Consider the following 115,343-nt stretch of genomic DNA (forward strand, 5'->3'; position numbering starts at 1 on the left):
CGTGATCCGCCGCCTGTTGACCATGGCCAAGCGCGGCACCGAGGTGATCTATGTCACCGGCAACCACGATGAATTCCTGCGCCGTTATTCCAAGCTGATCTTGGGCAATATCCAGTTGGTCGACGAAGCCGTGCATGTGACCGCCGATGGTCGCCACCTGCTGGTGATCCACGGTGATCAGTTTGACGTGATTACCCGTTATCATCGCTGGCTGGCGTTTCTCGGCGACTCGGCCTACGAATTCACTCTGACCTTGAACCGCTGGTTGAACCACTGGCGTGCGCGCTATGGCTATGGTTACTGGTCGCTGTCGGCGTACCTCAAGCACAAGGTCAAGACGGCGGTCAGTTTTATCAGCGATTTCGAAGAAGCGATCGCCCACGAAGTGACCCGGCGTGAATTGCATGGGGTGGTGTGCGGGCATATTCACCATGCGGAGATTCGCAAAGTGGGCGAGGTGGATTACCTCAACTGCGGGGACTGGGTGGAGTCTTGCACGGCGCTGATCGAGCACTGGGATGGCAGTATCGAGTTGTATCGGCTGGCGGATGCCCAGGCCAAAGAAGCGCAACTGAAGGCTGAGGTGGCTCAGGCGCACCTTCTGTAACTTCAGATCGTCATCGGGGGCAAGCCCCCTCCCACATTTGGTCGCATTCCAATGTGGGAGGGGGCTTGCCCCCGATAGCGGTGTATCAGTCAACCAGTCACTGACTTAGATGCGCAGTGTTCAGTTGCAGACGTCGGCAATAGCCTCGGCCAGCAACGCCAAGCGTGTCGCATCAATCCCCGCCACATTGGCCCGCCCCGAACTGACCATATACACACTGTGCTTCTCGCGCAGTTGCTTGACCTGCTCGGCACTCAGGCCGGTGTAGGAGAACATCCCACGTTGCACGCCAATGTGTGCGAATCGCTCGGATAAGCCATGGGGCGCCAGGGCCTCCACCAGCCCGGAACGCAACTGCGCGATGCGCCCACGCATGGCTTCGACTTCTGCGCTCCACTGCTGTTTGAGCTGGGCATCGCCGAGGATGGTCGCCACCACGGCCGCGCCGTGATCCGGCGGGGTCGACCACAGGTTGCGGGCGATATTCGCCAATTGGCTGCGCACATCCGTCAGCTTCTCGGCATCCGCCGCACACACGATCAATGCGCCGACGCGGTCGCGGTACAAGCCGAAGTTCTTCGAGCACGAACTGGTGATCAGTACTTCCGGCAATTCGGCGGCAAACAGGCGTGCGGCCCAGGCGTCCTGTTCCAGGCCATCGCCGAAGCCCTGGTAGGCGAAGTCGATCAGCGGCAGCAGGTGGCGTTCGCGCACGATCTGCAGCACCTGGCGCCAATCGTCGTGGGACAGATCGAAGCCGGTCGGGTTATGACAGCAGGCATGCAGCAACACCACATCGCCTTCCGGCACGGTGGCGAGGGTAGCCAGCATCGCCGCCACATCCAGGCGGTTATCGTCGCCCACGTAGGGATAATGGCTGACCTTGAGCCCGGCCTTGGCGAAGATGGTTTCGTGGATCGGCCAGGTCGGGTTGCTCAGCCAGACACCACGGCCTGGCAGGTTGGCGGCGATAAAATCGGCGCTCAAGCGCAGCGCGCCGGTCCCGCCCGGGGTCTGGGTGGCGCCGGCACGACGCCCGTGCAACAGCGCGGAGTCGGCGCCCAGCACCAGTTCGCTGATCAGCTGGCCGAACGCGGCGTCGCCATGACCGCCGATGTAAGTCTTGGTGGTTTGCTGGTCTACCAGGCGCTGTTCGGCGAGCTTCACCGACGGCGGAATTGGCGTCAGGCCCTGGTCGTCCTTGTAGACGCCTACGCCCAGGTCGAACTTGTGCGGGTTGGCATCCTGGGCGTACAGGTCCATCAACCCGAGGATCGGGTCGCCGGGCACGCGGCCAATGGCATCGAAATGCATTACTTGCGGCCCTCGGCGGTCTTGGCCACTTCGTCGGTGCGCGCGGCCATGATGAAGTCGTTGCGGTGCAGGCCCTTGATGGAGTGGCTCCACCAGGTCACGGTGACTTTGCCCCATTCGGTGAGCAGGCCCGGGTGATGGCCTTCGGCTTCGGAAATCTCACCCACGGCATTGGTGAAGGCCAGGGCGAATTTGAAATTCTTGAACAGGAAAACCTTTTCCAGCTGCATCACGCCGTCGCGCACTTCGATGTTCCAGTCAGGGATCTGCTTTATCAGTACCGGCAGTTCTTCATCGCTGACTTGCGGGGCATCGGCGCGGCAGGCTTCGCAGTGGGCTTGGTTCAAGGTGGTCATGTGGAAATGTCCTGAATTCGAATAAGTGAAGGTCAGTGGCGTCACCCTAAAGCAACGCGGCGCCAGGGAACAGACTCACCTGGCCTTAAAAGGCACGGTTCAAGCAGCCTTTGGTTTGGGCGGGAATTTCGGCGCGTGCAGACCCAGCTGCATGCCACGCTCGACCATGCCCATGATGTCTTCCTGCGCCACCTCGAACAGACGCTTGAGGTCGGGCAGCACGAAGTACAGCGGTTGCAGGATGTCGATGCGGTACGGCGTGCGCATCGCTTCCAGCGGGTCGAAGGCTTGATGCTCGGGCTCGGAGGACAGGCTGTACACCGTCTCCTTGGGCGACGACAGAATCCCGCCGCCGTAGATGCGCCGACCAGCCGGCGTGTCCACCAGGCCGAACTCGATGGTCATCCAGTACAGCCGCGCCAAGTAGACCCGTTGCTCCTTGGTCGCCGCCAGCCCGAGTTTGCCGTAGGTGTGGGTGAATTCAGCGAACCAAGGGTTGGTCAGCAGCGGGCAGTGGCCGAAGATCTCGTGGAAAATATCCGGCTCTTGCAAGTAGTCCAGTTCTTCGCGGGTGCGGATAAACGTCGCCACCGGAAACTGCTTGCTGGCGAGTAATTCAAAGAAGGTTTGGAAGGGGATCAACGCCGGCACGCGAGCGACTTGCCAACCGGTGGTCTCGGCCAGCACTTGGTTGATCTCGCCCAGTTGCGGGATGCGGTCCAGGGGCAAGCCCAACTTGTCGATGCCGTCCAGGTATTCCTGGCAGGCGCGACCTTCGATCACTTTCAACTGGCGCGTGATCAGGGTGTTCCATACCGCATGTTCTTCCTGCGGATAGTGGATAAACCCTTGCGCATCGGGCTCGCGGGCCACGTAGTGCGTCTGCTTCATACGGCTCTCCTGCTAGGCATTCGTTCTTGTTATGTCCTGCGATAGGCCTATTGATAACCCGATGGCGTGCGGATGCCAGCCACCTGTGGCAGTGCTACGTAGGAAAATTTACCGTTTTTTGTAAAGTATTCGTTACGATTGACGACCTGCTCTTAGTGTTGGGCTGGGAAAAGCAGTCCGGCTGTCACATAATCTTGACGACTTTCTGCGCCCAGCGACAAAAAGACGCGGCGCCTTCCCTCTTTTCGGGCCTCATTCATGCGTATCAAAGTGCATTGCCAGAACCGCATCGGCATCCTGCGGGACATTCTCAACCTCCTGGTGGAATACGGCGTCAACGTTGCCAAAGGCGAGGTGGGCGGTGAGCACGGCAATGCTATCTACCTGTTCTGTCCGAACCTGGTGAATATGCAATTTCAGGCGTTGCGCCCGCAGTTCGAGGCGATTGCCGGGGTGTTTGGGGTCAAGCGGGTAGGGCTGATGCCCAGCGAGCGGCGACACATGGAACTCAATGCCTTGCTGGGCGCTCTGGAGTTTCCGGTGCTGTCGATCGACATGGGCGGCTCCATCGTCGCCGCCAACCGTGCGGCGGCGCAGTTGCTGGGGGTGCGGGTGGACGAGGTGCCGGGCATTCCGTTGTCACGCTACGCCGAGGATTTCGATTTGCCGGAACTGGTGCGCGCCAGCAAGTCGCGGATCAACGGCCTGCGGGTCAAGGTCAAGGGCGACGTGTTCCTGGCGGATATCGCGCCGCTGCAATCCTCCGAACACGATGACAGTGAAGCCATGGCCGGCGCCGTGCTGACGTTGCATCGTGCGGACCGGGTCGGCGAGCGCATCTACAACGTGCGCAAGCAGGAACTGCGCGGCTTTGACAGCATCTTCCAGAGCTCCAAGGTGATGGCCGCCGTGGTGCGTGAAGCACGGCGCATGGCCCCGTTGGACGCGCCGCTATTAATAGAAGGCGAGACCGGCACCGGCAAAGAACTGTTGGCGCGCGCCTGCCACTTGGCCAGTCCGCGCGGGCAGTCGCCGCTGATGGCCCTCAACTGCGCCGGCCTGCCGGAGTCGATGGCCGAGACCGAGCTGTTCGGCTACGGCCCCGGCGCGTTCGAAGGCGCCCGGGCGGAAGGCAAGTTGGGGCTGCTGGAGCTGACTGCGGGCGGTACGTTGTTTCTCGACGGTGTGGGCGAAATGAGCGCGCGCCTGCAGGTGAAATTGCTGCGCTTCTTGCAGGACGGTTGCTTCCGCCGCGTCGGCAGTGACGAAGAGGTGTACCTGGATGTGCGGGTGATTTGCGCGACTCAGGTGGATCTGTCCGAACTCTGCGCGCGCGGCGAATTCCGCCAGGACCTCTACCACCGCCTCAATGTGCTGTCGCTGCATATCCCACCGCTGCGCGAATGCCTGGATGGCCTGGCGCCGCTGGTGGAGCATTTTCTTGACCAGGCCAGCCGCCAGATCGGCTGCCCGTTGCCCACGTTGGCACCGGCGGCGATGGAGCGCCTCCGCCATTATCACTGGCCGGGGAATGTGCGGCAGTTGGAAAACGTGTTGTTCCAGGCGGTGTCTTTGTGCGACGGCGGCACGGTGAAGGTCGAGCATATTCGTCTGCCGGATTACGGCGTGCGTCAGCCCCTTGGCGATTTTTCCCTGGACGGCGGTTTGGAGGCGATTGTCGGGCGCTTCGAGAAAGCGGTGTTGGAAAGCCTGTATGTCGAACATCCCAGCAGTCGACAGCTGGGCAAGCGCCTGGGCGTGTCCCACACCACCATCGCCAATAAATTGCGCGATTACGAAATCCTCAAGACCGATAAATAATCAACCGACACAACGTGGGCAAAAATGTGGGAGGGGCAAGGCAAGCCCTAATGCCAGTCAGTTAAGGCGCGAGGGGCAATGACTAAAAAGTCAGCGCCAATATGCGGATCCAAACGCCCTCCTCATTATTAACTGGAAGAACCGGCTCAAAATGTGGGAGGGGGCTTGCCCCCGATGGCGCTGGGTCAGTCAGCCCATCTGTCACTGACCCACCTCCATCGGGGGCAATTCGAATCGTCGCACCGCCCCTCCCCAAATCGGTTCTCTGTCACCCGTAAGACGGCCCTTGCCGTAAGCGGCAGTAGTCCGCCGTTTTTTCGACTCTCTCCTCTCCTGAAAAATGTGAAGGCAGCCCGCAAACCCCCGTCCCGCCTGAACTTTCCTGACTTTTTAAAAGTTGGTTCGCTAATTGCTTAAGCCTCATCAGTACAGCGGTGGGCGGCAAGCGTCCGTCATAAAGAGGAAAGAGCGTGGACAAGTACCTTTATGTGGCAATGACCGGCGCCAGCCAGAATGCGCTGGCGCAGAAGGCCCATGCCAACAACCTGGCGAACATTTCCACCAACGGTTTCCAACGCGACCTGGAGCAGGCGCGTTCGATGCCGGTGTTCGGTGACAGCTTTCCGGCGCGGGCATTCGCCCTGACTGAGCGTCCCGCCACCGACTTCACGCCTGGCGCGATGATCGAAACCGGTCGCGACCTGGATGTGGCTGTCAACGGCGACGGCTGGCTGGCCGTACAAACTCCGGATGGCGGCGAAGCCTACGTGCGCAGCGCCAGCATGAACGTGGACGCCCTGGGCGTGCTGCGTGCCGGCAACGGCATGCCGATCATGGGCAACGGTGGCCCTATCGCGGTGCCGCCGCAGCAGAAGATCGAAGTGGGCGCCGACGGCACCATCAGCATCCGTGCCATGGGCGAAGGCCCACGGGTGATGGCCGAAGTGGACCGCATCAAGCTGGTTCAGCCGGACCTGAAGAACATGAATAAGGGCCTGGATGGCACCATCCACACCAAGGATGGCCAGCCGGCTCAGGCCGACGCAGGCGTCAGGCTGACCTCGGGGTTCCTGCAGGCGAGCAACGTCAATGCCGTGGAAGAAATGACGGCGGTGCTGGCGCTTTCCAAGCAGTTCGAGCTGCACATCAAAATGATGAACAGCGCCAAGGAAGACGACCAGGCCATGACACGCGTCATGCAGATGAGCTGATCGCGGTTTCACTGAACCACTAATTTCGCAGCGCAGCGCCAACAAACAGGCGCACGAAGGAGAACAGCATGCTTCCGGCTCTATGGGTTGCCAAAACCGGTCTGTCCGCCCAGGACACCAACCTGACCACCATTTCCAACAACTTGGCCAACGTATCGACCACGGGTTTCAAACGTGACCGCGCCGAGTTCCAGGACTTGCTCTATCAGATCAAGAAGCAGCCGGGCGCTCAGTCGACCCAGGACAGCGAGCTGCCGTCGGGCCTGCAATTGGGTACCGGTGTGCAGATCGTCGGCACCCAGAAGAACTTCAGCGCCGGTAACCTGCAACAAACCGGTCAGCCGCTGGACATGGCCATCAACGGCCGTGGCTTCTTCCAGATCCTGCAACCGGACGGCACTACGTCCTACACCCGTGACGGTACATTCCACCTGGACTCCAACGGCCAGATCGTCACCGCCAACGGTTTTGCCCTGGAACCGGCGATTGTAGTGCCGGCCGATGCCAAGACCTTCACCGTCGGCAACGACGGCACCGTGTCCATCACCGTGGCCGGCAACCCGGCCTCGCAAGTGATCGGCAACCTGCAGACCGCCGACTTCATCAACCCGGCCGGCTTGCAGGCCATGGGCAACAACCTGTTCCTGGAAACCGCCTCCAGCGGCGCGCCACAGATCGGCACCCCTGGCCTGAACGGTTTCGGTACCACGCTGCAAAGCACCCTGGAAACCTCCAACGTCAGCACCGTGGAAGAAATGGTCAACATGATCACCACCCAGCGCGCTTACGAGATGAACTCCAAGGTGATCTCCACCGCCGACCAGATGCTCTCGTTCGTAACGCAGAATCTGTAATCAAGTCTATGGGGCGCCCTGAAAGCGTCTGCAACACCGTGAGGTAAGGGTCATGAATCGCTATGTTTCCGTTCTGGCATTGAGTGGGATTGCCGTGCTCGCGGGCTGTGTCGCCCCGACGCCAAAACCCAATGACCCGTACTACGCGCCGGTGTTGCCACGCACGCCGCTGCCGGCGGCGGCCAACAATGGCTCGATCTACCAGGCCGGTTTCGAACAGAACCTGTACAGCGACCGCAAGGCCTTCCGGGTCGGTGACATCATCACCATCACCCTGAACGAGAAGACCCAGGCCAGCAAGAACGCCAACTCCCAGGTCGGCAAGACCAGCAAGGCAGGCATTGGCCTGACCTCGTTGTTCGGTGCCGTACCTAACACCAACAACCCGTTGGGTGACGGCGATTTGAGCCTCAACGCTGGTTATAGCGGCGACCGTGCGACCAGTGGCAAAAGTGCGGCGGGGCAGGGCAACAGCCTGACCGGTTCGATCACCGTGACCGTGGCCGATGTATTGCCCAACGGCATCATCGCCGTGCGCGGTGAGAAGTGGATGACCCTCAACACTGGCGACGAGCTGGTGCGAATTGCCGGCATGGTGCGCGCCGACGATATCTCTACCGACAACACCGTTTCGTCGACGCGAATCGCCGATGCACGCATTACTTACTCGGGGACGGGTTCGTTTGCCGATGCTAGCCAGCCGGGTTGGTTCGACCGTTTCTTCCTCAGCCCGCTGTTCCCTTTCTAGGTGGCCACTTTGAAATTCAAACAGCTGATGGCGGCGGCCCTGTTGCTTTCCTTGAGCGCCGTCGCCCAGGCCGAACGCTTGAAGGACATCGCCAGCATTTCCGGCGTGCGCTCCAACCAGTTGATCGGCTATGGCCTGGTGGTGGGGCTCAACGGTACAGGTGATCAGACCACCCAGACCCCGTTCACCCTGCAAACCTTCAACAACATGCTCTCGCAGTTCGGCATCAAAGTGCCGCCGGGGTCGGGCAACGTGCAGCTTAAAAACGTCGCGGCGGTGTCGATCAGTGCTGATCTACCGGCGTTCTCCAAGCCGGGTCAGGTGGTGGACATCACCGTGTCGTCCATCGGTAACTCCAAAAGCCTGCGTGGCGGTACGTTGCTGATGACGCCCCTCAAGGGTATCGACGGTAACGTTTACGCCATTGCCCAGGGCAACCTGGTGGTGGGCGGGTTCGACGCCGAAGGTCGCGACGGTTCCAAGATCACCGTCAACGTGCCGTCGGCCGGTCGTATCCCTGGCGGGGCCACGGTGGAACGCACCGTGCCCAGCGGTTTCAACCAGGGCAACAGCCTGACCTTGAACCTCAATCGCTCGGACTTCACCACCGCCAAGCGCGTGGTCGACAAGGTCAACGACATGCTCGGCCCAGGCGTGGCCCAAGCCATCGACGGCGGTTCGATCCGTGTGACCGCGCCGCTGGACCCCAGCCAGCGCGTCGATTACCTGTCGATCCTGGAAAACCTGGAAGTCGACCCGGGCCAGGCAGTAGCCAAAGTCATCATCAACTCGCGTACCGGCACGATCGTGATCGGCCAGAACGTCAAAGTCTCGCCGGCGGCGGTGACCCACGGCAGCCTGACGGTGACCATCACCGAAGACCCGATCGTCAGCCAGCCGGGGCCGTTGTCCAACGGCCAGACCGCAGTGGTGCCACGCTCGCGGGTTAACGCTCAGCAAGAAGCCAAGCCGATGTTCAAATTTGGCCCCGGCACCACCCTGGACGAGATTGTCCGCGCGGTGAACCAGGTGGGCGCGGCGCCCGGCGACTTGATGGCGATCCTTGAAGCATTGAAACAGGCCGGCGCCTTGCAAGCCGACCTGATCGTCATCTGAGGCCATGGCCATGGATATGCACAAAAGCGGGATTGTCAGTTCGGCGGACTCGGGCTCTTACTCCGACTTGAACCGGCTTAACCAGCTCAAGGTCGGTGCTGACAAAAACAGCGAAGGCAACATGCGCAAAGTGGCGCAGGAGTTCGAGTCGCTGTTTTTGAGCGAGATGCTCAAGTCCATGCGTTCGGCCACCGAGGCGCTGGGCAAAGACAACCCTATGAACACCCCGGCGGCCAAGCAGTACCAGGAAATGTACGACCAGCAATTGGCGGTCTCGCTGTCCCGCGAGGGCGGCGGCATCGGCCTGGCCGACGTGCTGATGCGCCAGATGCAGAAGAACAAGCCGGTGGACGCCCAGGCGGCCACCTTGCAGGGCCCGGCTGCGGTCGAGGCGGTCAAGAAAGTCGATGTGCCGACCGAGATCGCCGCCGGCACCCAGGCCGATGGCCCGCTGGGGCGCTCCAATGGTCAGCGTCCGTTGTGGGCGTTCCGTGTCGCCGAGCCTCAAGCCGGTGCTGCTGCCACTCACAGCAACGATATGGAGCTGATGAACCAGCGCCGTATCGCCTTGCCGAGCAAGCTGACCGATCGCCTGCTGGCCGGCATCGTGCCGAGCACCCAGGTCGCCACCGAGGCCAAGGCCGCGCCGCTGCGCAACAGCGCCCTGCAAGACAACGTGATCAACAGCGGCGCACGCAGTGTTGCCGCGGCCAACGGCAGCATGCAGGTCTATGGCCGCGCCGTGGCCCAGCCACCATTGGCGCCGGCCAAGAAAGCCTTCAGCTCCCAGGACGAATTTGTCGCCACCATGCTGCCGATGGCCGAAGCGGCCGCCAAGCGTATCGGCATCGATCCGAAGTACCTGGTGGCCCAGGCCGCTTTGGAAACCGGTTGGGGCAAATCGGTGATGCGCGCAGAAGACGGCAGCAGCAGCCACAACCTGTTCGGCATCAAGGCCGGCAAGAGTTGGCAGGGCGGCCAGGCCCGCGCGATCACCAGCGAGTTCCGCGACGGGGCGATGGTCAAGGAGACGGCGCAGTTCCGTTCCTACGACTCCTACCAGGACAGCTTCCACGACCTGGTAACGTTGCTGCAAAGCAATGACCGCTATAAAGAAGTGGTGAAGTCGGCCGATAACCCGGAACGCTTTGTACGCGAGTTGCAAAAAGCCGGTTACGCCACCGACCCGAACTACGCCAACAAGATCTCGCAGATCGCCCATTCGATGAACAGTTACCAGAACTACGCCGCCGCGGGCGCGACCACTCTTTTATAAGGTCTGAACCATGAGTTTGCTCAATATCGGGATGTCGGGGCTTAACGCCGCTCAAGGATCGTTGTCGGTCTTGAGTAACAACATCGCCAACGCCAATACCGCAGGCTATTCGCGTCAGCAGACTATCCAGAACGCTAGCGCGTCGAACCAGTTCGGCGGCGTATTCATCGGCAGCGGCACCACGCTGGCGGATGTACGGCGTGTCTACAACGAGTATCTGGACACGGCGTACCAGAACAGTACGGCATTGAATAATGACGCCCGCGCCTACCAAGACCAGATCAGTGCGGTCGATAAGGTGCTGTCGGATAAGAACACCGGTCTGTCATCAGTACTCAGCACCTTCTTCGCCACGCTGCAGACCGCATCTTCCAACCCTAGCGATCTGTCGGCCCGCCAACTGCTGTTGAGTAATGCCCAGACCTTGAGCAATCGCTTCAACTCCATCTCCACCCAGTTGACGCAGCAGAAAGAAACCATCAACAGCCAGTTGAGTACCATGAGTGATCAGGTCAACCAACTGACTTCTTCGATCGCTGCGCTCAACCGGCAAATCTCTCAAGTGCAGGGTTCATCGAGCACCGCTCCGGCCAACCTGCTGGACCAGCGTAGCGAAGCTGTGCGTTCGCTCAATGAACTGATCGGGGTCACCGCCACCGAGAAGAATGGCCAGTTCAGTGTGACCACCGGCAGCGGTCAGTCGCTGGTTGAGGGCGGGTTGTCCAATACGATTACGGCAGTGCCGAGCAGCACGGATAACAGTCAATATACGATCCAGCTGAATGTGAGCGGAACGACACTGGATCTTGGCGCGGTAATCAGTGGCGGAAGCATCGGTGGCCTGTTGCGCTATCGCAGTGATGCCTTGATGCCGGCTATCAATGACTTGGGGCGTATCGCTATTGCGACAGCCGATACCCTGAACAATCAGCTCGGCCAAGGTCTGGATTTGAACGGTGACTTTGGTGTGTCGTTGTTCAACGACATCAATAGTGCAACTGCTATCGCCTCCCGTAGCCAGGCTACCGCCGGCAACAGCAGCGGTTCCGGCAACCTGAATGTGTCGATTGGCGACAGCAGTAAGCTCTCGACCTTCGATTACAAAGTGACCTTCAACGACAGCACCGACCTCAATAAAGCGACGGTGGTGCGTTCGGACGGCAAAGCCCTGGGCATTATCGATCTGTCAGCCACGCCGCCGACCCAGATCGATGGATTTACCTTGTCTCTGGACGGCAAGGGCCCTGTGGCAGTCGGCGACAGTTTCAAGGTCAGCCCCACCGCTACGGGCGCCAGTGGCATCGGCGTGGCGCTTTCTGACGCGAATAAGCTGGCGTTCGCCGGCCCGCTGTCTGGTACTCGTAGTACGACCAACAGTGGCACTGGCACGTTTACCCAGCCCACCTTGACTGTACCGTTGGATATTCATGGCGGGGCAGACACCGCACAGTTGCGCGCGGGTATCGAGAACTCGATGCCGGTCAAAATGGTGTTTGGCAAACCGGCGGCTGACGGCACTCAGCCCTATACCGTCAACGATGCGCAAGGCAACCCGATCGGCACCGGCAGCATCATTCCGGGGCAGGGCAACAAGATCACCGTGGATGTTCCGATGCGAGACGCTTCGGGAGCCGCCATTCCGGGTAAGAGTTTCAAATTCGACACTACCGTGAACGGTTCTCCGGCCGCGGGCGACAGCACCACGTTCGCGTTCAACAGCGGTGGCAAATCGGACGGCCGGAACGCGCAGGAACTGCTCAACTTGCAGACCAAGGCCAGCGTCGGCATGAACGATGGCAATGTCGGCGTAAGCCTGGTGGCGGCCAACAGTCGCCTGGTTTCTCAAGTCGGTTCCAAGGCCAGTCAGGCGGGGGTTGATACCACGGCTACTGGCGCGTTGCTCAGCGCCAACAAGGAAGCGCGCAACTCAGTGTCAGGGGTTAACCTGGATGACGAGGCGGGCGACATGATCAAGTTCCAGCAGTATTACACCGCGTCGTCCCAGATTATCAAGGCCGCGCAAGAAACCTTCACCACACTGATCAATGCTCTTTAAGGGAGGCCGGGACGATGCGTATTTCCACACAGCAGTATTTCGAGACCAGCTCCGCCAAGTACCAGTCCAACTACTCTAGTGTGGTCAAGGCTCAGGATCAGGCCAGCTCCGGCGTACGCGTGCAGACCGCGGCGGATGATCCTGTGGCGGCGGCGCGGTTGCTGATGTTGCAGCAGCAGAAAGACATGCTGTCGCAGTTCAATGGCAACATCGATACCCTGAAGAACTCGCTGGTAACCGAAGATAGCGTTCTTGATAACATCAACACCGCCCTGCAAAAGGCCAGCGAACTGGCCCTGAAGGCCGGTAATGTCGGGATCAGTGATGCGGACCGCAAATCGATTGCGGCCGAGGTCGGTGCCATTGAGGATCAGGTACTGGGCCTGCTCAATTCTAAGGATGCCGGGGGCAATTACCTGTTTTCCGGAAGCAAGACCGACACGCCGCCCTATACGCGCAACAATAACGGCACCTACAGTTATCAGGGCGACGACATCCCGTTGAGCCTGAAGATCGCCGAGAATATTTCCGTCTCGATGGGCGACACCGCCAAAAGCATGCTCGAGAGCTCCGCGAACACGGGGCGCACCCAGACCGCGCCGATTCTTGTGCCGCCTGCGGTCGATGACGGCAAGGTCACTATATCGGCGGGGTTGATCGCTGCCGAGACCAGCTATGACAGCAGCTTTGCCGATGGGCAGCCATACAAGCTGACCTTTGTCAGCAGCACTCAATACACGGTGAGCGACAACACCGGCAAAGACATCACCTCCGAGATTCCGGGTAACGGCACGTTCGATGCCACCAAAGAGGGCGCCTCGACCATCAATCTGCGTGGCGTGAAGTTCGACATCGGCCTGAACCTGGGTAAGGACGCTTTGGGTAAAGACGTGTTGCCCGGCGCACCGGCGGATGCGGTTGTCAAAGACCGCGAGTTCAGCCTGTCGATTAAACCGGACACCTTCAGTGTTTCGCGCACTCCCAGCAACCCGACCACGGCTCAAATAAGCGGTGGTACGGTCAGTGATTCGGCGGCTTATGCCAGCACTTTCCCCAACGCTGGTATGGTCATCAAGTTCGGCGCGGCGGGTGATTACAATGTGTATGCACAGCCGTATAGCTCGGATAGCAAGTCCATCGCCAGCGGCACCCTGGCCGCCGGCGCCACAACCTTGAGCGCGGCGGGTGTGACATTTGACGTCACGACCACGCCGCCACCGGGTGATGGCGACCAGTTTGTGATTGGCGCCACCAGCAACAAAAACGAGAACGTGCTCGACACTCTCAGCCATTTGCGCCAAATCCTAGAGACGCCCTCGGACGGAAAACCGGCGGCACAGAAAGAGCTCAAGGACGTGGTCGCCCGCTCCATCGGTAATCTGACCAACGCCAAGAGTCAGATCGACCAGGTGCGCGGCGCCATCGGTGCTCGCTTGAATGGTATGGATATCCAGTCCCAAGAGAACACCAGCTTGAGCCTGGCCAACGCCACCACCATGAATGCATTGGGCAACGTCGATTTTGCGGATGCCGCTATCAATCTGAGTCTGCAACAAACCATGCTGCAAGCCTCGCAGCTGGCCTTTGTGAAGATTTCGCAGTTGAGCCTGTTCAACAAAATGTGATTTCACCGCATCAGCACAGCGGCCTCGCCTGGAAACAGGCGGGGCCGCTGTCGTTTCAGGGGGCTCAATTGTTTAAAGGTTTTGCATAAACCGGAGAAAATTGAGTGACCTGTGAGTCATAAAGCGCATCTTCACTGTATCGTGTGAAAAGGATAAGTCGTCTCAGGGTCCTTGCGGGGCGGCTTTCAGCGGGATTTTTATGGGGTTACCCCCTTTATTGTCAGCACTCCAGGCGTCGGCCGTGGGGTGTTCTCCAGCTATTTAGTATTGGGAAGCCACAATGATTGGCATAAAAAGCATCGCCAGTTACGTGCCGGCGGACGGTATCGATAACTACGCCCAGGGTGCCAAATTCGCCAAGGATGAAGAGTTCATCATTGGCAAGATCGGTTCGGCGTTCCTGCCGCGCAAGGAAGCCACGCAGGAAACCTCAGATCTGTGTGTCGAAGCGGTCAACGCCTTGTTTGCCAACAACCCGGATCTCAAGCGCGAGTCGATTGACGCGCTGATCGTCGTGACCCAGAACGGTGACGAAGAGGGCTTGCCCCATACAGCCGCCATCGTCCAAGACAAACTCGGCCTGCCGACCCATGTCGCCGCGTTCGATATTTCCCTGGGCTGTTCCGGTTACGTCTACGGCATCTACGCGATGAAGGGCTTCATGGAGGCCGCCGGCCTGAAAAACGGCCTGTTGATCACCGCCGACCCGTACTCCAAGATCGTCGACCCGGAAGATCGCAACACCACCATGCTGTTCGGCGACGCCGCCACTGCGACCTGGATGGGCGAAGACGCCTCGTGGCTGCTGGGCAAGTCCAAGTTCGGCACCGACGGTTCCGGCGCACCGCACCTGAAGGTCAGCGATGGCGTGTTCTTCATGAACGGTCGCCAGGTGTTCAACTTTGCCTTGCTCAAAGTTCCGGCGCATTTGCACGAGCTGCTCAATGAGTCGGACCTCAAGGCCGATGACATCGACGCGTTCTGCATTCACCAGGGCAGTGCGGCGATTGTCGACGCCGTGGCCCGTCGCTTCGAAGAGGCGCCGGTGGACAAGTTCATCAAGGACATGGTCGAGACCGGTAACACCGTGTCGTCGAGCATTCCGTTGCTGCTGGAAAAGCACGTGATGGACGCCACCTGGAAGCGTGTGGCGATCAGTGGATTCGGTGTGGGCCTGTCGTGGGGCTCGGCGATTCTGCATCGTCCGTGACGCGTCTTTAGACTGCGTTCACCGCAAAAGCAAACGCCGATGATCGAAAGATCATCGGCGTTTTTTATTTGGCGCCAGAAAAGCCACCAAAATCGGCGTTAAAACCCGGCTTAAACCCTTGAATTACAAGGGGTGGCACCACGCCAGTAAAAAAAATCAAAAAAACCCTCAAGCAACCGGCTACCACGACGATAACTATTACGTAGGTTCTCTAGGCCACACCCGGCGGTTGCCAGGGCCGGAAGCCGCAGTATCCAATACCAACGAGGATTTCGTCATGGCATTATCAGTAAACACCAACATCACTTCCCTGGGTGTCCAGAAGAACCTGAACAAAGCTTCCGACGCTCTGAGCCAGTCGATGAACCGTCTGTCCTCCGGTCTGAAAATCAACAGCGCTAAAGACGACGCTGCTGGCATGCAGATCGCCAACCGTCTGAACAACCAGGTCAAGGGCCTGAACGTTGCGATCTCCAACGCCAACAACGGCGTGTCGATTGCCCAGACCGCTGAAGGCGCAATGCAAGAATCCACCAACACCCTGCAGCGTCTGCGTGAACTCGCCCTGCAAGCGGCGAACGGTGATAAGAGCGACGCTGACCGTGTTTCCCTGCAGCAAGAATTCACCGCTAAAGTGGGCGAGCTGAACCGTATCGCCAGCACCACTACCTTCGGTGGTCGTAACCTGCTGGACGGCTCGTTCAACAACGTAGCGTTCCAGATCGGCGCCAACGCCAACGAGACTATCTCGTTCGGCATGACCGATATCAGCTCGACTGCGCTGAAAGGTAACTACAAAGAAGCTGCTGTAGACGGCACCGCAATGACTGGCCTGGCTGCTACCGCCACTGGTTCTGTATTGGGTGACAAAGCTGTTAAAACCGGTACCGCAGATGCAGGCGCAACCGTTGCGACTGATGCATTCACCATCAATGGTGTAGAGGTTGCACTTGGTGCTGCTGCTGCAGGTTCCGCTGCTGGTACTGCCGCAGTGACCGCCATCAACGCCAAAACTGCTCAGACCGGCGTTACAGCTTCGACTGACGCTAATGGTAAAGTGACTCTCAGCTCCAAAAACGATATCGTCTTGGGGGCTTCTGCCACAGTTGGTGCTACTGATGGTCTGGCCAGCCTGGCCCTGGGCGCTGCCGGTACTACCGCAGCCGCAGCTACAACTGCAACCAGCGCCATGGGCGTTACCGGTGCCATTTCTGTTAACGGCACCGCAGTAACTTGGGCTGCTGCTGACACTATGACCGACGTGCTGACAGATATTGCAGCCGCAGCGGGTACCGGTGCTACTGCAACTTTCACTGACGGTCGCGTTAAGGTCACTTCGGGTGGCGGTGAAGACATCAAACTGTCCAACACTTCTGCTGGCTCGTTGTCGCAACTGGGACTGTCGGCTGGCACTACCCAAGCAAAACTGACCGCTGACACTTCCATCGACGTAAACGGCGTTGAAGTCAAGTTCAAGAAGGGTGACACCGCTGACGCGATCGTTGCTTCGATCAACAGCGCCAGTACCGGTGTACAAGCCAGCAAAAATGCTGACGGCACCCTGAACCTGTTCGCCGACAAAGACATCACCATCAAGGACGGCAGCGCCGGTACTGGCCTGGCTGCACTGGGTCTGACCACTGTTTCTGCGGCCGGTACTAAAACCGCCGTCACCATGGAAACCAGCGTTTCCGACCTGAGCATCCTGACTGCCGCTTCTTCGCAGCAGGCTATCCAGGCTCTGGACGACGCCATGCAGCAGATCGACAGCCAGCGTTCGCAGCTGGGTGCCGTACAAAACCGCTTCGCCAGCACTGTGGCCAACCTGCAGAGCATTTCGCAGAACTCCTCCGCTGCCAAAGGCCGCGTAGAAGACGCCGACTTCGCTTCTGAAGCTGCTGAGCTGACCAAGCAACAAACCCTGCAACAGGCTTCCACTGCGATCCTGTCCCAGGCCAACCAACTGCCTTCCTCTGTTCTGAAGCTGCTTCAGTAATAGCGGTAGCGGTTAAATAACGGGAGGGTGCGTTTAACAACGTGCCCTTCCGTTTTTTCAGTTTGGAGGTGATGACATGGACATGAGCATCAAGCTTAACGCGTCTTACCCGGCTGGTATTACCCAGGCCAGTAGTGCGCCTGTAACACCGTTCAAGCCTGCGGCCCCCAGTGAACCGGTCAAGGGTGAAGAGCCCCAGCGCGTGGCATTGGAAAAAGCGGTGACTGATATACGAGAGTTTGTGCAGGCTTCACAGCGCAATCTGGATTTTTCCATCGATGACACTACCGGCAAAGTGGTCGTCAAGGTGATTGCCACGGACAGTGGCGAAGTAATTCGACAAATTCCATCGGAGACCGCGCTGAAGTTGGCGCAGAATCTGAGCGATGCCAGCAGCGTGCTGTTTGACAGCAAGGCGTGAGTTGGCACGAAACATGTTTCTGATTGCGGTCAGAGCACGCGAGCGCCAAAAAAACGGCCGCTGCAGGACAAGGAGAATGGCAAATGGCTAGTTCAACGATTTCCGGCCCAGGTTCGGGCTACGACACGCAGGCTATCGTCAAAGCGTTGGTGGGGGCTGAGCAGGCGCCCAAGCAGCAGCAGATCACCAACGAACAGAAAGCAGCCACCGTCCAGTTGTCGGCTGTTGGCTCGGTCAAGACGGCGTTGGAAGCCTACCAGGCGGCGATCACCAAGTTGAACAATGCCTCGGCGTTTAACGGGCTGTCGGCCTCCTCTTCGGAGGAGAAGAACATCAAGGTCACTCTGGGGGACGGTGCATCCAGCGGCAAATACGTGCTTAAAGTCACCAACCTGGCGACCGCGTCGAAAGTCACTACGGCGATGAATGCGGACGGCGCTTCTGGCAAGGCCAACAGCACCGACGAAGATCAGACGCTGACGATCAATCAGTCGGGCAAAAGCTATGACGTGGTAATTCCCGGCGGCGCGACCTTGCAGCAAGTGCGCGAGACGATCAATACCCAGCTCTCGGCTCAGGGCATCAGTGCCAACGTGCTGAGTGACTCCAACGGTGCGCGTCTGGTGCTGACCTCGACCACCATGGGGGATGGTACCGACATCACTCTCAGCGGTGATTCCGAACTGGCCACAGGCTACGACAAAGGCAAAGCCCCCACCAACGCCAAGTATTCAATCGATGGCGTTGAAATGTCGTCGAACACCAATAAGATCACCTCTGCGATCAGTGGTGTGACCCTGGACCTGCTGGACACGATCGATACGACCAAGCCGACGACCATCACCGTGGCCAGCAATACCGATACATTGAAGACGTCGGTGCAGTCCTTCGTCAGTGCCTATAACACGCTGATGACCGCGATCAACACCCAGACCAAAGTCACGGCTACCGGGGATGCCTCGACCACCACAGCCGCGGCGTTGACGGGCGACGCGTCGATGCGTCAATTGGTCAACAGCCTGCGCTCCGAACTGGTCAACGGCTCTGGCGCCGGCACCATGACCAGCTTGGCGCAGATGGGTATCACCACGGATCAGAAAACCGGGCTGTTGAGCCTGGACGATAAGACCTGGGACAAAGCGGTGGTCAAGGGCGCAGGCGATATTGCCAAGCTGTTTACCGGCGACACTGGCTTGATCACACGCATGAACAAGGCGACCAACAGTTACGTGGGCACCACTGGCACCTTGGCAGCCCGTGCGACCGACTTGAACAATAAGTTGACGGATTTGAACACCCAGACGGCGGATCTGACACGACGCATGGACGCCTTGCAAAAGTCCCTGACCGCCAAGTACACCGCGATGGACACCATGATCGCGCAGATCAATGCCAGTAGCTCCAGCATCATGACCACCCTCAACTCGCTGAACAATCCGAAGTCGAGCTGATAGTCGGTGCGCCTAAAAGCCCTGATCCAGGGCTTTGTCGCACAGTTCTGGATTAAAGTTTTTGTCGCCATGGTCGAAAAACTGGTTAAGCAACCCTATTCGATTGTAGCCCGTTACGAGGTAGCAACATGAACCCGATGAGAGCCCTTCGCCAGTACCAGAAGGTCAATTCCCATGCTCAGGTCTCCGAGGCCAGCCCGCATCGCCTCGTGCAGATGCTGATGGAGGGTGGTTTGGATCGTATGGCGCAGGCCAAGGGCGCGTTGAGTCGCGGTGATATCGCCCAGAAAGGGCTGTTGCTAGGCAAGGCCATTGAAATTATCTCCGGCCTGCGCGATGGCCTGGAGCCGGAGAAGGCCGAAGATCCGGAAGCGATTCAGCGCTTGGACGCGCTGTACAACTACATGGGTAATCGTCTGGTCGAGGCTAATCAGGTCAATGACGCCGAGATGATCGACGAAGTCGCGCGTCTGCTGATCACCGTCAAGACTGGCTGGGATGCCATTGCTCCACAATAAGGCGGACCGCCTAGAGGTACACATCATGAGCCACGCACTGCAACGTATTGACGAGACCCGCGAAGCCCTGATCGGCGCGCTGGCTGAGCGCAACTGGGAGGCTGTCAGCGAGTTGGATCTGGGTTGCCGTGCGGTGATTGATGAGGTGCTCAGCGAAGCCCCTGTGGACGAAGATGCGCTGCGTGAGAAGCTGGAGAGTCTGCTGGCGGTCTACCAGCAATTGCTGGAGGTAACGACCGGCGAGCGCCAGGCGATTTTCGAAGAGATGTCGCAGATCAACCAAGCGAAGAATGCGTCAAAGGTCTACCATCTGTTCGGCTGAACAGACGCAGTTAATCCGACCGGCGCGTCATAAATTTGACCGTGCCAGCTTTTTTGACTTAACTAGTGCTGTTTTCAGAGTTCAGACGTCTATAGAGTAAGAAGTCCTACAGCCGTCTCGATTGCCCTTACACTTGGGCAGGAAGTTTTACTAGGGAAGTTGCTATTGCATGTGGCGTGAAACCAAAATTCTGCTGATTGATGACGATAGCGTCCGCCGCCGCGATTTAGCGGTGATTTTGAATTTTCTCGGCGAAGAAAATTTGCCCTGCGGCAGCCACGATTGGCAGCAGGCGGTCAGCTCGTTGTCGTCAAGCCGTGAAGTCATTTGTGTGCTGATCGGGACGGTAAACGCTCCTGGCGCTGTTTTGGGCTTGTTAAAGACACTGTCTACCTGGGATGAGTTCCTTCCCGTGTTGCTGATGGGCGAAAATTCTTCGCTCGACCTGCCCGAAGACCAGCGCCGACGTGTCCTTTCCACCCTGGAAATGCCGCCCAGCTACAGCAAATTGCTTGATTCCCTGCACCGTGCCCAGGTCTATCGCGAGATGTACGACCAGGCTCGCGAGCGCGGTCGTCATCGCGAACCCAACCTGTTCCGTAGCCTGGTCGGCACCAGCCGCGCCATCCAGCACGTGCGCCAGATGATGCAGCAAGTGGCCGACACTGACGCCAGCGTGCTGATCCTCGGCGAGTCGGGCACCGGCAAGGAAGTGGTCGCGCGCAACCTGCATTACCATTCCAAGCGCCGCGACGGGCCCTTTGTACCGGTCAACTGCGGGGCGATTCCGGCAGAGCTGCTGGAAAGCGAACTGTTCGGCCATGAGAAGGGCGCCTTTACCGGCGCCATCACCAGCCGTGCCGGGCGTTTCGAGCTGGCCAACGGCGGCACTCTGTTCCTCGACGAAATCGGCGACATGCCGCTGCCGATGCAGGTCAAGCTGCTGCGTGTGTTGCAGGAGCGCACCTTCGAGCGCGTGGGCAGCAACAAGACCCAGAGCGTGGACGTGCGCATCATCGCCGCGACCCACAAGAACCTCGAAAGCATGATCGAGATCGGCAGCTTCCGCGAAGACCTCTACTATCGCCTCAACGTATTCCCTATCGAGATGGCCCCGCTGCGTGAGCGCGTGGAAGACATCCCGCTGCTGATGAACGAACTGATCTCGCGCATGGAACACGAAAAGCGTGGCTCGATTCGCTTTAACTCCGCCGCAATCATGTCTCTGTGCCGCCACGGCTGGCCGGGCAACGTGCGTGAGCTGGCCAACCTGGTGGAGCGCATGGCGATCATGCACCCCTACGGTGTGATCGGCGTAGTCGAGCTGCCGAAGAAATTCCGCTATGTCGACGACGAAGATGAGCAATTGGTCGACAGTCTGCGCAGTGATATGGAAGAACGGGTCGCCATCAACGGCCACACCCCGGACTTCGGTTCCACTGCCATGCTGCCGCCGGAGGGCCTGGACCTGAAGGACTACCTCGGTAACCTGGAGCAGGGCCTGATCCAGCAAGCCCTGGACGATGCCGGTGGCATTGTCGCCCGTGCCGCCGAGCGCTTGCGCATTCGTCGTACCACCCTGGTGGAGAAGATGCGCAAGTACGGTATGAGCCGCCGCGAAGGTGACGAACAGGCGGATGATTGACGCCTGTTTTTCAACTGACTGAAAACTAAGCCTATTTTTTTAGGCACGGGTATTGCTACAGCCCTCGCAACGTTCCGTTTAACTGACGGTCAGCCAAGCGAGAGAGCATCATGCCCCACGCCGCCCAATTAGCCTCAGCCCCTGCCATCCAGGGGCTTGTTCCCTCCGCAGAGCCGCTCGCCCGGCAGGGTCTTGAACATGCGTTCTCGCAGTTCAACCAGATGTCGAGCCAACTGAGCGACTCCTACAGTCTGCTGGAAGCCCGGGTCTCGGAGCTTAAAGGCGAGCTGGCGGTGGTCAGTGCTCAGCGTATGCAGGAGCTGGCCGAGAAAGAACGCCTGGCCAACCGCTTGCAAAACCTGCTCGACCTGTTGCCCGGCGGCGTGATCGTGATTGACGACCAAGGCCGCGTGCGCGAAGCCAACCCCGCCGCCTGCGACCTGCTGGGACTGCCGCTGGAAGGCGAGCTGTGGCGTCACGTCATCACCCGCTGCTTCGCCCCGCGCGAAGATGATGGTCATGAAATCTCCCTCAAGGATGGGCGTCGACTGTCGATTTCCACCCGTTCCCTGGACGCCGAGCCCGGCCAGTTGGTGCTGCTCAACGACCTGACTGAAACCCGCCACTTGCAAGACCAGTTGGCGCGCCATGAGCGCTTGTCGTCCCTGGGGCGCATGGTCGCTTCTCTGGCGCATCAAATCCGTACGCCCTTGTCGGCGGCGTTGATCTACGCCAGTCATTTGACTGATGAACAGTTGCCGGCCGTGACCCATCAGCGTTTCGCCGGGCGCCTTAAAGAGCGTCTGCACGAATTGGAGCATCAGGTACGCGACATGTTGGTGTTCGCTCGCGGCGAACTGCCGTTGACCGACCGCATCACTCCGGCCGAGCTGATGCAGACCCTGCAGGCGGCGGCCGCCACACACATTCAAGACGCGCAGGTGCGCTGGCAGTGCGACAGCCACCAAGGCGAGTTGCTGTGCAATCGCGACACCCTGGTGGGATCGCTGCTCAACCTGATCGAAAACGCCACCCAGGCCAGCGGCCCCGGCGCGCGGCTCAAGGTGCATCTATATCGCCGTCAAGATTCGCTGCGCCTGTGCATCAGCGACAACGGCAGTGGCATCGACCCGCAGGTGCTGCGGCGTCTGGGCGAACCCTTTTTTACCACCAAGACCAACGGAACTGGCCTGGGCCTGACGGTGGTCAAGGCCGTGGCGCGCGCCCATCAGGGAGAATTGCAGCTGCGTTCCCGGTTGGGGCGCGGCACCTGTGCATTGATGAGCTTGCCGCTGTTTTCAGGCGCGGCAAGCGCGGAGTAAAGAGTCATGGCTATCAAGGTTTTACTGGTGGAAGACGATCGCGCCCTGCGTGAAGCATTGGCTGACACGCTGCTGCTGGCGGGCCATGACTACCGGGCGGTCGGGTCTGCCGAGGAGGCCTTGGAGGCGGTGGCCCAGGAGGCGTTCAGTCTAGTGGTCAGCGACGTCAATATGCCCGGCATGGACGGTCACCAGTTGTTGGCCCTGCTGCGCGCCCGCCAGCCGCAACTGCCGGTGTTGTTGATGACTGCCCACGGTGCCGTGGAACGCGCGGTGGATGCGATGCGCCAGGGCGCGGCGGATTACCTGGTCAAGCCCTTTGAGCCCAAGGCCCTGATCGAGTTGGTAGCGCGCCACGCTCTTGGCGTGATCTCGGCGCACGAAGGCGAGGGTCCGATTGCCATCGAGCCAGCCAGCGCCCAGTTGCTGGAATTGGCGGCCCGCGTGGCGCGCAGCGATTCCACGGTGCTGATTTCCGGTGAGTCCGGTACGGGTAAGGAAGTGCTGGCGCGTTACATTCACCAGCAGTCGACCCGCGCCAAGCAGCCGTTCATCGCCATCAACTGCGCGGCGATCCCCGACAACATGCTGGAAGCCACGCTGTTCGGTCATGAAAAGGGCTCATTCACCGGTGCTATTGCGGCGCAAGCCGGCAAGTTCGAGCAGGCCGACGGCGGCACGATCCTGCTCGACGAGATTTCCGAGATGCCCTTGGGCCTGCAAGCCAAGTTGCTGCGTGTGTTGCAGGAGCGCGAAGTGGAGCGCGTCGGCGCGCGCAAACCGATCCAGTTGGATATCCGAGTGGTGGCCACCACCAACCGCGATCTCGCCGGCGAAGTGGCGGCGGGGCGCTTCCGTGAAGACTTGTTCTATCGCCTCTCGGTGTTTCCGCTGGCCTGGCGCCCTTTGCGCGAGCGTCCGGCGGATATCGTGCCCTTGGCCGAGCGCCTGCTGAACAACCACGTCAAAAAAATGAAGCACGCCCAGGCGCGGCTGTCGGCCGAGGCGCAGGCGTGCCTGATCGCCTATCCATGGCCGGGCAACGTGCGGGAACTGGACAACGCGATCCAACGTGCCCTGATCTTGCAGCAGGGCGGCTTGATTCAACCCCAGGATTTCTGTCTGGCCATGGGCAGTGGCGCGGCGCCGCTGCCGACACTGGCCCCCGCACCGTTGGTCGCCGAGGTGGAAACCGCCAGCGCTTTGGGCGATGACCTGCGTCGCCGCGAATTCCAGATGATCATCGATACCCTGCGCGCCGAGCGCGGCCGCCGCAAAGAGGCCGCCGAACGCCTGGGCATCAGCCCGCGCACCTTGCGCTACAAGTTGGCGCAGATGCGCGACGCGGGCATGGATGTGGAAGCGTATCTTTTCGCCACCTGAAAATAGCCAAGGCGTACAAGGTTTGTCGCCTTTTCTTACGAGTCGCCACGGATCTGGCACCCTTGTTGCTACCTCCCCTAGTAACTGCAGCGTAGTGTCAAATTTTTGCGGGTCGGAGAGAGAAGGTCATGAGCCAGGGTATTGAGTTCAATCGGTTGATGTTGGATATGCGCTCCATGCAGATGGATGCCATGGCTCAACCGAAATCCGTCGCGCCAGCGCCGGAGTTGGGCCAAAGCAGTTTTGCCGACATGCTTGGTCAGGCCATCAACAAAGTCAGCGACACCCAGCAAGCCTCCAGCCAGTTGGCCAGCGCGTTCGAGATCGGCAAGAGCGGTGTGGACCTCACCGACGTGATGATCGCTTCGCAAAAAGCCAGCGTTTCCTTTCAGGCTCTGACCCAAGTGCGTAACAAGCTGGTTCAGGCCTATCAAGACATCATGCAGATGCCGGTTTAAGGGCGAGATTTAAGTCATGGCAGAAGCAGTCGTGGACAACGTACCCGCCAAGACAGAAGGCAAGCCGCCGCTGTTTGGCCTGTCGTTCCTGGAAAACCTTTCGGAAATGACCATGTTGCGTCAGGTTGGCCTGTTGGTCGGCCTGGCTGCCAGCGTGGCGATTGGTTTTGCCGTGGTGTTGTGGTCGCAGCAACCCGATTACCGGCCATTGTATGGCAGCCTGGCTGGCCTGGATTCCAAACAGATCATGGAAACCCTGGCCGCCGCCGACATCGCCTACACCGTGGAGCCCAACTCCGGGGCTCTGCTGGTCAAGGCCGATGACGTCGCCCGTGCGCGCATGAAGCTGGCCGCTGCCGGTGTGACGCCGTCCGACAGCAATATCGGTTTTGAGATCCTCGACAAGGACCAGGGCCTGGGCACCAGTCAATTCATGGAAGCCACCCGTTATCGTCGCGGCCTGGAAGGGGAACTGGCGCGTACCATCTCCAGCCTCAATAACGTCAAGGGTGCCCGCGTGCACCTGGCCATTCCGAAAAGCTCGGTATTTGTGCGTGATGAGCGCAAGCCCAGCGCCTCGGTGCTGGTTGAGCTGTTCGCCGGTCGTTCCCTGGAACCCGGTCAGGTCAATGCCATCGTCAACTTGGTGGCTACCAGCGTTCCCGAACTGAGCAAATCCCAGATCACCGTGGTGGATCAAAAGGGCAACCTGCTCTCCGACCAAGCTGAGAACTCCGCGCTGACCCAGGCCGGCAAGCAGTTCGATTACAGCCGCCGCGTGGAAAGCATGCTGACCCAGCGCGTGCACAACATCCTGCAACCGGTGTTGGGCAATGACCGCTATAAAGCCGAAGTCTCCGCCGATGTGGATTTCAGCGCCGTGGAGTCCACCTCTGAGCAGTTCAACCCGGACCAGCCGGCCCTGCGCAGCGAGCAGTCCACCAGCGAACAACGCACCGCCAGCAATGGCCCCCAAGGTGTGCCGGGAGCCCTGAGCAACCAGCCGCCATCGCCGGCCTCGGCCCCGCAAACCACCGGTGGCGCCGCCGCTACCGCCGGCGCGATCCAGCCTGGGCAACCGCTGCTGGACGCCAACGGTCAGCAGATCATGGACCCGGCCACCGGCCAGCCGATGCTCGCCCCGTACCCGGCGGACAAGCGTAACCAGTCCACCAAGAACTTCGAGCTGGACCGTTCCATCAGCCATACCAAGCAGCAGCAGGGCCGTGTCAATCGCCTGTCGGTGTCGGTAGTGGTCGACGATCAGGTCAAGGTCAATGCCGCAGACGGCGCGGTCACCCGTGCCCCGTGGAGCGCCGACGAATTGGCGCGCTTTACCCGCCTGGTGCAGGACGCCGTCGGCTTCGACGCCAGCCGTGGCGACAGCGTGAGCGTGATTAACATGCCGTTCTCCGCCGAGCGTGGCGAAGTGATTGCCGAGCCTGCGTTCTACTCGCAGCCGTGGTTCTGGGACATCGTCAAGCAAGTGCTGGGTGTGCTGTTCATCCTGGTGCTGGTGTTCGGCGTGCTGCGTCCGGTGCTCAACAACATCACTGGCAATGGCAAGAAACAACTGGCCCTGGCCGGCGGCAGCGATGTCGAGTTGGGTGGCATGGGCGGCCTGGACGGCGAACTGGGCAACGACCGCGTCAGCCTCGGCGGCCCGCAAAGCATCCTGTTGCCAAGCCCGAGCGAAGGCTATGACGCGCAGTTGAACGCAATCAAGAGTCTGGTAGCAGAAGACCCGGGCCGTGTGGCTCAGGTCGTGAAAGAGTGGATTAACGCAGATGAGTGATAATCGAGCCGCTGTTGCCAAGCTCTCCCGAGTCGACAAAGCCGCAGTCCTGCTGCTGTCGTTGGGGGAAACCGACGCCGCCCAAGTGCTGCGCCATATGGGGCCCAAAGAGGTTCAACGGGTGGGCGTGGCCATGGCGCAAATGCGCAATGTGCACCGCGAGCAAGTCGAACAGGTGATGAGCGAGTTCGTCGAGATTGTCGGCGACCAGACCAGCCTGGGCGTCGGCTCCGACAGCTACATCCGCAAGATGCTCACCTCGGCCCTGGGCGAAGACAAGGCCAACGGCTTGATCGACCGCATCCTGCTGGGTGGCAATACCAGCGGCCTGGACAGCCTCAAGTGGATGGAACCGCGCGCCGTGGCCGATGTGATCCGCTACGAGCACCCGCAGATTCAGGCCATCGTGGTGGCGTACCTCGACCCCGACCAGGCTGGTGAAGTGCTGGGTCACTTCGACCATAAAGTGCGTCTGGACATCATCCTGCGCGTGTCGTCGCTCAATACCGTGCAGCCGGCGGCCCTGAAAGAACTGAACACCATCCTGGAGAAGCAGTTCTCGGGCAACTCCAATGCCTCGCGTACCACCCTGGGCGGTATCAAGCGCGCGGCGGACATCATGAACTTCCTCGACAGCTCGGTCGAAGGCCAGTTGATGGACTCGATCCGCGAGATCGACGACACCCTGTCCGGCCAGATCGAAGACCTTATGTTCGTGTTCAACAACCTCTCCGATGTCGACGACCGTGGCATCCAGGCGTTGCTGCGCGAAGTGTCCTCCGATGTGTTGGTACTGGCACTCAAAGGCTCCGACGACGGCGTCAAGGAAAAGATCTTCAAGAACATGTCCAAGCGTGCGTCCGAACTGTTGCGCGACGACCTGGAAGCCAAGGGCCCGGTACGCGTCAGCGACGTGGAAACCGCGCAGAAAGAAATCCTCACCATTGCCCGCCGTATGGCCGAAGCCGGAGAAATCGTTCTCGGTGGGAAGGGCGGCGAAGAAATGATCTAAGGCGTTGTCCATGTCGAGCAAAGATGAGGCACCCAGCGATCTGATTCGCGCACGGGATGTCGGCGGGTTCGACATCTGGTCGTTGCCCAGCTTCGACCCGCATGTGCCTGAACCCGAACCCGAACCGGTGGAAGAACTACCGGTGGAAATGGAAGAAGTGCCGCTGGAAGAAGTCCAGCCGCTGACCCTGGAAGAATTGGAAAGCATCCGCCAGGAAGCCTACAACGAGGGCTTTGCCGCTGGTGAAAAAGACGGTTTTCGTAGCACCACCCTCAAGGTGCGCCAGGAGGCCGAGGCCGCGCTGGCGGTGAAACTGGCCAGCCTGGAGCGCTTGATGGGCAGCTTGTTCGAGCCTATCGCCGAACAGGACACCCAGATCGAAAAAGCCATGGTGCGCCTGGTGGAGCACATGACGCGTCAGGTGATTCAGCGTGAGTTGGCGCTGGACTCCAGCCAGATCGAAAGCGTCATGCGCGAAGCCCTCAAGCTGCTGCCCCTGGGCGTCGGCAATGTGCGGCTATACATCAACCCGCAGGATTTCGAACAGGTCAAAGCCCTGCGCGAGCGCCATGAAGAAACCTGGCGCATCGTCGAAGACGCCGCGTTGCAGCCCGGCGGTTGCCGCGTCGAGACCGAGCACAGCCGCATCGATGCCACGGTGGAAACCCGCATCAGCCAGATCATGGCCAAGTTGCTCGATCAACAGCACGAGCAGGTGCTGAACCCGGCCGAACCGGACCTGAGCATCGACTTGGACGCCCCCGATGCGCCTTGATCGCACCAGCTTCACCAAGCGCTTGAGCGCTTACACCGAAGCCACCGAATTGCCCGGCCAGCCGATCCTGGAAGGGCGGCTGTTGCGCATGGTCGGCCTGACCCTCGAAGCCGAAGGCTTGCGCGCCGCCATGGGCAGCCGCTGCATGGTGATCAACGACGACAGTTATCACCCGGTGCAGGTTGAAGCCGAGGTCATGGGGTTTTCCGGCAGCAAGATTTTCCTGATGCCCGTGGGCAGCCTGGCGGGCATCGCCCCCGGTGCCCGCGTGGTGCCCCTGGCCGATACCGGCCGCCTGCCCATGGGCATGAGCATGCTCGGTCGCGTGCTCGACGGCGCCGGTCGCGCGCTGGACGGCAAGGGCGGTATGAAGGCCGAAGATTGGGTGCCGATGGACGGCCCCACCATCAACCCGCTCAACCGTAACCCCATCAGCGTGCCGCTGGACGTGGGGATTCGCAGCATCAACGGTTTATTGACGGTCGGCCGCGGCCAGCGTCTGGGCCTGTTCGCGGGCACCGGCGTGGGTAAGTCGGTGTTGCTGGGCATGATGACGCGCTTTACCGAGGCCGACATCATCGTGGTTGGGCTGATCGGCGAGCGGGGCCGGGAGGTGAAGGAGTTCATCGAGCACAGCCTCGGCGAGGAAGGTCTCAAACGCTCGGTGGTGGTTGCATCCCCTGCCGACGATGCGCCGCTGATGCGACTGCGCGCCGCCATGTATTGCACGCGCATCGCCGAATACTTTCGCGACAAGGGCAAGAACGTCCTGTTGCTGATGGACTCGCTCACCCGTTTCGCCCAGGCCCAGCGGGAAATCGCCCTGGCCATCGGTGAGCCGCCGGCCACCAAGGGTTACCCGCCGTCGGTGTTCGCCAAGCTGCCTAAGCTGGTGGAGCGCGCCGGTAACGCCGAGGCCGGTGGGGGCTCGATCACCGCGTTCTACACGGTGCTGTCCGAAGGCGATGACCAGCAGGACCCCATCGCCGACTCGGCCCGGGGCGTACTCGACGGCCATATCGTGTTGTCGCGGCGGCTGGCGGAGGAGGGGCACTACCCGGCCATCGACATCGAAGCGTCCATCAGCCGGGTGATGCCGGCGGTGGTCACGCCCGAGCACATGACTCGTGCCCAGCAGTTCAAGCAGTTGTGGTCGCGTTATCAGCAGAGTCGCGACCTGATCAGCGTCGGCGCCTATGTGGCCGGCGGCGATCGCGACACCGACCTGGCCATCGCCCTGCAACCGCAGTTGGTGACGTACCTGCGCCAGGGCCTCAACGACAAGATCAGCATGGGCGAAAGCGAAGCGCACTTGCAGTCTATCTTCGCCCCGGCGCCAGGCGGCTAAGCCATGGCCAGCAGTCGCGCGTCACGCTTGGCCCCGGTGGTGGACATGGCCGAAAAGGCCGAAAAAACCGCGGTGCAGCGCCTGGGGTATTTCCAGGGCCAAGTGCGCTTGGCCGAAAGCAAGCTGGGCGACCTGGAGCGTTTTCGCGGCGAGTACCAGCAGCAGTGGATCGAGCGCGGCGCCAAAGGCGTATCGGGCCAATGGCTGATGGGCTATCAGGGCTTTCTCAACCAGTTGGAAACCGCCGTCGGCCAGCAGCGTCAAAGCCTGGCCTGGCACCAGAACAACCTCGATAAGGCCCGTGAGAGCTGGCAGCAGGCATTCGCCCGCGTCGAAGGTTTGCGCAAGCTGGTGCAGCGCTATATCGATGAAGCGCGGGCGATTGAAGACAAGCGCGAGCAGAAGTTGCTGGATGAACTGTCCCAACGCCTGCCGCGTCCGGAACAGTTCTAAATGACGGACTGTGTTGCCCGCACTCGGTTCAACTGCTAAACCTTGTGTGTACGTCACCTACGACAAGGAAGCAGTCATATGTCAGTCGAGTCAGTTGTATCCCCGGACGGGAAGAAGTTGACCATCGTTATCAAAGGCCGCTTCGATTTCAGCAGCCACCAGCTCTTTCGTGACGCTTACGAGCGGTTCTACAAGGATCCAGATACCTATATCGTCGACCTCAAAGAAACCACCTATTTGGACAGTTCCGCCCTGGGCATGCTGCTGTTGCTGCGAGACCACGCGGGGGGGGACGAGTCTGAGGTCAGGGTGATCAACAGCAACTCCGATGTGCGCAAGATCCTCGCCATCTCCAACTTCGACAAACTGTTCGACATCAATTGAGCGCCCTGGCCCCCGCCCATGAGGCGCTAACGATCCTGATCGCCGATGACAGCGCTACTGACTTGTTGCTGCTGTCGACCATTGTGCGACGTCAGGGGCATCAAGTACTCACCGCCGCCAATGGGCGCGAAGCGGTCGAGGTATTCACGCGCGCGCGTCCGCAACTGGTGCTGATGGATGCGCTGATGCCGGTGATGGACGGCTTCGAAGCCGCGCGCTGGATCAAGCAGTTGTCCGGCGAAGCTTTGGTGCCGATCATCTTCCTTACCTCCCTGACCGACAGCGCCGACCTGGCCGAGTGCCTGGACGCCGGCGGCGATGACTTCCTGGCCAAGCCCTACAACCCGTTGCTCCTGGCCGCTAAGATCAACGCCATGGACCGCCTGCGCCGCCTGCAAGCCACGGTCTTGCAGCAGCGCGACCTGATCGCCAAGCACAATGATTACTTGCTGCACGAGCAGCGGGTGGCCAAGGCGGTATTCGACAAGGTCGCGCATTCGGGCTGTATCAATGCCGCGCCGAATATTCGCTACCTGCAATCGCCCTATGCGTTGTTCAACGGGGACTTGCTGCTGGCGGCCTACACGCCCTCCGGCGATATGCACGTAATGCTCGGCGATTTTACCGGCCACGGTTTGCCGGCAGCAGTGGGGGCCATGCCCCTGGCGGAAGTGTTCTATGGCATGACCGCCAAGGGCTATGGCCTGGCGCAGACTCTGCGCGAGATGAACGCCAAGCTTAAACGTATTCTGCCGGTGGACATGTTCTGCTGCGCGACCCTGCTGTGCCTGAGTACCGATCGGCGCGTGGTCGAGGTATGGAACGGCGGCATGCCCGAGGGCTATGTGCATGAGGTAGCCACGGGTAAGCGTACACCGCTGGTGTCGCGACACCTGCCGTTGGGAGTGTTGTCGGCGGAACTGTTCGACGACCGCACTGAAGTCTGGCCCATGGCCCTGGGCGACCGGGTGTTTCTGCTGTCCGACGGGGTATTGGAAACCGCCGACGCCAATGATCGATTGTTCGGGGTCGAACGCCTGCAACAAGTATTCGACGCCAACCGCGAGCCCGATCGTCTGTTCGACGACATCGAACAGGCGCTGGTCGCGTTTCGCGGTGAAGCCCGCGATGACGTGAGCATGGTGGAGATCACCTTGAGGTCAGGTCTGGCGACGCGCGCCACCGGGCCGTTATACGCCGACAGCGGCCAGTCGTGCCCACGGGATTGGTCAGTGAATTTCGAATTTCGCGCCGAAACTCTCAAGCACTACAACCCGTTACCCTACCTGCTGCAACTGCTGTTGGAGATCCACGGCCTGCGTGCACAGAGCGGCGCGCTCTACAGTGTGATGGCCGAGCTGTACTCCAACGCGCTGGAGCACGGCGTACTCGGACTGGATTCTTTGCTCAAACGCGATGCCCAGGGCTTCGCCGACTATTATCGCCAGCGCAACGAGCGTCTGGCCCAACTGGACAGTGGTTACGTGCGAGTGCAAGTGCAAGTAGCGCCCAATGGAGCGGGCGGGACGATGACCTTGCGGATCGAAGACAGCGGCCCTGGGTTTGACGTGGAAAAAGTGCTGGCGCGGCCGGCGGATACCGACCGTCTGTCTGGGCGCGGCTTGAGCCTGGTACGCCAGCTTAGCCGCGATATACGCTGGTCCGATGGCGGGCGCTGTGTCTGCGTGGAGTTTTCCTGGGAGGCTCTGGCATAATCCGCCGATTCTTGATCAAGGAGCGAGCAAGTGGTCGATGTTCATCTGGACCCTGACGTGTTGTCGGGTTTGCAGGAAGTCATGGAAGGCGAGTACCCCAAACTGCTCGAAACCTTTCTTGACGATTCGCAAAAACGCATCGAAGCGCTGCGCACCGCGCGGGATGACGCTAAAGCATTGGGCAGGATCGCCCATAGCTTCAAGGGCAGCAGCGGTAACCTGGGGGCTGTGCGCCTGGCGCAGTTGTGCCAGCGGCTGGAGCTGGAATCCGGCGAGCCGACAGCAAATCTAGAGGCGCTGGTGGATCAGATCGATCATGAGTTTGCGTTGGTCAAGCCGCTGTATGAGTCGGAGCGCCAGCGGTATCAGGTGTAGCGCCAAATCCGCTGTCAGCAGACACAACCACACTTGGCCCGACTCTTGCTGTAGCTCTCGATACTGCATCCTCGATCCCCATGCAGTGGAGACCTTTATCATGCCAGTCGCCCCGAATTCGCTTCTTCAGGCTGCCCCCGCAGCCAAGTCTCAAGCGCCCGCCGCCAACCCGCCGGCGGTGGCGGCGGACCCACGGGACAAGGGCCCTGGCTTCGCTCAAGTGTTCGCCAGCCAGGGTTCCAAGCCCAGCCTCAAGGGCGATGACAACAGCGTCAAACCCTCTCGCGACAAGCCCGCCGATGCCAGCGCCAAGCCGTCCACTGGGGGGGACAAGCCTGCCGCCAACACACCGGCGGTTGCCGATAGCGGCAATACTTTGCCTGCCAATAATCCACCGGCCAAAGCCGATGACGATTCCCATCAGGACGCCGCCGCCGCCGACCCGAGCCTGGCGCAGCAGCCTGCGGTGGATCCCGCGTTGATCGCCGCTGTCGTGCCGGTCGCGGTGCCTGTGGAAGCCCCGGCTCCTGTCGTTGACTCTGTCGATGCCAATACTCAATTGCCGGTCGCCGCGCCACTCGTGGCCAGCGATGACGCCAAGCCCGCCTTCGACCCCGAGGCCGACCCTCTAGATGCAATGCCCGCCGTACGCCTGGCCATGGAGCAGGGCGGTCATGTGTCGGCCAGCAGCCAGGCTTCGGCGAAAACCGCCTCGGCATCGACCCAGGAACAACCGACCGCCGCACAGAACTTCGCCGCAGGCATGGCCAGCATGGTCGATCAGCAAGCCACCAAGGACAGTACCGACCAAGGCGGCGACAAGGCTTTCAGCGGTTTGATTGACGATGGTCTCAAAGACCTCAAGAGCGCCAGCAGCGACACTCGGGTCGACGACTTCGCCAACCGCCTCGCCGCGCTGACCCAGGCCGCCACGCCGAAGACCGCCAACGCCTTGCCGCCGGTCGCGAACGCGCCGCTGGCCATGCACCAGAGCGGCTGGACCGACGAGATCGTCAACCGCGTCATGTACCTCTCCAGCGCCAACCTCAAATCGGCGGAGATCCAGTTGCAGCCGGCCGAACTTGGACGCCTGGATATCAAGGTCAACATGACCGCCGACCAGCAGGCCCAGGTCAACTTTATGAGCGCCCACCCGGTGGTGCGCGAAGCGTTGGAAAACCAGTCCGGGCGTTTGCGTGAAATGTTTGCCCAACAGGGCATGGGGCAAGTGGACGTCAACGTCTCCGACCAGTCCCGTGGCCAGGAGCAGCAACAGCAACAGGCGCAGACCCGCAGTGTGAGCAGTAGCGGTGGACGCGGTGACGTCGGCGACAGCGGTGGTCACGTTGACGTGGCTGAAGCAGTGGCGCCGGTGACATCGACAGTAATCGGCTCCAGCGCGGTGGATTACTACGCTTGATGGGAGGGGGCTTGCCTCGATAACGGTGTATCAGCCCGCTGATGTATAAGCTGGCACACCCTCATCGGGGGCAAGCCCCCTCCCACATTTTGATCTCGTTTCGTCAATTGCCACTCAAGCTGGAATGCGATTCGAGTGGGAGGGGGCTTGCCCCCGATGAGGGTGTGTCAGTTCATACATCAGTTGACTGGTACGCCGCTATCCGAGGTCAAGCCCACCCCCACACTTTATGGTGTTCCTTTGTCTGTGTTCAGCCAGACAACTCTGGCATAACACTTGCTCTTGCCTTCCCGTAGATCTATGAATCCCCGAATAGTGACGGATTATTGGCATGGCGAAGAGCGACGACGCAGCAGCAAAAGCACCCGCAGGCAAAGGTAAGCTCAAGCTTATTCTGTTGATAGTCGTGGGCCTGCTCCTGGCCATCGGTGCCTCGGTGGGTGGCACCTGGTACATCATGCACAGCAGTGCAAGCAAACCGGCACCCGCCGCCGAGACCGCCACCAACGTCAAGCAACCGGCAATCTTCGAGCCGATGCTTCCGGCCTTTGTCGCCAACTTCAACCAGAACGGTCGTCAGCGCTACCTGCAGGTGAGCATCACCTTGCTGGCGCGCAACCAGTCGGACCTGGAGGCACTCAAGGTGCATATGCCGGTGATCCGCAACAACCTGGTAATGCTGTTCTCCAGCCAGAGTTTCGACACCCTGGCCACGCCGGTCGGCCAGGAAATGCTGCGCCAGAAGGTCACTGCCAGCGTGCAGGAAGTAGCCCAGAAAGAGCTGGGCAAAACGGTGGTCGAACAGGCGCTCTTCACTAACTTCGTATTGCAGTAGGATCACGACATGGCCGTGCAGGACCTGCTGTCCCAGGATGAAATCGATGCGCTGTTGCATGGCGTCGACGATGGTCTGGTACAGACCGAAATGGCTGCCGAGCCCGGCAGTGTCAAAAGTTATGACCTGACCAGCCAGGATCGCATCGTCCGTGGACGCATGCCGACCCTGGAAATGATCAACGAACGTTTCGCCCGTTACACCCGTATCAGCATGTTCAACATGCTGCGCCGCTCGGCGGACGTGGCGGTGGGCGGCGTGCAGGTGATGAAGTTCGGCGAGTACGTGCACTCGCTGTACGTGCCCACCAGCCTCAACCTGGTCAAGATCAAGCCCTTGCGCGGCACCGCGCTGTTCATTCTCGACGCCAAATTGGTGTTCAAGCTGGTGGACAATTTCTTCGGCGGCGACGGCCGCCACGCCAAGATCGAAGGCCGTGAATTCACCCCCACCGAGTTGCGCGTGGTGCGCATGGTGTTGGAGCAGGCGTTCATCGACTTGAAGGAAGCCTGGCAGGCGATCATGGAAGTCAATTTCGAGTACATCAACTCGGAAGTGAACCCGGCCATGGCCAACATCGTCGGTCCCAGCGAAGCCATCGTGGTGTCCACCTTCCATATCGAACTCGACGGCGGTGGCGGTGACCTGCACGTGACGATGCCGTACTCGATGATCGAACCGGTGCGCGAGATGCTCGACGCCGGCTTCCAGTCCGACCTGGACGACCAGGACGAGCGTTGGGTCAAAGCCCTGCGCGAAGACTTGCTGGACGTCGACGTGCCGCTGAGCGCCACCGTGGCCCGCCGTCAGTTGCGCCTGCGCGACATCCTGCACATGCAGCCGGGGGACATCATCCCGGTGGATTTGCCGGAACAAATGGTCATGCGCGCCAATGGCGTGCCGTCGTTCAAGGTCAAGCTCGGTTCCCACAAGGGCAACCTGGCATTGCAAGTGGTTGAGCCGATCAACCGTCGCTGATTCCTAATTTATGAATGTTTGCTTCGCCGAGGACATGTAATGGCTACCGAACACGAAAACACTTCCGCCGAAGACCAGGCCCTGGCCGACGAATGGGCGGCGGCCCTGGAAGAGACCGGCGATGTCGGTCAGGACGATATCGATGCGCTGTTGGCCGCTGACGCCGCCACCGCGCCGGCTGGCAATCGTCTGCCGATGGAAGAGTTCGGCAGCGTGCCGAAGAACAACGACCCGGTGACCCTCGACGGTCCGAACCTTGATGTGATTCTGGATATTCCGGTGTCGATTTCCATGGAAGTGGGCAGCACCGACATCAACATCCGCAACCTGCTGCAGCTCAACCAGGGCTCGGTGATCGAGCTGGACCGCCTGGCCGGTGAACCGCTGGACGTGCTGGTCAACGGCACGCTGATCGCCCATGGCGAGGTGGTGGTGGTCAACGAAAAGTTCGGCATCCGCCTGACAGACGTGATCAGCCCAAGCGAACGCATCAAGAAGTTGCGCTGATATGAAGCGGCTGATGGTGGGGCTGTTGATCGCGTTGGCGCTGCCCGTGTGGGCGGCGGAGCCGGTGGCCCAGGCCGCTGCGGCGCCGGTGGTCGGCAGTGTCGGCGGGCAGTTGACCCAGCTGGTGCTTGGCCTGCTGCTGGTAGTGGGCTTGATCTTCGTGCTGGCCTGGCTGATGCGCCGGGTGCAGCGCGTAGGCCCTGGCAATGGCCAGGTGATCGAAATGATCGGAGCCCGCGCCCTCGGCCCGCGCGATCGGCTGGTGCTGGTGCAGGTGGGGGAGGAACAGATCCTGCTTGGTATCACACCTGGTCGCATCACCCCACTGCACGTACTCAAGACACCGGTAAATGTGGAGCAGACCCAGTCCGCCACGCCCGAATTCGCCCAGCGCCTGATGGAATTGCTGGGCAAGGATCAGAAGGATAAGAAGTAATGCGCGTTTTATTGACGCTCATGCTGTTGCTGGCCGCGCCCTTGGCGCTGGCCGCCGACCCGTTGTCGATCCCGGCCATCACGCTGGGGACCAACGCAGCGGGCGCGCAAGAGTATTCGGTGAGCCTGCAGATCCTGCTGATCATGACCGCGCTGAGCTTTATCCCAGCGTTCGTCATGCTGATGACCAGTTTCACGCGGATCATCATCGTCTTTTCGATCCTGCGTCAGGCGTTGGGCCTGCAGCAGACTCCGTCGAACCAGATCCTCACCGGCATGGCGCTGTTCTTGACGCTGTTCATCATGGCGCCGGTATTCGACAAGGTGAATACGCAAGCCCTGCAACCCTATCTGGCGGAGAAAATGACCGCCCAGGACGCCATCGACAAGGCTCAGGGCCCGATCAAGGACTTTATGCTGTCGCAAACCCGCGCCAGCGACCTTGAGCTGTTCATGCGCCTGTCCAAGCGCACCGACATCGCCAGCCCCGACCAGGCGCCGTTGACCATTCTGGTGCCGGCATTTGTCACCTCCGAATTGAAGACTGCGTTCCAGATCGGCTTCATGATCTTTATTCCGTTCCTGATCATCGACCTGGTGGTGGCGAGCGTGCTGATGGCCATGGGTATGATGATGCTGTCGCCGCTGATCATCTCGTTGCCGTTCAAGATCATGCTGTTTGTGCTGGTGGATGGCTGGGCGCTGATTATCGGCACCTTGGCCGGCAGTTTCGGAGGGGTATAGCGCTATGACGCCAGAAGTCGCCGTCGACCTGTTCCGTGAAGCGCTGTGGCTGACCACCGTGATGGTCGCCGTGCTGGTGGTGCCCAGCCTGTTGGTGGGCTTGCTGGTGGCGATGTTTCAGGCCGCAACCCAGATCAACGAACAAACCTTGAGCTTCCTGCCGCGCCTGTTGGTGATGCTGGTTACCCTGATCGTCGCCGGGCCTTGGCTGGTGCAGTCTTTCATGGAATACATCCTGCAGTTGTACGGCAGTATTCCGCAGTTGATCGGCTGACCCGATGCAATCCTTGCTGGCCTTGACCGACACCCAGATCAGTACCTGGGTGGCGTCCTTCATCCTGCCGCTGTTTCGCGTGACGGCGATGTTGATGGCCATGCCGGTGTTCGGCACAACCCTGGTACCGCGGCGCGTGCGCTTGTATTTCGCCGTGGCGATCACCGTGGTGATCGTGCCTGGGCTGCCGCCGATGCCGCCGGTGAATGCGCTGGACCTGAGTGCGCTGCTGCTGATCGCCGAACAGATCCTGATCGGCGCCTTGATGGGCTTTTCCCTGACGTTGTTCTTTCAGGCTTTCGTGATTGCCGGGCAAATCATCTCGGTGCAGATGGGCATGGGCTTCGCCTCCATGGTCGACCCCACCAACGGCGTGTCGGCGGCGGTGATCGGGCAGTTCCTGACCATGCTGGTGACCTTGCTGTTCCTGGCCATGAACGGCCACTTGGTGGCGTTCGAGGTGATGACCGAGAGCTTTACCACCTTGCCGGTGGGCTCGGGGCTGGTGGTTAACCATTTCTGGGAAATCGTCGGGCGCCTCGGCTGGGTGATGGGGGCGGCGCTGTTGCTGGTGTTGCCGGCAATCACGGCCCTGCTGGTGGTCAACATTGCGTTTGGCGTGATGACCCGCGCGGCGCCGCAACTGAACATTTTTTCCATCGGTTTCCCATTGACCCTGGTGTTGGGCATGGGGATTTTCTGGGTCGGCCTGGCCGACATTCTCAATCAGTATCAACCGCTGGCGACCGACGCCTTGCAGTTCTTACGTGACCTGGCACGGGCGCGCTGACCATGGCTGAGAGCGAGAGTGGTCAGGACAAAACAGAAGACCCCACGGAGAAACGCAAAAAGGACTCCAGGGAGAAGGGCGAGATCGCCCGCTCCAAAGAGCTCAATACCGTTGCGACCATGATGGCCGGTTCCGGGGCCCTGTTGATCTACGGCGGCGGTCTGGCGCTGGATCTGATGGAGCTGATGAAGCACAACTTCAGCTTGCCCCGCGAAGTGCTGCTCAGCCCCGGCGCCATGGGCCAGTATTTGCTGCATTCTGGCCAGATCGCGATCCTGGCCGTGCAGCCGATCCTGATTACTTTGCTGCTGGCTGCGCTGATCGGCCCCGTGTCCCTCGGCGGTTGGTTATTCGCCGCCAGCAGCATGGCGCCCAAGTTCAGCCGCATGAACCCGGCCGCGGGGCTCAAGCGCATGTTTTCGGCCAAGGCGCTGGTCGAGCTGCTCAAGGCCCTGGCCAAGTTCATCCTGATTCTGTTCGTGGCCATTTCGGTGTTGTCGTCCGATATCGATGACTTGCTGCGCATCGCCCATGAGCCCCTGGAGTCGGCGATCATCCACAGCGTGCAGGTGGTGGGTTGGAGTGCGCTGTGGATGGCGGCTGGACTGATCCTGATCGCGGCGGTGGATGCACCGATCCAACTGTGGGAAAGCCACAAGAAACTGCTGATGACCAAGCAAGAAGTGCGTGACGAGCACAAGGATCAGGAAGGTCGGCCCGAGGTCAAACAGCGCATCCGCCAACTGCAGCGCGAGATGTCCCAGCGCAAGATGATGGCCTCGGTGCCGGATGCCGACGTGGTTATCACCAACCCGACCCACTACGCCGTGGCCCTGAAATACGACCCGGAGAAGGGCGGAGCGCCAATGCTGCTGGCCAAGGGCAGCGATTTCACCGCGTTGAAAATCCGCGAAATTGCCGTGGCCAACGACATTCTGCTGCTGGAATCGCCGGCGTTGGCGCGCTCGATCTTTTACTCCACCGACCTCGATCAGGAAATCCCTGCCGGGTTGTACCTGGCCGTGGCCCAGGTGTTGGCCTATGTCTATCAGATTCGCCAGTACCGCGCCGGCAAAGGCAAGCGGCCCGATCCGCTCAAAGACCTGCCCATCCCGCCGGACCTGCGCCGCGACTCCTGATCGCCACGCCTGTGCTGAGCAGGCTTGCCATCTACTGCCTTCCACGCCTGCTACCACTCGTCGCGCGATCTCGTCTACCTGTCAACTTTGACAGTAGTCAGTGTCGCGTTCTCGCGGTTCCATAGCCTGAGTGACTGCACCTCAAGATGCAGGGAGTGGGTTAATGCAGGTGTTTACAGGCAAGGTTCAAACGTATGACCCGCGGACCGGTAAGGGTTTGATTGCGCCGGAGGGGAGGGGCGAGGTGGTGGCGGTCGATTTACTCAGCTCGGGAGGTCGCTTGCTTTCGCAAGGACAGAGAGTGGTGTTCCAGAAGATCCATCGCCCGGATGGTGTTTACGCGTGCGAGATCAAGTTGATCTGAGTGTTTTATTGAAGTGTATGGAGAACGGCAATGGCGACGGGCACGGTTAAGTGGTTCAACGCGGAGAAGGGCTTTGGGTTTATCACCCAGGAAGGTGGGGGCGATATATTTGTCCACTACTCGGCCATAAAGAACGACGGGTTCAAGACGCTTGAAGAGGGGCAAAAAGTGGAGTTCGAGGTTACCCAGGGGCCCAAAGGGGCTCAGGCTGAAAACGTCCGCGTCCTTTGAACTTCAGGTCTTCGGTGCTGGAGCGGGCCTCCTGAAGACGATCCTCACTCCTTGCCATAAATTCCCTCAGCAGCACTGGCTGTACACAGCTCAAATGTGGGAGGGGGCTTGCCCCCGATGGTGGTGTATCAGGCACTTGATCCGCGCCTGACAGACTGCAATCGGGGGCAAGCCCCCTCCCACATTTGGAGTGATTGACACCCGATGCCCCGGGGTGTTTGTGAGGTTCTCCAGGCACAAAAGTAAAGTTGGAAGGCTTCTTGCAACACCGCCTGCAAGTCGCCAGCTGGCGTCAAAAGTTTGCTTCAAGGAAACGAGGAATACCGGTGGTGGATCGCTCTCAAATGCTCAGTACGGCCCGTGGCACCCTGACTGACCTGTCGCGGGGCAATCTGGGTGTGCCGTTGCTGTTGCTGGTGATGCTGGCAATGATGATGTTGCCGATGCCGCCGTTTCTGCTGGACGTGTTCTTCACCTTCAACATCGCGCTGTCCGTGGTGGTGCTGCTGGTGTGTGTGTATGCCCTGCGGCCGCTGGATTTTGCGGTGTTCCCCACCATCCTGTTGGTGGCGACCCTGTTGCGCCTGGCGCTGAACGTGGCGTCCACCCGGGTGGTGATGCTCCACGGTCAGGACGGCCACGCCGCTGCCGGTAAGGTGATCCAGGCCTTCGGTGAAGTGGTGATCGGCGGTAACTACGTGGTCGGTATTGTGGTGTTCGCAATCCTCATGATCATCAACTTCGTGGTGGTGACCAAAGGTGCCGGGCGGATCTCCGAAGTGAGCGCGCGCTTTACCCTCGACGCCATGCCCGGCAAGCAGATGGCCATCGACGCCGACCTCAACGCCGGCCTGATCGACCAGAACCAGGCCAAGACCCGCCGCTTGGAAGTTGCCCAGGAAGCCGAGTTCTACGGTTCCATGGACGGTGCCAGCAAATTCGTGCGCGGTGACGCCATCGCCGGCCTGTTGATTCTGTTCATCAACCTGATCGGCGGCATGGCGGTGGGTATCTTCCAGCACGGTATGAGTTTTGGCGATGCCGGTAAGGTGTACGCCTTGCTGACCATCGGTGACGGTTTAGTGGCGCAATTGCCATCACTGTTGTTATCTACAGCGGCCGCGATCATGGTGACCCGTGCGTCGGGCTCCGAAGACATGGGCAAGCAGATCAGCCGGCAGATGTTCGCTTCGCCCAAGGCTTTGGCCGTGGCGGCCGGCATCATGGCGATCATGGGGATCGTGCCGGGCATGCCCCATGTGTCGTTCCTGACCATGGCCGCGCTGGCCGGCGGCGCCGCCTACCTGTTCTGGAAAAAACAGAACATGGTCAAAGTACAGGCCCAGCAAGAGATCGTCCGTCAGCAGGAGCTGCTGCCATCCCCGGCCCGCGCCCAGGAAACCAAGGAGCTTGGCTGGGATGACGTGACCCCGATCGACATGATCGGCCTGGAAGTCGGCTACCGCCTCATCCCGTTGGTCGACCGCAACCAAGGCGGCCAATTGCTCGCGCGGATCAAGGGTGTGCGCAAAAAGTTGTCCCAGGACCTGGGCTTTTTGATGCCCACCGTACACATCCGCGACAACCTCGACCTGGCCCCCAGCGCTTACCGCTTGACCCTGATGGGCGTGATCCTGGCCGAAGCCGAGATCTACCCCGACCGCGAACTGGCGATCAATCCCGGGCAGGTGTTCGGCAGCCTCAATGGCATTACCGCCAAAGATCCGGCTTTTGGCCTGGACGCGGTGTGGATCGAAATCAGCCAGCGCAGCCAGGCACAGTCCCTGGGTTACACCGTGGTGGACGCCAGCACGGTAGTTGCCACCCACCTCAACCAGATCCTCTACAAGCACTCCCACGAGCTGATCGGCCACGAGGAAGTCCAGCAATTGATGGGGTTGCTCGGCAAAGCCTCGCCAAAACTCGCCGAAGAACTGGTGCCGGGCGTGCTGTCGTTGTCGCAATTGCTCAAAGTGTTGCAAGCGCTGCTGGCCGAACAGGTGCCGGTGCGCGACATCCGCAGCATTGCCGAAGCCATCGCCAACAACGCCGCCAAGAGTCAAGATACCGCCGCGCTGGTGGCGGCAGTGCGCGTCGGATTGTCGCGCGCCATCGTGCAAAGCATTGTAGGGCTTGACTCCGAGCTGCCTGTGATCACCTTGGAACCAAGGTTGGAACAAATATTGCTCAATAGTATTCAGAAGGCAGGACAAGGCCAGGAAGAGGGCGTTCTGCTGGAGCCAAGCATGGCTGAAAAACTGCAGCGTTCGTTGATCGACGCAGCACAGCGTCAGGAAATGCAGGGCCAACCGGTGATTCTGCTGGTGGCGGGCCCGGTCCGAGCGATGTTGTCGCGGTTTGGACGCCTGGCAGTACCGAATTTGCACGTTTTGGCTTACCAGGAAATTCCTGACAACAAGCAAGTGACTATCGTCGCGACAGTAGGGCCCAACGGCTGAGGGTAGTGGGTTATGCAAGTGAAGCGTTTTTTCGCCGCCGATATGCGTCAGGCCATGAAACTGGTCCGTGATGAGCTGGGCGCCGATGCCGCGATTATCGGTAACCGTCGCATTGCCGGCGGTGTCGAGCTGACGGCTGCCCTGGACTACACCCCCTCGGCGCTGGCGCCGCGCGTTCCCAACATGGAACTCGAAGATGAACTGCGCAAGACCGCATCGCGCATCGTCTCGGCCCAGGCTGAACTGAGCATGCGTGGCGACAGCGATGCCACCACCAATCGCCAGTTGTTCGCCGGGCTGCCACTGACCGCCGCCGAGCCGTTGGTGGAACCAACCTTCGTCGAGCCACCGCGTCCCGCCGCGCCGGCACCGGCCGCCGCGATCGACCAGCGCGTATTCGATTCGATGCGCTTTGAACTCAACGGCCTGCGCGAGCTGCTGGAAGTGCAACTGGGCTCCCTGGCCTGGACCCAACTGCAAGGCAGCAAGCCGCAGCAAGCCAACCTGTGGCGTCGCCTGCAACGCATCGGCCTGTCCGGCCCGTTGTCCCGCGACCTGCTGGCCCTGACCACTGAAATCGCTGAGCCGCGCCAAGCCTGGCGCATGCTGCTGGCCCACTTGGCCCGCATGATCGTCACCCCGGAAATCGAACCTCTGGAAGAGGGCGGTGTGATCGCCATGGTCGGCCCCGCCGGCATGGGCAAGACCACCACCCTGGCCAAACTGGCGGCGCGCTATGTGCTCAAGTACGGCGCGCATAACATCGCGCTGGTGAGCATGGACAGCTACCGTATCGGTGCCCAGGAACAACTCAAGACCCTGGGGCGCATCCTGAATGTGCCGGTGACTCACGTCGATCCGGGCCAATCCCTGGCCAACGCCCTCGACCCGCTGCTGCGCAAACGTGTGGTGTTGATCGACACCGCCGGCCTGCAAGCCAGCGATCCGGCGCTGCGCATGCAGTTGGAAAGCCTGGCCGGGCGTGGCATCAAGTCAAAAAATTATCTGGTGCTTGCAACCACCAGTCAGAAACAGGTTCTTACCGCTGCCTACCACAGCTACAAGCGCTGCGGGCTGGCCGGTTGCATCCTGACTAAACTGGACGAAACCGCCAGCCTGGGCGAAGTGTTGAGCCTGGCTATCGGTCATGCGTTACCGGTCGCCTACCTGACCGACGGGCCGCGGATCCCGGATGATCTGCATCTGCCGCGGCGTCATCAGTTGGTCAGCCGTGCAGTCAGCGTGCAAATGCAAGACGAGCCGAGCGAGGAAGCGATGGCCGATATGTTCGCTGATCTTTACCACAGCCCGGCAAAACGGGTGGGCTGAGCAACATGAACACAATGCAATGTACCTACATCGATGGTCTGCAAGCGATTCACGCGGCCAAGCCATGTAGCCTGCGTCTAAGCAAGACAAGGTAAAGAAATAAAATGGGCAGCATGCATCCCGTACAGGTGATCGCGGTGACCGGCGGCAAAGGTGGCGTCGGAAAAACGAACGTGTCAGTGAATTTGTCCCTGGCGCTGGCAGAGCTTGGCCGTCGCGTCATGCTGCTGGACGCTGACCTGGGGCTGGCGAACGTCGACGTTCTGCTGGGTCTGACGCCCAAACACACCCTGGCCGATGTGATCGAGGGACGCTGTGAGCTGCGCGACGTGCTGCTGCAGGGCCCTGGCGGGATCCGCATCGTGCCGGCCGCTTCCGGCACTCAAAGCATGGTGCACCTGAGCCCGGCGCAGCATGCCGGCCTGATTCAGGCGTTCAGCGATATCGGCGACAACCTCGACGTGCTGGTGATCGACACCGCCGCCGGGATCGGCGAATCCGTGGTCAGCTTTGTGCGCGCCGCGCAGGAAGTGCTGCTGGTGGTCTGCGACGAACCCACCTCGATCACCGACGCCTACGCCCTGATCAAACTCCTTAATCGTGACTACGGCATGAACCGCTTCCGCGTCCTGGCCAACATGGCCCAGAGCCCCCAGGAAGGACGCAACCTGTTCGCCAAGTTGACCAAGGTCACGGATCGCTTTCTCGATGTCGCCTTACAATACGTCGGCGCAGTTCCCTACGACGAGTGTGTGCGCAAGGCCGTGCAAAAGCAGCGTGCGGTCTACGAAGCATTCCCTCGTTCGAAATGCGCCTTGGCGTTCAAGGCTATTGCTCAGAAGGTCGATACCTGGCCTTTGCCCGCCAACCCGCGCGGGCATCTGGAGTTTTTCGTCGAGCGATTGGTGCATCAGACGAGCGCAGGACCAGTGCTATGACATCGAGCGGCTACAACCTCTATAAGAAATCGGCGCGTGACAGCCAGGGTGAACTGATCGAGCGCTATGCGCCCCTGGTCAAGCGCATTGCCTACCACTTGCTGGCCCGGTTGCCTGCCAGCGTGCAGGTCGAAGATTTGATTCAGGCCGGCATGATCGGCCTGCTCGAAGTGTCGACCAAGTACGACGCAACCAAGGGCGCGAGTTTCGAGACCTATGCGGGTATCCGTATCCGTGGGGCGATGCTCGATGAAGTGCGCAAAGGTGATTGGGCACCCCGTTCGGTGCACCGCAATACGCGCATGGTCAGTGACGCAATTCGTGCAATTGAAGCAAAAACCGGTCGCGACGCTAAAGATCATGAAGTTGCGGCCGAACTCCAATTGAGTCTCGACGATTATTACGGGATTTTGAACGATACCTTGGGCAGCCGCCTGTTCAGTTTCGACGACCTGCTGCAGGACGGCGAACACGAAGGGCTGCACGAGGACGGCGCGAGCGCTCACATGGAGCCGTCGCGCGACCTGGAAGATGCGCGTTTCCAGGGGGCGTTGGCGGACGCGATCGCCAATTTGCCGGAGCGTGAACGATTGGTGTTGGCGCTGTACTACGACGAAGAGCTGAACCTCAAGGAAATCGGTGAGGTCCTGGGGGTCAGCGAATCGCGAGTCAGCCAGTTGCACAGCCAGTGCGCCGCCCGCTTGCGGGGGCGTTTGGGAGAGTGGCGAGCGCGCTGACAGGCAGTGTGGGGACACTGCAGAGCGATACCGCGGGGGCGATTGGCCTGCGCGGGTTCGGCCCGTGGTGGCCCCGGCAGTCCTTTTTGTGTAATGCCTGTTGATTGAAATGGCGCGTCCAGGTGCTGGGCGCGTTTAAGACTGCTTGGAGGTCGAATTGGACAAGAACATGAAAATCCTCATCGTTGATGACTTCTCAACGATGCGGCGGATCATAAAAAACCTGTTGCGTGACCTTGGGTTCACCAACACGGTCGAGGCGGACGATGGCATTACTGCACAGCCGATCCTCAACAGCGGAGGCATCGACTTTCTGGTGACGGACTGGAACATGCCGGGCATGACCGGTATCGACCTGCTGCGCTGGGTGCGCGCCGATGAAAAACTGCGCAACCTGCCGGTGCTGATGGTAACCGCCGAAGCCAAGCGCGAGCAGATCATCGAGGCCGCCCAGGCCGGTGTTAACGGTTATGTGGTCAAGCCATTCACTGCACAGGCGTTGAAAGAGAAGATCGAAAAAATCTTCGAACGCATCCACGGCTAATGCCATCGCGGGGGAGCTATGGAGCATCAAGAAACGTCACAGGGAGACTTTGAGTCCACCCTGAAAAAACATGCTCACCAACTGGTCGACAGTCTTGAAAAAGGCCATTTCGGCGACGCGGTGCAGTTGATCCATGAGCTCAATCAGACCCGTGACCGAGGCCTGTACCAGGAAGTGGGCAAGCTCACACGCGAGCTGCACAGTGCAATCGTCAATTTCCAGATTGACCCGCACATGCCCCAGGCCGAAGAAATCTCGCAGATCACGGATGCCACCGAACGCCTGTCCTATGTGGTCAGGCTGACCGAGGCCGCGGCCAACCGCACCATGGACCTGGTGGAAAACGCCACGCCTCTGGTCAACGGCATGGCCACCGAAGCTCAGGCCCTGAATGCCGACTGGGGTCGTTTTATGCGCCGGGAAGTGGGGGCTGAAGAGTTCCGCGAGCTGGCGCGCCGGGTCGAAGGGTTCTTGTCACGCAGCGAGCAGGACAACCGCACGGTGTCCAGCAACCTCAACGATATTCTGCTGGCTCAGGATTACCAGGACCTGACCGGTCAGGTGATCAAGCGCGTGACGCAATTGGTCACCGAAGTGGAAAGCAACTTGCTCAAACTGGTGCTCATGGCCGGTCAGGTTGACCGTTTCGCCGGCATCGAACATGACCGCGCAGCGATCCTCTCGGAAAAAGATCCACAAAAACATCTCGCCAAGGGTGAAGGTCCGCAGATTCATGCCGATAAACGTGAAGACGTTGTGTCAGGTCAGGATGACGTAGATGACCTGTTATCCAGTTTAGGCTTCTAAGGAGCACCCACATGAGCTTCGGCGCCGATGAAGAGATCCTTCAGGATTTCCTTGTAGAGGCCGGCGAAATTTTAGAGCAACTGTCCGAACAACTGGTCGAGCTGGAAAGCCGCCCGGATGATGCGAACCTGCTCAATGCAATTTTTCGCGGTTTTCATACTGTAAAAGGGGGCGCCGGCTTCCTCCAGCTCCATGAGCTGGTGGAGTGCTGCCACATCGCCGAGAACGTGTTCGACATCCTGCGCAAGGGTGAGCGGCACGTCGACTCGGAGTTGATGGACGTGATTCTCGAAGCACTCGATGCGGTCAACGGCATGTTCGGCCAAGTGCGCGAACGTGCGCCGATCACTGCCGCCACCCCGGAACTGCTGGCCGCCCTGGCGCGCTATGCAGAGCCTGCCGACCTGTCGGCGGAGCCCGTGGTCGAGGCCGTGCCGGAGCCTGAACCGGCGCCGGAACCGGACGTGACCGACAGTGAATTCGAGCAGCTGCTCAGCTCCCTCAGCGCGGTCAAGGCCGAAGCCGAAGCGCCGGCCGCTGCGGCCCCGGCCCCGGTTGACGCTCCGACCAGCGAAGACATAACCGACGCCGAATTCGAGTCGCTGCTCGATCAGTTGCATGGCAAAGGCCAGTTCGCCGCCGATGCCGTGGCGCCTGCCGCCGCGCCGCCTGCACCGGCCGCTGCGGCTGCCAGCACCGATATCACCGACGACGAGTTCGAAGCGTTGCTCGACCAGTTGCACGGCAAGGGTACCTTTGCCGCCGACGCGTTGCCGGAAGTCGCGGCCACCGCCGCCGCGCCGGCTGATGCCAAGCCTGCAGCCGCTGCGGCACCTGCCGGTGACGGGCTGATCACCGATCATGAATTCGAAGCGTTGCTGGATGATTTGCACGGCAAGGGCAAATTCAGCGAAGTGCCTGCGCCGGCCGCTTCTGCGGCCGCCGCTACCGCCGCCAAACCTGCACCGGTCGCCGCCAAGGCCGCGGCGCCTGCCGCAGCGCCCAAGCCCGCAGCGGCCGCTCCGGCTGCGGCACCCGCCCGGGCTGCTGCCGCCGCGCCGGTGGCCGACAAGCCTGCCAGTGAAGCCGAAACCACCGTGCGGGTCGATACCGCGCGCCTGGACGACATCATGAACATGGTCGGCGAACTGGTGCTGGTGCGTAACCGCCTGGTGCGCCTGGGCCTGAGCAGTGGCGATGAGTCCATGCAAAAGGCCGTGTCGAACCTCGACGTGGTTACCGCCGACCTGCAAACCGCGGTGATGAAGACGCGGATGCAGCCGATCAAGAAAGTCTTCGGCCGCTTCCCACGCCTGGTTCGCGACCTGGCGCGTCAGTTGAAGAAAGAGATCAACCTGGAGTTGGTGGGCGAAGAGACCGACCTCGACAAAAACCTCGTCGAGGCCCTGGCCGACCCGCTGGTCCACTTGGTGCGTAACGCCGTCGACCACGGCGTGGAAACCCCGGAAGAACGCGAAGCCTCGGGCAAGTCCCGTGGCGGCAAAGTGATCCTGGCGGCCGAGCAAGAAGGCGACCATATCCTGCTGTCGATTACCGACGACGGCAAAGGCATGGACCCGGCCATCCTGCGTAACATCGCGGTCAAGCGTGGCGTGATGGACAAAGACGCCGCCGACCGCCTGACCGACACCGAGTGCTACAACCTGATCTTCGCCCCAGGCTTCTCTACCAAAACCGAGATCTCCGACGTGTCGGGCCGTGGCGTGGGCATGGACGTGGTCAAGACCAAGATCAGCCAGCTCAACGGTTCGATCAATATCTACTCGACCAAGGGCCAGGGCTCGAAGATCGTCATCAAGGTGCCGTTGACCCTGGCGATCATGCCGACCCTGATGGTGATGCTGGGCAACCAGGCGTTCGCCTTCCCGTTGGTCAACGTCAACGAGATCTTCCACCTCGACCTGTCGCGCACCAACGTGGTGGACGGCCAGGAAGTGGTGATCGTGCGCGACAAGGCCTTGCCGCTGTTCTATCTCAAGCGCTGGCTGGTGGCTTCGGCGGCCCATGAAGAACAGCGCGAAGGCCATGTGGTGATTCTCTCCGTGGGCACTCAACGCATCGGCTTTGTGGTCGATCAGTTGGTCGGCCAGGAAGAAGTGGTCATCAAGCCTTTGGGCAAAATGCTGCAGGGAACCCCGGGCATGTCGGGTGCGACCATCACCGGTGACGGTCGGATCGCGCTGATTCTCGATGTTCCGAGCATGCTCAAGCGTTACGCCGCTCGGCGTATTTGATTCTGGCGGGGCAGGGCGGTATTGCCCGCCCCGCCTAACGGAGTGTTTATGGCAGTCAAGGTCCTGGTGGTGGACGATTCGGGTTTCTTCCGCCGCCGCGTCTCGGAAATTCTTTCCGCCGATCCAAGCATCCAGGTGGTCGGCACGGCCACCAACGGTAAAGAGGCGATTGATCAAGCCATTGCGTTGAAGCCAGATGTCATCACCATGGACTACGAGATGCCCATGATGGACGGCATCACGGCGGTGCGGCACATCATGCAGCGCTGCCCGACTCCGGTGTTGATGTTCTCCTCGCTGACCCATGAAGGCGCCCGAGTGACCCTCGACGCGCTGGATGCAGGGGCGGTGGACTTCCTGCCGAAGAATTTCGAAGACATCTCGCGCAACCCCGAGAAGGTCAAGCAACTGCTGTGCGAGAAAGTCCACAGCATTTCCCGCAGCAACCGTCGCAGCCTGTTCAGCGCCCCCGCGCCGGCCCCGACACCTGTTGCAGCACCGGCGCCAGCGAGTGCCTCGACGTTCGGGCGCCCCGCGCCCGCACCGGTTGCCCGCCCCGCAGCGGCACCTGTGCGTGCGTCTGCGCCAGCGGCAACGGCCCAGTCCCCGGCGCCCAAGCGCAAGGCCTACAAACTGGTCGCCATCGGCACCTCTACCGGTGGCCCGGTGGCGTTGCAGCGCGTGCTGACCCAATTGCCGGCCAACTTTCCGGCGCCGATCGTGTTGATCCAGCACATGCCGGCCGCGTTCACCAAGGCGTTTGCCGAGCGCCTGGACAAACTGTGCCGCATCAGCGTCAAGGAAGCCGAGGATGGCGACATCCTGCGTCCCGGCCTGGCGCTGCTGGCCCCGGGCGGCAAGCAGATGATGGTCGACGGCCGGGGTGCGATCAAAATCCTGCCGGGTGACGAACGCCTCAACTACAAACCCTGCGTGGACATCACCTTTGGTTCGGCCGCTAAGTCTTACGGCGACAAAGTTCTGGCGGTGGTCCTGACCGGCATGGGCGCCGACGGCCGCGAAGGCGCGCGCCTGCTCAAGCAGGGCGGTAGCGCGATCTGGGCCCAGGACGAAGCCAGCTGCGTGATCTATGGCATGCCCATGGCCATCGTCAAAGCCAACCTGGCCGACGCCGTCTACAGCCTGGATGACATCGGCAAGCATCTGGTGGAGGCCTGCCTCTGATGGATGTCTTGAGTCTGATTGGCATCACCATGGCATTTGTCGCCATCATCGGCGGCAACTACCTGGAGGGCGGCCACCTGGGCGCCCTGGCCAACGGCCCAGCGGCGCTGATCGTGATCGGCGGCACGGTGGGCGCCGCGTTGCTGCAATCGCCGTTGAGTTCGTTCAAGCGCGCCATGCAGATCCTGATCTGGATTATTTTCCCGCCCCGTGTGGACTTGGCCGGTGGCATCGATCGCGTGGTCAACTGGAGCCTCACCGCACGCAAGGAAGGCCTGCTGGGCCTGGAAGGCGTGGCCGATGCCGAGCCTGACAGCTACGCGCGCAAAGGCTTGCAGTTGCTGGTGGACGGCGCCGAGCCGGAAGCGATCCGCAGCATCCTTGAGGTGGATTTCTACACCCAGGAAAGCCGCGATATCAATGCCGCCAAAGTCTTTGAAAGCATGGGCGGCTACGCGCCGACCATCGGCATCATCGGTGCGGTGATGGGCCTGATCCATGTGATGGGCAACCTGGCCGATCCGTCGCAATTGGGCAGCGGCATTGCCGTGGCCTTTGTCGCCACCATCTACGGCGTGGCGAGCGCCAACCTGGTGTTGCTGCCGGTGGCCAGCAAGCTCAAATCGATTGCCACGCGCCAGTCGCGGTACCGCGAAATGTTGCTCGAAGGTCTGCTGTCGATTGCCGAGGGCGAGAACCCGCGCTCCATCGAATTGAAGCTCCAGGGCTTCATGGATTGATGGGAGGTATGGGTTGTGAGCCGTCGCCGTCGCGAGCCTGAAGAACACGTCAACCATGAACGCTGGCTGGTGTCCTACGCGGACTTCATCACCCTGCTGTTCGCGTTTTTCGTGGTGATGTACTCCATCTCGTCGATCAACGAAGGCAAGTACAAAGTGATTTCCCAAGCGCTGATCGGGGTGTTCAACGACGCCGACCGTTCGCTCAAGCCGATTCCCATCGGCGAAGAGCGGCCCCGCACCGTGACCCCGGCCAAGCCGCTGGTCCACGACAGCGATGAGACCGCCGCCGGCGTGGGCGGAACCAGCGACCCGTTGAAAAGCATCGCCGATGACATCAGCGCGGCGTTTGGCGACCTGATCAGTTCCAACCAGATGACCGTGCGCGGCAATGAGTTGTGGGTCGAGATCGAGCTGAATTCCAGCCTGTTGTTCGCCAGCGCCGATGCGATGCCCAGCGACCAGGCGTTCACCATCATCGACAAAGTGGCGGCGATCCTTAAGCCGTTCGAGAACCCGATTCATGTCGAAGGTTTTACCGACAATATTCCGATCAGCACCGCGCAGTACCCTACCAACTGGGAACTGTCCTCGGCCCGCGCGGCGAGCATCGTGCGCATGCTGGCGATGCAGGGTGTGAACCCCGGGCGCCTGGCGTCGGTGGGCTATGGCGAATTCCAGCCAGTGGCCAATAACGCCACGCTGGAAGGGCGCGCGCGCAACCGTCGGGTAGTGCTGGTGGTGTCGCGCAACCTGGATGTGCGCCGCAGCCTGACCGGCACCGGCACCGCCAATGCAACACCGGATGCGGCCTTGAGGCGTGCTGGCACACAAACTGCACCGCCAGCGGTTAAGCCGCCGGTGGGTCAGAGTGCCGTCAATTCTCCGTCACCGGCTCAATAACGTTATGCAATGTCTCGGTCGCGCCTGTGCCTGCCGGGAGGAATCATCCGAATGAGAGTCTGGGCAGTTGCCAATCAAAAAGGTGGAGTCGGCAAGACCACCACCTCCATCGCTCTGGCCGGTTTGCTGGCCGAGGCGGGCAAGCGTGTGGTCGTGGTGGACTTGGACCCCCACGGCTCGATGACCAGCTATTTCGGCTACGACCCGGATGCGCTGGAACACAGCTGCTTTGACCTGTTCCTGCACAAGGGCAACGTGCCTGGCGACCTGCCCGGGCAACTGCTGTTGCCCACCAGCAATGAGAGCATTTCCCTGCTGCCTTCCAGTACCGCGCTGGCCACCCTTGAGCGTCAGTCGCCAGGGCAGAGCGGCCTGGGCCTGGTGATCGCCAAGACCCTGGCGCAACTGTGGCAGGACTTTGACTACGCCATTATCGACAGCCCGCCGCTGCTGGGCGTGCTGATGGTCAACGCGCTGGCCGCCAGCCAGCAACTGGTGATCCCGGTGCAGACCGAGCACCTGGCTGTCAAAGGCCTTGAGCGTATGGTCAGCACCCTGGCGATGATCAATCGCTCGCGCAAACAGCCGCTGCCGTTCAGCATCGTGCCGACCCTGTTCGACCGCCGCACCCAGGCGTCGCTGGGCACCCTGCGGGTATTGCGCGACGCCTACCCGGACACCATCTGGCAAGGCTACATTCCGGTGGATACGCGCCTGCGTGACGCCAGCCGCGCAGGGCTCACGCCGTCGCAGTTCGATGGCAAGAGTCGTGGCGTGATGGCCTACCGTGCGTTGCTCAAACACTTGCTGTCCCAGCAACTCGTGGCGCAGGTGGCATGATGAACCGTCCTGTCGAACTCAAGACCAAGACCCGGCCGCAACTGGCCCTGGAATCCTACCTGGATGCCCTGTTGCAGGAAGCCACCGATGAGGTGCTGCCGGAACCGATTCTGGTGCTGGAGCCGGTGGTTGAGCCCAGCAGTACGCTGGATGAATTCCAACTGGCGGTGCTGGAAGAGCAGGCCCGAGACGCCCGGATCGTAGCGCCGATTGTCGCGCCGGTCGTACCCGTAGTGGCGGAGCCTGTGGCGGCGGAACCGTTGGTGGCGGCGCCCGTGGTGATCGAGCCGGTGGTGGACGTGCACCTGCCGCCGAGCATCACGCCGCCGCCGGTGAGCGGCGATGACCGTCCGGCGTGGGCCGCCGAGCCTTTCGAATGCCTGCTGTTCGATGTCGCCGGGTTGACCCTGGCGGTGCCGCTGGTGTGCCTGGGTTCGATCTACTCTTTGGAAGGTCACGAGCTGACGCCGCTGTTCGGCCAGCCGGAGTGGTTCCTCGGCATCCTGCCCAGCCAGGCCGGCAACCTCAAGGTATTGGACACTGCGCGCTGGGTGATGCCCGACCGCTACCGCGACGATTTCCGCGAGGGCCTGCAATACGTTATTTCCGTTCAGGGCTACGAGTGGGGGCTGGCGGTGCATCAGGTCAGCCGCTCGCTGCGCCTGGACCCGAACGAAATCAAATGGCGCAGCCACCGGGGCCAGCGGCCTTGGCTGGCCGGCACCGTGATCGAACACATGTGCGCGTTGCTCGACGTCGCCGAACTGGCCGAGTTGATCGCCAGCGGCGCCGTCAAGTCGATGCCCGGTAACAAACGCAGTTGATTGAACACGCCGGCCGCACGGGTGTGCGGTTGGCGAATGAAGCACACACGCCGTATCCAACGGCATTTGAAGGGGTCATGGGTATGAATATGTCAGCATCTGCACAAAAAGGCTCGGACGATCCGATTCTGCAATGGGTAACCTTCAAGCTGGACAACGAGACCTACGGTATCAACGTGATGCGTGTGCAGGAAGTGCTGCGCTATACCGAGATCGCCCCGGTCCCGGGTGCTCCTAGCTACGTGCTGGGTATCATCAACCTGCGTGGCAACGTGGTGACCGTGATCGATACGCGCCAGCGTTTCGGCCTGGATACCGCCGAAGTTACTGACAACACGCGCATCGTCATCATCGAAGCCGACAAGCAAGTGGTTGGTATCCTGGTCGATAGCGTCGCCGAGGTGGTCTACCTGCGCCAATCGGAAGTGGAAACTGCGCCGAACGTGGGCAACGAAGAGTCGGCCAAGTTTATCCAGGGCGTGTGCAACAAGAACAACGAACTGTTGATTCTGGTTGAGCTGGACAAAATGATGAGCGAAGAAGAATGGTCGGAACTGGAGAGCATTTGATTGTTCCTTGAGGTCGCGGTGATCGTCCTGGCCCTGTTGTGGGCCGGGACCCTGGGGTTTCTGCTGCGCTACATGGCTCGGCAGCGCGAATTGGCGTTGCAGCAGGCCGAGCGCGATGCGGTGCGTGACCGACGCATCGTGGAGCTGGTTAAGCGCGTCGACCATTACCAAAAGAGTGCCGTGCGGGTCGGGGATGAGGTGCATGAGCTGCGCGCGATCCTCGCACCGATGCCCGACAAGCTGGAGCAGTTGGAGCAGCGCGATCCCGCCAACCTGTCGTTTGCCCAAGCGGCAAAGCTGGTGGGGATGGGCGCGACGGTGGATGACCTGACCCAGTCGTGCGGCTTGACCCAGGCTGAGGCGCAGTTGATGAGTAAGTTGCATAAGAGCTGATTGCCATCGGTGGTACGCCGTTATGAGTCGTCGTGTTTGCGACGGATAGCACTCTGCCGCCCAATTAATTTCCAATCCCACTGACTTTTTTCTCCTCTGCCAAGGTCCACATCCTTCAAGCACCTTTGAATCAGGAGATTCCCTGCATGAGCACCCCCAAGGCACTGTTGATCCTCCACGGCAAGCAAGCCCTCAACGAGGACGTGCGCAGCGCCGTGCTGGCCCGGCGTGAGCAGGGTTGGGAGTTGGCGGTGCGGGTAACGTGGGAGGGCGGTGATGCACAGCGTCTGGTCAGGGAGGCCCTCGACGACGGTTATACCCACATCATTGCCGGCGGCGGCGACGGCACCTTGCGCGACGTGGCTGAAGCGATGGCCCAGGCCAAAGCCGATGCCAGCCTGGTGCTGATGCCCCTGGGCACCGCCAATGATTTCGCCAAGGCCGCCGGCGTACCGCTGGAGCCGGCCCAGGCCCTGGCGCTGCTGGATGTGGCGCCGCGGGCGATCGACCTCGGCCAGGTTGGCGGGCAGATTTTCCTCAACATGGCCACCGGCGGTTTCGGCAGCCAGGTCACCGCCAATACCTCCGAAGACCTGAAAAAAATCCTCGGGGGGGCGGCGTACCTGTTTACCGGTCTGACGCGTTTCAGCGAGTTGAAGGCCGCCTATGGGGAGTTGGAAGGCCCGGGTTTCCAGTGGAAGGGCGAGATGCTGGCGCTGGGTATCGGCAACGGTCGCCAGGCCGGCGGCGGGCATGCGCTGTGCCCGGAGGCGATGGCCGATGATGGGTTGCTCGATGTCAGTATCCTACCGGCACCCCAGGAAGTGGTCGGTACTTTGCGCGAACTGATGAGCAATGGCTGGGGCCTGGACAACATGTTCGTCCGCGCGCGGCTGCCCTGGGTGCAGATCAAAAAGGCCGAAGGGCTGTACATCAACCTGGATGGTGAACCGCTCCAGGGCGACGACCTGCGTTTCGAAGCCCTGCCCAAGGCCTTGCGCGTGCATTTGCCGCTGGGTTCGCCCCTAGTCGTCCAGGCTGATGATCTGCTCGCGCACCGCGAATAGCACCAGCCCCGCCACGTCGAATATCTGCAAGCGCTTCATGATTTGCGAACGGTGAGCTTCCACGGTTTTGATGCTCAGGCCCAGGCCGTGGGCGATCTCACGCGTGGACTTGCCGCGCACGATCAGGCGCAGGATTTCCAACTGCCGTGCCGTGAGTTTGTGGCCGTAGCCGGACGACGCAGTGGGCCCTTGGCTGCGTACCAGCGCCTGGTTGATCACGGTATGGGCGATCGCCGGGCTCAGGTAGCGCTCGTTATTGCACAGGGCTCGCAGGGCGTGTTCCAGCTCGTTGGCCGTGGTGTCCTTGAGCAGGTAGCCATGGGCGCCGGCCTCCAGCGCGCACATGATCAGTTGCGGGTCGGTGTGCATCGACAGGATCAGCACCTTGCAGCGCGGGTAGGCGGCCTTGAGTTGCTGCAAGGCGTCCAGGCCGCCGGTGTGCTTCATCGACAGGTCCAGCAGCACCATGTCCGGTTGCAATGCGTGGAACTGCTCAAGTAACTGTGCCCCATCGTTGGCTTCGCCGATCACGGTGTAGCCGGGAATATCCTGGATCAGGGCACGCACGCCGGCCCTGATCAGTGCATGGTCATCCACTAGAAGTAATGTGCAGGTCACTCGAGAACCTTAGGGGAGTTGGCCCGTTCGAGGGCGCGCGGCGCCCAGGGAAAAAGTGCGTCGATGCGCGTGCCTTGCCCGGGCTGGCTGCTGACGGACAGCGTGCCACCCAGTTGTTCGATACGTTCGACCATGCCTGCCATGCCTCGCTGACCTTCACGGACTGGGTTGCTCGCCGGCGCGAAGCCACGGCCGTCATCGCGAATTGTCAGCGATAACCCTTCGGGCAGGCGTTGCAGGCGCACCAGCAGGTTCTGGGCCTGGGCGTGGCGCAGCATGTTGGTCACCGCTTCCTGGGTAATGCGAAACGCCGCTACGGCCATTTCTTCCGGGATGCCGGTGAGGCGTTGCCGGCATTCCAGGCTCCAGTGAACGGGGCTGTTTTCCAGGGTTTTGAGTAGGTGCGCGCGCAGGCTGGCTTCCAGGCCCAGGCTGGTCAGTTGCCGGGGGTTGAGGATGGCAGACACATCGCGCACCTTGGCCAGGGTTTCGTTCAGGGTGTTGCACAGCATCGTGCATTGGTCTTGCAGGTCATCCGGCAGGCGACGCTTGAGCCATTCGCTTTGCAGTTTGGCGGCGGTGAGCAGTTGGCCGATATCGTCGTGCAGTTCGCGACTGAGGCGATGGCGTTCGTTTTCCTGCACTTGCAACAGACGATCGGCCAATTCTTGGGGCTGGAAGCGGATGGATTTACGTGAGCGCCATTGTTGCAGACCCACCACCATCAGGGTGGCTAGGTTGAGCAGCAACACCGTCAGTGGCAACGGCGCGGACTCGCTGTAGGCCCACAGACTGATCAGCAACGAGGCAAGGCACAGGCCAAGGGTCAGGCGGCGAGCATGGCTGCGGGGCACGGACCTGGCGAGGAGTGACTTGAGGCTGGCGTACATAGCGGATGGAGCCAATGAAGGTTCGCTGCGGGAAGTCCGGTCACGTCTGACGGGGCTCAGTCTGGCGTGCGTGGCCGAATCGTTTATATACAGGAAGTTGAATGACTTCGAGCGACGCATAGTAACACCCCTGTAACCGTTGGTCGCCTGACACCGTGCTGTGCCGACCAATTAAACGAGGGGATGTAGTGGGTGATATCAGCGTGTGAAGCATGGGAAGTTTTACTATTTAAACGAAGTTGTAACGTTAATGGACGTTATAGATGATGGAATCGTTAACGCCTGTCGTTTTTAGATAAGTTGCGTTGCGAAATACGACCTGCCAATCGCTCAAGAGGCGTGATGCAAACGTTGCTGCGGTTTATAGGTGAAGCCCTTTTGCGGGATTTGCAGGCTGACCGTCGCAATCAACGTGGTTTGCTCGGTTTCATCCAACGCCAACTGACCGGTTTTGGTGTCGATCAGTTCTAATTGCCAGGCCAGTAAAGTCAGGCAGTCATGCAGCGCGTCCAGCGCCTGGTCGTGCAATTGCAACGGGTTTTCAGCGTTGGCAATCAGGCCGTGGATATGTCCGGAAAATTCGCTGATGGCTTGCAGCGCCAGGGTGTCGGCCTGTTCCGCGAGCTTGGCCAGGCTGAGTGTCATGCAGTCGATGGCGTCGCTGTCGTTACGAATCAGATGCAGATGGCTCAGGCATTCCTCTGACCGGTTCAACAGTTTTTCAGCCTCCAGCAGAAACGCCGAAAGTGCGAGCTGCCACTCTTTACCGTCGTTCATCATGCAAGTCTCCACAATATGGAATCGGGCGATGAGATGTCGCTGCGGGTCAATGGCTTAAAGCTAGCGCTGAAATATTGCTCTTGCTTGTAGGTTACTTCTGAGCTTTTGGTAGGAAGTTTATTGAAATGACTGCAAGGGCGCTGCCAAGCCCTCGTGAGCAGGCCCAGTTGCACACCTTCAGTTGCCGCGACGTAAATGTCTGAAACACCCAGCGGGCGAGGACTTGGGATGGCGAACAAAAGCCTGACTCCATTCATGCAATGAGAATGGCGTCACATTAATGGCTATTAGATATTGCGAATATCAGGTTGGACCTGATTGCGCATAGGGGAATCCCTTACAAGCGGGAACCTTGCGTCGATTTGTGTGTCGCGCAATGCCGTCTTGCCCGCTTATGAAGCAGCGCGGCCAGTAAAGCATGATGTCAGTGTGACATCAATTAATTTACGTGGCATTTTAACGGGGTCAAGATCTGGCGCTTGCCGCCGATAAACAGCTTAGTGAACTGCACAACCCCTACGCGCAGCACTTACCCGCGCATATCAGGAGCTTCCAATGGCCGGCATTCTCGACACGGTAGATCAACGCACGCAACTGGTGGGTGAGAATCGCCTAGAGATCCTCATGTTTCGCCTGGCCGGGCGGCAGTTGTTCGCCATTAACGTGTTCAAGGTGCAGGAAGTCCTGCAATTGCCCAAGCTCACGCTGATGCCCCAGCGCCATCCGTTTGTGTGTGGCGTGGTCAACCTGCGCGGCCAGACCCTGCCGGTGATCGACCTGTCCCAAGCCATCGGCATGCGCCCGCTGGTGCCGGGCCCGAACAGCACCATCATTGTCACCGAGTACAACCGCTCGGTGCAGGCGTTCCTGGTGGGCGGTGTGGACCGCATCGTCAACATGAACTGGGAAGCCATCCTGCCACCTCCGACCAGCGCCGGTCGCCAGCATTACCTCACCGCCATCAGCAAGGTCGACGACCAGTTGGTGGAAATCATCGACGTGGAAAAAGTCCTCGCCGAGATCGTGCCGTACAACGCCAAGGTCTCCCGGGAAAAACTCGAAGACCCAGTGCTCGAACGCGCCCGTGGCCGCGAAGTGCTGCTGGTGGACGACTCCAACGTGGCGCTGTCGCAGCTGCGTGACACCCTCGGCCAGTTGGGCGTGAAAATGCACATCGCCAGTGATGGCCTCAAAGCGCTGAACATGCTCAAGTCGTGGGCCGACGCCGGTCACGTGATGACCGACAAACTATTGATGATCTTCACCGACGCCGAAATGCCGGAAATGGACGGCTACCGTCTCACCACCGAGATCCGCAACGACCCGCGCCTGCGCAAACTGTATGTGGTGCTGCACACCTCGCTGTCGGGTAGCTTCAACGAATCGATGGTGAAGAAGGTCGGCTGCGACAATTTCCTGTCCAAGTTCCAGCCTGACAAACTGGTGGATGTGGTGCGCCAGCGACTGATGCTGGACGAACAGCCAGCTTGACCTTAGGGTGATGGCTTTGCCCCTCAGGAATGCAGAGCCATGCTTCGTCTCAGCGCGTTGTACCGTTACCCCTTGAAATCCGGCAAGGCCGAATCGTTGCAACACAGCGGCCTGGATAAGCTCGGGTTGGACGGGGATCGACGCTGGATGCTGGTGGACGAGGCCAGTGGGCGCTTCCTGACGCAACGCGCCGTCACCAAGATGAGCCAGCTGTCGGCCTTGTGGAACAACGCCGGTGGCCTGACCCTGAGATCGCCTGGCCATACCTCCCTTGACGTCCCATTGCCCGACGAAGACGCTGCGTTGCGCGGCGTGACCATCTGGCGCGACACCCCGCGCCTGCCGGATGCCGGCGACGCAGCCGCCGCGTGGGTCAGCGAGTTTGTCGGCGCGCCGACCCGGTTGGTGCACATGCCGCTCAAGCGGGCGCGCACCACTCAGTCCGGTTATGGCCGCGACGATGACCAGGTGGCGCTGGCCGACGGTTATCCCTTGCTGCTGATCGGCCAGGCCTCCCTGGAAGACCTGTCCGAGAAGGTCGGCCGCCCCATGGAGATGCTGCGCTTTCGCCCCAACCTGGTGATCGAAGGCGCCGACGCGTTTGCCGAAGACGGCTGGAAGCGCCTGCGCATCGGCGACGTGGAGTTCCGGGTGGTCAAACCGTGCGCGCGCTGCATCCTCACCACCATCGACCCGCGCACCGGCGAGCGCAGCGCCGACCGTGAACCCTTCGCCACTTTGAATGGCTATCGCAAGACCGAGGATGGCGCGATGTTCGGCCAGAACCTGGTCAACGATGGCGTGGGTCATCTGGAAGTCGGCATGCCGGTGACGATCCTCGAATAATCCATCGCCCATAAAAAATGCCCGTCTCCTTCTAGGAAACGGGCATTTTTTTGCCTGGCTGAAACCTTAGCCGCGGTATTCGCACAGGTAAGCGGTGTCGACCTCGACCTTCAGCTGGAATTTGCTGTTGGCCGGTACGTTGAACTGGCTGCCGGCGGAGAAGGTCTGCCACTCGCTGGCATCCGGCAGTTTCACGGTCAGCGCGCCGGAGACGACGTGCATGATTTCACGCTGGGCAGTGCCGAACTCATATTCACCCGGGGCCATCACACCGATGGTCGCCGGACCTTCAGCGGTGCCGAACGCGATCGACTTGACGGTGCCGTCGAAGTACTCGTTGACTTTGAACATGGGCGAATCCTCGGAAAAAGTTGCCTTCCCTGTCGAAGCGAGGGCAGCGTTATGGAAAAGGTTGGCCAGTATGCCCAAGCCTTGCGAGGCTGCCTAGACCGGTAAAATCAGCGGTAGCAGGCGGGCAGTGTTGCGCGCGTCTTCCAGTGCCCGGTGCTGCTGGCCATGGAACTGCATCCCCGCCAGTTGCAGCGCGCCGTTGAGCCCCAGCGGCTTGTCCAGGCGTCGGGCCTTGGCGAAGCGCTGCTTGAGGTTGATATGGGGCGTGTGGGCCAGGGCGCTGTCCAGGCCATGGCGCTGCCACTCCAGTTCCAGTTGCTGGCGGTCGTAGTCGCCCCAACTGGCCCAGCCTTCCAGGCGCGTACGATGCTGGCCCAGCCAGCGTTCGAACAGCGGCCACACCTCGTTCAACGGGGTTGCCGCGTCGATATTGGCCTGGGTGATATGGGTAAGCTGGCGGCAGAACGGCGTCAGCAACGGGCGGCGCTGCGGGCGCACAAAGCGCTGGAAATGATCCACTTCGCGGCCCTGGCGGTTGACTAGGCTCGCGCCGATCTCGATGACTTCCATTTCCGTCACGGGCCAGCCGCCTTCATCCGTCGTGGCTTCAAGGTCAATAATCAGCCAATGAGGCATGGTGCAGGTTCCCGTACTCTTCCCGTCCTGGGGGATAGAGCGTAGACGGCCCCTGTAGTTCCGCGCTGTTTTTTCCAGGAGAGCCAGGGTTTATTCGATCTCCAGCAGAATCTGGCGATTGCGAACCTGATCGCCCGTCATCACCTGTATGCCCTTGACCACGCCCTCAACCCCGGCCTTGAGCGGATGCTCCATCTTCATGGCCTCCAGCACCAGCAGCAGTTGGCCTTTGCGCACACGGTCACCGACGCCCACACACACGTCGACGATTGCCCCATCCATCGGCGCCTTGAGCGTACCGCTGCCGGCGTCGTCCTGGCGCTGGGCAACCTGCTGGGTCACGTCGACCACCGTCAGCCCCGGCAGCCACAACCGGCTGCCATCGAGGTGATAGGCGAGGCGGCGACGAATGCCATCGATGACCAGGATGAAGTGGCGGTCGTCGAGCCCGAGCGGCCGGATATCGATGCCGTTGATGCAAAGGGCGTTATCGGCCGACACGCTGACGCTGATCCCGTGCACCCTGTCGTTGACCAGCAAGCGATAACTCGTGGCTGCGCTGGCGTTGTTGCACCACCCGGACAAACCGGGACGATGCCGCGCGGCACTGTGCTGGTAGAACAATGCGGCGGCGACGGCTAATTGTTCGTCAGTGGCCGCGTAGGGGGCGATCGCGTTGAAATACCGGGGGATAAACCCAGTGCTGAAGTCCCCGCGTACAAAGTCCGGATGTTCAAGTACCTCGGCCAGCAGCCGTTGATTGCTGGTCACCCCCAGCAGCAGCGTGTCTTGCACCGCGCGCAGCAGTTTGCGCCGTGCTTCTTCGCGGGTGGCGCCGTGGGCGATGATCTTGCCCAGCATCGCGTCATAGAACGGGCTGATGGGCTGGCCTTCCAGCACGCCGTGGTCAACCCGTACAGCGGCGGCCGGTTGCCAGCGCAGCACGTCGCCGGTCTGCGGCAGGAAGCCCTGGGCCGGGTCTTCAGCGTACAAGCGCACTTCCATGGCATGCCCGGTCAGGGTCACGTCGGCTTGGGTCAGTGGCAGTGGCTGGCCGGCGGCGACCTGCAGTTGCCAGGCCACCAGGTCGAGCCCGGTGATCAGCTCGGTGACCGGGTGCTCCACTTGCAGGCGGGTGTTCATTTCCAGGAAGTAAAAGCGCCCGTCGCGGTCGAGCAGAAACTCCACGGTGCCGGCGCCCACGTAGTTCACCGCGCGCCCAGCCTTGAGCGCGGCCTCGCCCATGGCCTGGCGCAGGTCGGGCGTCATCACTGGGCAGGGCGCTTCTTCGATGATTTTCTGATGGCGGCGTTGCACCGAGCAGTCGCGCTCGCCCAGGTATATCAGCTGGCCGTGACGGTCGCCGAACACTTGGATTTCGACGTGACGCGGCTCAATCAGCGCCTGTTCCAGAATCAGCTCGGCGCTGCCGAAGGCGTTGAGCGCTTCGGAGCGTGCCGTACGCAATTGCGCCAGCAATTGATCCTGTTGATGGACCAGGCGCATGCCACGCCCACCGCCGCCGGCACTGGCCTTGATCATCAACGGGTAGCCGATGCGTTCGGCGTGGCGTTGCAGGGTCGCGTCATCCTGATCGGCGCCCTGGTAGCCCGCGATGCACGGCACGCCGGCCTCCAGCATGGCCAGCTTGGACAGGCGTTTGCTGCCCATCAGCTCGATCGCTTCGGCGCTGGGGCCGATAAAGGTGAGCCCGGCGTGTTGGCAGGCGCGGGCGAAGTCGGGGTTTTCCGAGAGAAAGCCGTAGCCGGGGTGCACCGCGTCAGCGCCGGTTTTATGCGCGGCATCAAGGATCGCCGGGATATTGAGGTAGGACAGCTGCACCGCGGCGGGGCCGATGTGCACGGCTTCGTCGGCCATCTGCACATGCAGGGCGTCGGCGTCGGCATCGCTGTATACCGCCACGGTGCGATAGCCCAGGGCCTGGGCCGTGCGCTGGATGCGACAGGCGATCTCGCCGCGATTGGCGATCAGGATTTTGCTGAATGTGGGCATTGGAAGGTCCCTTGGTTATGCGCTGTTTGTTCTGGCCTTATCGGGGACGAGCCCCCTCCCACATTTGGAACCAGTCCCTGGGGCTGGCGTCATTTGCACCACCCAGGCTTGCGCTTGTGTACAAAAGCCTGTGTCCCCTCAATGCCTTCTGCACTGACCACCGCCTCGGCAAACCACTGCGCCGCTTGATCCAGCAACGGCTCCAACGGCTGATCGACGCTGGCCAGCAACAAGGCTTTGGTTTGTGCATTGGCCCCCGGCGCGCATTGCAAGACCTGGCCCAGCACCTCATCCACACGCTCGGCCAGGGCCTGGGGGTCGCGCTCGACAAAATGCACCAGGCCCAAGCGTTGCGCTTGGACGCCATCGAAGCGTGCGGCGGTCAGCGCCAGCCGCCGCGCCTGGGTCAGGCCAATGCGCTTGACCACAAACGGTGCGATCTGTGCCGGCAGTACCCCCAGGCTGGTCTCCGGCAAACCGAACTGTGCCTGGTGATCGGCAATCGCAATGTCGCTTACGCAGGCCAGGCCGAACCCGCCGCCCAGCACGGCGCCTTGCAGCACCACGATCACCACGCGTGGTGTGGCTTGCACCTCTTGCAGCAAGGTGCCGAATGCGCGGTTCAGCGCCTGCAATTGATCGCCCGCACTGACCAGATCCTTCACGTCGGCCCCTGCGCAAAAGTGCCCGCCCGCGCCGCTGATCACCACGGCACGCACCTGGCTGTCGAGCTGCGCCAGCACCGTGCGCAGTTCGTTGACCATCTGCAGGCTCATGGCGTTGCGGCTCTGTGGGCGGTTGAGGGTGATGTGCAGCACACCGTTGTGGGCTTCCAGCAACAGGGTGTTCATGGCTTTTTCCCCGGCAGGGTGCCCATCAGTTTGCAGATGATGCCCAGCATGATTTCGTCGGCGCCGCCGCCAATCGACACCAGGCGCACATCGCGATACGCCCGCGCCACCGGGTTGTCCCACATAAAGCCCATGCCCCCCCAGTATTGCAGGCAACTGTCGCTGACTTCGCGGCCCAGGCGCCCGGCCTTGAGCTTGGCCATGGAGGCCAGCCGCGTCACGTCCTGGCCTTTGATGTACTGCTCGGTGGCCTGGTACACCAGTGCGCGCAGGCATTCGATTTCGGTGGCCAGTTCCGCCAGGCGAAAGTGAATCACCTGGTTGTCGATCAGTGCTTTGCCGAAGGTGTGGCGTTCCTTGCAGTAGGCGATGGTGCTGTCGATGCAGTACTCCAGGCCCTTGATCATATTGGCCGCGCCAAACAGGCGTTCTTCCTGGAATTGCAGCATTTGCATCATGAAGCCCGCGCCCTCCTGACCAATGCGGTTGCGTTGCGGCACGCGCACGTTGTCGAAGAACACTTGGGCCGTCTCGGAGCTGTGCATGCCGAGTTTTTCCAGGGGCGGGCTGAGGCTCACGCCGGGGGTGTTCATCGGCACCATGATCAGCGACTTGTTGATGTGCGGTTTGTCGTCGGAGGTGTTGGCCAGCAGGCAGATAAAATCGGCGCTGGGGGAGTTGGTGATCCACATTTTGCTGCCGTTGATCACGTAGTCGCCGCCATCCTTGCGCGCGTGGGTCTTGAGCCCGGCCACATCGGAACCGGCGCCGGTTTCCGAGACGCCGATGCAGCCGACCTGTTCTCCGCTGATGGCCGGGCGCAGGAATTCGTCGCGCAACTCGTCGGAACCGAAGCGGGCGAGGGCGGGGGTGCACATGTCGGTCTGCACGCCGATGGCCATGGGGATGCCGCCGCAACGGATGGTGCCGAACTCTTCAGCGGCCACAATCGAGTAGCTGTAGTCCAGGCCCATGCCGCCGAAGCGTTCCGGTTTGGAAATGCCCAGCAGGCCGAGGTCGCCGGCCTTGCGGAAAACCTCGTGGATGGGAAAACGCCCGGCTTTCTCCCATTCGTCCACATGGGGGTTGATCTCGCGGTCGACGAAGGCGCGCACGGTGCGGCGCAGTTCCTGATGTTCCTGGGTGAAGATCATTTTTATTGTTCTCCTGTTAGAAACGCGCCACACCGAAGCTGTTCGGCTGTAGCTGTCGAGCCTCGGCCTCATGGCAGATATCCAGCACAAACCCCAGCACGGTGCGGGTATCCCGTGGATCGATCAGCCCGTCATCCCACACATTGGCGCTGCCGTAGAGCGCGGTGGATTGGCTGTCGAGTTTCTGTGCGGTGACCTGCTCCAGCATGTCCAGCACCTTTGGGTCGGGCACCAGGCCGTCCTTCAACTGCTTGGCCTCGGTGACGATACGCAGCACCTTGCCCGCCTGCGCACCACCCATCACAGCGGTGCGGCTGTTTGGCCAGGCGAAGATAAAGCGCGGGTCCAAGCCGCGACCGCACATTGCATAGTTGCCGGCGCCATAGGAACCGCCAACCACCACCGTGAGTTTAGGCACCCGTGCGTTGGCCACCGCCTGGATCATCTTCGCGCCGTGCTTGATCACCCCTTGCTGCTCCGACTCGGTGCCGACCATAAACCCCGTGGTGTTGTGCAGAAACAGCAGCGCCGTGCGGCTCTGGTCGCACAGTTGGATAAACTGCGCGGCCTTGCTCGCGCCCTTGGGCGTAATCGGGCCGTTATTGCCGATCACTCCCACCGCGTGGCCGTGAATATGCAGGTGGCCGCACACCGTGTGCGGGTCGAACTCGCTTTTGAATTCGAGGAACTGCGAGCCGTCGGCCAGGCGCGCGAGGATTTCGCGCACGTCGTAGGGTTTTTTGGCGTCAGCGGGGATCAGCCCGAGCAACTCGTCGATGGGGTACAGCGGCTCGGCGAAGGCACGCGACGGCGTCGGCGGCAGGTGCGCGTTCCACGGCAGCAGGCTGACGATCTCACGCACGATGCGCAGGCCGTCGGCATCGTTTTCTGCCAGGTATTCGGCGGTGCCGGCTACGTGCGCGTGCATCTGGGCACCGCCTAATTCCTCGTCCGTGGCCACTTCACCGGTGGCGGCCTTGAGCAGCGGCGGCCCGGCGAGAAACAGTTTGGCCTTGCCGCGCACCACCACCACGTAATCCGACAACCCAGGCTGGTAGGCGCCGCCGGCCGTGGCCGAGCCATGCACCACGGTGATCTGCGGCAAGCCCATGGCCGACATGCGCGCCTGGTTGGCAAAGCTGCGTGCGCCTTCAACGAAAATCTCGGCGGCGTAGTTGAGGTTGGCGCCGCCGCTCTCGGCCAGGGTCACCACCGGCAGTTTGTTCTCCATGGCGATCTGTTGCAGGCGCAGGGATTTCTTCAAGCCCGAAGGAGAAATGGTGCCGCCCTTGATCGCACTGTTATTGGCCACCACCAGCACCCGCACACCGCTGACGTAACCGATGCCGGCGATCAAGCCACCGCCGGCGGCGCTACCGTCCTTGTCATCGTGCAGCTTGTAGCCGGCCAGGCTGGCCAGTTCCAGGAACGGCGCGCCTGGGTCCAGCAACGCACTGAGGCGCTCGCGCGGCAGCAACTGGCCGCGCTGCTCGAACTTGGCCTTGGCTGTCTGAGCCTTGTCGAGCAGGGCATTTTCCAGCTGGCGCAGGTGCTCGATGCTGGCGAGCAGCGCCGCGCGGTTCTGGGCGAACGCCGGGCTGTGCGGGTCGATCTGGCTGATTATTGTCGGCATGGCGTCAGTCCTGCGCCTTGAGCACATCGGGCAGATACGCGCGGTGAAAACCATTGAACGGCGCGCTCGGCATGGCCGCTTTATGCAGCGGCCAGGCCCGGTTGCCAAGGCTGGCGGCGCCATCGATGCGCAGGGTGCTGCCGCTGACGAAGGCGGCGGCGGGGCTGAGCAGGAACACGATCGCCGCGCTGACTTCCGACTCGGTGCCGATGCGCTTGAGCGGTACATGTTCACGCAAGGTGGGGATCACGGCCTTGAACGCGCCTTCGTAGGTGTCCATGCCGCTGGAGGCGATCCAACCCGGCGCCACGGCGTTAACCCGGACCCCGGCGTAACCCCACTCGAACGCGGCAGTCTTGGTGAAATTATGCATACCGGCGCGCGCCGCCCCTGAGTGGCCCATGCCGGGCATGCCGCCCCACATGTCGGCAAGCATGTTGACGATGGCGCCGCCGTGGGTGCTCATGCACTGGTTGAACACCTCCCGCGCCATCAAAAAACCGCCGACCAGGTTGGTTCGCAGCACGGTTTCGAAGCCTTTCTGATTGATCGACGCCAAGGGCGAGGGGTACTGGCCGCCGGCGTTGTTGACCAAGCCGTGGATTGCGCCGTGTTCTGCAATGATTTGGCCGACCAGCGCCTTCACCGCCACTTCATCGCGAATATCGCAGGCGTAGCCATGGGCGCTGCCGCCGTCTTCGGCAATTTGCGCCGCGACCGCGTGGAGTTTTTCCGGCTTGCGCCCCACCAGGATCACGCGGGCACCGAGGGCCGCCAGTTCATGGGCGGTGCAACGGCCGATGCCGCTGCCGCCACCGGTGACCACCACGGTGTGCCCCTGGAACAGCTCGGCTTTGAAGATCGAGTCGAAGGCCACGGCCAGGCTCCTGTCAGTTGAGTTGATCGGCGATGTGCTGCGGCACGGCGATGGGGATTTCCAGCAGTTGCTGGGCGAAAGCCTTGCCCTGGGGGTCGATGCGCAGGCTGGCGATGCCACCACCGCCCAAGGCGTTTTCCAGCAGGAAATTCAGGCTGTGACTGCCGGGCAAGTACCACCGCTCGACGCGACCATGCACGGGGTCGAGCACATGGCGCATCCAGTCGACGACCACTTCTGGGGTCAGCGTTTCGGCGATCCAGGGCAGGTACTCGGGCGCGCGGGCGATCACACCGATATTGCTGTGATTGCCCTTGTCGCCGGCGCGCGCTACCGCCAGTTTCACCAGGGGGACGCTGGCGTCGGCGCGGCCTGTGGGTTTGGGTGGGTCGATCGGTGCCGCCGGTGTCACCAGTGCCTGGGCGGCGGGGAGGGCACAGGTATGCCGTTCGCCCTGCCAGTGGATACTCAGGTCGCAGGCCGATTTGTCGATCAGAAACGAAAACAGGCGGATCAGCGGGTATACCGTCGGCCGCCCGCCGACGATGCCGGTCAGCCCCGGCGCCATGCCGGTCGCCGCTTGGGCGATCTCGCGGGCAAACAGCACCAGCGCCTGTTTGCTTGGGTGGCGCACCGCCAGTTTGACCACCACTTCGCGGGTGTCATGGCGCTGCCCGTGGGCGCCGTAGGTCGCTTCGCTGCCCAGCAGTTCGATGTTCACGTCGGTGAAGGGCGCCCAGCCGCGCTGGCTGAACAACTCGGCGGTCTTGCCGATGATCGCCTGGCTGACCCGCTCGGCTTTGGCCACCGCGTCGATCCCGGCGATCAGGCAACTGGCGGTGCAGCGAAAACCATCCGGGTAGGTGGCGCTGACCTTGTAGCGGTCGGTCGGGGGCAAGCCTTTGGCGCCGTGCAGGCGCACCTGGTGCTTGCCTTGTTGCTGCAATTTGACCTGGCTGAAATCGCAGATCACATCCGGCAGCACATATGCGCGCGGGTCGCCGATTTCATACAGCAGTTGTTCGGCCACACTCAGTTCGCTGATCAAGCCACCGCTGCCGTCGACTTTGTTTACGGTGAACTGGCCGTCGGCGCTGACCTCAACGATGGGGAAACCGATGTGTTCGTAATCGGGCACGTCGCGCCAGTCGGTGAAGTTGCCGCCGGTACACTGCGCGCCGCATTCGATGATGTGCCCGGCCAGGGCGGCCTGGGCGAGGCGGTCGTAATCGTGCCAGGACCAGCCGAATTCATGCACCAGCGCCGCGCTGACCACGGCGCTGTCGACCACCCGACCGGTGATGACGATATCCGCTCCGAGGGCGAGGGCTTGGGCGATGCCCGGCGCGCCGAGGTAGGCGTTGGCCGATACGCATACCGGCGGCAGTGACGTGCCGTCGAACATATCGGTGATGCCGTGCAGATTTTTCAGTTGGGGTTGCAGGTCATCACCCAGCAGCACGGCGATTTTCAAGGGCACCTGGGCATGGTCGCAAGCCGCTTGCAGGGCGTCGGCGCAGGCCTGGGGGTGGATGCCGCCGGCGTTGCTGATCACCCGGATGCCCTGGCGCTGGAGATCGGCCAGCAACGGCGTAAGCACCTCAACGAAATCCGTGGCGTAACCGGCCTGGGGATCTTTCATGCGCGCGCCGGCGAGGATCGACATCGTGACCTCCGCCAGGTAGTCGAACACCAGGTAGTCCAGGGCACCGCCGTGCACCAACTGCGCGGCGGCGGTGCAGGTGTCGCCCCAAAAGGCGCCGGCGCAGCCGATACGAACGGTCTTGCTCATGAGAAATCCTTCCTCGAATGGCTGTGGCCGAGACTACCAAGCAAGCGCTTGGTTTGTAAACGCCGCTGACAAGTTTTACCCAAGCGCTTGCTTGGGTGGCTGGCACGGCCTAAATTGCCGGCCAACACGTTCTGGCAGTAGAGGAGAGAAGCATGGATGAGCAAAAAGCCCTGCAGGTGATGCGCACCATGGTCGACGGCGGCCAATTGACCGACCCCGACAGCGCCCGGGGCAAGTTGCTGCAGACGGCGGCTCACCTGTTTCGCAACAAAGGTTTCGAGCGCACCACCGTGCGCGATCTGGCCGGCGCCGTGGGCATCCAGTCCGGCAGCATCTTTCATCACTTCAAGAGCAAGGACGAGATCCTGCGGGCCGTGATGGAAGAAACCATCCACTACAACACCGCGTTGATGCGTGCTTCGCTGCAAGCGGCGAGCAGCGTGCGCGAGCGCGTGCTGGCGCTGATCCGCTGCGAATTGCAGTCGATCATGGGCGGCAGCGGCGAAGCCATGGCGGTGCTGGTGTACGAATGGCGCTCGCTGTCAGCCGAAGGGCAGGCCCAGGTGCTGGCGTTACGTGATGTGTATGAGCAGATTTGGTTGCAGGTGTTGAATGAAGCCAAAGCGGCGGGCTACATCCGCGGCGATGTATTTATCACCCGGCGCTTCCTGACCGGTGCGCTGTCCTGGACGACCACCTGGTTCCGTGCCGAGGGCGGCAGCCTGACCCTCGAACAACTGGCGGAAGAAGCATTGTTAATGGTTCTGAAAGAGGACTGAGGCGCAAGCTATTAATTTGCCGGTAGAAAGTTGTCTCCCCAGGCAAAAACGCCTAGCTTATTGCCATCAGAGTGATGAACGGTGTGTGCCTTGATGTTATCGCCATGGCGGTTGGCTGCAGGACTTACTTTATCGGCACTGGGCACCGTAGCGTGGCTGCCTGTTTCAGCCGCGCAATTGGTGCGCATCGGCGCGGCGCATTTCCCGCCGTACACCGTGCGACCCGAGCAGGGGGCCGACACTGGGTTGCTGCCGCAGTTGGTGGAGGCGTTGAACGCCGAGCAGACCGAGTACCAGTTCGTGCTGGTGCCCACTTCGATTCCCCGGCGTTTCCGCGATTTCGACCAGGGCCGGGTCGACATGGCGATCTTCGAAAACCCCGATTGGGGCTGGCAGAAAATTCCCCATACCAGCGTCGATATGGGCTTGGAAGACGCGGAAATCTTCGTCGCTCAAAGTGCGCCCGGACGCGACCAAAGCTATTTCGCTGACCTGGTCGGCAAGCGTCTGGCGGTGTTCAGCGGTTATCACTACGCCTTCGCCAACTTCAACCCAGATCCCAAGCTCATGGCCGAACGCTTCAACGCGACCTTGACCTATTCCCACGACAGCAACCTGCTGATGGTCGCCCGCGGGCGCGCCGATATTGCGCTGGTGACCCGCTCTTACCTCAGCGATTTCATGGTACGCAATGCCGACACCGCCACGCAGTTCCTGGTCTCGGAGCGTATCGACCAGATCTACCACCACTACGCACTGCTGCGTCCCAAAGCGCCGATCACAGGCCCAGCGTTTGCCGCGCTGCTCAAACGCCTGCGCGACAACGGCGAAATGCTGAAGATTTTCGAGCCTTATCGCATCGATGTGATGTCGGTGCCTTGATCGAGCGTTTCAAACCCGCCGCGCAAACGTATCGCTGTGGCTGCCCGACACCTTGCGGCAGTGCACCAGCGCGTCGCGAATCATAAAGTTCACCAGGGTCGGCGAGACGCCCAGTTCCTTGGCGATGTCCTTTTGTGGCACGCCGTGCAAGCGATACATCTCGAATGCATAGCGGGTGCGCTGCGGCAGTTGGGTCAGGGCGTCGGCGATGGTTTCCAGGGTATTGAAATTGATGTGGGAGGTTTCCGGTGAAGCACCGTGAATCACCACATTCAAGCCTTCCTCTTCCGTGCCGGAGTATTTCAGTTCAAGGGCCTGCTTGCGGTAGTGATCGATCGCCAGGTTGCGCACGATCTGGAACAGGTAACTGAGCTGGGCTTTGAACGATGAAGTAATGGTTGGCGCCGACTGCAGGCGAAAGAACGCATCTTGCACGACGTCTTCGGCCCGCGAGCGGCAGCCGGTAATGCGTGCCGCAATCTTCACCAGAATCGTTCGATTGTCGACGAACGCCTGAAGAAGAGGTGAATCGCACCTGCCTGTGGTTACTGGTTCCGTCATGGAAATCACCTTGTCGCAAAAGAGGTTAGGGGAGGGCTTCCTTGCTAAGGCCTCCTACACATCGGGCAACAAATTAGGATGAATGATAATGATTGTCAAATGAGAAGACGAACTAATCTTATGCTCTTCGCTTTGATGTGAAGTGCCTCACGCGCTGCCCCGGCGACTAATTATTTGCCGGGGCCGTCCGTTCTCATGGGTGACAGGTCCGTTCCCGCAGCGGCCAAGGATCAGCACCCGCAGGAGGACGAGATGGGTTTTTATCGTGCACACAGCGTGTCTCACATCGGAGCACTCCAGGGATGAGTGCAGCGACCCGATTGCGCCTGTATTGCCTGCCCTATTCCGGCGCCAGCGCCATGGTCTATGTGCGCTGGCGCCGTGCGTTGCCGGACTGGCTACAGGTCTGCCCACTGGAATTGCCCGGTCGCGGCATGCGCATGGACGAGCCCTTGCAGCGCGACATCAAGGCCCTGGCGGCGCAGCTCGCGCAGGAAATCAGCCGCGATCCGCACACCCCCTACGCCTTGTTCGGCCACAGCCTGGGTGGTCTGCTGGCGTTTGAACTGGCCCACGCGCTGAACGCCCGCAATCTGCCGGCGCCGCTGGCGCTGTTCGCATCCGGGACTGCCGGGCCGGCCCGTCGGGACGTCAGTGAATACGCGGTTGAAAAGACTGATGAACAGCTGATCGCCCGTCTGCGCGAACTACAGGGCACCGCCGAGGAGGCCCTGGTCAACCCCGAATTGATGCAGTTGATGCTGCCGATCCTGCGCGCCGATTTTCTGCTGTGCGGCAGTTTCAGCTATGGCGAGCGCCAGCCCCTGGGCATGCCGATCCATGTGTTCGGCGGCAAGCAGGACAGCGTGCGCGCCGACCAATTGCTCGACTGGCAATTGGAGGCCGCCAGCGGCTTTTCCCTAGACCTGTTCGACGGTCACCACTTCTTCATCGTGCAGCACGAAAGCGCGGTGCTGCGCTGTTTGCGGCGTTATGCCGAGGAACACCTGACGCGCTGGCGCAATGGCGCGCCGCGGCAACTGGCCGCTGGCTGAGCGCAGCCCATTTTTCCGATTTCCCCGTAAGCCGATTTCAGGCAGGAACCCCATGATGGACGCCTTCGAACTTCCCCGCACATTGGTCCAGTCCCTTCAACATCGCGCCGCGCACACCCCGGATCAGGTGGCGTTGCGTTTTCTCGCCGAGTCGGCCGAGCACAACGTGGTGCTCAGTTATCGCGAACTGGACCAACGCGCCCGCACCATCGCAGCAGCGTTGCAGGCGCAGGCGAGCTTGGGCGACCGCGCGGTGTTGTTGTTCCCCAGCGGCCCGGACTACGTCGCAGCGTTCTTTGGTTGCTTGTACGCCGGGGTGATCGCGGTGCCGGCCTATCCGCCGGAGTCCACGCGTCGCCATCATCAGGAGCGCCTGCTGTCGATCATCGGCGACGCCGAGCCGCGCCTGTTGCTGACCATCGCCAGTCTGAGCGACGGCCTGGCGCAACTCGACAACGCGCCGCCGGTGTTGAGCGTCGACACCCTTGACGCGCAGCTCGTTGAGCAGTGGGTCGCGGTCGACCTGCAAGCCGACGATATCGCCTTTCTGCAATACACCTCCGGTTCCACCGCGTTGCCCAAAGGCGTGCAAGTCAGCCACGGCAACCTGGTGGCCAACGAAGTGCTGATCCGCCGTGGTTTCGGCATCGACCTCAACCCGGACGACGTGATCGTCAGCTGGCTGCCGCTGTACCACGACATGGGCCTGATCGGCGGCCTGCTGCAACCTATTTTCAGCGGCGTGCCGTGTGTGTTGATGTCGCCGGCGTACTTTCTCGGTCGGCCGTTGCGCTGGCTGGAAGCGATCAGTGAATACGGCGGCACCATCAGCGGCGGTCCGGACTTTGCCTATCGCTTGTGCAGTGAGCGGGTCAGCGAGTCGGCCTTGGAGCGTCTCGATCTGAGCCGCTGGCGCGTGGCCTATTCCGGTTCCGAACCGATCCGCCTCGATACCCTGGAACGCTTCGCCGAAAAATTTGCGGTGTGCGGCTTCAGCCCCAACAACTTTTTTGCCTCCTACGGCCTGGCCGAAGCCACGCTGTTTGTGGCCGGCGGCCGTCGTGGCCAGGGCATCCCGGCGCTGCGGGTGGACGATGCGGCACTGGCCGCCAACCGCGCCGAGCCAGGGCAGGGCAGTGCGATCATGAGCTGCGGCACGGCGCAGCCGGACCACGCGGTGTTGATCGTCGACCCCCACAGCCTGCGCGAACTGGCTGACAACCACGTCGGCGAACTCTGGGCCAGCGGGCCGAGCATCGCCCACGGCTACTGGCGTAACCCCGAAGCCACCGCCAAGACTTTTGTGTCGCACGCCGGGCGTACCTGGTTGCGCACCGGTGACCTGGGCTTTCGGCGCGACGGCGAGGTGTACATCACCGGTCGCCTGAAGGATCTGTTGATCGTGCGCGGCCACAACCTCTATCCCCAGGACATCGAGCAGACCATCGAGCGCGAAGTGGAAGTGGTGCGCAAGGGCCGGGTGGCGGCGTTCGCCGTCAGTGATCAGGGCCTGGAAGGTATCGGCATCGCCGCCGAAATCAGCCGCAGCGTGCAGAAAATCCTGCCGCCCGAAGCGTTGATCAAAGCGATTCGTCAAGCGGTGGCCGAGGCCTATCAAGAAGCGCCGTGTGTGGTGGTGCTGCTCAACCCCGGCGGTTTGCCCAAGACTTCCAGCGGCAAGGTGCAGCGCGCCGCCTGCGCACTGCGCCATGCCGATGGCAGTCTCGATTGTTACGCGCAATTCCCTGATCGGCAGGTGTTGGCCGTTGAGGCGAGCTTGGAATCCGAACTGCAGCGCCAGATCGCCGCGATCTGGTGCGAGCAACTGCAGGTCGCGAGCGTGGCAGCCGACGACCACTTCTTCTTGCTCGGTGGTAACTCCATCAGCGCCACCCAGGTGATTGCGCGCCTGCGTGAAAGCCTGGGTCTGGAGCTGAACCTGCGCCTGTTGTTCGAGGCACCGACCCTGCAGGGTTTTGCCGCACAGGTCGCGCACCTGCAACAGGACGGCGGGGTGGCTCAAGGGGCCATCCGCGCCTTGCCTGCGCACGACGAACTGCCTCAGTCCCTGGCGCAGAATCGCCTGTGGATCACCTGGCAACTCGCCCCCCAGAGCAGCGCGTACACCATCCCCGGCGCCCTGCGCCTGCGCGGCGAACTGGATGAAGACGCGGTGCGCGCCAGCTTCGCGCAGTTGATCCAGCGCCACGACGCCCTGCGTACGCGCTTTTACGAGCGCGACGGCCAGGCCTATCAGCGCATCGACGCCGCAGTCACGTTCGACTTGCAACTGATCGACCTCAGCGATTTACCCGCCGCCGAGCGTGAAGCCCGCGCGCAGCAGATTCGCGAGGACGAAGCGCGCACCGTGTTCGATCTGGAAAAAGGTCCGCTGCTGTGGGTAACCCTGGTGCGCCTGGACGACGAAGACCACCAGTTGCTGGTGACGCTGCACCACATCATCGCCGATGGCTGGTCGTTGTCGATCCTGCTCGACGAGTTCGCGCGCCTGTATTCGGCCGCTGTTCAGGGCCAAACCCTGACGCTGCCAGCTTTGACCGTAAGCTACGCCGACTACGGCAGTTGGCAGCGCCAATGGCTGGCCGACGGTGAGGGCTCGCGTCAACTGGCGTACTGGCAGGCGCAACTGGGCGATGAGCACCCGGTGCTGAGCCTTGCGACCGATCACCCACGTGCGGCCCAGCACCGCCGCAGCGCATCGCGGCATAGCGTGCGCTTGAGCGCGAGCCTCTGCGAAGCGCTTCGCCAGACTGCCCAGACCCATGAATCCACGCCGTTCATGTTGCTGCTCGCGGCGTTCCAGACCTTGCTCTACCGCTATAGCGGCCAGCGCGATATTCGTATCGGCGTGCCCAGCGCCAACCGCCCGCGCCAGGAAACCCAGGGCCTGGTGGGCTTCTTTATCAACACCTTGGTGCTACGCGCCGAGCTGGATGGGCGCCTGCCGTTCAATGAGTTGCTGGCCGCTACCCGCCAAACCGCATTGGGCGCCCAGGCCCATCAGGACCTGCCATTCGAACAACTCCTAGAAGCCTTCCCCCAGGCTCGCGAACAGGGGTTGTTCCAGGTGATGTTCAACCATCAGCAGCGGGACTTGAGCGCGCTGCGCCGCCTGCCGGGCATGCTCGCCGACGAGCTGCCATGGCACAGCCGCGAGGCCAAGTTCGACCTGCAACTGCACAGTGAAGAGGACCGCAACGGGCGCCTGAGTCTGTCGTTCGACTACGCCGATGAACTGTTCGAGGCGGCGACTATCCAGGGTCTGGCCGAGCACTTTATCCACCTGCTGCACGGCGTGTGCGAACAGCCGCACCTGGCCCTCGGCGACCTTGCGCTGCTGCCGCACGATGAACAGCAGGCATGGAACGCCGCGCCCTGCGCACCGGCGCAACAATGGCTGCCCGAAGCCCTCAACCAACACACCTCGGACGCCACCGCGCTGGTGTGGGACGGCGGCAGCCTGAGCTTCGCCCAGCTGCATACCCAGGCCAATCGCCTGGCCCATTACCTGCGCGACAAAGGCGTCGGCCCGGACGTGTGCGTGGCCATCGCCGCCGAGCGTTCGCCGCAGTTGCTGATCGGTCTGCTGGCGATCATCAAGGCCGGCGGCGCGTACGTGCCACTGGACCCGGACTACCCGGCCGAGCGCCTGGCCTACATGCTCAAGGACAGCGGCGTGCACCTGCTGCTGACCCAGACCGCACTGCTCGATCGCGTGCCGAGCGCCGAGGGCGTGTGCGTGATCGCCATGGACAGCTTGCACCTGGATAGCTGGCCGACCCAGCCGCCGGGCCTGCACCTGCACGGCGACAACCTCGCTTACGTGATCTACACCTCCGGCTCCACCGGCCAGCCCAAAGGCGTGGGCAACACCCACGGGGCTCTGGCCGAGCGCCTGCAATGGATGCAGGCCACCTATCGGCTCGGCGCCAGCGATGTGCTGATGCAGAAGGCGCCGATCAGTTTTGACGTGTCGGTATGGGAGTGCTTCTGGCCGTTGATCAGCGGCTGCCGCCTGGTACTGGCTGGGCCCGGCGAACACCGCGACCCACATCGCATCGCGCAACTGGTGCAGACCTACGGCGTGACCACGCTGCACTTTGTGCCGCCGCTGTTGCAGCTGTTTATCGACGAGCCGCTGGCCGCCGAATGCACCAGCCTGCGCCGCCTGTTCTCCGGCGGCGAAGCCTTGCCCGCCGAGCTGCGTAATCGCGTGTTGGCGCAGTTGCCGGCGGTGCAGTTGCACAACCGCTATGGGCCGACCGAAACCGCGATCAACGTCACCCATTGGCACTGCCAGGCCGAGGACGGCGAGCGCTCGCCGATTGGTCGGCCGCTGGGTAATGTGATCTGCCGCGTGCTCGACGAGCACCTCAACCCACTGCCCGCCGGAGTGCCGGGTGAGCTGTGCATCGCCGGCATCGGCCTGGCGCGCGGTTACCTGGGGCGTGCCGGGCTGACCGCCGAACGCTTCGTTGCCGACCCGCTGGGCGAAGCCGGCACGCGCCTGTATCGCACCGGCGACCGTGTGCGTTGGAGCCGCGACGGTGTGCTCGAATACCTCGGTCGCCTCGACCAGCAGGTCAAGCTGCGCGGGTTCCGCGTGGAACCGGAAGAAATCGAAGCGCGCCTGCTGGCCCTGGACGGCGTCGCCCAGGCCGTGGTGTTGGTGCGCGACGGGCAATTGATCGGTTACTACACCGCGCACACCCCATTGGATGAACGTGACGTCAAAGCTGCCCTGGCCGCCGAGTTGCCGGAGTACATGGTGCCCGCGCAGGTGATGCACCTGGATGCCATGCCCCTGAGCCCCAGCGGCAAACTCGACCGTCGCGCGTTGCCTGAGCCGTTGTGGCACACCCGCGAACATGTGGAGCCCGCGACGCCGTTGCAGCAGCAGATCGCCGCGATCTGGCGCGAGGTGCTCGGGGTGACGCAGGTGGGCCTGCGCGATGATTTCTTCGCCCTCGGCGGCCACTCCCTGCTGGCCACCCAGATCGTTTCCCGCACCCGCCAGGCCTGCGATGTCGAGCTGCCGTTGCGTACCCTGTTCGACGCCAGCGAGCTTGAAGCATTTGCCACACAGGTCGCGCTGATCCAGGCGGCCGGTCAGCGCAATCAGCACACCGCCATCGCCAGGGTCGACCGTCGCCAGCCGGTGCCGCTGTCCTATTCCCAGCAGCGCATGTGGTTTCTCTGGCAGATGGAACCGGACAGCCCGGCCTACAACGTCGGCGGCATGGCGCGCTTGCGCGGGGTGCTGGATGTGGGGCGTTTCGAAGCCGCGTTGCAGGCCTTGATCATGCGTCACGAAACCCTGCGCACCACGTTCCCCAGCGTCGACGGCGTGGCCTGCCAGCACGTCGCGGCGCAGACCGGCGTGCGCATGGACTGGCAGGACCTGTCCGCCCTCGGTGCTGCCGAGCGCCAGCAACGCCTGCAGCAGTTGGCCGATCACGAAGCCCATACACCGTTCAACCTGGAAACCGGGCCGTTGCTGCGTGCGTGCCTGGTCAAGGCCGGCGAGCAGGAGCACTACCTGGTGCTGACCTTGCACCACATCGTCACCGAAGGCTGGGCCATGGACATTTTTGCCCGTGAACTCAGTGCGCTGTACGAAGCGTTTATCGACGAGCGCGAGTCGCCGCTGGCGCCGCTGCCGGTGCAGTACTTGGACTACAGCGTGTGGCAACGCCAATGGCTGGAGAGCGGCGAGCGCCAGCGCCAATTGGATTATTGGACCGCGCAACTGGGCAGCGAACACCCCTTGCTGGAACTGCCCGCCGACCGTCCGCGGCCGCCGGTGCAAAGCCATCGGGGCGAGCTGTATCGCTTCGACCTCAGCGACGAACTGGCCGCGCGGGTGCGGGCGTTCAATGCCGAGCGCGGCTTGACGCTGTTCATGACCATGACCGCGACCCTGGCGGTGCTGCTCTACCGCTACAGCGGCCAGACCGACCTGCGCATCGGCGCCCCCGTGGCCAACCGCATCCGCCCGGAAAGCGAGGGGCTGATCGGCGCGTTCCTCAACACCCAGGTGCTGCGCTGCCAGCTCAATGGGCAGATGAATGTCCACGAATTGTTCGAGCACGTTCGTCACACCGTGATCGAAGGCCAGTCCCATCAGGACCTGCCGTTCGACCACTTGGTCGAAGCCTTGCAACCGCCGCGCAGTGCAGCGTACAACCCGCTGTTCCAGGTGATGTGCAACGTGCAGCGTTGGGAATTCCAACAGAGCCGCCAACTGGCCGGCATGACCGTCGAGTACCTGGCCAACGATGCGCGCGCCACCAAGTTCGACCTCAACCTGGAAGTCACCGACCTCGACCATCGCCTGGGTTGCTGCCTGACCTACAGCACCGACCTGTTCGACGAACCGCGCATCGCGGGCATGGCCGAGCATTGGCGCAACCTGCTCGAAGCACTGATCGCCGACCCGCACCAGCGCTTGAGTGAATTGCCGTTGCTGAGCGCCGCTGAACAACGCCACTTGCAGCGCAGCCTGGGCGCCGAGCCCGGTGTGCATCGCCTGGATCAATGCCTGCATCCGCTGTTCAGCCAACAGGCACGACAACGTGGCGACGCCCCGGCGCTGACCTTTGCCGGTGAAACCCTCAGCTACCGTGAGCTGGAAGTGCGCGCCAACCGCCTGGCCTGGATGCTGCGCGAGCGTGGCGTGGGCCCCCAAGTGCGGGTCGGCCTGGCATTGCCCCGGTCCTTGGAGATGGTGGTTGGCCTGCTGGCGATCCTCAAGGCCGGCGGCGCCTATGTGCCGCTGGACCCGGAATACCCCCTCGATCGCCTGCACTACATGATCGACGACAGCGGCATCGGCCTGCTGCTCAGCGATGCGGCGATGTTCGAAGCCCTCGGCGAACTGCCGGCCACGGTAGCCTGCTGGTGCCTGGAAGATGACCTGCCGGTGCTGGGCCATTACCCGGCCGAGGCGCCGCCGTGCATCAACCTGGCGCAGCATCAGGCTTATCTGATCTACACCTCCGGCTCCACCGGCAAGCCCAAAGGCGTGGTGGTGTCCCACGGTGAAATCGCCATGCACTGCCAGGCGGTGATCGAGCGTTTCGGCATGCGCGCCGACGATTGCGAATTGCACTTCTATTCGATCAACTTCGACGCCGCCACCGAGCGTTTGCTGGTGCCGTTGCTCAGCGGCGCACACGTGGTGCTGCGGGCTGAGGGGCAATGGGATGCCGAGCAGATCTGTGGGTTGATACGCAACCATGGCGTGACGGTGCTGGGCTTTACCCCGAGCTACGGCAGCCAGTTGGCGCAATGGCTGGCGACCCAGCGGCAGACATTGCCGGTGCGCATGTGCATCACCGGCGGCGAAGCCCTGACCGGCGAACACTTGCAGCGCATCCGTGGGGCGTTCCAGCCCGCGCTGTTTTTCAACGCCTATGGCCCCACCGAAACCGTGGTGATGCCCCTGGCCAGCCTGGCGCCGCCGCAGTGGGAGGAGGGCGCTGGCAGCGTGCCGATCGGCAGCATTGTCGGTGAGCGCGTGGCGTACATCCTGGATGCCGATCTGGCCCTGGTGCCCCAGGGCGCGAGCGGCGAGTTGTACATCGGCGGGGCCGGTCTGGCCCAGGGTTACCATCAACGTCCGGGCATGACCGCCGAGCGCTTTGTGGCCGACCCGTTTGCCGCCGATGGCGGGCGTCTTTACCGCACCGGTGACCTGGTGCGCCAGCGCGCCGATGGCCTGGTGGAGTACCTGGGGCGAATCGACCATCAGGTGAAGATTCGCGGTTTTCGCATCGAGCTGGGGGAAATCGAAACCCGTCTGTTGGAACACGGCCAGGTGCGCGAAGCGGTGGTGCTGGCGCTGGAAGCGCCGAGCGGCAAACAACTGGTGGCGTACCTGGTCAGCGACGCCGAGCACGGCCCCCTGCGCGAGGCCCTCAAAGCCCACCTCAAGGCGCAACTGCCGGACTACATGGTGCCTGCGCATCTGATCGTGCTCGACAGCATGCCGCTGACCGCCAACGGCAAGCTCGATCGCGGCGCGCTACCGCAACCCGACCCGGAGGCCAACCGCCAACATTACGTGGCGCCAAGCAACGCCCTTGAAAGCAACCTGGCCGCGATCTGGTGCGCCGTGTTGAATGTGCAGCAAGTGGGCCTGGACGATAACTTCTTTGAACTGGGCGGCGATTCGATCCTGTCGATCCAAGTGGTGAGCCGCGCACGCCAGGCCGGGATTCATTTCAGCCCGCGTGACCTGTTCCAGCACCAGACCGTGAGGGCCTTGGCCGCCGTGGCCACGCGCACCGAGCACATCCGCGCCGAGCAAGGCGTGCTCACCGGTCGTTCGGGGCTGACGCCGATCCAACGGTGGTTCTTCGAAACGCCGATGCCCAACCGTCAGCACTGGAACCAGGCGCTGCTGCTCAAGCCGCTGCAACTGCTCGACCCGCACCGTCTGGAGCAAGCGCTGCTGGCGGTGCTGGAGCACCACGATGCGCTGCGCCTGAGTTTTACCCGGCGCGACGCCCAGTGGCACGCCGAACACCTGGCCGTACCCCATGGCGGTGTGCTGATGCAGGCCCAGGTACGCGACATGGCGCAGTGCACCGCGCTGTTCAACGACACCCAGCGCAGCCTCGACCTGCAACACGGCCCGCTGCGCGCGCTGCTGGTGGACGGGCCCGAGGGCCAGCAACGCCTGCTGATCGCGATCCATCACCTGGTGGTGGACGGCGTGTCGTGGCGTGTGCTGCTCGAAGATTTGCAAACGGTGTACCGCCAGTTGAGCGCCGGCCAGTCGGTCAGCCTGCCGGCCAAGACCAGCGCGCTGCGTGACTGGGCCGCGCGCCTGCAGGCGTATGCCGGCAGCGAATCCCTGCGCGAAGAACTGGCCGTATGGCAAGCGCAGTTGGCCGGGCCTGACGTGGCGTTGCCGGTGGACCGTGCCCATGGCGCGCTGCGCAATCGCGATGCCGACAGCGTCAGCTTGCGCCTGGACGCCGAGCGCACCCGCCAGTTGCTGCAACAGGCGCCCAGCGCATACCGCACCCAGGTCAATGACCTGCTGCTGACCGCCCTGGCCCGCGTACTGTGCCGCTGGAGCGGCCACGCCTCGGCGTTGATCCAATTGGAAGGCCACGGCCGCGAACCGCTGTTCGACGATATCGACCTGACCCGCAGCGTCGGCTGGTTCACCAGCGCGTACCCGCTGCGCCTCACGCCCCAAGACGGGCAGGGCGATTCGATCAAGGCGATCAAGGAACAGCTGCGCGCGGTGCCCCACAAGGGCCTGGGCTATGGCGTGCTGCGCTACCTGGCGGACGCCGGTTGCAAGCAGCAGATGGCGGCGCTGCCGAGCGCCGAAATCACCTTCAATTACCTTGGCCAGTTCGACCAGAGCTTCGGCGCCGATGCGCTGTTCCATCCGCTGGATGAGCCGGCCGGCCAGGCCCATGACCCGGACGCGCCGCTGCCCAATGCTTTGAGCGTGGACAGCCAGGTCTACGGCGGTGAATTGCTGCTGCGCTGGACCTTCAGCCGCGAACGCTATGATGCGCGCACCATCGGCGCATTGGCCGAGGCTTACCTGGCCGAGTTGCACAGCCTGACCGAACACTGCCTCAGCGACCAGGCCGGTGGCCTGACTCCGTCGGACTTCCCTCTGGCGCGTCTGACTCAGGCACAACTGGACAGCCTGCCGGTGCCCGCCCATGTGATCGAAGATGTCTACCCGCTGACCCCGATGCAGGAAGGTTTGCTGCTGCACACCTTGTTGGAACCGGGCACTGGCCTGTACTACATGCAGGATCGCTACCGCATCAATAGCGAGCTGGACCCCGAGCGTTTCGCCCAGGCCTGGCAAGCGGTGATCGCCCGTCACGAAGCCTTGCGCGCGTCGTTCTGCTGGAACGTCGGCGAAGACATGCTGCAAGTGATCCACGCACCGGGTAGCACCCCCATCGAGTACCTGGACTGGCGCCACGCGCCGGAGGCCGAGCATGAGCCGCGCCTGCAAGCGCTGCTCAAGGCCGAGCGCGAGGCCGGTTTCGATCTGCTTAACCAGGCTCCGTTCCACCTGCGGCTGATTCGCGTGGGCGAGGCGCGCTACTGGTTCATGATGAGCAACCACCACATCCTGATCGATGCCTGGTGCCGTTCGTTGCTGATGAACGACTTCTTCGAAATCTACCTGGCGCTGGGTGAAGGCCGCGACGCGCAGCTGGCCACGCCGCCGCGCTATCGCGACTACATCGCCTGGCTGCAACGCCGCAACCTGAGCGAAGCGCGCCAGTGGTGGCAACAGAACCTGAAAGGCTTCGAACGCACCACGCCGATCCCCAGCGACCGCCCATTCCTGCGCGAACACGCCGGCCACAGCGGCGGCATGGTGGTGGGCGACTGCTACACCCGCCTCGATGCGCACGACGGCGCACAGCTGCGTGAATTGGCCCAGGCCCATCAACTGACCGTCAACACTTTCGCCCAGGCGGCCTGGGCGCTGGTGCTGCGTCGGGTGAGCGGAGACCGTGACGTGGTGTTTGGCGTGACCGTGGCCGGTCGTCCGGTGGACATGCCCGAGATGCAACACACGGTCGGTCTGTTTATCAACAGCATCGCCCTGCGGGTGCAACTGCCCGAGGACGGCCAGCCCTGCAGCGTGCGGCAGTGGTTGAACGGCCTGCTCGACAGCAATATGCAATTGCGCGAGTACGAATACCTGCCGCTGGTGACTATCCAGGAACACAGCGAACTGCCCAAGGGCCAGCCGTTGTTCGACAGCCTGTTCGTGTTCGAAAACGCCCCGGTGGACACCACGGTACTGGACCGCGCCCACAGCCTGAACGCCACCTCGGATTCCGGGCGCACCCACACCAATTTCCCGCTGACGGCCGTGTGCTATCCGGGCGATGACCTGGGCTTGCACCTGTCCTACGACCAACGCTATTTCGACGAAAGCACCGTGCAAGGTTTACTTGCCGAGTTCAAACGCCTGCTGCTGGCGCTGGTGCAGGGCTTCCATGGCGACATGGCCGACTTGCCGCTGATGGGCGAACAGGAGCGCGATTTCCTGGTGCACGGCTGCAACCAGAGCGAACACGCCTACCCACTGGAGCGCAGCTATGTGGAGCTGTTCGAAGCCCAGGTAGCCGCGCATCCACAGCGTATCGCCGCCTGTTGCCTGGACCGGCACTGGAGCTACGAGGAACTGAATCGCCGCAGCAATGGCCTGGGGCACGCACTCATCGCGGCGGGTGTCGGCCTGGATCAACCGGTGGCGTTGCTGGCCGAACGCGACTTGGAATTGCTGGGCATGATCATCGGCAGCTTCAAGGCCGGGGCCGGCTACTTGCCGCTGGACCCGGGCTTGCCGAGCCAGCGTCTGCGCCGCCTTATCGAGCTGAGCCGTACGCCGCTGCTGGTGTGCAGCGAGGCGTGTCGCGAACAGGCCATCGCGTTGTTGGACGGTATCGACTGCCAGTTGCTGGTATGGGACGAAGTGCCGGCCCGTGGTGAGAACCCGGGTGTCTACAGTGGCCCCGACAACCTCGCCTATATGATCTACACCTCCGGCTCCACCGGCCTGCCCAAAGGCGTGATGGTGCAACAGCGCGGCATGCTCAATAACCAGTTGAGCAAAGTGCCGTACCTGGACCTGACCGCAGCGGATGTGATCGCGCAAACCGCCTCCCAGAGTTTCGATATTTCCGTGTGGCAATTCCTCGCCGCGCCGTTGTTTGGCGCGCGGGTGGACATCGTGCCGAACAGCATCGCCCACGACCCGCAAGGTTTGCTGGCCCATGTGCAGGCCCAGGGCATCAGCGTGCTGGAGAGCGTGCCGTCGCTGATTCAGGGCATGCTCGCCCAGGAGCGCCTGCACCTGGACGGCCTGCGCTGGATGCTGCCGACCGGCGAGGCGATGCCGCCTGAACTGGCGCACCAGTGGCTGCAACGCTACCCCGAGATCGGCCTGGTGAATGCGTACGGTCCGGCGGAATGTTCCGATGACGTGGCGTTCTTCCGCGTCGACCTGGCCTCGACCCGTGGCACTTATCTGCCGATTGGCACACCCACCGACAACAACCGCCTGTACCTGCTCGATGGCGCATTGGAGTTGGTGCCCCAAGGCGCTGTCGGCGAGTTGTGCGTGGCGGGCACCGGAGTCGGGCGCGGCTATGTTGGCGACCCGTTGCGTACTGCGCCGGTCTTTGTGCCCGACCCGTTCGGCGCGCCGGGCGAACGCCTGTACCGCACCGGCGACCTGGCGCGGCGGCGCAGCGATGGGGTGTTGGAATATGTCGGTCGGATCGACCATCAGGTGAAGATTCGCGGCTACCGGATCGAGCTGGGGGAAATCGAAGCGCGTCTGCACGAACAAGCCGACCTGCGCGATGCCGCCGTCGGCGTGCAGGACGGCGTCAACGGCAAACACTTGGTGGGCTACCTGGTGGCGGCCGATGCCGCGCTCGACCCCAGCGAACGTCTGGACCGTATCAAACAGCGCCTGCGCGCCGAACTGCCGGAGTACATGGTGCCGCTGCATTGGCTATGGCTTGAACGCCTGCCGCTCAACGCCAACGGTAAACTCGACCGCAACGCTCTACCGGTCCTGGAAATCGGCCAGTTGCATCGCCAGGATTACCTGGCGCCACGCAACGAACTGGAAACCACCCTGGCCGTCATCTGGGCCGAAGTGCTCAAAGTCGAGCGGGTTGGTGTGCAGGACAACTTCTTCGAGCTTGGCGGGCATTCACTGCTGGCCACACAGATTGCCTCGCGTGTGCAGAAAACCCTGCAACGGGACGTACCGCTGCGCGCGATGTTCGAGTGCAGCAGCGTGGCGGAACTGGCCGAGTACATCGACGGGTTGGCGGGCAGTGAGATCAGCGTGGAGAAGGTGGATCGGTTGAGTGATTTGATGGCGGAGTTGGAAGGGCTTTGATCTTCGCTGTCTGTGAGGGCGTTATCGGGGCTTGCCCCCGATAACGTCAGTCCAGCCAGCGTTTATTTTGGCCCAAGTATCTTCACCAACTTATCCGGCGACGGCGCACCTTGCTGTTGCTGCAACCCGCCTTTGTCATCCAGATAGAAAATCGCCGGCGTCGCCGACAACTCCAGTTCATCCATCAACTTCATATTGGCATCGAGCTTGGCTTCGATATCCGCCGGGATCTTGGCCAGCGCCTGCAACTTGCTGCCTTTGCCGGCGGCTTCGTGTTCTTCCAGGGCTTTTTGCGGGTCCTTGGCGGCCAGCAGCGCAGCGGATTTGCCGGGGCTGTCTTCGCGGATGATGCCGACCATGATGTGGCGCAGTTGCACCTTGCCGGCCTTGACCCAAGGTCGCGCCTGTTCCCAGAACATGTTGCAGTAAGGGCAGTTGGGGTCGCTGAACAGGTAGACGATGCGCGGTGCCTTAACGTCGCCGTCCTGGATCCAGCTGCTGTGTTCCATCTTGGCCCAGACTTCCTTGGCCATCGGCGCATACACCAGTTTTTCCAAGGGCGCGTTGCTCAGGTCGTTGCCCTGGGCGTCGTAGAGGCTGCCGGCGATTACGTGTTTGCCATCGGCGGTGAGATACAGCGCCATGCCACGGTTCTGGTATTGCGCGGCGTAGCCGGTGAGGCCGCTGGGGGCGTCGAATTTGCCGATGATCTTGGCGCCCTTGGCTTCGATCTGCTTGATCGGCGCCGGCCAGTCTTCGGCTTGGGCCAGGGAGGCCGCCAGCGTCAGCGGCAGCAGGGTCAGCAGGTGGCGGAGGCGGGGCATGTCGGTTTCCTTGTGGCGGTGGGGACGGTGTCGAAGGGCTCCATGGCACGGGCCAGGCTGGCCTGGGACAACTCGCCCAAATGGCTGTTGATCAAGCGTCCGTCGGGTGTATAGAACAGCGTGGTCGGCAGGGCCATGGAGCCAACGGCCTGGCCGAGGCGGCCACTGGCGTCGAACAAGACGTTGTCCAGGGTCAGGCCCTGGGTGGCTAGGAAGGTACTGACGCTTTGCATGCTTTCGGCCTGGTTGACGAACAGGAAGGTCACGTCGGGGCGCATGCGTTGGGCGCTTTCCAGCACCGGCATTTCGCGCCGGCACGGCGGGCACCAGGTGGCCCACAGATTGATCACCAGCGGCCCGCCCTGGTAGTCGACCAGTTGCACTACGTCGCCATTGGCATTGCGCAAGGTGATGTCCGGCAGGCGCGTGCCTTTTTCATACACGCTCAATGAGAGGCTGGTCATGCCCCAGAACAGCAGGCCGGTGATGACGCCGGCGCTCAGCGGCTTGCGCAGCGCCGGGCGGCGCCAACCGTAGAGCAGGGCGCCGAGGATCAGTGCGACCACGCCCGGCCAAGCCAGGAAACCGCCGTCGCGCAGGTCGACCATTTGCAGTGGGTCGTTGCGGTAGTAGCTCCAGTACATCAGCACGAAACTGATGCGCGCGGTGAGCATGCCTAGTAGAAACAGGCTGAACAGCACCGACTCCGGGTTTTCACCGCCACGCTTGGCCACGCGCCAACCCACCAGGGTGGCGAGAATCAGCGCGCCGATCAGCAGGATGTGATTCAGGGCGATGGCGAAGGTGCCGATGGTCAGGGTCAGCATCAGAGGGCGTCCCGGGCTTGGGTCCAGCGTTGCAGGAAGGTCATCGCGTCGACTTCACCGGTAATGCGGTGGGCGCGGCGTTCCTGGCCGTCCGGGCCGATCCACACGAAACTCGGCGGCCCTGGCACCTGGTAGCGGCCCAGCAGTTCGCGGCTGGCGGCGTTGTCGGCGGTGACGTCCAGGCGCAACAGGCGCACATCTTTGAGGGCGGCGAGGACTTCGGGGCGGCCGAACACCTGCTTAGCCATGATCTTGCACGACACGCACCAGTCGGCGTAGTAATCCACCAGCACCCATTGGCCCTGGGCCTTGGCACTGTCGAGTTGGCTTTGCAGCGCGGCTGGGTCGTTGAGGGTCAGGAAGGCGTCGTGGGCCGTGGGCGCGGCGGCGCTAATCGAGCCGTTGTACACCTTCAACGGCTGCCACGGTTCGTCGCTGCCACCGGCGGCGCCCACCAGCATCAGCGCGCCCCACAGGCCCAGCACCACGGAACCGGCGCCGAACAGCATGGCCACCCGCCCGAAATCCTGGGCCAGGCGCCAGCCGCAATAGGCCATGGCCATCGCCAGCGCGCCCCACAGGGCGAGCCACAGGCTTTCATCCACCACCGGGCGAATCATCAGCACGGCAGTGCCCAGGAACAGGAAGCCGAATACCCCCTTGAGCACGTTCATCCAGGTGCCCGGCTTGGGCAGGAAGCGATTGCCCACGGTCACCAACAGCAACAGCGGGACGCCGATACCGATGCCCATGGCGAACAGGATCAACCCACCGTGCAGCGCATTGCCGCTCTGGGCGATGTACAACAGCGCGCCGGCCAGGGGCGCGGTCATGCATGGCCCCACCAGCAGGCCGGACAATGCGCCGAGCACGCCCGCGCCGACCAGGCTACCGCCGCTCTGGTTGCGGCTGACGTTATCCAAACGATCCCGCAGGGCCACCGGCAGTTGCAGTTCGAAGAAGCCGAACATCGGCAGGGCCAGGATCACGAACAATGCCGCGAAACTGCCGAGGATCCAGGGAGTTTGCAGCAGCGCCGCGAGGTTGGCGCCGAGCAGGGCGGCCAGCACGCCCAGCGCGGCATACACCAGCGCCATGCACACCACATAGCTGCCGGCCAGGGCAAAGCCGCGACGCGGGCTGGCGCCGCTGCCGACCACCAGGCCGGCGAGAATCGGCAGCATCGGCAACGAGCAGGGTGCGAACGCCAGCAGCAGGCCCAGGCCAAAGAACACCAGCAGGCTCCAACCCAGGCTGCGTTGTTGCAGGCCGCTGGCCAGGCTTTGATCCTGCGCCTGCGCAGTGGCGGCTACCGCCGGGTTGCCGCCCAGGTCCACGGTGATCGATTGCGGCGGGTAGCACAGGCCGGCGTCGGCGCAGCCCTGCCAGCCCAGCTTGACCTGGCCGGTGGTGCCCGCCGGCAGCTTGACTTCCAGGCCCTGGCGATACACCTGCTGCTCGCCGAAGAATTCATCGCTATGGGCTTCGCCCTGGGGCAGCACGGGCTTTTCGGCGAGGCCGTCGAACTTCATGCGTTGCTGGTACAGGTAGTAGCCGTCGGCAATCTGCCAATACAACTGGGTCTCGCCACTTTCAAGGCGCTCGGAAGTAAAGGTGAAGGCCTTGCCCACCGGGAGGAACTCGGGTTTGGTGTCGAAGGGGTTACCCGGCGCGGCCTGGGCGAACCCGGCGAACATCACCAGTAGAAAGGTCAACAGAAGCCGCATGGTCAAGCCTTAGTTCGATACAAGTGAGGCACACAATGTGTGGCGTTGATTAACCGATGATTAACCGGGCGCTATTCTAAAGTGTAGGGAATATCTGAGGGTGCATCTTTTCACGGCATAATCCGCTCTTAATCGGTTGGTTCTTTAATCTCCCCCATCTTTGACGAAGGGTTCTCCATGCACGTATTGGTCTGCGAAGACGACGAACTGATCGCCAGCGGCATCGTGGCCGGCCTCACCGCCCAAGGCTTTACGGTCGAGCGCGTGGCCACGGCAGCGGCCGCGCGCGCGATGCTCAAGGCCGCGACCTTCGACATCATGGTGCTCGACCTCGGCCTGCCCGACGAAGACGGCCTTAAGCTGTTGCAGCAACAGCGCAGCCAGGGCCTGGAGATTCCGGTGCTGATCCTCACCGCGCGGGATTCGGTGACCAACCGCGTCGACGGCCTGCAGGCCGGGGCCGACGACTACCTGCTCAAGCCCTTTGACCTGCGCGAATTGGCCGCGCGTCTGCAAACCCTGCTGCGGCGGGTGGCCGGGCGCAGCGTCAACCTGATCGAACATGGCCGCCTGACCTACGACCCCAGCAGCCGCGAAACCTTCCTGGGCGGTCAGCCGGTAGACCTGTCGCGCCGGGAACAGGCGTTGCTGCAAGCGTTGCTGCACAACAAGGGTCGTGTGCTGTCCAGCGAGCAGCTCAAGGACAGCGTCTACGGCTTCAATGACGAGTTGGAAAGCAACGCCCTCAACGTGCATATCCACCACCTGCGGCGCAAATTGGGCAACGGCATCGTCGAGACCGTGCGCGGCCTGGGCTACCGACTGGGGCCGGCGGACGGGGGAGAGAATGCGTCGTGAAGAGCCTGCGCCTGCGCCTGACCTTCAAGTTGGGCGCCGCGTTCGTGTTGATCTGGGCCCTGGCGGCAGCCTGGATGCTCAATGACCTGCGCAACCAGATGATGTTTTCCCTCGACCAGCGCCTGGTGGCGTCGGCGCGCATGGTGGCCGGGCTGACCGAGCAGATGCCGGGCCTGGCCAGCGTCAGCGGCGGTGCGCATTTCAGTGCCGAACAACTCAATGTGCCGGGCGGCATGGCCTGCCAGGTCAGTTCCTTGCGCGGGGAAATTCTCGCGCGCAGCCACACCACCCCGGATGAAGGGCTGGAGTCGCGCAAAAGCGGCTTTCGCGATCAGGTTATCGACGGCGTGGGTTGGCGCAGCTTTACCTTGTCCCGTGGCGACCTGCTGATCACCACCGCTGACCGTCAGGTGGAGCGCGAGGCGTTGAACCTGTCGATCCTGCTGGCGGCGTCGGTGCCGGTGGGCGTGGCGATGCTGGGCTGCCTGTGCCTGCTGTGGCTGGGCATCGGCCAGAGCCTGCTGCCGCTTAACCGCATGCGTGATGCGCTGATGCGGCGCAGCGCCGATTCCCTCGAACCGCTGCAAATCCACCCGCTGCCCAGCGAACTCAAGCCGCTGCTCGACACCCAGAACCAACTGTTGCAGCGCATCGCCAAGACCATCGAGCGCGAACGCCGCCTCACCGGCGATGCGGCCCATGAACTGCGCAGCCCGCTGACGGCGATCAAGACTCACCTGCAAGTGGCGCGCATGACCGACGGCGCCGCGCGCGACCAGTCCCTGGCCCATGCCGAGGAGGGCGCCGACCGCCTGCACCGCACCCTGGAACAATTGCTGTTGCTGGCGCGGGTGGAAGGCAGCCTGTCGTTTGACGATGGCTTGCAGTCCAGCGCCGAAGAGGTCGCGCGGTTGGCGATCCAGGACGCTAGCGCCGGCGACAACGGGCGCATCGACCTGATTCTCTCGGACAACCTCTGCGGCGCCCCGGTGGACATGCCGGTGGGCCTGGCCGTGGCCGCGCTGCGCAACTTGCTGGACAACGCCCTGCGCCACACCCTGGCCCACACCCGTGTGGAACTGAGTCTGTTCAACGAAGCCGACAAGGTAGTGTTCCGCGTGCGTGACCATGGCGAGCAGATCTCCAGCGAAGACCTGCAATACCTCACCCAGCGTTTCTGGCGCAACGGCAGCAGCGAAGGCTGTGGCCTGGGCCTGGCGATTGTGCAGGCGATCGTGCAGCGCTGTGGTTGCTCACTGAACTTCGACAGCCAGCCCGATGGCCTGCGAGTGGAGCTGGGCATGCCGCTGCGACGCTGATCCCTTTTCTTTCCGGTGCCAAATAGTTACCGCCCGCTTGAAGTGGAAGGCTTCAGGATGGCGGTAATTTTTTTGCGCTTGAACGGGCCGAAAGACTCGGCCTGAATTGAAAAGGATGCTTCTTATGTTGGTCATCGACACCAGTTTTTCCGCCACGGGCTGCAACGAACGTAACGGCGAGCCCGTGCGGCAGGTGATCCTGCATTACACCGCGGCGCCGTTTGCCGCGTCTCTGCGCACCCTGACCCAGGCTGCCGTGAGTGCCCACTACCTGTTGCCCGACCCCGACGACCCCGGCTACCGCGCCGCCGGGTACGAGGAACTGCGCGTGTTTCGCCTGGTGGACGAACGTCAGTGCGCCTGGCACGCCGGGGCCAGCCAATGGGGTGGGCGCGACAACCTCAATGCACGGTCGATTGGCATCGAGATCGTCAACCTGGCGCGGGATGAGGCGGGTGTGTTTGTTTTTCCCGGGTTTGCCGAAGCACAGATCGAGGCGCTGACTGCGCTGCTGCATGATGTGCTGGGGCGTTATCCGCAGATCGAACCGACGGACATCCTCGGCCATAGCGACGTCGCCTACTGGCGCAAAAGCGATCCAGGGCCGCGACTGCCGTGGCAGCGCTTGTCCGAGGCGGGCCTGGGCGCCTGGTTCGACGAGTCGACCCGGGCCATGTATCAACGCCGCTTCTGCGTCGGCTTACCCCCTGAGGTAGAGGTGGAGCGTGCGTTCCAGCGCTACGGCTACAAGCCGGCGCAGAACCGCCAGGCGTTCGAATCGCGGACACGGGCGTTTCAGATGCACTTTCGGCCACGGGACTACCGTGGCGTGCTGGATGCCGAGACCTGCGCGATTCTGTATGCCTTGAATGAAAAATACCGCGGGCTCTGAAGCCCGGCGCAGGGCAAGCCCCCTCCCACAGTTTTGACCGATTTCACTTTAACCGACCCATTGCTCTATTTCGAAAACAAAGGTCATCCCAATGTGGGAGGGGGCTTGCCCCCGATGGCACTGGATCAGCCAATAGAGTTGCCGATTGATTCCCCGCTATCAGGGGCAATCATCACTGCCGCCTAAATCCTCTTCTCGCTGGTGCGTTTCCAGAACAGGAAATCCGTGCGCATGCCCTTGGGCCAGACGCCAACGGATCGGCAGTTTGGTCACCATCATCCGCGTATTGAGGGATCGAGAGATGTCAGTCGCTATCAGCCGTATTGAAGATACCCAAGTGCATGAAACGCTTTATCAGTTCGACGAAACCCCGCTGCTGGCCCGTCAGCGTCAGCAAGAGTCCAATGCGCGCAGTTATCCGCGGCGTATCCCCCTGGCGCTGAAGCGGGCCAAGGGCATTTACGTGGAGGACGTGGAGGGCCGACGCTTTATCGATTGCCTGGCCGGCGCCGGTACGCTGGCGCTGGGGCATAACCACCCCGTGGTGATCGACGCCATCCAGCAGGTGCTGAGCGATGAACTGCCGCTACACACCCTCGACCTGACCACGCCGGTCAAGGATCAGTTTGTGCAGGACTTGTTCGGCCTGCTGCCGGCTGAGCTGGCGCAGGAAGCCAAGATCCAGTTCTGCGGCCCCACCGGCACCGATGCGGTGGAAGCCGCGCTGAAACTGGTGCGCACCGCCACTGGGCGCAGCACGGTGTTGTCGTTCCAGGGCGGTTACCACGGCATGAGCCAAGGCGCGTTGAGCCTGATGGGCAGCCTGGGGCCGAAGAAACCGTTGGGTGCCCTGCTCGGCAATGGCGTGCAATTCCTGCCGTTCCCCTATGACTACCGCTGCCCGTTCGGCCTGGGCGGCGCGGAGGGCGTGCGGGTCAACCTGCATTACCTGGAAAACCTGCTCAACGATCCCGAAGCCGGCGTGCTGCTGCCGGCGGCGGTGATTGTGGAAGTGGTGCAAGGCGAGGGCGGCGTGATTCCGGCCGACCTCGATTGGCTGCGAGGCCTGCGGCGTATCACCCAACAGGCGGGCGTGGCATTGATCGTCGATGAGATCCAGAGCGGCTTCGGTCGCACCGGCAAGATGTTTGCGTTTGAACACGCCGGCATCATCCCGGACGTGGTGGTGCTATCCAAGGCCATCGGCGGCAGCCTGCCGTTGGCGGTGGTGGTGTACCGCGACTGGCTCGACACCTGGCTGCCGGGCGCCCATGCCGGCACGTTTCGTGGCAACCAGATGGCAATGGCGGCGGGCTCGGCGGTAATGCGCTACCTCAAGGCCCACGATTTGCCGGGTCACGCAGCGGCGATGGGCGAGCGCCTGGGTGAACACCTGCGCCTGTTGCAGCGCGACTACCCACACCTGGGGGATATCCGTGGGCGTGGGTTGATGCTCGGCGTTGAGCTGGTAGACCCCCACGGCGCGCTCGACAGCCAGGGCCACCCCCCGGTGCATCGCCAGTTGGCGCCGTTGGTGCAGCGCGAATGCCTCAAGCGTGGCTTGATCCTGGAACTGGGCGGTCGCCACGCCAGCGTGGTGCGCTTCTTGCCGCCGCTGGTAATCACCGCCGGCGAAATCGACCAGGTAGCCGATATTTTCGGTCGCGCCCTGGCGGCAGCCGTCGCCAGTCTCTAATTTTTTGCGCGCCCGCTACGTTTCTACAGATATCGATGCTGCGCGTGGTGCGCAGCCCAGCCTTTGAACGATGGAGAACAGCAATGACCTCAGTATTTGACCGCGACGACATCCTGTTTCAGGTAGTGGTCAACCATGAAGAACAGTATTCCATCTGGCCCGATTACAAGGCCGTGCCGGACGGCTGGCGTACCGTGGGCAAGAGCGGTTTCAAGAAAGAATGCCTGGCCTACATCGAAGAAGTCTGGACCGACATGCGCCCGTTGAGCCTGCGCCAGAAGATGGATGGCGCGGCACTGGCCGGTTGACCTCTCTCGCCTCCCGATCCCGCCATGGGATCGGGAGTTAGACGCTCTTGTCTTTTTCCTGCCCTGACGCCGCCGTCACCACCTGCACGCTCAAGCGCGGCGTGGCCAGGTCCAGGCCAGCTTCATCCAGTTGACGCTTGAGCGACAGGTTGAACGCCCGCGACACTTCCCACTGTTTGATCGGCGCGGTCTTGAACCGGGCGCGCAGGATTGCGCTGCCGGACTCGAAGCTCTCCACCCCCTGAATCTCCAGCGGCGACCAGATATTGCGACGCTGCATCGGGTCGTTGCGGATTTTCTGGCCCACGTCGCGGATCAGCTTGATCGCGTCGTCGATGTCCATGTTGTAAGGGATCGCCACGCGGAAGATCGCGTAGCCGAACTCCCGCGAGTAGTTCTTGATGCTCTTGATTTCGCTGAACGGAATGGTGTGCACGATGCCGTCGATGTCGCGCAGGCGCACGGTGCGGATGGTCAGGCCCTCGACCGTGCCCAGGTGGCCGCCGACGTCTACGTAGTCGTCAATGGCCAGGGAGTCCTCGATGATGATGAACAGGCCGGTGATCAGGTCCGCCACCAGTGATTGCGCACCGAAGCCGATGGCCAGGCCGATCACACCGGCACCGGCCAGCAGCGGCGTGACGTTCATGCCCATATTCGCCAGGGCGACGATGGCGGCGATGATGAAAATGGTCACGAATAGCACGTTGCGGATCAACGGCATCATGGTCTGCGCGCGGGCGTTGGCCAGGCCTTTGCGCGAGCGGGTCAAGGCGTGGTGGATCGCGGTGTCGCTGAGAATCCAGATCAGCCAGGCAAACAGCAGCGTGCCGCCCAGGCCGAACAGCTTGACGCTGATTTCATGGCCGTCGCCTTCGGTAAAGCGAATCAACGACAGGCCCCAGACCCGCAGACCCAGTTCGATAAACGCCAGCCATACCAGCAAGTGGGCGAGGGTGTAGAAAAAACTCTTCAGGCGCTCGGAATACAGCGCATGGCGCTTGTGCCCGCGCTGGGGCTTGAGCGAATGGCGGCGTACCAGGCCGTTGATCACCATGCACAACACCAGCAGCACCGTGCACAGCAGCGACTGGCGCAGGGCGGTGCTGGTGTCGCCGGCCGACAGAAACGTGGCGAACAGCGAGATGCCCACCAGCAACAGCGCCGGCAAGTACCAGAACGTGCCGATGATCGACAGCGTGTCGCTGAGGGTGCGCCGTGTGAGGCGGCGCGACAGTGGCTGGTTGCGGATCAGATGCGCGATCGGCCGACGAAAACGCAGGATAAACACCCCGGTGGACAACGCCGCCATCACATTGGCCACGGTCGCGGCGGTGTGTGCCAAGTGCTGCCCTAGGGATTGCATTAGACGCGGGTCGCTCAGGGCTTCGCCGAAGGCGGCGAAACTGCCGATCAGCCACAACGGACGAAAGGCCTGATGGCGCAGGATGTACAGCGCACGATGGCGATGCGGGCCGTCGAGCAGGGAGAACGCAATCACACAGATTGCGGAAAAACAGGTGCCCACCACCAGCGCATAGGCCAGCACCATCGCCAGGGATTTGCCCAGGGACGAGGGCAGGGCGTAGCTCAGGTACACGGTGATCACCAGCGCTATCAGCCACGGCCCGAGTTTGCGCAGGGCAAAGCGCAGCATGTCCCAGGTGCGTGGGTGCTGCGGCAATTCTTCGGGCAGGCCGAAGCGCTCGCGCACGCGGTGACTGAGCCAGATCAGCGCGGCAGCGAGCAGGCTCCACACCGCCAGAATCAAGGCAAAGCCGAAAATAATCGGTAGCCATTCGCTGGCCGGCAGCATCAGGGCTTCAAGTTCGTCTTTGGCCTGATCGACTTCATCGGACCAACGCCCCAGTGGGCTGTCGCTGCCGGAAAATTGCTGTTCCAGGCCTGACAAGGTGCTGCCGATCAAGCCGAGTACGCCTTGCTCGGCGGCCGGCTGAGCCTTTTGCGTGGCGGCGCGCAGTTTCTTCAGGTCACTGAGCAGTTGAGTGCGCTGCTGGTCGTTCTCCAGGGTTTTGATCACCTCGTCCAACGACTGCCCCAGCGGTACTTCGGCCTGGGGTTGGGCTTTACTGCCGCCGTTGAGCAGCCCCGGCAGGCCCGCTGCGTAGGCAGGCGCGGTCGGCAGCAGGATAAGCAGGGCAAGCAACAGGGAACAGGGCAGGGCAAACAGACGGGAAAGCACGAGGCGGTCAACCTTGGAGACGACGAATTGACCGAGTGTACGAGGGCGCTATGCCAGATGCGAGTGCAATTCTTATTCAGCCAGTTTGGCGAGGATTTTGTACACCACGGTGCCGAGGATCAGCAGCATGCCGACCCACATGCCGAACACGCCCAGGGGCTTGTCGCGAAAGTTGAAACCCACTGCCAGCATGATCATGCCGATCAGGATAGGGATAAGCATGGCGTGGAACGAGGACATGGAAATCATGGAACGACGGCCTTGTCTGACGGGGAATATCGACCAGTCTAGGTCGGATTGCAGAAAGTGCAGATGATGCAGATCAGCTTTAGGCAAAACCCAATGAGGGAGGGGCTGCCCCCTCCCTCATTGATCAGGGCAGGTCGTGGCTGGCGTAGAACGCGCCCAGCACCTTCACCAAATGCGCCAAGTCATGGCTGCCGCACAGTTCGCGGATCGAGTGCATGGCAAATGTCGGCAAACCGATATCCACGGTGCGCACACCCAGGTGGCTGGCGGTAATCGGGCCGATGGTCGAGCCGCAGCCCATGTCGCTGCGCACCACGAAGCTCTGCACCGGTACTTCCTGGGCCATGCACAGATGGCGGAAGAACCCGGCGGTTTCGCTGTTGGTGGCGTAGCGCTGGTTGCTGTTGACCTTGATCACCGGGCCGGCATTGAGCTTGGGGCCGTGGTTGGCGTCGTGCTTGTCGGCGTAATTCGGATGCACGCCGTGGGCGTTGTCCGCAGACACCAGCAGGGATTTCTGGATGGTGCGTACGAATTCATCACCTTCAGGCAACAGGCGACGCAGGGTCTGTTCCAGCATCGGGCCGTCGGCGCCGCAGGCCGAGCAGGAACCGACTTCTTCATGGTCGTTGCATACCAGCACGCAGGTTTCGTCGCTGTCGCTGGTGAGCAAGGCTTGCAGGCCGGCGTAGCACGACAGCAGGTTGTCCAGGCGCGCACCGGCGATAAAGTCGCCGTTGAGGCCGATCACCGCAGCGCTTTGGGTGTCGTAGAAGCTCAACTCGTAGTCGAGCACCACGTCGGCATTGAGCCCATGCTCGCGGGCCAGTTGGTCGGTGAGTACGGCGCGGAAATCCACACGCTCGTCACCGGCAAACTGCGCCAGGATCGGCGGCAGTTCGGTCTGGGCATTGATCGCCCAGCCCTGGTTGGCTTCACGGTTCAGGTGAATGGCCAGGTTGGGGATGATCGCGATCGGCAGCTTGAAGTCGATCAATTGGCTTTCTACCTTGCCGTCGCGGCGGAAAGTCACGCGGCCGGCCAGGGACAGGTCGCGGTCGAACCACGGCGCCAGCAACGCACCGCCGTAGACTTCCACGCCCAACTGCCAGAAGCCCTGGCGCTGCAACTCCGGCTGCGGCTTGACCCGCAGGCACGGGCTGTCGGTATGGGCGCCGACCAGGCGAATGCCGCCCTGCAGCGGCGACTGGCGGCCGAGCTTGAAGGCGATGATCGAGGAGTCGTTACGGGTAACGTAGTAGCGCCCGTTTGCTTCGGTGGCCCAGGTTTCGCGCTCGTCGAGACGCTGGTAACCGGCCGCTTCCAGGCGCTGGGCCAGGGCGGCGGTGGCATGAAAAGGAGTAGGGGAGGCCTTGAGAAAGTCGATCAGGCCTTGATTCAACGCTTCGCGCATAAATAGCTCCAGACAGCAATGCGCGGAGTTTACCGTTCGATGGCGGCAAGTGCACATAACAAATGTGGGAGACGGCTTGCCCCCGATTGCAGTGTGTCAGTCAGTAGAGCTGTCACTGATACGCCGTCATCGGGGGCAAGCCCACTCCCCATTTGCCTGTGTTGACCACTTAAAAGGGTGCGGGGCACTCGAAGCGTAAGCGCTCGCCGCTTTGCGGATGGGTAAAGCTGAGCATGCTCGCGTGCAGGCACAGGCGCGGCCACGCAGCCAGGGCTTGTTCGTGGGCGTACAGGCCATCCCCCAACAGAGGGTGGCCGATGGATAGCATATGCACACGCAATTGGTGCGAACGCCCGGTGATCGGCGTCAGCTCAACGCGACACCAATCGCCACAGCGCTCCAGCACCTTCCAGAAGGTCAGTGCATGCTTGCCGAATTCGTGGTCCACCACATGCCGGGGCTTGGTGGGTGGGTCGTAGCGCAAGGGCAGGTCGATGCTGCCGCTGTCCAGTGCCGGTTGGCCCCAGGCCAGGGCGGTGTAGGCCTTTTCGGTTTCACGGTCGTGAAATTGACGGGACAGCTCGCGGTGAGTATCAGCGTCGCGGGCCAGCAGGATGATGCCCGAGGTTTCCCAGTCCAACCGGTGGACGATGCGTGCTTCGGGGTAGCCGTTTTCCTGCAGGCGCGTGATCAGGCAGTCCTTGTTGTCATCGGCGCGGCCAGGCACCGAGAGCAGCAGGGTCGGCTTGTTCACCACCAGGACCGCGTCGTCCTGGTAGAGGATATGAATGTTGGACAACGGCATTAAACAGCCTCGTAACAAACGCCAACGGCGGCTGGGCCGTCCGCTTCCCGTAAAGGGAGCCGCACGCCCCAGCCGCCGTGGCGACCGCCCGTTCGATCAACGATCGGGCAGGGTGATATTGAGTTCCAGAATCGAGCAGCTGCCGTCATTTTCCAGGGCGACATGCACGTCATCGTTGCCGATATTGACGTACTTGCGGATCACTTCGACCAGTTCCTTCTGCAAGGCTGGCAGGTAATCCGGGGTGCTGCGTTGGCCGCGTTCGTGCGCCACGATGATCTGTAGACGCTCTTTCGCGACCGACGCGGTGCTTGGCTTTTTGTTGGCGCGAAAGAAGTCGAGAAATTTCATTGTTTAGTTGCCTCCAAAGATACGCTCGAAGAATCCCTTCTTCTTGACATCGAGGAAGCGATGTTCCACGGACTTGCCCAGCAGGCGATCGACCGCATCGCTGTACGCCTGGCCGGCGTCGCTCTGGTCGTCGAGAATCACCGGAACACCCTGGTTGGAGGCTTTGAGCACCGCCTGGGATTCTGGAATGACGCCCAGCAGGGTCACGGCCAGGATCTCCTTCACGTCTTCAACGCCGAGCATTTCGCCGTTGCTGACGCGCTCAGGGTTGTAGCGGGTGAGCAGCAAGTGCTCCTTGATCGGGTCCTGGCCTTCTTCGGCGCGCTTGGATTTGCTGGCCAGCAGGCCGAGCATGCGGTCCGAGTCACGTACCGAGGAGACTTCCGGGTTGGTCACGACGATGGCTTCGTCGGCGAAGTACATGGCCAGGTGCGCGCCAGTCTCGATACCCGCTGGGGAATCGCAGACCACGTATTCGAAGGTTTCCTTCAGCTCAGCAAGGACTTTGCCTACGCCTTCTTTGGTCAGGGCGTCTTTATCGCGGGTCTGGCTGGCGGCCAGTACGTACAGGTTCTCAAGGCGCTTGTCCTTGATCAGGGCCTGTTGCAAGTTGGCTTCGCCGTTGACCACGTTGACGAAGTCGTACACCACGCGGCGTTCGCAGCCCATGATCAGGTCGAGGTTACGCAAACCCACGTCGAAGTCGACGATGACTGTCTTGTGGCCGCGCAGTGCGAGACCGGTACCGATAGCGGCGCTGGTGGTGGTCTTACCCACACCACCCTTGCCGGATGTAACCACGAGAATCTTGGCCAAGGTGTTTCACCCCTAAGGAAAAAGGACTTTTCAGCCCCTGAAAAACATCTCTTGGAACTCGCTGCAGGCGGACAGCTACTGTAGGAAAAAGCTGTGGTTTCCGCGGGGAAACGCCAGCTTTCAGTTATTCCTACACAAGTCTTGCCGGTTTCGCTGTGCTATCAGAGTCTAGAGATGCTTGGAAAATGCGGCAGTATCCGTTAAAGCCGAATGATGTTCAACACATCGCCCGACAGGTTGACCTGAACGGCGGCCCCCCACAGCGGGTCGCGGCGCAAATCCTCGGAAACCTTGTACTGGCCGGCGATGGACACAAGTTCAGCGGTCAATTGCTGGCAAAAAATACGGGCCTTGGTGTCACCCTTGATACCGGCGAGGGCGCGTCCGCGCATCGGGCCGTATACATGGATGTTGCCATCGGCCAGAAGTTCCGCGCCGGGACTGACCGAAGAGACCACCACCAGGTCGCCGCCCTGGGCGTAAATCTGCTGCCCGCCGCGTACGGGGGTGGTAATGATCTTTGTAGGCTTTATCGTCGGCTCGGGCGGTTTTTCCGGTTTTTTCTTTACGTCGCCTTCCGTCGGATCCAACGGACGTTCGCGCGCGCCGGACGGCGGCAGTACTGGCAGTTCAATGGCGATGGCGGCGGCAATGTCTTCGATGCGGCTGGCGCGGATGGCCAGGGTGCGCAGGCCATGGGAGCGGCACACGCGCATCAGACCAGGCAGGTCGATGGCGCCCTGGCCGGCGGGCAGTTTGTCCAGAGCCAGCACCAGCGGGGCGTTGTTGAAGAAGTTCGGGGCCAGGGCGACCTTGGCGGCCAATTGGCGGTCCAGGGCATCGAGGTCATTGCGCGCCAGTTCCAGCACGGTGATGGCGAGCATGCTGCCTTTCAACTGGAACACGGGATCTTGGTCTAGCGGTTCGGTTTGGCTCATGGTCGGCAAAAGCGGCTTGTCACGAAAAGTGTCGAGACTTATAACGAGAACACTCACTGGCCGCAAGCCGAGTCGAACCGTTGTAGAATGCGCGGCCCTTGTCTTTACCGGAATCTGTAATGGATCGCCCGCGTTTTCGAGCTGTATTTTTTCACCCGCGATTTTGGCTGTTATGGCTGGGACTCGGCCTCCTATGGCTGGTGACCCAATTGCCGTACCGCGCCCTGCTGACCATCGGTCGGTTGTTGGGCGCGGGCATGTACCGCGTGGCCGGCGAACGCCGCCGCATCGCCGCGCGCAACCTGGAGCTGTGCTTCCCGGAAAAAACCGCCAAGGAACGCAAGCGCCTGCTCAAGGAAAACTTCGCCTCCACCGGCATCGCCTTTTTTGAAATGGCCATGAGCTGGTGGTGGTCGCGTCAGCGCCTGGCGCGTCTGGCCCATGTTGAAGGCCTGGAGCATCTCAAGCAGGCACAGTTGGATGGCAAGGGCGTGATCCTGATGGCCCTGCACTTCACCACTCTGGAAATCGGCGCGGCATTGCTCGGCCAGAAGCACACCATCGACGGCATGTACCGCGAGCACGGCAACCCGTTGTTCGACTATATCCAACGCCGTGGCCGCGAGCGCCATAACCTCGATTCCCTGGCCGTGGAGCGCGAAGACGTGCGCGGCATGCTCAAGCTGCTGCGCGCCGGCCGTGCCATCTGGTACGCACCGGATCAGGACTACGGCGCCAAGCAAAGTATTTTCGTGCCGCTGTTCGGCATCCAGGCCGCCACCGTGACCGCCACCAGCAAGTTCGCTCGCTTGGGCAAGGCGCTGGTGGTGCCGTTCACTCAGGAGCGTCTGGCCGATGGTAGTGGCTATCGCCTGGTGATCCACCCGCCGCTGACCGACTTCCCCGGCGAAAGCGACGAGGTGGACTGCCTGCGCATCAACCAGTGGGTCGAAGCCTCCGTGCGCGAATGCCCGGAGCAATACCTGTGGACCCACCGCCGCTTCAAGAGCCGGCCACCGGGTGAACCCAAGCTGTACGAAAAACGCCGTCGATAAGAACGACCTTCCCCCATGGAGTGATGCGATGCGCCCAGCTGAACCGGTTACAGGTTTGATTCTTTCCGGCGGCGGGGCGCGAGCGGCGTATCAGGTAGGGGTGTTGGCGGCGATTGCCGAGCTGCTGCCGCCAGGGGCGCCCAACCCGTTTCCGGTGATCGTCGGCACCTCGGCCGGGGCGATCAATGCGGTGAGCCTGGCCAGCGGCGCCATGGATTTTCGCGCGTCCATCGAGCGCCTGACCGCCTTCTGGCAGGGCTTTCGCAGCCACTTGGTGCTGCGCAGCGACTGGCCCGGCGTGGTGCGCCAGGCCGCTCGCTTCCTGATCCACAGCCTGTTGGGCCTGGGCCGCCGGGTGCCGGTGGCGCTGCTCAACAGCTCGCCGCTGCGCGATTTGTTGCAAGACAAACTGCACCTGCAAGGCATCGATGAGGCTATCCGGCAAAACCACCTGCATGCAGTGGCGATCACGGCGTTCGGCTATGAGTCCGGGCAAGCCGTGACGTTCTATCAGGGCGGGCGCGCCATCGACGCCTGGCTGCGCCACCGTCGCATTGGCGTACCGACCCAGCTGACGGTAGAGCACTTGCTGGCTAGCTCGGCGATTCCGCTGCTGTTTGCACCGGTGAAACTCGACCAGGAATATTTCGGCGACGGTGCCGTGCGTCAATCGGCCCCCATCAGCCCGGCCCTGCACCTGGGCGCCAACCGCGTGCTGGTGGTGGGCGTCAGCGGCAACCCGCGAGGCAACGAACCGGCGGTGCAGCGCGCCTTTACCGGGCAGCAACCGACCCTGGCCCAGATCGGTGGGCATATGCTCAACAGCACCTTTATCGACAGCCTGGAAAGCGATATCGAATTGCTGGAACGCCTCAATCAGTTCAGCCATTTGCAGCCGGCCGACAGCGCGGCGCGCGGCCTGGCGCCGGTGGAAGTGCTGGTCATCGCGCCCAGCCAGCCCATCGACGAAATCGCCGCGCGACATCGCCAGGAAATGCCGGCGGCGTTGCGTGTGTTCCTGCGCGGGCCGGGTGCGACCAAGACCAGCGGGGCAGGGGTGCTGAGCTACTTGTTGTTCGAGGCGGGGTACTGCAGCGAATTGATCGAGTTGGGCAGGAAAGATGCGCTGGCCAAGCGTGAAGAGATCACCCGATTCTTGGGTCTGTAGCCGATCTAACGGTGGGAGGGGGCAAGCCCCTCTCACACGCTGACCTGGGGCGTTCGGTCAGAAGTGGTACTTGACCAGGAAGCTCGCCGTGTCCTGAGTCGTCTTGAACGCGCCGGAATCTTCGATGCCGTACTTGTTTTTCCAGTAGTCGTATTCGAAACCGACGTACAGCTGTTTCTCGCCCCAGTTCATCGCCTTGCCCAGGTCGTATTTCACTTGCGGGTTGAAGTGCAGGTTGGCGTGGTAGGTGCCGCGGGCGTTCTTGTCGTTGTCCACCACCCAGTCCATAAAGCCATCGATCAGGATGTTCGAGTTGCCCACCGGGATCGTGTACGACCACACCGGGGTGATCTGCCACACGCCGTCGCCGGGGCGATTGCCTTCGGTCTGGCGCTGGTAGAAGTTCAACTGGAAGTAATCGAAACCGGGGATGTTCAAATCGAAGCCTGGGCCGACCAGGTATGACTCGTTGTCGCCTTCGCCGAACTCATACGTCATCGCCAGCAACACGTCTTTGATCGGGCCGAAGGACAAGTCCTGGTCGAGGATCTTACCGAACGACAAGCGCGGGCTGAACTCACCGTAGTAGGTGTTCGGGCCGACGTTGCCGTCTTCCTCGCCGTTATAAAAGATGCGGTCGAGGAAGAAGAAGTTGTCGCCGTACTTCCAGGCGTCGGCATGTTCGAACGTGACCGTTTGCTGGATCTGCGGGTTAACGGTGAAGTTCTTGCCCCACAAGTAGGTCAGGCTGTTGTTCTGCCACTGCAACAAGTCACCGGCCACGGCCTGGCCGCCGGCCAGCAGGGATCCCGCCAGCATCAGGCCTTTGAACATAGGTTTCATTCGGTTGCTCCCGAGTTAAAGTTTTTTTGGTTTTTCTTCTAATGCAGGCGCTCTGATGTGGCGCCTTTGGTTCGCTGTGAATATCGTCTGATCGGTCAGCTTTTATGGGTTTAGCAAGAGCCGCGCCAACGCGTTGAAGAGCAATCGATTCGAGCGGGCGCGGAGAATACTGATAACCCTGCCTGGGCTCAAGCGCGCTGTTACAGGGCGTACAGCGCGATGATGGGGCACGCTCAGGTGTGCGCGTGCTCGACGACCGCCCGCTCGGAACCGCCGAGGATGTTGAACAACACATTCAGCGACAACGCGCTGAGGGTGGCCATGGCGATGCCGCTGTGGGTGATCGGGCTCATCCACAGCGGCAGTTGGGCGAAGAACTCCGGGCGCACCACGGGAATCAGGCCCATGCCGATGCTTACCGCCACCAGCAACTGATTGCGGCGATCGGCGATGTCGGCCTCCTGGAGAATCTTGATGCCGGTGGCCGCCACCATGCCGAACATGGCAATCGCCGCGCCGCCCAGCACCGCCGGCGGAATCGAGGCCACCAGGTAAGCGGCTTTGGGCAACAGGCTGAGCACGATCAGGAACGCGCCGGCCATGATCGTCACCGAGCGGCAGCGCACGCCGGTCATCTGCACCAGGCCGATGTTCTGGGCGAACGAGGAATGGGTGAAGGTGTTGAAGAACCCGGCCACGAACGACGCGCCGGCGTCGCACAGCAGGCCACGACGCAGCATCTTGGGCGTGACCTCGCGGTCGGTGATCTTGCCCAGCGCCAGGAACATCCCGGTGGACTCAACGAAGATGATCACCACCACCAGGCACATCGACAGAATCGGCGCCAACTCGAAGGTGGGCATGCCGAAATGCAGCGGCGTCACCACCTGCACCCACGGCGCCAGTGCCAGGCCGCTAAGGTCGACCATGCCGAGAACGCCGCACAGGGCGTACCCCAGGCCCATGCCGATCAGCACCGAGATGTTGACCCAGAAACCGCGCATAAAACGGTTGATCAGCAGGATGGTGGCCAGCACCAAAGCGGCAATCGTCAGGTAGATCGGTGAGCCGAAGGTGGCCGCCGCGCTGCCGCCACCGGCCCAGTTCACGGCCACGGGGAACAGCGACAGGCCGATGGCAGTGATCACGGTGCCGGTCACCAGCGGTGGGAAAAAGCGCACGACCTTGGACATGAACGGCGCGATCAGCATGCCGAAGAACCCGGCGGCGATGGTGGCGCCGAAGATCCCCTGTAAACCGATACCGGGCATACCGGCCATGGCGACCATGCTGCCAACGGCGGCGAAACTGGCGCCCATCATCACCGGCATGCGGATGCCCAGGGGGCCGATGCCGAACGACTGCACCATAGTGGCGACGCCGGCCACCAGCAGGTCGGCGTTGATCAGGAAGGCGATTTCTTCACGGCTCAGGCCGGCGGCCTGGCCAATGATCAGAGGCACGGCGACGGCGCCGCCGTACATCAACAAGACGTGTTGCAGGCCGACCAGAATCAGTTGCAAGAGGGGTAGCCGCACCATGGCGGGCGCGGCAGGAGTCTGCGGTTCTAACGGGGACATGCAACACCTCGAATCTTTTTTATTTTTGTATTGTGTGGAACGCAATCTCTAAACCACTGCAAGTCATCTGTGGGAGGGGGCTTGCCCCCGATTGCGTTGGTTCAGTCACTGATGTTTTGAATGACATACCGCTATCGGGGGCAAGCCCCCTCGCACATTTTGGAGTTGCACCAGGCTGTTAGTTGGTATGCGCCCCCTGGTTGATCCAGGTGCCGATCAGGTCGCGCTCCTGCTGGGTCATCTGAGTGATGTTGCCCAGCGGCATGATCTGGCTGGCCACAGCCTGGGCCTGGATGCGTGCTGCTTGTTGCTGGATCTGCGCCGGTGTATCGAACATCACGCCGGCCGGCGCGGTGCTGAACAACGGGCTGGTGGGCTTGGCCGAATGGCACACGGCGCAGCGTTCCTGGATCACTCCGTGGACCTTGTCGAAATCAATGGTCGCCTGGGCCGGTGCAGGTGCAGCGGCGGGTTCGGTTGCCGCAGGCGCGGCAGGTTTCAAGCCACCGCCCAATGCGGTTTCCGGCAACGGTTGGTACTCAATGGCCGCCGGCGCCTTGGCAATCGGTTCGGCCGGCTTGGGGCCGGTCACATAAGCCAGGCAGATCATCGCCAGCGCGCCAACCGGCAGGGTCCACGCGTACTTCTGGCTGTTGTGCCGGGTGTTGAAGTAATGCCGCACCAACACCGCCGCCACCGCGATACCGGCCAGGATCAGCCAGTTGTAATGGCTGCCGTAGGTGCTCGGGAAGTGGTTGCTGATCATGATGAACAGCACCGGCAAGGTGAAATAGTTGTTATGACGCGAGCGCAGCAGGCCCTTGGCCGGCAGCGCCGGGTCAGGTGTACGGTTCTCGGCGATGGCCGCCACCAGCGCGCGCTGCGCCGGCATGATGATGCGGAACACGTTGCCCACCATGATGGTGCCGATCACCGCACCTACGTGCAGGTAGGCACCACGCCCGCTGAACACTTGGCTGAAGCCATACGCGGCGGCAATCAACAGTACGAACAGGATGAAACCGAGCAGGGCAGGGCGTTTGCCCAGGGCCGAGTCGCAGAGGAAGGAGTAGATGAACCAGCCGACGAACAGCGAGCCGATGCCCAGCAACACGCCTTGCGGACCACTGAGGCTGCTGCCCGGCGCCAGCAGGTACAAGGTCGGGTTGGAGTAGAACACCACGCACAGCAGCGCGACGCCCGACATCCAAGTGAAATAGGCTTCCCATTTGAACCAGTGCAGGTTGTCCGGCATGGTCGGCGGGGCCAGTTTGTATTTTTCCAGGTGGTAGATGCCGCCACCGTGGATCGCCCACAAGTCGCCGGCCAGGCCGTCCTTTGGGTTGACGCGGTTGAGGTTGTTTTCCAGCCAGACGAAGTAGAACGAAGCGCCGATCCAGGCGACGCCAGTGATCATGTGAACCCAGCGCACGCTCAGGTTCAGCCATTCCAACAGATGTGCTTCCACAGTCTTTACCTCTCGCCTGTCACCCTTGTTGTCGGGTGATCAGACCTTCTCTTATTGGTGGGGGGCGAGGATCAACCGCTCATCCTCTTGGAAAAAATGCTCATCGCAGTTATTGCCTGTGCCACTGCGATCAACCACCAGGAAGTCATCCCGCTTTTCGATCGTCAGCACCGGGTGGTGCCAGACGCCGCGATGGTAATTAATGCCCTGCCTGCCGTTGGTGACGAAGGCGCGGACCAAGCCCGATACAGGTACATCGCCAAGTGGCGCGACCACGATCAGAAAGGGGTTGCCGAGCAGCGGAATGAAAGCCTGGCTGCCCAGCGGGTGTCTCTCCAGCATGCACACGGTCAGCGGCATGTCCTGCGCGTCGGCGCGGAAGATGCTGATGATGGCGTGGTCTTCCGGCTTTGCGGTTTCGACCGTGGCCAATTTGTGAAAGCGCATGGTCGACCCGTTGTTGATCATGAAGTGATCGCTGCCGTCGGTTTCGATAACGTCTCCGAAAGGGGCGAAGGCTTCTTTGGTCAGGGGTTCGATCACTAGTGTGCGCATGGCTGTCTTCTTATCCGAGTTCTGTGTTGTCTGGTCTATTGCAATCGCGGGCAAGCCCGCTCCCACATTTGGAATGCATTCCCCTGTGGGAGCGGGCTTGCCCGCGATTGGGTTCACCGCTTATTTAGCGACCTTGCCGAACACCCGCAGGCGGCTTACACCACCGTCCGGGAATACGTTCAGGCGGATATGGGTAATCGGCCCCAGCGCCTTGATCTGCTCGACGAAGGTGTGTTCGGCGTGCATTTCCAGCTTCTGCGCCGGCAGCAATTCGCGCCAGAACAGCGACTGGGTTTCGATCTGGCTGTCGGTGCCGCCTTTTACGAAAGCACCTTGGATCGAGCAGGTATCCGGGTAGTTGCCCTTGAAGTGCAGGGTGTCGACGATGATCTTCTCGATCTCGCCCGGATGGCCCAGGGCGACGATCACCCAGTCATTGCCTGGCGTGCGGCGACGCGCGGTTTCCCAGCCGTCGCCCATGTTGATGCCACGGCCTGGGTTGAGGATGTTGCTCATGCGGCCGAAGTGTTCGTCGGAGCATGCCAGGGCGCGGCCGCCGTTGAGCGCCGCGGCCAGGTCGACCTGTTCGTTGTCGCCCACCGCCGACCAATCCCGGAACGGCACGCCGTACACACGCAGACGCGCCACGCCGCCATCCGGGTAGATGTTGAAACGCAGGTGGCTGAACGCCTGGTCGTTGTTGATCTCATGGTAGTGGTGGCTGTTGCCCTGCAGCTCGACGGCCGACAGCACTTCGGTCCACTGGGTATTTTCGTCCGGCTCGCCCGAGGCCAGGAAGCAGGCTTCCAGGGAGGCCGACGGCGGGTAGTTGCCGGTGAAGAATGAAGTGTCGATGTCCACGCCTTTGATCGAGCCCGGCACGCCCAGGCGGATTACCGCGCTGTCGTAGCCTTCGAAGCGCTTGCGGCGCGACTCCCAGCCGTCCATCCACTTGCCGTTGTCATCGAACACGCCCTCCTTCCACACGGCCGGGGTCGGCTGGAACAGGCGGTTGGCGTCGGCGAACCAGTCATCGGTCACGGAGATGATCTTGGTGCCCAAGCGGGCGTCGGCCAGGTTGACGAACTTTTCGAACGGTACGGGTTGCGCTTTCATTCTTCTTGTCTGCCTTAGATAGAGTGGCTGGGGATGGTGTTTAGAGGGTCAATAAACGGAACAACGCGATCTTGTTGATCTCGTCCAGCGCGCACTTGAACTCGGCGTCCACCGAGTTGTGAATGCGCGTTTCGAACGCGGCGAGTATCTGATGCCGGTTGCTGCCTTTTACCGCCATGATGAAGGGAAACTTGAACTTGGCTTTGTAGGCTTCGTTCAGCTCGGTGAAGCGAGAAAACTCTTCGGCCGTGCATTGGTGAATACCGGCGCCGGCCTGTTCGTTAGTGCTGGCTTCGGTCAGTTGGCCCTGGACGGCGGCTTTGCCGGCCAGGTCCGGGTGAGCGTTGATCAGCGCCAGTTGACTGGCGTGATCAGCGCTCAACAGGATATCGCTCATGCGCTGGTGCAGGGTTTCGATCTGATCGATCGACGCGTCCTGGCCCAGGTCGAAGGCCTTTTCGGCCACCCATGGCGAATGTTCATAGATATCGGCAAAGGCGCGGACGAAGGCGTCACGGCTCAAGGTCGAGGGTTGCAGGGTTTGGAACGCAGTCATTTCGCCGCTCCCTTGTACGGGTGGGTGGCTTGCCAGTGACGGGCGATGTCGACGCGGCGAGTGAACCACACCTGTTCGTGGCTTTTGGCGTATTCGATAAAGCGTTTGAGCGAGGCCAGGCGCGCCGGGCGACCGATCAGGCGGCAATGCAGGCCGATGGAGAGCATTTTCGGTGCCTCGGCGCCTTCGGCGTAAAGCACGTCGAACGCATCCTTGAGGTACTCGAAGAAGTCATCGCCTTTGTTGAAGCCCTGCACCTGGGTGAAGCGCATATCGTTGGTGTCCAGGGTGTAGGGGATCACCAGGTGCGGCTTGCCGGTGGGGGTGTTGGGTTCCCAGTAGGGCAGGTCGTCGTCGTAGGTGTCGCAGTCGTAGAGAAACCCGCCTTCCTCCATCACCAGCCGCCGCGTGTTGGGGCCGGTGCGCCCGGTGTACCAGCCCAGCGGGCGTTCGCCGGTCAGCTCGGTGAGGATGCGGATGGCTTCGAGCATATGCTCGCGTTCCTGGGCCTCGTCCATGTATTGGTAGTCGATCCAGCGGTAACCGTGGCTGCAGATCTCGTGGCCGGCGGCGACCATGGCGCGGATCACGTCCGGGTGACGCTGGGCGGCCATGGCTACGGCGAAGATGGTCAGCGGGATATCGAATGCTTTGAACAACTTAAGGATGCGCCACACGCCGGCACGGCTGCCGTATTCGTACAGCGACTCCATGCTCATATTGCGTTCGCCTTGCAGCGGCTGGGCCGAGACCATTTCCGAAAGGAACGCCTCCGACTCTTTATCGCCGTGCAAGATGTTGCGTTCACCGCCTTCTTCGTAGTTGAGTACGAACGACAAGGCAATGCGCGCCTTGCCTGGCCAGTGGGGGTGAGGAGGGTTACTGCCGTAACCGATCAGGTCGCGTGGGTAGTCAGCGCTCACTGCAGTCTTCCTTCTTGTGCGTGGTAACAAGTGCGTGGCGGCCAGCGGAAAGACTGGGTGGCGTCACAGCGATGGACTGATTGTATACAACTTGCTGGTCACTTTGTAAGCCTGTATTTCCGCATTTTTTCCAAGCCATCTGCACGGCTTAACCCTGCAAGAAACTTGCCCGGTTGGTCAGTAAATGTATAGCAGTCCTTTTAACCGCAAGGTTTACCGAGGATTCACCAGCGCGAAAAGCGCTGCGGAGCGTGCTGAAAATTTTGTGGTTTTTATTGTGTACAATTTTTATCAAAAGTGTCTTAATCAGCCATCGCCGTCTTTTTCTCGCCCTGAAAAGGTGCGGCCTTTCTCACTCGACTGAACGGAGCCCCGATCCATGGGACGACTGACCACACACGTACTCGACGCGGCCCACGGCTGCCCCGGCAGCGCAATCAAGGTTGAACTGTACCGCGTCGAAGGCACGCAGCTGGAACTGGTGGCCAGCGCTGTGACCAACAGCGACGGTCGTTGCGACACGCCATTGCTGCAAGGCGACGACTATCGCAGCGGCGTCTACCAGGTGCAGTTCAGCGCCGGTGACTACTACCGCGCCCGCGGCGTACAACTGCCGGAGCCGGCCTTTCTGGACGTGGTGGTGCTGCGCTTCGGCATCAGCGCCGAACAGGATCACTACCATGTGCCCTTACTGATTTCGCCTTACAGCTACTCCACTTATCGCGGTAGCTGAGTCGTCCCCGCGCTTCACACCCCCAAAGCTCTTCGTTGGTTTTTCGCCCGCTCACACTGCGGGCTTTTTTTTGCTCGGGCGGCGTTCAATTATCTAGCGCCTGCGCGAGCTTGGCCCTGCCTAGGCTAGGTGTTTTCCTCGACGAAGATACCGCCGTGACCTCACTTAACGACGACCCTACCGCGTTGCCTGCCGAGGCGGACGACCCGGCCCGCGCCGCCCACGAAGCGCGCCAGGCCCTGCGCGCCCAGCTGACCCAGCGGATCAACAGCAGCCCCCATCCCAGCCGTCTGATCAACCAGCTGGCGACGGCCGATCTGCGCTGCGCCGACGCGGCACGCCGCGTGTCAGGCCTGATTGCGCGCGCGCCCAAGGTGCTGCGAGTGATTCGCGCCGCCCTGCGCCAGGCCTTCGATCTGGACCCGGATACGTTGCTGTTCACCGAACCCTTGCCGCCGGCCACCGCGAGCAAGGTGGAGTGCTTGACCGACCGCGCCCTGCAGTTGCTCGTGCTGCCGTCGGTGCCGCTCAATATCAATCAATTCACCGCCCTCAGCCTCAAGGACGAGCCGACGCGCCGTTTGCCGTTCACAGCGCTGGAAGCACTGCAGCGAGTTGTCGCACTCAAGTTGTTCGAGCGCCTCAACACCGCTCAGACCGAGTACTGGCAGACCCTTGCCACGGGTTCCTGGCAGACCCGCGAGGAGCGCTGGGTGGAACTCCACAGGCAATTGTTCGCCGACCGGGCGCTGGTGGCGCGGCAATTGGACGAGCTGTCCAGCGCTGGTGCGGTCATGGTCCAGGCCCTGGTGGACGCACCGACCGCCGAAGCCCGCCAACGTGCGGGGCAGCAGTGGGCCAGCGTACAGGCCTGCCAATTGATGTGGCCGGGAGTGGGGCCGCGACTGATGCCCATCCCCAGTGCGTTGCATCTCTACCGGCAAGGCGACCCGGTGGGCATGCCCCATGTAATGTATCTGCCGGGGCTGAATCGCCCCTTTTACGAGTATCCGTCCTTTGCTCAGTTGCAGTGCGGCCTGGTCGCGCTGATCCGCAGCACGTTATTTGACGACCTGTGGCAATGCCTGCCGTTGCGACGTCGACACGAGCTGTGTCAACCCGGCATGGCGTTGACAGCGGCTCGCGGCTCGGCGCTGCATGGCGATGCCTTGGCTCTCAGCGCCCTGGCGATTCGCGACGGGCAATGGGAAAACGAGTTGGCCTGTGCCGTGTCGATCAACCTTGCGCAGGTGTTTTCCGCTGCGCGGCGGCCGGCTGTGACCGATAAGGCGCGGTTTCTCGCCCAGATCGAGCGGGGTCGGCGTCACAGCATCGGCAAGTCGCGCCTGGGGCCAATCCGCCGCGAGCTGTTGGACTGGGACCAGCAGCGTCGCCGTCAGGAAATCAATTTCGCCAGCACGGCGCCGGGCCTGGCGTTGAACACCGTGCAGCAGCAGGTCAAGCGTTATGAGAAGGGCCTGACTGCGCTGCTGGACCCCCACGACCCCGGCCAGGACACCCCGGCCTGGCAGGAATCAGTCACGCTGGAAAACCAACTCAACAGTCACGCTAACGGCCTGCGCACGCTGCTGCACGATGCTCAATTGAAACTGTTCGACGTGGCGTTCTGGGCCGCGCGCGCCGACGGTACGGCCCGGCGGGTGGCATGCTTTATCGCTGTCTGGCGCGAGCTGCTGCGTGACGAGGTTCAGTTGCAGCGTCGACTGCGCTTGCTGCGCACGCCCCATCGCGATCTGCTGCTTGAGGTGCTGGACGCTCCGCTGACCCGTCAGCGTGAGGGCAGCCAAGCCCGGGTGCTGTCGGTGCGAGTGGGCGGCGAGCCGCTGCATAGTCTGTTTGTGGTGACCGAGGCGGCGGCCCTCGACGATCCGCAGCGACGTGCGCCGGTGCTGTTGTGCGCGTTCGGACAGGAGGGTGGGGTGGCGAGCTTTGCTCGTCTCGACGCGCTGACCGAGGGGGTCAAGGCCAGTTTCGCCGGCCGTGACGCTTCACTGATGTGGCAGTACGTCGATCGCCAGCACCGTGGTGCGGTGCGGGCAGCGGTGGCCGGGCAGACTCTGGCCGTGAGCTATGCCCCCATCGACGGCGACCCGCTGCTGTTCGCGCTCAAGCAACTGCTCAAGGGCTATATGCGCGTGTACCGAGGGATCGGGCGCACTCCCCCGGTATTCAGTGAAGTCAGCGATGTGCACCTGAGCGGTCTGTTGCTGGCCCAAGAGCTGGCAAAGCACCTAACGGCGCCGGCCAGCGCAGCGCGGGGTCGGGCGCGGGCCCATGTTGATGTGGTGCGCCAGGCGATGGGCGCGCAGCCCACACTGCCGGCGTGGCTGAAAGAGGCGTCGGCCGCGCAGCTCGACCGATTCAGACGCCTGCAAGGCCACTACCTGAGCAGCACTTTTGCCCTGCAGGCACGTCTGGAACAACGTCTGCCGGATTTACCCAGCTTCGCCCGCCGCGTACTGATTGCCCGTTTACGCGAGGACGGCCTCCCTCCGGCGGTGGACATCGACACGCCGTTTATCGAAATGCCAGACCATGTCGACGGTCGTTTCTGTAGTGCAGATGCCACCTGCAGTGTGGGCGATCGCAAGGAAATCCTCACTCCCAGCACCGGGCGCACTCAGTTCACTTTGCTGCAACTGGCGCTGCATAACCTCGATCCCCAGATGTTGCCCACTTGGTGGCGATTTAAATATGCGCAGTACCTGAAGCCCGAATGGAAGGGGCTGCTGAGTCCGCCCTACCTGATCGCCATGGTCTCCTCGCTGGATATCGGCGGTCAGTATGAGGCGCTGATCAATGGAGTGTTTTACCCGCGCGACGAGGCGCCACGGCGCTTGACTGAGGGGCGCGTGCCCACCTTGCTCAGGCGCGCGCTGGTCACAGGCGCTGACGCGCACCTGTATTCGGCGACTCAACAGGGGCTGACGCCCAGCGCTCAGCGCCTGTTCAGCCTGGCCATGGCGGCGCGCACGCCGAACGACCTGCGCCAGCAGGGCTATCACCTGCAACTGTATGTGGTGCATCTGGTGGGCCACACGTTGCAGCACGATCGCTACATTGCCGGCATCGTGGTGATTCACGACCTGCTGTCCCAAGGCTGCGTGGTTTACTGGCCCGCTGCGCCGGATGGCAATGCCATCAGTGAGCACAGCAGCCTGCAACTGGCGCGGGAATATCTGAATCGCATTGGCGCAGTACCGCCTAATACCAAAGCCTTGGCGCGGCACATCGCACCCGGCTGGGCATTCGAAGCCATCGCGCACACGCCTGACGAAGCCTGCGCGCAGCCGCCGCAGTTCCAGGCGGTGTATCTGTTGCCGGGGTACGTCATGTTGCAAGGGCTCTGGCGCGGCGCCGAGTTTGTGCGCTCGTTCAGTGTCAAGCATCAGGAGCCGACGGCGCTGGCCGCGGAAGCCGAAGCGCAGACCCTTGAGCAGATCTCCAGCGATCCCTTGAACTGGTTGGCATTGGTGCCCACCTCCCAGTGCGATGCCCAGGCCCTGTTGTACCAGGCGCGGGTGCTTGAACTGCACCGTCAAGCCCAGGCTGGCAGCCACTCCGGTAAAACCCTGGAAAAGTACCGCACCCAACGCTTGCAAGCGGAAAAAGACCGCCGCGACCGGGCATTGCTGTCGCTTTTCGTGCCCTGGTTCGGCTTGGTGAACCAGCTCTACGAGGTGTTGTTGGCGGCACGGCGTTATCACCATAGCGGTGACCCACGGGATGCGGTGGATGTGGCATTTGGCGCGGTATTCCTGCTGGTGGATCTGATACTGAGCGTTATGCCTGGGCCAAAAGCGCGCAAGGGCGTACCGCTACGCTCCATGGGGATAGGTCTGAACCGCCTGCATCGCACCACGCTCGTCGAGGTTGGCCGGGTGCCTCGGCTGGGCCGGTCGGCTTCTCCCGCTGGTCAGCTCAAACTGCTGGAGCGATTCAAGAAACCGGGCGTGCCTGCCGACGCCGTGCCGCTCAGTGGGCCCGGCGAAAAAGGCCTGTACGTCAAACACGGTGAGCCATTCATGGTGGTAGGCGAGGACCGTTACCCGGTTTACCGACGCGGCGACGAGCAGTTTTTGCGCCTGAAAAACCAGGACGCGCCGGGCCAGGATGAACTGATCCTGACGATTCACGCGCCCGGTGAATGGCTGCTGGGTGCGGACGCTCCGGTGGCC

100 protein-coding genes (2 of these 100 only partly in view) are annotated in these 115,343 nt (G+C 62.0%); 68 read left to right on the top strand and 32 right to left on the bottom strand.

Annotated features, from left to right (window positions below; genetic code table 11):
- Window positions 1-607 carry the 3' portion of a UDP-2,3-diacylglucosamine diphosphatase gene (locus ABX75_RS01040; RefSeq protein ID WP_034099534.1) on the top strand. Its footprint begins 212 nt before the window's first position, so only the last 607 of its 819 coding nucleotides appear in the window; the start codon falls outside the window, past its left edge; its stop codon occupies window positions 605-607.
- A gap of 120 nt (window positions 608-727) precedes the next feature.
- On the opposite strand, the gene ABX75_RS01045 is transcribed toward ABX75_RS01040, so the two are convergent.
- The 3 genes from ABX75_RS01045 to phhA form a co-directional block, all read right to left on the bottom strand.
- Window positions 728-1,921, bottom strand: coding sequence for an amino acid aminotransferase (locus ABX75_RS01045; RefSeq protein ID WP_047881315.1), 1,194 nt, complete (start codon window positions 1,919-1,921; stop codon window positions 728-730).
- Entirely contained in the window at window positions 1,921-2,277 is a 357-nt protein-coding gene (locus tag ABX75_RS01050) for a 4a-hydroxytetrahydrobiopterin dehydratase (protein ID WP_034099530.1), read from the bottom strand. Before ABX75_RS01050 ends, ABX75_RS01045 begins: the two co-directional genes overlap by 1 nt.
- Before the next feature lie 99 nt (window positions 2,278-2,376).
- Complete coding sequence (phhA, locus tag ABX75_RS01055; protein ID WP_047881316.1) at window positions 2,377-3,168, bottom strand: phenylalanine 4-monooxygenase; 792 nt, start codon at window positions 3,166-3,168, stop codon at window positions 2,377-2,379.
- A 258-nt stretch (window positions 3,169-3,426) separates the two neighbouring features.
- Between phhA and ABX75_RS01060 the strand changes: the two genes are divergently transcribed.
- From ABX75_RS01060 to yegS, 52 genes are all read left to right on the top strand, one after another.
- Window positions 3,427-4,989 carry a sigma-54-dependent phenylalanine hydroxylase transcriptional regulator PhhR gene (locus ABX75_RS01060; RefSeq protein WP_034099527.1) on the top strand — a complete coding sequence of 521 codons (1,563 nt, stop codon included), beginning with the start codon at window positions 3,427-3,429 and terminating at the stop codon, window positions 4,987-4,989.
- A 470-nt stretch (window positions 4,990-5,459) separates the two neighbouring features.
- A complete protein-coding gene (locus ABX75_RS01065) occupies window positions 5,460-6,200 on the top strand; it encodes a flagellar basal body rod protein FlgF (RefSeq protein WP_034099525.1) in 741 nt (246 codons plus the stop codon).
- Between the two features lie 68 nt (window positions 6,201-6,268).
- Window positions 6,269-7,054 (top strand): flagellar basal-body rod protein FlgG, encoded by a 786-nt coding sequence (flgG, locus tag ABX75_RS01070; RefSeq protein ID WP_034099522.1) that lies wholly within the window; start codon window positions 6,269-6,271, stop codon window positions 7,052-7,054.
- A 52-nt stretch (window positions 7,055-7,106) separates the two neighbouring features.
- The gene (flgH, locus tag ABX75_RS01075; protein ID WP_034099521.1) at window positions 7,107-7,802 is read left to right on the top strand and encodes a flagellar basal body L-ring protein FlgH; all 696 of its coding nucleotides are present in this window, start codon (window positions 7,107-7,109) and stop codon (window positions 7,800-7,802) included.
- Window positions 7,803-7,829: 27 nt separating this feature from the next.
- Window positions 7,830-8,918, top strand: a complete 1,089-nt coding sequence (locus ABX75_RS01080; RefSeq protein WP_034099860.1) for a flagellar basal body P-ring protein FlgI — start codon at window positions 7,830-7,832, stop codon at window positions 8,916-8,918.
- A 4-nt stretch (window positions 8,919-8,922) separates the two neighbouring features.
- A complete protein-coding gene (gene flgJ, locus ABX75_RS01085; RefSeq protein WP_047881317.1) occupies window positions 8,923-10,194 on the top strand; it encodes a flagellar assembly peptidoglycan hydrolase FlgJ in 1,272 nt (423 codons plus the stop codon).
- 10 nt (window positions 10,195-10,204) lie between these two features.
- Entirely contained in the window at window positions 10,205-12,250 is a 2,046-nt protein-coding gene (flgK, locus tag ABX75_RS01090) for a flagellar hook-associated protein FlgK (RefSeq protein ID WP_034099519.1), read from the top strand.
- Window positions 12,251-12,264: 14 nt separating this feature from the next.
- Complete coding sequence (locus ABX75_RS01095) at window positions 12,265-13,875, top strand: flagellar hook-associated protein 3 (RefSeq protein WP_040269028.1); 1,611 nt, start codon at window positions 12,265-12,267, stop codon at window positions 13,873-13,875.
- A gap of 280 nt (window positions 13,876-14,155) precedes the next feature.
- Window positions 14,156-15,085, top strand: coding sequence for a ketoacyl-ACP synthase III (locus tag ABX75_RS01100; RefSeq protein ID WP_034114743.1), 930 nt, complete (start codon window positions 14,156-14,158; stop codon window positions 15,083-15,085).
- A 277-nt stretch (window positions 15,086-15,362) separates the two neighbouring features.
- The gene (locus ABX75_RS01105) at window positions 15,363-17,081 is read left to right on the top strand and encodes a flagellin (RefSeq protein WP_047881318.1); all 1,719 of its coding nucleotides are present in this window, start codon (window positions 15,363-15,365) and stop codon (window positions 17,079-17,081) included.
- A gap of 76 nt (window positions 17,082-17,157) precedes the next feature.
- On the top strand, window positions 17,158-17,502 hold the full coding sequence (locus ABX75_RS01110) for a flagellar protein FlaG (protein ID WP_034099511.1): 345 nt from the start codon (window positions 17,158-17,160) through the stop codon (window positions 17,500-17,502).
- 83 nt (window positions 17,503-17,585) lie between these two features.
- Window positions 17,586-18,953 carry a flagellar filament capping protein FliD gene (fliD, locus tag ABX75_RS01115; protein WP_047881319.1) on the top strand — a complete coding sequence of 456 codons (1,368 nt, stop codon included), beginning with the start codon at window positions 17,586-17,588 and terminating at the stop codon, window positions 18,951-18,953.
- A gap of 128 nt (window positions 18,954-19,081) precedes the next feature.
- Complete coding sequence (gene fliS, locus ABX75_RS01120) at window positions 19,082-19,471, top strand: flagellar export chaperone FliS (protein WP_034099507.1); 390 nt, start codon at window positions 19,082-19,084, stop codon at window positions 19,469-19,471.
- Between the two features lie 25 nt (window positions 19,472-19,496).
- A complete protein-coding gene (gene fliT, locus ABX75_RS01125) occupies window positions 19,497-19,793 on the top strand; it encodes a flagellar protein FliT (protein WP_034099506.1) in 297 nt (98 codons plus the stop codon).
- A 169-nt stretch (window positions 19,794-19,962) separates the two neighbouring features.
- Complete coding sequence (locus tag ABX75_RS01130; RefSeq protein ID WP_034099504.1) at window positions 19,963-21,438, top strand: sigma-54 dependent transcriptional regulator; 1,476 nt, start codon at window positions 19,963-19,965, stop codon at window positions 21,436-21,438.
- A 110-nt stretch (window positions 21,439-21,548) separates the two neighbouring features.
- Window positions 21,549-22,760 (top strand): PAS domain-containing sensor histidine kinase, encoded by a 1,212-nt coding sequence (locus ABX75_RS01135; protein WP_047881320.1) that lies wholly within the window; start codon window positions 21,549-21,551, stop codon window positions 22,758-22,760.
- A gap of 6 nt (window positions 22,761-22,766) precedes the next feature.
- A complete protein-coding gene (locus ABX75_RS01140; RefSeq protein ID WP_034114734.1) occupies window positions 22,767-24,143 on the top strand; it encodes a sigma-54 dependent transcriptional regulator in 1,377 nt (458 codons plus the stop codon).
- A 128-nt stretch (window positions 24,144-24,271) separates the two neighbouring features.
- Window positions 24,272-24,601 (top strand): flagellar hook-basal body complex protein FliE, encoded by a 330-nt coding sequence (gene fliE, locus ABX75_RS01145; RefSeq protein ID WP_034099500.1) that lies wholly within the window; start codon window positions 24,272-24,274, stop codon window positions 24,599-24,601.
- A 16-nt stretch (window positions 24,602-24,617) separates the two neighbouring features.
- Window positions 24,618-26,396, top strand: a complete 1,779-nt coding sequence (fliF, locus tag ABX75_RS01150) for a flagellar basal-body MS-ring/collar protein FliF (RefSeq protein WP_034099499.1) — start codon at window positions 24,618-24,620, stop codon at window positions 26,394-26,396.
- Window positions 26,389-27,408, top strand: coding sequence for a flagellar motor switch protein FliG (fliG, locus tag ABX75_RS01155; RefSeq protein WP_034099497.1), 1,020 nt, complete (start codon window positions 26,389-26,391; stop codon window positions 27,406-27,408). The genes fliF and fliG overlap by 8 nt, the downstream gene beginning before the upstream one ends.
- Before the next feature lie 10 nt (window positions 27,409-27,418).
- Window positions 27,419-28,183 (top strand): flagellar assembly protein FliH, encoded by a 765-nt coding sequence (gene fliH / locus ABX75_RS01160; protein WP_034099495.1) that lies wholly within the window; start codon window positions 27,419-27,421, stop codon window positions 28,181-28,183.
- Window positions 28,173-29,531: a flagellar protein export ATPase FliI gene (gene fliI / locus ABX75_RS01165; protein ID WP_034099493.1), complete on the top strand. Its 1,359-nt coding sequence runs from the start codon at window positions 28,173-28,175 to the stop codon at window positions 29,529-29,531. Before fliH ends, fliI begins: the two co-directional genes overlap by 11 nt.
- A gap of 3 nt (window positions 29,532-29,534) precedes the next feature.
- Window positions 29,535-29,984, top strand: a complete 450-nt coding sequence (gene fliJ / locus ABX75_RS01170) for a flagellar export protein FliJ (RefSeq protein ID WP_034099491.1) — start codon at window positions 29,535-29,537, stop codon at window positions 29,982-29,984.
- Between the two features lie 78 nt (window positions 29,985-30,062).
- A complete protein-coding gene (locus tag ABX75_RS01175; RefSeq protein ID WP_034099489.1) occupies window positions 30,063-30,368 on the top strand; it encodes an STAS domain-containing protein in 306 nt (101 codons plus the stop codon).
- On the top strand, window positions 30,365-32,083 hold the full coding sequence (locus ABX75_RS01180; RefSeq protein WP_034099488.1) for a fused response regulator/phosphatase: 1,719 nt from the start codon (window positions 30,365-30,367) through the stop codon (window positions 32,081-32,083). The genes ABX75_RS01175 and ABX75_RS01180 overlap by 4 nt, the downstream gene beginning before the upstream one ends.
- Before the next feature lie 30 nt (window positions 32,084-32,113).
- Window positions 32,114-32,458, top strand: coding sequence for an Hpt domain-containing protein (locus ABX75_RS01185; RefSeq protein ID WP_034114730.1), 345 nt, complete (start codon window positions 32,114-32,116; stop codon window positions 32,456-32,458).
- A 100-nt stretch (window positions 32,459-32,558) separates the two neighbouring features.
- Window positions 32,559-33,878: a flagellar hook-length control protein FliK gene (locus ABX75_RS01190; protein WP_047881321.1), complete on the top strand. Its 1,320-nt coding sequence runs from the start codon at window positions 32,559-32,561 to the stop codon at window positions 33,876-33,878.
- A 331-nt stretch (window positions 33,879-34,209) separates the two neighbouring features.
- On the top strand, window positions 34,210-34,713 hold the full coding sequence (fliL, locus tag ABX75_RS01195; RefSeq protein WP_034099481.1) for a flagellar basal body-associated protein FliL: 504 nt from the start codon (window positions 34,210-34,212) through the stop codon (window positions 34,711-34,713).
- 9 nt (window positions 34,714-34,722) lie between these two features.
- On the top strand, window positions 34,723-35,691 hold the full coding sequence (gene fliM / locus ABX75_RS01200; RefSeq protein ID WP_034099479.1) for a flagellar motor switch protein FliM: 969 nt from the start codon (window positions 34,723-34,725) through the stop codon (window positions 35,689-35,691).
- A gap of 39 nt (window positions 35,692-35,730) precedes the next feature.
- Entirely contained in the window at window positions 35,731-36,198 is a 468-nt protein-coding gene (gene fliN / locus ABX75_RS01205; RefSeq protein ID WP_027603860.1) for a flagellar motor switch protein FliN, read from the top strand.
- Between the two features lies 1 nt (window position 36,199).
- Window positions 36,200-36,634 carry a flagellar biosynthetic protein FliO gene (gene fliO / locus ABX75_RS01210; RefSeq protein WP_034099475.1) on the top strand — a complete coding sequence of 145 codons (435 nt, stop codon included), beginning with the start codon at window positions 36,200-36,202 and terminating at the stop codon, window positions 36,632-36,634.
- Complete coding sequence (gene fliP / locus ABX75_RS01215; protein ID WP_034099473.1) at window positions 36,634-37,377, top strand: flagellar type III secretion system pore protein FliP; 744 nt, start codon at window positions 36,634-36,636, stop codon at window positions 37,375-37,377. The genes fliO and fliP overlap by 1 nt, the downstream gene beginning before the upstream one ends.
- A 4-nt stretch (window positions 37,378-37,381) precedes the next feature.
- Window positions 37,382-37,651 (top strand): flagellar biosynthesis protein FliQ, encoded by a 270-nt coding sequence (fliQ, locus tag ABX75_RS01220; protein ID WP_034099472.1) that lies wholly within the window; start codon window positions 37,382-37,384, stop codon window positions 37,649-37,651.
- 4 nt (window positions 37,652-37,655) lie between these two features.
- Window positions 37,656-38,441 carry a flagellar biosynthetic protein FliR gene (gene fliR, locus ABX75_RS01225; RefSeq protein ID WP_034114727.1) on the top strand — a complete coding sequence of 262 codons (786 nt, stop codon included), beginning with the start codon at window positions 37,656-37,658 and terminating at the stop codon, window positions 38,439-38,441.
- Window positions 38,442-38,443: 2 nt separating this feature from the next.
- Window positions 38,444-39,580, top strand: coding sequence for a flagellar biosynthesis protein FlhB (flhB, locus tag ABX75_RS01230; protein WP_034099468.1), 1,137 nt, complete (start codon window positions 38,444-38,446; stop codon window positions 39,578-39,580).
- A 163-nt stretch (window positions 39,581-39,743) separates the two neighbouring features.
- Complete coding sequence (locus tag ABX75_RS01235) at window positions 39,744-39,944, top strand: cold shock domain-containing protein (protein ID WP_047881322.1); 201 nt, start codon at window positions 39,744-39,746, stop codon at window positions 39,942-39,944.
- A 30-nt stretch (window positions 39,945-39,974) separates the two neighbouring features.
- Complete coding sequence (locus ABX75_RS01240; protein ID WP_034099467.1) at window positions 39,975-40,175, top strand: cold-shock protein; 201 nt, start codon at window positions 39,975-39,977, stop codon at window positions 40,173-40,175.
- 344 nt (window positions 40,176-40,519) lie between these two features.
- Window positions 40,520-42,634 carry a flagellar biosynthesis protein FlhA gene (flhA, locus tag ABX75_RS01245; protein ID WP_219730051.1) on the top strand — a complete coding sequence of 705 codons (2,115 nt, stop codon included), beginning with the start codon at window positions 40,520-40,522 and terminating at the stop codon, window positions 42,632-42,634.
- A 12-nt stretch (window positions 42,635-42,646) separates the two neighbouring features.
- On the top strand, window positions 42,647-43,963 hold the full coding sequence (gene flhF / locus ABX75_RS01250) for a flagellar biosynthesis protein FlhF (protein ID WP_034099465.1): 1,317 nt from the start codon (window positions 42,647-42,649) through the stop codon (window positions 43,961-43,963).
- A 104-nt stretch (window positions 43,964-44,067) separates the two neighbouring features.
- Complete coding sequence (gene fleN, locus ABX75_RS01255; RefSeq protein WP_003192912.1) at window positions 44,068-44,901, top strand: flagellar synthesis regulator FleN; 834 nt, start codon at window positions 44,068-44,070, stop codon at window positions 44,899-44,901.
- Window positions 44,898-45,638: an RNA polymerase sigma factor FliA gene (gene fliA / locus ABX75_RS01260; RefSeq protein ID WP_034099464.1), complete on the top strand. Its 741-nt coding sequence runs from the start codon at window positions 44,898-44,900 to the stop codon at window positions 45,636-45,638. The genes fleN and fliA overlap by 4 nt, the downstream gene beginning before the upstream one ends.
- A 169-nt stretch (window positions 45,639-45,807) precedes the next feature.
- Entirely contained in the window at window positions 45,808-46,182 is a 375-nt protein-coding gene (locus tag ABX75_RS01265; protein ID WP_162276696.1) for a chemotaxis response regulator CheY, read from the top strand.
- An 18-nt stretch (window positions 46,183-46,200) separates the two neighbouring features.
- On the top strand, window positions 46,201-46,989 hold the full coding sequence (locus ABX75_RS01270; RefSeq protein ID WP_034114724.1) for a protein phosphatase CheZ: 789 nt from the start codon (window positions 46,201-46,203) through the stop codon (window positions 46,987-46,989).
- A gap of 11 nt (window positions 46,990-47,000) precedes the next feature.
- Window positions 47,001-49,244, top strand: a complete 2,244-nt coding sequence (locus ABX75_RS01275) for a chemotaxis protein CheA (protein WP_034099459.1) — start codon at window positions 47,001-47,003, stop codon at window positions 49,242-49,244.
- Window positions 49,245-49,292: 48 nt separating this feature from the next.
- On the top strand, window positions 49,293-50,429 hold the full coding sequence (locus tag ABX75_RS01280) for a chemotaxis response regulator protein-glutamate methylesterase (protein WP_034099457.1): 1,137 nt from the start codon (window positions 49,293-49,295) through the stop codon (window positions 50,427-50,429).
- Window positions 50,429-51,169, top strand: a complete 741-nt coding sequence (locus ABX75_RS01285; protein WP_034099455.1) for a flagellar motor protein — start codon at window positions 50,429-50,431, stop codon at window positions 51,167-51,169. The genes ABX75_RS01280 and ABX75_RS01285 overlap by 1 nt, the downstream gene beginning before the upstream one ends.
- 15 nt (window positions 51,170-51,184) lie before the next feature.
- A complete protein-coding gene (motD, locus tag ABX75_RS01290) occupies window positions 51,185-52,072 on the top strand; it encodes a flagellar motor protein MotD (RefSeq protein ID WP_047881323.1) in 888 nt (295 codons plus the stop codon).
- 51 nt (window positions 52,073-52,123) lie between these two features.
- Window positions 52,124-52,912: a ParA family protein gene (locus ABX75_RS01295; protein WP_034099451.1), complete on the top strand. Its 789-nt coding sequence runs from the start codon at window positions 52,124-52,126 to the stop codon at window positions 52,910-52,912.
- Window positions 52,912-53,736 carry a CheW domain-containing protein gene (locus tag ABX75_RS01300; RefSeq protein WP_034114720.1) on the top strand — a complete coding sequence of 275 codons (825 nt, stop codon included), beginning with the start codon at window positions 52,912-52,914 and terminating at the stop codon, window positions 53,734-53,736. The genes ABX75_RS01295 and ABX75_RS01300 overlap by 1 nt, the downstream gene beginning before the upstream one ends.
- Before the next feature lie 83 nt (window positions 53,737-53,819).
- Window positions 53,820-54,305: a chemotaxis protein CheW gene (locus ABX75_RS01305; RefSeq protein WP_370694733.1), complete on the top strand. Its 486-nt coding sequence runs from the start codon at window positions 53,820-53,822 to the stop codon at window positions 54,303-54,305.
- Complete coding sequence (locus ABX75_RS01310; protein WP_034099447.1) at window positions 54,306-54,698, top strand: DUF2802 domain-containing protein; 393 nt, start codon at window positions 54,306-54,308, stop codon at window positions 54,696-54,698.
- Between the two features lie 146 nt (window positions 54,699-54,844).
- Window positions 54,845-55,765, top strand: a complete 921-nt coding sequence (gene yegS / locus ABX75_RS01315; protein WP_034099443.1) for a lipid kinase YegS — start codon at window positions 54,845-54,847, stop codon at window positions 55,763-55,765.
- Here yegS and ABX75_RS01320 read toward each other — a convergent pair.
- The 3 genes from ABX75_RS01320 to ABX75_RS01330 form a co-directional block, all read right to left on the bottom strand.
- Window positions 55,724-56,383, bottom strand: a complete 660-nt coding sequence (locus tag ABX75_RS01320; RefSeq protein ID WP_034099442.1) for a response regulator transcription factor — start codon at window positions 56,381-56,383, stop codon at window positions 55,724-55,726. The genes yegS and ABX75_RS01320 overlap by 42 nt on opposite strands.
- Window positions 56,380-57,273, bottom strand: a complete 894-nt coding sequence (locus ABX75_RS01325) for a sensor histidine kinase (protein WP_034099441.1) — start codon at window positions 57,271-57,273, stop codon at window positions 56,380-56,382. The genes ABX75_RS01320 and ABX75_RS01325 overlap by 4 nt, the downstream gene beginning before the upstream one ends.
- 330 nt (window positions 57,274-57,603) lie before the next feature.
- Window positions 57,604-58,053: a hypothetical protein gene (locus tag ABX75_RS01330; protein ID WP_177329668.1), complete on the bottom strand. Its 450-nt coding sequence runs from the start codon at window positions 58,051-58,053 to the stop codon at window positions 57,604-57,606.
- 555 nt (window positions 58,054-58,608) lie between these two features.
- Between ABX75_RS01330 and ABX75_RS01335 the strand changes: the two genes are divergently transcribed.
- Entirely contained in the window at window positions 58,609-59,544 is a 936-nt protein-coding gene (locus ABX75_RS01335; RefSeq protein ID WP_034138823.1) for a chemotaxis protein CheV, read from the top strand.
- 39 nt (window positions 59,545-59,583) lie between these two features.
- Complete coding sequence (locus ABX75_RS01340) at window positions 59,584-60,390, top strand: MOSC domain-containing protein (protein ID WP_047881324.1); 807 nt, start codon at window positions 59,584-59,586, stop codon at window positions 60,388-60,390.
- 66 nt (window positions 60,391-60,456) lie between these two features.
- Here ABX75_RS01340 and ABX75_RS01345 read toward each other — a convergent pair whose 3' ends face one another.
- The 8 genes from ABX75_RS01345 to ABX75_RS01380 all read right to left on the bottom strand — a co-directional run bounded on the left by ABX75_RS01345 (window position 60,457) and on the right by ABX75_RS01380 (window position 69,697).
- Window positions 60,457-60,741 (bottom strand): pyrimidine/purine nucleoside phosphorylase, encoded by a 285-nt coding sequence (locus ABX75_RS01345; protein ID WP_034099437.1) that lies wholly within the window; start codon window positions 60,739-60,741, stop codon window positions 60,457-60,459.
- Between the two features lie 93 nt (window positions 60,742-60,834).
- Window positions 60,835-61,377: an exonuclease domain-containing protein gene (locus tag ABX75_RS01350; RefSeq protein ID WP_034099435.1), complete on the bottom strand. Its 543-nt coding sequence runs from the start codon at window positions 61,375-61,377 to the stop codon at window positions 60,835-60,837.
- A gap of 90 nt (window positions 61,378-61,467) precedes the next feature.
- A complete protein-coding gene (locus ABX75_RS01355) occupies window positions 61,468-63,390 on the bottom strand; it encodes an acetyl/propionyl/methylcrotonyl-CoA carboxylase subunit alpha (RefSeq protein ID WP_047881325.1) in 1,923 nt (640 codons plus the stop codon).
- A gap of 89 nt (window positions 63,391-63,479) precedes the next feature.
- Entirely contained in the window at window positions 63,480-64,241 is a 762-nt protein-coding gene (locus tag ABX75_RS01360; RefSeq protein ID WP_047881326.1) for an enoyl-CoA hydratase/isomerase family protein, read from the bottom strand.
- Window positions 64,238-65,395 carry a citronellyl-CoA dehydrogenase gene (atuD, locus tag ABX75_RS01365; RefSeq protein ID WP_034138818.1) on the bottom strand — a complete coding sequence of 386 codons (1,158 nt, stop codon included), beginning with the start codon at window positions 65,393-65,395 and terminating at the stop codon, window positions 64,238-64,240. The genes ABX75_RS01360 and atuD overlap by 4 nt, the downstream gene beginning before the upstream one ends.
- Window positions 65,396-65,411: 16 nt before the next feature.
- A complete protein-coding gene (locus ABX75_RS01370) occupies window positions 65,412-67,028 on the bottom strand; it encodes an acyl-CoA carboxylase subunit beta (protein WP_034099429.1) in 1,617 nt (538 codons plus the stop codon).
- 4 nt (window positions 67,029-67,032) lie between these two features.
- Window positions 67,033-67,905, bottom strand: coding sequence for an SDR family oxidoreductase (locus tag ABX75_RS01375; protein ID WP_047881327.1), 873 nt, complete (start codon window positions 67,903-67,905; stop codon window positions 67,033-67,035).
- 13 nt (window positions 67,906-67,918) lie between these two features.
- A complete protein-coding gene (locus tag ABX75_RS01380) occupies window positions 67,919-69,697 on the bottom strand; it encodes an acyclic terpene utilization AtuA family protein (protein WP_047881328.1) in 1,779 nt (592 codons plus the stop codon).
- A gap of 152 nt (window positions 69,698-69,849) precedes the next feature.
- Here ABX75_RS01380 and ABX75_RS01385 point away from each other — a divergent pair, with 152 nt between their 5' ends.
- Together ABX75_RS01385 and ABX75_RS01390 are read left to right on the top strand one after the other, a co-directional pair.
- On the top strand, window positions 69,850-70,476 hold the full coding sequence (locus ABX75_RS01385; protein WP_034099426.1) for a TetR/AcrR family transcriptional regulator: 627 nt from the start codon (window positions 69,850-69,852) through the stop codon (window positions 70,474-70,476).
- A gap of 93 nt (window positions 70,477-70,569) precedes the next feature.
- Complete coding sequence (locus ABX75_RS01390; RefSeq protein ID WP_047881329.1) at window positions 70,570-71,358, top strand: ABC transporter substrate-binding protein; 789 nt, start codon at window positions 70,570-70,572, stop codon at window positions 71,356-71,358.
- Between the two features lie 9 nt (window positions 71,359-71,367).
- Here ABX75_RS01390 and ABX75_RS01395 read toward each other — a convergent pair whose 3' ends face one another.
- Complete coding sequence (locus ABX75_RS01395) at window positions 71,368-71,919, bottom strand: RNA polymerase factor sigma-70 (RefSeq protein WP_034099424.1); 552 nt, start codon at window positions 71,917-71,919, stop codon at window positions 71,368-71,370.
- Window positions 71,920-72,221: 302 nt separating this feature from the next.
- Between ABX75_RS01395 and ABX75_RS01400 the strand changes: the two genes are divergently transcribed.
- Window positions 72,222-72,974: a thioesterase II family protein gene (locus ABX75_RS01400; protein ID WP_047881330.1), complete on the top strand. Its 753-nt coding sequence runs from the start codon at window positions 72,222-72,224 to the stop codon at window positions 72,972-72,974.
- Window positions 72,975-73,026: 52 nt separating this feature from the next.
- On the top strand, window positions 73,027-85,920 hold the full coding sequence (locus ABX75_RS01405; protein WP_047881331.1) for a non-ribosomal peptide synthetase: 12,894 nt from the start codon (window positions 73,027-73,029) through the stop codon (window positions 85,918-85,920).
- Between the two features lie 62 nt (window positions 85,921-85,982).
- Here the strand turns inward: ABX75_RS01405 and dsbG are convergent, their stop codons facing one another.
- Genes dsbG through dsbD form a run of 3 tightly spaced genes read right to left on the bottom strand, consistent with a single transcriptional unit; the run spans window position 85,983 to window position 89,298 of the window.
- Window positions 85,983-86,744 carry a thiol:disulfide interchange protein DsbG gene (gene dsbG / locus ABX75_RS01410; RefSeq protein ID WP_034138809.1) on the bottom strand — a complete coding sequence of 254 codons (762 nt, stop codon included), beginning with the start codon at window positions 86,742-86,744 and terminating at the stop codon, window positions 85,983-85,985.
- Window positions 86,720-87,571 carry a TlpA disulfide reductase family protein gene (locus ABX75_RS01415; protein WP_047881332.1) on the bottom strand — a complete coding sequence of 284 codons (852 nt, stop codon included), beginning with the start codon at window positions 87,569-87,571 and terminating at the stop codon, window positions 86,720-86,722. The genes dsbG and ABX75_RS01415 overlap by 25 nt, the downstream gene beginning before the upstream one ends.
- Entirely contained in the window at window positions 87,571-89,298 is a 1,728-nt protein-coding gene (gene dsbD / locus ABX75_RS01420; RefSeq protein ID WP_047881333.1) for a protein-disulfide reductase DsbD, read from the bottom strand. Before dsbD ends, ABX75_RS01415 begins: the two co-directional genes overlap by 1 nt.
- A 177-nt stretch (window positions 89,299-89,475) precedes the next feature.
- Here dsbD and ABX75_RS01425 point away from each other — a divergent pair, with 177 nt between their 5' ends.
- The 5 genes from ABX75_RS01425 (at window position 89,476) to ABX75_RS01445 (ending at window position 94,371) form a co-directional block, all read left to right on the top strand.
- The gene (locus ABX75_RS01425; RefSeq protein ID WP_034099412.1) at window positions 89,476-90,156 is read left to right on the top strand and encodes a response regulator; all 681 of its coding nucleotides are present in this window, start codon (window positions 89,476-89,478) and stop codon (window positions 90,154-90,156) included.
- Window positions 90,153-91,475, top strand: a complete 1,323-nt coding sequence (locus tag ABX75_RS01430; RefSeq protein ID WP_047881334.1) for an ATP-binding protein — start codon at window positions 90,153-90,155, stop codon at window positions 91,473-91,475. Before ABX75_RS01425 ends, ABX75_RS01430 begins: the two co-directional genes overlap by 4 nt.
- 124 nt (window positions 91,476-91,599) lie before the next feature.
- Complete coding sequence (locus tag ABX75_RS01435; protein WP_034099408.1) at window positions 91,600-92,367, top strand: N-acetylmuramoyl-L-alanine amidase; 768 nt, start codon at window positions 91,600-91,602, stop codon at window positions 92,365-92,367.
- 301 nt (window positions 92,368-92,668) lie between these two features.
- Window positions 92,669-94,063 carry an aspartate aminotransferase family protein gene (locus ABX75_RS01440; RefSeq protein WP_034099407.1) on the top strand — a complete coding sequence of 465 codons (1,395 nt, stop codon included), beginning with the start codon at window positions 92,669-92,671 and terminating at the stop codon, window positions 94,061-94,063.
- 83 nt (window positions 94,064-94,146) lie between these two features.
- Window positions 94,147-94,371 carry an MbtH family protein gene (locus ABX75_RS01445; RefSeq protein ID WP_034099405.1) on the top strand — a complete coding sequence of 75 codons (225 nt, stop codon included), beginning with the start codon at window positions 94,147-94,149 and terminating at the stop codon, window positions 94,369-94,371.
- A gap of 37 nt (window positions 94,372-94,408) precedes the next feature.
- On the opposite strand, the gene ABX75_RS01450 is transcribed toward ABX75_RS01445, so the two are convergent.
- The 7 genes from ABX75_RS01450 to minC all read right to left on the bottom strand — a co-directional run bounded on the left by ABX75_RS01450 (window position 94,409) and on the right by minC (window position 101,147).
- Entirely contained in the window at window positions 94,409-96,574 is a 2,166-nt protein-coding gene (locus tag ABX75_RS01450) for a mechanosensitive ion channel family protein (RefSeq protein ID WP_047881335.1), read from the bottom strand.
- 72 nt (window positions 96,575-96,646) lie between these two features.
- Window positions 96,647-96,823, bottom strand: coding sequence for a hypothetical protein (locus ABX75_RS29315; protein WP_016970148.1), 177 nt, complete (start codon window positions 96,821-96,823; stop codon window positions 96,647-96,649).
- Window positions 96,824-96,947: 124 nt separating this feature from the next.
- The gene (locus tag ABX75_RS01455; protein ID WP_034114690.1) at window positions 96,948-98,237 is read right to left on the bottom strand and encodes a M18 family aminopeptidase; all 1,290 of its coding nucleotides are present in this window, start codon (window positions 98,235-98,237) and stop codon (window positions 96,948-96,950) included.
- Between the two features lie 169 nt (window positions 98,238-98,406).
- Window positions 98,407-99,042 carry an RluA family pseudouridine synthase gene (locus tag ABX75_RS01460; protein WP_034099399.1) on the bottom strand — a complete coding sequence of 212 codons (636 nt, stop codon included), beginning with the start codon at window positions 99,040-99,042 and terminating at the stop codon, window positions 98,407-98,409.
- Between the two features lie 96 nt (window positions 99,043-99,138).
- A complete protein-coding gene (minE, locus tag ABX75_RS01465) occupies window positions 99,139-99,393 on the bottom strand; it encodes a cell division topological specificity factor MinE (RefSeq protein WP_003175252.1) in 255 nt (84 codons plus the stop codon).
- A gap of 3 nt (window positions 99,394-99,396) precedes the next feature.
- On the bottom strand, window positions 99,397-100,209 hold the full coding sequence (minD, locus tag ABX75_RS01470; protein ID WP_034099397.1) for a septum site-determining protein MinD: 813 nt from the start codon (window positions 100,207-100,209) through the stop codon (window positions 99,397-99,399).
- A gap of 200 nt (window positions 100,210-100,409) precedes the next feature.
- On the bottom strand, window positions 100,410-101,147 hold the full coding sequence (minC, locus tag ABX75_RS01475) for a septum site-determining protein MinC (RefSeq protein ID WP_034099395.1): 738 nt from the start codon (window positions 101,145-101,147) through the stop codon (window positions 100,410-100,412).
- 119 nt (window positions 101,148-101,266) lie between these two features.
- On the opposite strand from minC, the gene ABX75_RS01480 reads away from it, so the two are divergent.
- Window positions 101,267-102,202, top strand: coding sequence for a lipid A biosynthesis lauroyl acyltransferase (locus ABX75_RS01480; protein ID WP_034114688.1), 936 nt, complete (start codon window positions 101,267-101,269; stop codon window positions 102,200-102,202).
- A gap of 28 nt (window positions 102,203-102,230) precedes the next feature.
- Entirely contained in the window at window positions 102,231-103,370 is a 1,140-nt protein-coding gene (locus ABX75_RS01485; RefSeq protein ID WP_034114686.1) for a patatin-like phospholipase family protein, read from the top strand.
- A gap of 57 nt (window positions 103,371-103,427) precedes the next feature.
- On the opposite strand, the gene ABX75_RS01490 is transcribed toward ABX75_RS01485, so the two are convergent.
- The 7 genes from ABX75_RS01490 to puuE all read right to left on the bottom strand — a co-directional run bounded on the left by ABX75_RS01490 (window position 103,428) and on the right by puuE (window position 110,411).
- Window positions 103,428-104,213, bottom strand: coding sequence for an outer membrane protein OmpK (locus ABX75_RS01490; protein WP_034114684.1), 786 nt, complete (start codon window positions 104,211-104,213; stop codon window positions 103,428-103,430).
- Between the two features lie 233 nt (window positions 104,214-104,446).
- A complete protein-coding gene (locus ABX75_RS01495) occupies window positions 104,447-105,793 on the bottom strand; it encodes a nucleobase:cation symporter-2 family protein (RefSeq protein ID WP_034099388.1) in 1,347 nt (448 codons plus the stop codon).
- A 178-nt stretch (window positions 105,794-105,971) separates the two neighbouring features.
- Complete coding sequence (locus ABX75_RS01500) at window positions 105,972-107,261, bottom strand: urate hydroxylase PuuD (protein WP_040268981.1); 1,290 nt, start codon at window positions 107,259-107,261, stop codon at window positions 105,972-105,974.
- Window positions 107,262-107,312: 51 nt separating this feature from the next.
- Window positions 107,313-107,816, bottom strand: coding sequence for an ureidoglycolate lyase (locus tag ABX75_RS01505; protein ID WP_034099384.1), 504 nt, complete (start codon window positions 107,814-107,816; stop codon window positions 107,313-107,315).
- A gap of 120 nt (window positions 107,817-107,936) precedes the next feature.
- Window positions 107,937-108,932, bottom strand: coding sequence for an allantoicase (gene alc, locus ABX75_RS01510; RefSeq protein ID WP_034138801.1), 996 nt, complete (start codon window positions 108,930-108,932; stop codon window positions 107,937-107,939).
- 40 nt (window positions 108,933-108,972) lie between these two features.
- Window positions 108,973-109,488, bottom strand: a complete 516-nt coding sequence (uraD, locus tag ABX75_RS01515; protein ID WP_047881336.1) for a 2-oxo-4-hydroxy-4-carboxy-5-ureidoimidazoline decarboxylase — start codon at window positions 109,486-109,488, stop codon at window positions 108,973-108,975.
- The gene (gene puuE, locus ABX75_RS01520) at window positions 109,485-110,411 is read right to left on the bottom strand and encodes an allantoinase PuuE (protein WP_034099379.1); all 927 of its coding nucleotides are present in this window, start codon (window positions 110,409-110,411) and stop codon (window positions 109,485-109,487) included. The genes uraD and puuE overlap by 4 nt, the downstream gene beginning before the upstream one ends.
- Window positions 110,412-110,790: 379 nt before the next feature.
- Here puuE and uraH point away from each other — a divergent pair, with 379 nt between their 5' ends.
- Complete coding sequence (uraH, locus tag ABX75_RS01525; RefSeq protein ID WP_034114675.1) at window positions 110,791-111,144, top strand: hydroxyisourate hydrolase; 354 nt, start codon at window positions 110,791-110,793, stop codon at window positions 111,142-111,144.
- A gap of 155 nt (window positions 111,145-111,299) precedes the next feature.
- Window positions 111,300-115,343, top strand: the 5' portion of a protein-coding gene (locus ABX75_RS01530; RefSeq protein WP_047881337.1) for a dermonecrotic toxin domain-containing protein. 1,233 nt of this gene lie beyond the right edge of the window; the window shows 4,044 of its 5,277 coding nt (coding positions 1-4,044); its start codon is at window positions 111,300-111,302; its stop codon lies off the right edge, out of view.

Source organism: Pseudomonas sp. ARP3, from assembly GCF_001029595.1.
GTDB lineage: Bacteria > Pseudomonadota > Gammaproteobacteria > Pseudomonadales > Pseudomonadaceae > Aquipseudomonas > Aquipseudomonas rhodesiae.

Excerpts from the sequence above, each read along its gene's own strand:
- flgH (WP_034099521.1), top strand. The coding sequence starts at position 7,107 with ATGAATCGCTATGTTTCCGTTCTGGCATTGAGTGGGATTGCCGTGCTC.
- ABX75_RS01080 (WP_034099860.1), top strand. The coding sequence starts at position 7,830 with ATGGCGGCGGCCCTGTTGCTTTCCTTGAGCGCCGTCGCCCAGGCCGAA.
- fliG (WP_034099497.1), top strand. The coding sequence starts at position 26,389 with ATGAGTGATAATCGAGCCGCTGTTGCCAAGCTCTCCCGAGTCGACAAA.
- fliI (WP_034099493.1), top strand. The coding sequence starts at position 28,173 with ATGCGCCTTGATCGCACCAGCTTCACCAAGCGCTTGAGCGCTTACACC.
- flgK (WP_034099519.1), top strand. The coding sequence starts at position 10,205 with ATGAGTTTGCTCAATATCGGGATGTCGGGGCTTAACGCCGCTCAAGGA.
- ABX75_RS01045 (WP_047881315.1), bottom strand. The coding sequence starts at position 1,921 with ATGCATTTCGATGCCATTGGCCGCGTGCCCGGCGACCCGATCCTCGGG.
- ABX75_RS01305 (WP_370694733.1), top strand. The coding sequence starts at position 53,820 with ATGAATATGTCAGCATCTGCACAAAAAGGCTCGGACGATCCGATTCTG.
- ABX75_RS01340 (WP_047881324.1), top strand. The coding sequence starts at position 59,584 with ATGCTTCGTCTCAGCGCGTTGTACCGTTACCCCTTGAAATCCGGCAAG.
- fliP (WP_034099473.1), top strand. The coding sequence starts at position 36,634 with ATGCGCGTTTTATTGACGCTCATGCTGTTGCTGGCCGCGCCCTTGGCG.
- ABX75_RS01175 (WP_034099489.1), top strand. The coding sequence starts at position 30,063 with ATGTCAGTCGAGTCAGTTGTATCCCCGGACGGGAAGAAGTTGACCATC.
- ABX75_RS01060 (WP_034099527.1), top strand. The coding sequence starts at position 3,427 with ATGCGTATCAAAGTGCATTGCCAGAACCGCATCGGCATCCTGCGGGAC.
- ABX75_RS01240 (WP_034099467.1), top strand. The coding sequence starts at position 39,975 with ATGGCGACGGGCACGGTTAAGTGGTTCAACGCGGAGAAGGGCTTTGGG.
- ABX75_RS01300 (WP_034114720.1), top strand. The coding sequence starts at position 52,912 with ATGAACCGTCCTGTCGAACTCAAGACCAAGACCCGGCCGCAACTGGCC.
- ABX75_RS01355 (WP_047881325.1), bottom strand. The coding sequence starts at position 63,390 with ATGCCCACATTCAGCAAAATCCTGATCGCCAATCGCGGCGAGATCGCC.
- minE (WP_003175252.1), bottom strand. The coding sequence starts at position 99,393 with ATGAAATTTCTCGACTTCTTTCGCGCCAACAAAAAGCCAAGCACCGCG.
- ABX75_RS01105 (WP_047881318.1), top strand. The coding sequence starts at position 15,363 with ATGGCATTATCAGTAAACACCAACATCACTTCCCTGGGTGTCCAGAAG.
- ABX75_RS01135 (WP_047881320.1), top strand. The coding sequence starts at position 21,549 with ATGCCCCACGCCGCCCAATTAGCCTCAGCCCCTGCCATCCAGGGGCTT.
- fliS (WP_034099507.1), top strand. The coding sequence starts at position 19,082 with ATGAACCCGATGAGAGCCCTTCGCCAGTACCAGAAGGTCAATTCCCAT.
- fleN (WP_003192912.1), top strand. The coding sequence starts at position 44,068 with ATGGGCAGCATGCATCCCGTACAGGTGATCGCGGTGACCGGCGGCAAA.
- fliM (WP_034099479.1), top strand. The coding sequence starts at position 34,723 with ATGGCCGTGCAGGACCTGCTGTCCCAGGATGAAATCGATGCGCTGTTG.
- ABX75_RS01275 (WP_034099459.1), top strand. The coding sequence starts at position 47,001 with ATGAGCTTCGGCGCCGATGAAGAGATCCTTCAGGATTTCCTTGTAGAG.
- ABX75_RS01380 (WP_047881328.1), bottom strand. The coding sequence starts at position 69,697 with ATGAGCAAGACCGTTCGTATCGGCTGCGCCGGCGCCTTTTGGGGCGAC.
- ABX75_RS01505 (WP_034099384.1), bottom strand. The coding sequence starts at position 107,816 with ATGCGCACACTAGTGATCGAACCCCTGACCAAAGAAGCCTTCGCCCCT.
- ABX75_RS01460 (WP_034099399.1), bottom strand. The coding sequence starts at position 99,042 with ATGCCGTTGTCCAACATTCATATCCTCTACCAGGACGACGCGGTCCTG.
- fliR (WP_034114727.1), top strand. The coding sequence starts at position 37,656 with ATGCAATCCTTGCTGGCCTTGACCGACACCCAGATCAGTACCTGGGTG.
- fliE (WP_034099500.1), top strand. The coding sequence starts at position 24,272 with ATGAGCCAGGGTATTGAGTTCAATCGGTTGATGTTGGATATGCGCTCC.
- flhA (WP_219730051.1), top strand. The coding sequence starts at position 40,520 with ATGCTCAGTACGGCCCGTGGCACCCTGACTGACCTGTCGCGGGGCAAT.
- fliA (WP_034099464.1), top strand. The coding sequence starts at position 44,898 with ATGACATCGAGCGGCTACAACCTCTATAAGAAATCGGCGCGTGACAGC.
- ABX75_RS01480 (WP_034114688.1), top strand. The coding sequence starts at position 101,267 with ATGGATCGCCCGCGTTTTCGAGCTGTATTTTTTCACCCGCGATTTTGG.
- alc (WP_034138801.1), bottom strand. The coding sequence starts at position 108,932 with ATGAAAGCGCAACCCGTACCGTTCGAAAAGTTCGTCAACCTGGCCGAC.
- ABX75_RS01130 (WP_034099504.1), top strand. The coding sequence starts at position 19,963 with ATGTGGCGTGAAACCAAAATTCTGCTGATTGATGACGATAGCGTCCGC.
- dsbG (WP_034138809.1), bottom strand. The coding sequence starts at position 86,744 with ATGCCCCGCCTCCGCCACCTGCTGACCCTGCTGCCGCTGACGCTGGCG.
- ABX75_RS01285 (WP_034099455.1), top strand. The coding sequence starts at position 50,429 with ATGGATGTCTTGAGTCTGATTGGCATCACCATGGCATTTGTCGCCATC.
- fliO (WP_034099475.1), top strand. The coding sequence starts at position 36,200 with ATGAAGCGGCTGATGGTGGGGCTGTTGATCGCGTTGGCGCTGCCCGTG.
- flgG (WP_034099522.1), top strand. The coding sequence starts at position 6,269 with ATGCTTCCGGCTCTATGGGTTGCCAAAACCGGTCTGTCCGCCCAGGAC.
- uraD (WP_047881336.1), bottom strand. The coding sequence starts at position 109,488 with ATGACTGCGTTCCAAACCCTGCAACCCTCGACCTTGAGCCGTGACGCC.
- fliT (WP_034099506.1), top strand. The coding sequence starts at position 19,497 with ATGAGCCACGCACTGCAACGTATTGACGAGACCCGCGAAGCCCTGATC.
- ABX75_RS01485 (WP_034114686.1), top strand. The coding sequence starts at position 102,231 with ATGCGCCCAGCTGAACCGGTTACAGGTTTGATTCTTTCCGGCGGCGGG.
- ABX75_RS01440 (WP_034099407.1), top strand. The coding sequence starts at position 92,669 with ATGTCAGTCGCTATCAGCCGTATTGAAGATACCCAAGTGCATGAAACG.
- ABX75_RS01190 (WP_047881321.1), top strand. The coding sequence starts at position 32,559 with ATGCCAGTCGCCCCGAATTCGCTTCTTCAGGCTGCCCCCGCAGCCAAG.
- ABX75_RS01100 (WP_034114743.1), top strand. The coding sequence starts at position 14,156 with ATGATTGGCATAAAAAGCATCGCCAGTTACGTGCCGGCGGACGGTATC.
- ABX75_RS01270 (WP_034114724.1), top strand. The coding sequence starts at position 46,201 with ATGGAGCATCAAGAAACGTCACAGGGAGACTTTGAGTCCACCCTGAAA.
- fliQ (WP_034099472.1), top strand. The coding sequence starts at position 37,382 with ATGACGCCAGAAGTCGCCGTCGACCTGTTCCGTGAAGCGCTGTGGCTG.
- ABX75_RS01405 (WP_047881331.1), top strand. The coding sequence starts at position 73,027 with ATGATGGACGCCTTCGAACTTCCCCGCACATTGGTCCAGTCCCTTCAA.
- ABX75_RS01445 (WP_034099405.1), top strand. The coding sequence starts at position 94,147 with ATGACCTCAGTATTTGACCGCGACGACATCCTGTTTCAGGTAGTGGTC.
- ABX75_RS01435 (WP_034099408.1), top strand. The coding sequence starts at position 91,600 with ATGTTGGTCATCGACACCAGTTTTTCCGCCACGGGCTGCAACGAACGT.
- ABX75_RS01490 (WP_034114684.1), bottom strand. The coding sequence starts at position 104,213 with ATGAAACCTATGTTCAAAGGCCTGATGCTGGCGGGATCCCTGCTGGCC.
- ABX75_RS01325 (WP_034099441.1), bottom strand. The coding sequence starts at position 57,273 with ATGTACGCCAGCCTCAAGTCACTCCTCGCCAGGTCCGTGCCCCGCAGC.
- ABX75_RS01415 (WP_047881332.1), bottom strand. The coding sequence starts at position 87,571 with ATGCTGACCCTGACCATCGGCACCTTCGCCATCGCCCTGAATCACATC.
- ABX75_RS01140 (WP_034114734.1), top strand. The coding sequence starts at position 22,767 with ATGGCTATCAAGGTTTTACTGGTGGAAGACGATCGCGCCCTGCGTGAA.
- ABX75_RS01345 (WP_034099437.1), bottom strand. The coding sequence starts at position 60,741 with ATGTTCAAAGTCAACGAGTACTTCGACGGCACCGTCAAGTCGATCGCG.
- fliJ (WP_034099491.1), top strand. The coding sequence starts at position 29,535 with ATGGCCAGCAGTCGCGCGTCACGCTTGGCCCCGGTGGTGGACATGGCC.
- ABX75_RS01395 (WP_034099424.1), bottom strand. The coding sequence starts at position 71,919 with ATGACGGAACCAGTAACCACAGGCAGGTGCGATTCACCTCTTCTTCAG.
- ABX75_RS01370 (WP_034099429.1), bottom strand. The coding sequence starts at position 67,028 with ATGCCGACAATAATCAGCCAGATCGACCCGCACAGCCCGGCGTTCGCC.
- ABX75_RS01095 (WP_040269028.1), top strand. The coding sequence starts at position 12,265 with ATGCGTATTTCCACACAGCAGTATTTCGAGACCAGCTCCGCCAAGTAC.
- ABX75_RS01425 (WP_034099412.1), top strand. The coding sequence starts at position 89,476 with ATGCACGTATTGGTCTGCGAAGACGACGAACTGATCGCCAGCGGCATC.
- atuD (WP_034138818.1), bottom strand. The coding sequence starts at position 65,395 with ATGATCTTCACCCAGGAACATCAGGAACTGCGCCGCACCGTGCGCGCC.
- uraH (WP_034114675.1), top strand. The coding sequence starts at position 110,791 with ATGGGACGACTGACCACACACGTACTCGACGCGGCCCACGGCTGCCCC.
- flhB (WP_034099468.1), top strand. The coding sequence starts at position 38,444 with ATGGCTGAGAGCGAGAGTGGTCAGGACAAAACAGAAGACCCCACGGAG.
- dsbD (WP_047881333.1), bottom strand. The coding sequence starts at position 89,298 with ATGCGGCTTCTGTTGACCTTTCTACTGGTGATGTTCGCCGGGTTCGCC.
- flgJ (WP_047881317.1), top strand. The coding sequence starts at position 8,923 with ATGGCCATGGATATGCACAAAAGCGGGATTGTCAGTTCGGCGGACTCG.
- ABX75_RS01455 (WP_034114690.1), bottom strand. The coding sequence starts at position 98,237 with ATGCGCGAAGCGTTGAATCAAGGCCTGATCGACTTTCTCAAGGCCTCC.
- ABX75_RS01280 (WP_034099457.1), top strand. The coding sequence starts at position 49,293 with ATGGCAGTCAAGGTCCTGGTGGTGGACGATTCGGGTTTCTTCCGCCGC.
- minC (WP_034099395.1), bottom strand. The coding sequence starts at position 101,147 with ATGAGCCAAACCGAACCGCTAGACCAAGATCCCGTGTTCCAGTTGAAA.
- ABX75_RS01400 (WP_047881330.1), top strand. The coding sequence starts at position 72,222 with ATGAGTGCAGCGACCCGATTGCGCCTGTATTGCCTGCCCTATTCCGGC.
- ABX75_RS01330 (WP_177329668.1), bottom strand. The coding sequence starts at position 58,053 with ATGATGAACGACGGTAAAGAGTGGCAGCTCGCACTTTCGGCGTTTCTG.
- fliH (WP_034099495.1), top strand. The coding sequence starts at position 27,419 with ATGTCGAGCAAAGATGAGGCACCCAGCGATCTGATTCGCGCACGGGAT.
- ABX75_RS01050 (WP_034099530.1), bottom strand. The coding sequence starts at position 2,277 with ATGACCACCTTGAACCAAGCCCACTGCGAAGCCTGCCGCGCCGATGCC.
- fliD (WP_047881319.1), top strand. The coding sequence starts at position 17,586 with ATGGCTAGTTCAACGATTTCCGGCCCAGGTTCGGGCTACGACACGCAG.
- ABX75_RS01385 (WP_034099426.1), top strand. The coding sequence starts at position 69,850 with ATGGATGAGCAAAAAGCCCTGCAGGTGATGCGCACCATGGTCGACGGC.
- flhF (WP_034099465.1), top strand. The coding sequence starts at position 42,647 with ATGCAAGTGAAGCGTTTTTTCGCCGCCGATATGCGTCAGGCCATGAAA.
- ABX75_RS01495 (WP_034099388.1), bottom strand. The coding sequence starts at position 105,793 with ATGTCCCCGTTAGAACCGCAGACTCCTGCCGCGCCCGCCATGGTGCGG.
- phhA (WP_047881316.1), bottom strand. The coding sequence starts at position 3,168 with ATGAAGCAGACGCACTACGTGGCCCGCGAGCCCGATGCGCAAGGGTTT.
- ABX75_RS01350 (WP_034099435.1), bottom strand. The coding sequence starts at position 61,377 with ATGCCTCATTGGCTGATTATTGACCTTGAAGCCACGACGGATGAAGGC.
- fliF (WP_034099499.1), top strand. The coding sequence starts at position 24,618 with ATGGCAGAAGCAGTCGTGGACAACGTACCCGCCAAGACAGAAGGCAAG.
- fliL (WP_034099481.1), top strand. The coding sequence starts at position 34,210 with ATGGCGAAGAGCGACGACGCAGCAGCAAAAGCACCCGCAGGCAAAGGT.
- fliN (WP_027603860.1), top strand. The coding sequence starts at position 35,731 with ATGGCTACCGAACACGAAAACACTTCCGCCGAAGACCAGGCCCTGGCC.
- ABX75_RS01360 (WP_047881326.1), bottom strand. The coding sequence starts at position 64,241 with ATGAACACCCTGTTGCTGGAAGCCCACAACGGTGTGCTGCACATCACC.
- ABX75_RS01295 (WP_034099451.1), top strand. The coding sequence starts at position 52,124 with ATGAGAGTCTGGGCAGTTGCCAATCAAAAAGGTGGAGTCGGCAAGACC.
- ABX75_RS01235 (WP_047881322.1), top strand. The coding sequence starts at position 39,744 with ATGCAGGTGTTTACAGGCAAGGTTCAAACGTATGACCCGCGGACCGGT.
- ABX75_RS01110 (WP_034099511.1), top strand. The coding sequence starts at position 17,158 with ATGGACATGAGCATCAAGCTTAACGCGTCTTACCCGGCTGGTATTACC.
- yegS (WP_034099443.1), top strand. The coding sequence starts at position 54,845 with ATGAGCACCCCCAAGGCACTGTTGATCCTCCACGGCAAGCAAGCCCTC.
- ABX75_RS29315 (WP_016970148.1), bottom strand. The coding sequence starts at position 96,823 with ATGATTTCCATGTCCTCGTTCCACGCCATGCTTATCCCTATCCTGATC.
- ABX75_RS01265 (WP_162276696.1), top strand. The coding sequence starts at position 45,808 with ATGAAAATCCTCATCGTTGATGACTTCTCAACGATGCGGCGGATCATA.
- ABX75_RS01390 (WP_047881329.1), top strand. The coding sequence starts at position 70,570 with ATGTTATCGCCATGGCGGTTGGCTGCAGGACTTACTTTATCGGCACTG.
- ABX75_RS01335 (WP_034138823.1), top strand. The coding sequence starts at position 58,609 with ATGGCCGGCATTCTCGACACGGTAGATCAACGCACGCAACTGGTGGGT.